Origin of the sequence: Bacillus sp. EB106-08-02-XG196, from assembly GCF_013396335.1 — a bacterium.
Classification (GTDB): domain Bacteria; phylum Bacillota; class Bacilli; order Bacillales; family Cytobacillaceae; genus Neobacillus.
Genome location: NZ_JABWSY010000001.1, coordinates 612,226 through 693,952 on the forward strand (window position 1 = coordinate 612,226; position 81,727 = coordinate 693,952).

Annotated in this window: 77 protein-coding genes, 1 pseudogene and 2 riboswitches (1 of these 80 cut by a window edge); of the genes and pseudogenes, 14 read left to right on the top strand and 64 right to left on the bottom strand. The window is 40.6% G+C overall.

What is annotated here, in order from left to right; genetic code table 11:
* From MLOOGBEN_RS02850 to MLOOGBEN_RS02875, 6 genes are all read right to left on the bottom strand, one after another.
* On the bottom strand, nt 1-1,153 hold the 5' portion of the coding sequence (locus MLOOGBEN_RS02850; protein WP_179156732.1) for a glycoside hydrolase family 125 protein. 179 nt of this gene lie to the left of the window's left edge; only the first 1,153 of its 1,332 coding nucleotides appear in the window; it begins with the start codon at nt 1,151-1,153; the stop codon falls past the left edge of the window.
* A gap of 11 nt (nt 1,154-1,164) precedes the next feature.
* On the bottom strand, nt 1,165-3,882 hold the full coding sequence (locus tag MLOOGBEN_RS02855) for an alpha-mannosidase (RefSeq protein WP_179156733.1): 2,718 nt from the start codon (nt 3,880-3,882) through the stop codon (nt 1,165-1,167).
* A 262-nt stretch (nt 3,883-4,144) separates the two neighbouring features.
* A complete protein-coding gene (locus MLOOGBEN_RS02860; RefSeq protein WP_179156734.1) occupies nt 4,145-6,088 on the bottom strand; it encodes a PTS fructose transporter subunit IIABC in 1,944 nt (647 codons plus the stop codon).
* Between the two features lie 175 nt (nt 6,089-6,263).
* Nucleotides 6,264-8,183: a BglG family transcription antiterminator gene (locus tag MLOOGBEN_RS02865; RefSeq protein WP_256988811.1), complete on the bottom strand. Its 1,920-nt coding sequence runs from the start codon at nt 8,181-8,183 to the stop codon at nt 6,264-6,266.
* A gap of 138 nt (nt 8,184-8,321) precedes the next feature.
* The gene (locus MLOOGBEN_RS02870) at nt 8,322-8,825 is read right to left on the bottom strand and encodes a DoxX family protein (protein ID WP_179156736.1); all 504 of its coding nucleotides are present in this window, start codon (nt 8,823-8,825) and stop codon (nt 8,322-8,324) included.
* Between the two features lie 304 nt (nt 8,826-9,129).
* Complete coding sequence (locus tag MLOOGBEN_RS02875; protein ID WP_179156737.1) at nt 9,130-10,524, bottom strand: amino acid permease; 1,395 nt, start codon at nt 10,522-10,524, stop codon at nt 9,130-9,132.
* Between the two features lie 295 nt (nt 10,525-10,819).
* Here MLOOGBEN_RS02875 and MLOOGBEN_RS02880 point away from each other — a divergent pair, with 295 nt between their 5' ends.
* The 3 genes from MLOOGBEN_RS02880 (at nt 10,820) to alr (ending at nt 14,698) form a co-directional block, all read left to right on the top strand.
* On the top strand, nt 10,820-12,043 hold the full coding sequence (locus MLOOGBEN_RS02880; protein ID WP_179156738.1) for a PucR family transcriptional regulator: 1,224 nt from the start codon (nt 10,820-10,822) through the stop codon (nt 12,041-12,043).
* 276 nt (nt 12,044-12,319) lie between these two features.
* The gene (ald, locus tag MLOOGBEN_RS02885; protein WP_179156739.1) at nt 12,320-13,453 is read left to right on the top strand and encodes an alanine dehydrogenase; all 1,134 of its coding nucleotides are present in this window, start codon (nt 12,320-12,322) and stop codon (nt 13,451-13,453) included.
* Between the two features lie 63 nt (nt 13,454-13,516).
* Nucleotides 13,517-14,698: an alanine racemase gene (alr, locus tag MLOOGBEN_RS02890; RefSeq protein WP_483296370.1), complete on the top strand. Its 1,182-nt coding sequence runs from the start codon at nt 13,517-13,519 to the stop codon at nt 14,696-14,698.
* A 46-nt stretch (nt 14,699-14,744) separates the two neighbouring features.
* On the opposite strand, the gene MLOOGBEN_RS02895 is transcribed toward alr, so the two are convergent.
* From MLOOGBEN_RS02895 to fliD, 30 genes and pseudogenes are all read right to left on the bottom strand, one after another.
* Nucleotides 14,745-15,371 (bottom strand): metal-dependent hydrolase, encoded by a 627-nt coding sequence (locus MLOOGBEN_RS02895; protein WP_179156741.1) that lies wholly within the window; start codon nt 15,369-15,371, stop codon nt 14,745-14,747.
* 112 nt (nt 15,372-15,483) lie between these two features.
* Nucleotides 15,484-17,328, bottom strand: coding sequence for a S9 family peptidase (locus tag MLOOGBEN_RS02900; protein ID WP_256988813.1), 1,845 nt, complete (start codon nt 17,326-17,328; stop codon nt 15,484-15,486).
* Between the two features lie 24 nt (nt 17,329-17,352).
* Entirely contained in the window at nt 17,353-18,246 is an 894-nt protein-coding gene (locus MLOOGBEN_RS02905; RefSeq protein ID WP_179156743.1) for an aminoglycoside phosphotransferase family protein, read from the bottom strand.
* 123 nt (nt 18,247-18,369) lie between these two features.
* A complete protein-coding gene (locus MLOOGBEN_RS02910; protein WP_179156744.1) occupies nt 18,370-19,077 on the bottom strand; it encodes a sigma-70 family RNA polymerase sigma factor in 708 nt (235 codons plus the stop codon).
* 52 nt (nt 19,078-19,129) lie between these two features.
* Nucleotides 19,130-19,999: a MinD/ParA family protein gene (locus tag MLOOGBEN_RS02915; protein WP_179156745.1), complete on the bottom strand. Its 870-nt coding sequence runs from the start codon at nt 19,997-19,999 to the stop codon at nt 19,130-19,132.
* Nucleotides 19,959-21,092 (bottom strand): flagellar biosynthesis GTPase FlhF, encoded by a 1,134-nt coding sequence (gene flhF / locus MLOOGBEN_RS02920; protein WP_179156746.1) that lies wholly within the window; start codon nt 21,090-21,092, stop codon nt 19,959-19,961. Before flhF ends, MLOOGBEN_RS02915 begins: the two co-directional genes overlap by 41 nt.
* The gene (gene flhA / locus MLOOGBEN_RS02925; protein ID WP_179156747.1) at nt 21,089-23,119 is read right to left on the bottom strand and encodes a flagellar biosynthesis protein FlhA; all 2,031 of its coding nucleotides are present in this window, start codon (nt 23,117-23,119) and stop codon (nt 21,089-21,091) included. The genes flhF and flhA overlap by 4 nt, the downstream gene beginning before the upstream one ends.
* A 13-nt stretch (nt 23,120-23,132) precedes the next feature.
* The gene (flhB, locus tag MLOOGBEN_RS02930) at nt 23,133-24,215 is read right to left on the bottom strand and encodes a flagellar biosynthesis protein FlhB (RefSeq protein WP_179156748.1); all 1,083 of its coding nucleotides are present in this window, start codon (nt 24,213-24,215) and stop codon (nt 23,133-23,135) included.
* Nucleotides 24,216-24,218: 3 nt separating this feature from the next.
* Nucleotides 24,219-24,992, bottom strand: coding sequence for a flagellar biosynthetic protein FliR (fliR, locus tag MLOOGBEN_RS02935; protein ID WP_179156749.1), 774 nt, complete (start codon nt 24,990-24,992; stop codon nt 24,219-24,221).
* A gap of 3 nt (nt 24,993-24,995) precedes the next feature.
* Nucleotides 24,996-25,265, bottom strand: coding sequence for a flagellar biosynthesis protein FliQ (gene fliQ / locus MLOOGBEN_RS02940; RefSeq protein ID WP_179156750.1), 270 nt, complete (start codon nt 25,263-25,265; stop codon nt 24,996-24,998).
* Nucleotides 25,266-25,276: 11 nt separating this feature from the next.
* Nucleotides 25,277-26,029: a flagellar type III secretion system pore protein FliP gene (gene fliP / locus MLOOGBEN_RS02945; RefSeq protein ID WP_179156751.1), complete on the bottom strand. Its 753-nt coding sequence runs from the start codon at nt 26,027-26,029 to the stop codon at nt 25,277-25,279.
* Nucleotides 26,026-26,610, bottom strand: a complete 585-nt coding sequence (locus MLOOGBEN_RS29670; RefSeq protein ID WP_179156752.1) for a flagellar biosynthetic protein FliO — start codon at nt 26,608-26,610, stop codon at nt 26,026-26,028. Before MLOOGBEN_RS29670 ends, fliP begins: the two co-directional genes overlap by 4 nt.
* Nucleotides 26,611-26,623: 13 nt before the next feature.
* Nucleotides 26,624-26,971 carry a flagellar motor switch protein FliN gene (fliN, locus tag MLOOGBEN_RS02955; protein WP_179156753.1) on the bottom strand — a complete coding sequence of 116 codons (348 nt, stop codon included), beginning with the start codon at nt 26,969-26,971 and terminating at the stop codon, nt 26,624-26,626.
* A 28-nt stretch (nt 26,972-26,999) separates the two neighbouring features.
* Nucleotides 27,000-27,446 (bottom strand): flagellar export protein FliJ, encoded by a 447-nt coding sequence (fliJ, locus tag MLOOGBEN_RS02960; protein WP_179156754.1) that lies wholly within the window; start codon nt 27,444-27,446, stop codon nt 27,000-27,002.
* Nucleotides 27,443-28,738: a flagellar protein export ATPase FliI gene (gene fliI, locus MLOOGBEN_RS02965; RefSeq protein ID WP_218781021.1), complete on the bottom strand. Its 1,296-nt coding sequence runs from the start codon at nt 28,736-28,738 to the stop codon at nt 27,443-27,445. Before fliI ends, fliJ begins: the two co-directional genes overlap by 4 nt.
* 25 nt (nt 28,739-28,763) lie before the next feature.
* Entirely contained in the window at nt 28,764-29,510 is a 747-nt protein-coding gene (locus MLOOGBEN_RS02970; protein WP_179156756.1) for a FliH/SctL family protein, read from the bottom strand.
* Entirely contained in the window at nt 29,500-30,501 is a 1,002-nt protein-coding gene (gene fliG / locus MLOOGBEN_RS02975; RefSeq protein WP_179156757.1) for a flagellar motor switch protein FliG, read from the bottom strand. Before fliG ends, MLOOGBEN_RS02970 begins: the two co-directional genes overlap by 11 nt.
* Before the next feature lie 18 nt (nt 30,502-30,519).
* Nucleotides 30,520-32,106: a flagellar basal-body MS-ring/collar protein FliF gene (fliF, locus tag MLOOGBEN_RS02980; RefSeq protein ID WP_179156758.1), complete on the bottom strand. Its 1,587-nt coding sequence runs from the start codon at nt 32,104-32,106 to the stop codon at nt 30,520-30,522.
* 31 nt (nt 32,107-32,137) lie between these two features.
* Nucleotides 32,138-32,428 carry a flagellar hook-basal body complex protein FliE gene (gene fliE, locus MLOOGBEN_RS02985; protein ID WP_179156759.1) on the bottom strand — a complete coding sequence of 97 codons (291 nt, stop codon included), beginning with the start codon at nt 32,426-32,428 and terminating at the stop codon, nt 32,138-32,140.
* Nucleotides 32,429-32,443: 15 nt separating this feature from the next.
* Nucleotides 32,444-32,878 (bottom strand): flagellar basal body rod protein FlgC, encoded by a 435-nt coding sequence (gene flgC / locus MLOOGBEN_RS02990; RefSeq protein ID WP_179156760.1) that lies wholly within the window; start codon nt 32,876-32,878, stop codon nt 32,444-32,446.
* An 8-nt stretch (nt 32,879-32,886) separates the two neighbouring features.
* Complete coding sequence (flgB, locus tag MLOOGBEN_RS02995) at nt 32,887-33,270, bottom strand: flagellar basal body rod protein FlgB (RefSeq protein WP_179156761.1); 384 nt, start codon at nt 33,268-33,270, stop codon at nt 32,887-32,889.
* 30 nt (nt 33,271-33,300) lie between these two features.
* Complete coding sequence (gene fliS / locus MLOOGBEN_RS03000) at nt 33,301-33,663, bottom strand: flagellar export chaperone FliS (protein WP_179156762.1); 363 nt, start codon at nt 33,661-33,663, stop codon at nt 33,301-33,303.
* Between the two features lie 15 nt (nt 33,664-33,678).
* Nucleotides 33,679-34,038 (bottom strand): hypothetical protein, encoded by a 360-nt coding sequence (locus MLOOGBEN_RS03005; protein WP_179156763.1) that lies wholly within the window; start codon nt 34,036-34,038, stop codon nt 33,679-33,681.
* Between the two features lie 21 nt (nt 34,039-34,059).
* A pseudogene (gene fliN / locus MLOOGBEN_RS03010) lies at nt 34,060-34,305 on the bottom strand (flagellar motor switch protein FliN); the annotation flags it as partial.
* Between the two features lie 121 nt (nt 34,306-34,426).
* The gene (gene fliM / locus MLOOGBEN_RS03015) at nt 34,427-35,362 is read right to left on the bottom strand and encodes a flagellar motor switch protein FliM (RefSeq protein ID WP_179156765.1); all 936 of its coding nucleotides are present in this window, start codon (nt 35,360-35,362) and stop codon (nt 34,427-34,429) included.
* Nucleotides 35,363-35,480: 118 nt separating this feature from the next.
* Nucleotides 35,481-35,567: riboswitch (cyclic di-GMP riboswitch) on the bottom strand.
* Nucleotides 35,568-35,753: 186 nt separating this feature from the next.
* Nucleotides 35,754-36,578, bottom strand: coding sequence for a flagellar hook-basal body complex protein (locus MLOOGBEN_RS03020; protein ID WP_179156766.1), 825 nt, complete (start codon nt 36,576-36,578; stop codon nt 35,754-35,756).
* Nucleotides 36,579-36,594: 16 nt separating this feature from the next.
* Nucleotides 36,595-37,008 carry a flagellar hook capping FlgD N-terminal domain-containing protein gene (locus MLOOGBEN_RS03025; protein WP_179156767.1) on the bottom strand — a complete coding sequence of 138 codons (414 nt, stop codon included), beginning with the start codon at nt 37,006-37,008 and terminating at the stop codon, nt 36,595-36,597.
* Nucleotides 37,009-37,021: 13 nt separating this feature from the next.
* Complete coding sequence (locus MLOOGBEN_RS29565; protein ID WP_179156768.1) at nt 37,022-38,041, bottom strand: flagellar hook-length control protein FliK; 1,020 nt, start codon at nt 38,039-38,041, stop codon at nt 37,022-37,024.
* Nucleotides 38,042-38,081: 40 nt separating this feature from the next.
* Complete coding sequence (locus tag MLOOGBEN_RS03035; RefSeq protein WP_179156769.1) at nt 38,082-38,762, bottom strand: glucosaminidase domain-containing protein; 681 nt, start codon at nt 38,760-38,762, stop codon at nt 38,082-38,084.
* A gap of 3 nt (nt 38,763-38,765) precedes the next feature.
* A complete protein-coding gene (gene fliD, locus MLOOGBEN_RS03040; protein ID WP_179156770.1) occupies nt 38,766-40,289 on the bottom strand; it encodes a flagellar filament capping protein FliD in 1,524 nt (507 codons plus the stop codon).
* 334 nt (nt 40,290-40,623) lie between these two features.
* Between fliD and MLOOGBEN_RS03045 the strand changes: the two genes are divergently transcribed.
* Nucleotides 40,624-41,505, top strand: a complete 882-nt coding sequence (locus tag MLOOGBEN_RS03045; protein ID WP_218780999.1) for a nuclease-related domain-containing protein — start codon at nt 40,624-40,626, stop codon at nt 41,503-41,505.
* Nucleotides 41,506-41,545: 40 nt separating this feature from the next.
* On the opposite strand, the gene MLOOGBEN_RS03050 is transcribed toward MLOOGBEN_RS03045, so the two are convergent.
* The 10 genes from MLOOGBEN_RS03050 to MLOOGBEN_RS03095 form a co-directional block, all read right to left on the bottom strand.
* Nucleotides 41,546-45,253, bottom strand: a complete 3,708-nt coding sequence (locus tag MLOOGBEN_RS03050; RefSeq protein ID WP_483296372.1) for an OmpL47-type beta-barrel domain-containing protein — start codon at nt 45,251-45,253, stop codon at nt 41,546-41,548.
* A 90-nt stretch (nt 45,254-45,343) separates the two neighbouring features.
* Nucleotides 45,344-46,612: a flagellin N-terminal helical domain-containing protein gene (locus tag MLOOGBEN_RS03055; protein WP_179156773.1), complete on the bottom strand. Its 1,269-nt coding sequence runs from the start codon at nt 46,610-46,612 to the stop codon at nt 45,344-45,346.
* A gap of 177 nt (nt 46,613-46,789) precedes the next feature.
* On the bottom strand, nt 46,790-47,287 hold the full coding sequence (locus MLOOGBEN_RS03060) for a PilZ domain-containing protein (RefSeq protein WP_179156774.1): 498 nt from the start codon (nt 47,285-47,287) through the stop codon (nt 46,790-46,792).
* A gap of 61 nt (nt 47,288-47,348) precedes the next feature.
* The gene (gene flgL, locus MLOOGBEN_RS03065; RefSeq protein ID WP_179156775.1) at nt 47,349-48,227 is read right to left on the bottom strand and encodes a flagellar hook-associated protein FlgL; all 879 of its coding nucleotides are present in this window, start codon (nt 48,225-48,227) and stop codon (nt 47,349-47,351) included.
* Nucleotides 48,228-48,248: 21 nt separating this feature from the next.
* Nucleotides 48,249-49,712, bottom strand: a complete 1,464-nt coding sequence (gene flgK, locus MLOOGBEN_RS03070) for a flagellar hook-associated protein FlgK (protein WP_179156776.1) — start codon at nt 49,710-49,712, stop codon at nt 48,249-48,251.
* Between the two features lie 12 nt (nt 49,713-49,724).
* Nucleotides 49,725-50,195, bottom strand: a complete 471-nt coding sequence (locus MLOOGBEN_RS03075; RefSeq protein ID WP_179156777.1) for a flagellar protein FlgN — start codon at nt 50,193-50,195, stop codon at nt 49,725-49,727.
* Entirely contained in the window at nt 50,188-50,457 is a 270-nt protein-coding gene (gene flgM, locus MLOOGBEN_RS03080) for a flagellar biosynthesis anti-sigma factor FlgM (RefSeq protein WP_179156778.1), read from the bottom strand. Before flgM ends, MLOOGBEN_RS03075 begins: the two co-directional genes overlap by 8 nt.
* 135 nt (nt 50,458-50,592) lie before the next feature.
* Entirely contained in the window at nt 50,593-51,363 is a 771-nt protein-coding gene (locus tag MLOOGBEN_RS03085; protein WP_179156779.1) for a flagellar hook-basal body protein, read from the bottom strand.
* 3 nt (nt 51,364-51,366) lie between these two features.
* Nucleotides 51,367-52,209, bottom strand: a complete 843-nt coding sequence (locus MLOOGBEN_RS03090) for a flagellar hook-basal body protein (RefSeq protein ID WP_179156780.1) — start codon at nt 52,207-52,209, stop codon at nt 51,367-51,369.
* Between the two features lie 14 nt (nt 52,210-52,223).
* Nucleotides 52,224-52,661, bottom strand: a complete 438-nt coding sequence (locus MLOOGBEN_RS03095; RefSeq protein ID WP_179156781.1) for a YaaR family protein — start codon at nt 52,659-52,661, stop codon at nt 52,224-52,226.
* A gap of 89 nt (nt 52,662-52,750) precedes the next feature.
* Between MLOOGBEN_RS03095 and motA the strand changes: the two genes are divergently transcribed.
* From motA to MLOOGBEN_RS03115, 4 genes are all read left to right on the top strand, one after another.
* Nucleotides 52,751-53,554, top strand: a complete 804-nt coding sequence (gene motA / locus MLOOGBEN_RS03100) for a flagellar motor stator protein MotA (RefSeq protein WP_179156782.1) — start codon at nt 52,751-52,753, stop codon at nt 53,552-53,554.
* Nucleotides 53,551-54,276 (top strand): flagellar motor protein MotB, encoded by a 726-nt coding sequence (locus MLOOGBEN_RS03105; RefSeq protein WP_179156783.1) that lies wholly within the window; start codon nt 53,551-53,553, stop codon nt 54,274-54,276. The genes motA and MLOOGBEN_RS03105 overlap by 4 nt, the downstream gene beginning before the upstream one ends.
* Before the next feature lie 106 nt (nt 54,277-54,382).
* Complete coding sequence (locus MLOOGBEN_RS03110) at nt 54,383-55,015, top strand: C39 family peptidase (protein ID WP_179156876.1); 633 nt, start codon at nt 54,383-54,385, stop codon at nt 55,013-55,015.
* Nucleotides 55,016-55,114: 99 nt separating this feature from the next.
* Nucleotides 55,115-55,198: riboswitch (cyclic di-GMP riboswitch) on the top strand.
* Between the two features lie 45 nt (nt 55,199-55,243).
* Nucleotides 55,244-55,375, top strand: coding sequence for a DUF3789 domain-containing protein (locus MLOOGBEN_RS03115; protein WP_179156784.1), 132 nt, complete (start codon nt 55,244-55,246; stop codon nt 55,373-55,375).
* Nucleotides 55,376-55,490: 115 nt separating this feature from the next.
* On the opposite strand, the gene MLOOGBEN_RS03120 is transcribed toward MLOOGBEN_RS03115, so the two are convergent.
* The 6 genes from MLOOGBEN_RS03120 to MLOOGBEN_RS03145 all read right to left on the bottom strand — a co-directional run bounded on the left by MLOOGBEN_RS03120 (nt 55,491) and on the right by MLOOGBEN_RS03145 (nt 62,182).
* Nucleotides 55,491-55,994: a DoxX family protein gene (locus tag MLOOGBEN_RS03120; protein WP_179156785.1), complete on the bottom strand. Its 504-nt coding sequence runs from the start codon at nt 55,992-55,994 to the stop codon at nt 55,491-55,493.
* Between the two features lie 141 nt (nt 55,995-56,135).
* Complete coding sequence (locus MLOOGBEN_RS03125) at nt 56,136-57,068, bottom strand: carbohydrate kinase family protein (RefSeq protein ID WP_483296373.1); 933 nt, start codon at nt 57,066-57,068, stop codon at nt 56,136-56,138.
* 88 nt (nt 57,069-57,156) lie between these two features.
* On the bottom strand, nt 57,157-58,626 hold the full coding sequence (locus MLOOGBEN_RS03130; RefSeq protein ID WP_179156786.1) for a glycoside hydrolase family 32 protein: 1,470 nt from the start codon (nt 58,624-58,626) through the stop codon (nt 57,157-57,159).
* A gap of 81 nt (nt 58,627-58,707) precedes the next feature.
* On the bottom strand, nt 58,708-60,321 hold the full coding sequence (locus tag MLOOGBEN_RS03135; protein WP_179156787.1) for an ABC transporter substrate-binding protein: 1,614 nt from the start codon (nt 60,319-60,321) through the stop codon (nt 58,708-58,710).
* A gap of 19 nt (nt 60,322-60,340) precedes the next feature.
* Nucleotides 60,341-61,228, bottom strand: coding sequence for a carbohydrate ABC transporter permease (locus tag MLOOGBEN_RS03140; RefSeq protein WP_179156788.1), 888 nt, complete (start codon nt 61,226-61,228; stop codon nt 60,341-60,343).
* Nucleotides 61,229-61,243: 15 nt separating this feature from the next.
* Complete coding sequence (locus MLOOGBEN_RS03145; RefSeq protein WP_368737753.1) at nt 61,244-62,182, bottom strand: ABC transporter permease; 939 nt, start codon at nt 62,180-62,182, stop codon at nt 61,244-61,246.
* Between the two features lie 210 nt (nt 62,183-62,392).
* Between MLOOGBEN_RS03145 and MLOOGBEN_RS03150 the strand changes: the two genes are divergently transcribed.
* A complete protein-coding gene (locus MLOOGBEN_RS03150; protein WP_179156790.1) occupies nt 62,393-63,298 on the top strand; it encodes a nuclease-related domain-containing protein in 906 nt (301 codons plus the stop codon).
* 499 nt (nt 63,299-63,797) lie between these two features.
* On the opposite strand, the gene MLOOGBEN_RS03155 is transcribed toward MLOOGBEN_RS03150, so the two are convergent.
* From MLOOGBEN_RS03155 to MLOOGBEN_RS03165, 3 genes are read right to left on the bottom strand one after another with little or no spacing between them, the layout of a single operon-like run.
* A complete protein-coding gene (locus tag MLOOGBEN_RS03155) occupies nt 63,798-65,099 on the bottom strand; it encodes an ABC transporter substrate-binding protein (RefSeq protein ID WP_368737750.1) in 1,302 nt (433 codons plus the stop codon).
* A gap of 28 nt (nt 65,100-65,127) precedes the next feature.
* Complete coding sequence (locus tag MLOOGBEN_RS03160; RefSeq protein ID WP_179156791.1) at nt 65,128-66,708, bottom strand: response regulator transcription factor; 1,581 nt, start codon at nt 66,706-66,708, stop codon at nt 65,128-65,130.
* Nucleotides 66,705-68,483, bottom strand: coding sequence for a cache domain-containing sensor histidine kinase (locus MLOOGBEN_RS03165; RefSeq protein WP_179156792.1), 1,779 nt, complete (start codon nt 68,481-68,483; stop codon nt 66,705-66,707). The genes MLOOGBEN_RS03160 and MLOOGBEN_RS03165 overlap by 4 nt, the downstream gene beginning before the upstream one ends.
* A gap of 203 nt (nt 68,484-68,686) precedes the next feature.
* Between MLOOGBEN_RS03165 and MLOOGBEN_RS03170 the strand changes: the two genes are divergently transcribed.
* Entirely contained in the window at nt 68,687-69,604 is a 918-nt protein-coding gene (locus MLOOGBEN_RS03170; RefSeq protein WP_179156793.1) for an aldo/keto reductase, read from the top strand.
* Nucleotides 69,605-69,674: 70 nt separating this feature from the next.
* Here the strand turns inward: MLOOGBEN_RS03170 and MLOOGBEN_RS03175 are convergent, their stop codons facing one another.
* From MLOOGBEN_RS03175 to MLOOGBEN_RS03210, 8 genes are all read right to left on the bottom strand, one after another.
* A complete protein-coding gene (locus MLOOGBEN_RS03175) occupies nt 69,675-69,830 on the bottom strand; it encodes a hypothetical protein (protein WP_179156794.1) in 156 nt (51 codons plus the stop codon).
* A 118-nt stretch (nt 69,831-69,948) separates the two neighbouring features.
* The gene (locus MLOOGBEN_RS03180) at nt 69,949-70,416 is read right to left on the bottom strand and encodes a hypothetical protein (protein ID WP_179156795.1); all 468 of its coding nucleotides are present in this window, start codon (nt 70,414-70,416) and stop codon (nt 69,949-69,951) included.
* A gap of 109 nt (nt 70,417-70,525) precedes the next feature.
* Nucleotides 70,526-70,666 (bottom strand): hypothetical protein, encoded by a 141-nt coding sequence (locus MLOOGBEN_RS03185; RefSeq protein WP_179156796.1) that lies wholly within the window; start codon nt 70,664-70,666, stop codon nt 70,526-70,528.
* 154 nt (nt 70,667-70,820) lie between these two features.
* Nucleotides 70,821-71,828 carry a MupG family TIM beta-alpha barrel fold protein gene (locus MLOOGBEN_RS03190; protein ID WP_179156797.1) on the bottom strand — a complete coding sequence of 336 codons (1,008 nt, stop codon included), beginning with the start codon at nt 71,826-71,828 and terminating at the stop codon, nt 70,821-70,823.
* On the bottom strand, nt 71,825-73,186 hold the full coding sequence (locus tag MLOOGBEN_RS03195; RefSeq protein WP_179156798.1) for a PTS transporter subunit EIIC: 1,362 nt from the start codon (nt 73,184-73,186) through the stop codon (nt 71,825-71,827). The genes MLOOGBEN_RS03190 and MLOOGBEN_RS03195 overlap by 4 nt, the downstream gene beginning before the upstream one ends.
* Nucleotides 73,187-73,287: 101 nt before the next feature.
* On the bottom strand, nt 73,288-74,142 hold the full coding sequence (locus tag MLOOGBEN_RS03200) for a MurR/RpiR family transcriptional regulator (protein WP_179156799.1): 855 nt from the start codon (nt 74,140-74,142) through the stop codon (nt 73,288-73,290).
* 25 nt (nt 74,143-74,167) lie between these two features.
* Nucleotides 74,168-75,070 carry an N-acetylmuramic acid 6-phosphate etherase gene (gene murQ, locus MLOOGBEN_RS03205; RefSeq protein ID WP_179156800.1) on the bottom strand — a complete coding sequence of 301 codons (903 nt, stop codon included), beginning with the start codon at nt 75,068-75,070 and terminating at the stop codon, nt 74,168-74,170.
* Between the two features lie 117 nt (nt 75,071-75,187).
* On the bottom strand, nt 75,188-76,051 hold the full coding sequence (locus tag MLOOGBEN_RS03210; protein ID WP_179156801.1) for an HAD family hydrolase: 864 nt from the start codon (nt 76,049-76,051) through the stop codon (nt 75,188-75,190).
* Between the two features lie 120 nt (nt 76,052-76,171).
* Here MLOOGBEN_RS03210 and MLOOGBEN_RS03215 point away from each other — a divergent pair, with 120 nt between their 5' ends.
* The 4 genes from MLOOGBEN_RS03215 (at nt 76,172) to MLOOGBEN_RS03230 (ending at nt 81,451) form a co-directional block, all read left to right on the top strand.
* Complete coding sequence (locus MLOOGBEN_RS03215; protein WP_179156802.1) at nt 76,172-77,266, top strand: CdaR family transcriptional regulator; 1,095 nt, start codon at nt 76,172-76,174, stop codon at nt 77,264-77,266.
* Between the two features lie 114 nt (nt 77,267-77,380).
* On the top strand, nt 77,381-78,793 hold the full coding sequence (gene glcD, locus MLOOGBEN_RS03220; RefSeq protein WP_179156803.1) for a glycolate oxidase subunit GlcD: 1,413 nt from the start codon (nt 77,381-77,383) through the stop codon (nt 78,791-78,793).
* Nucleotides 78,790-80,112, top strand: a complete 1,323-nt coding sequence (locus tag MLOOGBEN_RS03225) for a (Fe-S)-binding protein (protein ID WP_179156804.1) — start codon at nt 78,790-78,792, stop codon at nt 80,110-80,112. The genes glcD and MLOOGBEN_RS03225 overlap by 4 nt, the downstream gene beginning before the upstream one ends.
* A gap of 193 nt (nt 80,113-80,305) precedes the next feature.
* Entirely contained in the window at nt 80,306-81,451 is a 1,146-nt protein-coding gene (locus MLOOGBEN_RS03230; protein WP_179156879.1) for a CynX/NimT family MFS transporter, read from the top strand.
* Between the two features lie 56 nt (nt 81,452-81,507).
* Here MLOOGBEN_RS03230 and MLOOGBEN_RS03235 read toward each other — a convergent pair.
* A partial coding sequence (locus MLOOGBEN_RS03235) for a hypothetical protein (protein ID WP_179156805.1) occupies nt 81,508-81,727 on the bottom strand: 220 nt, incomplete at its 5' end.

Sequence of the window (81,727 nt, forward strand, 5' to 3'; positions counted from 1 at the left end):
CGTCTGTTTGATTAAAATAAGCTAAAATTTCTTGCTTTTCTGCTTCACTCGTTGTAGTCATTCCTTGGATGGCCAGCGCGATATGCCAAATATAATGATCCGGAGTGTGCGGACTTCCAATTCCATTTGCATATTTTCCTTCGTAATAATATGGATTATCCCTGCTCAGAAGGAAGGAACGTGTGTTTAAATAAGCGGAATCATCATATGGAAGATAGCCTAAGTACGGTGCAGCAAGCAAACTCGGAACATTGGCGTCATCCATTAAATTCACGCGCCCTTCTCCATCCGTTTCGTATACATACATATCTCCATGAATAGGGTGGTCCAGCTTAGCGTATTGTTCAATACCCTTTTGTATTTCTTCTTGAAGCTTCAAGCATTCTTCCTTTAATTCTGTATCGTGAAGGATTTCCTCACACATTTGTGCTGCATACCCTAAGACAACCACAGCAAACATATTAGCCGGGACCAGATAGCCATAGGTGCAAGCATCGTCACTTGGACGGAAGGCACTCCAGGTCATACCTGTCGGAACAACTCGTCCGCCCTTGCCCTCACGAGTTAACGTATCTGACTGGCGGCAATCCGTACGAAGAAACCGATAAGAAGATTGATTTTCATGATCCTGCTCCGTCCTCCATACATGAATAATCGTTTCCATCACCTGTTTGAACGTTTCCTTCAGATGGGAGGTACGTCCTGTCGATTTCCAAAACAGGTAGGCAAGCTGGATTGGATAGCACAAGGAATCAATTTCGTATTTCCGCTCCCAAATATGCGGAGTCATCTCAGTTAGATCATTCTGATGCCCTTTGCCATTAGCACTTTCGTTGAAGGCATTGGCATAAGGGTCGTGCAGGATGAAAGCAAAATGCTGACGGATTACCCCTTCGAGAAAATCAGCCATTTCTTCATCTTCCTCCGCTGCCATTAAGTAAGGTCTTACCTGTGCGGCTGAATCTCTTAACCACATTGCCGGAATATCCCCAGTAATGACAAATGTTTTTCCATCTTCTTGTTTCTTCATTGTCGTCGTATACGTATTGACAAAGCATTGCTCAAACATATGCTGTAACTTTTCATCTTCTGGGAAAAATTCTTTTACGTGCTGGATTAGCTTTTGCATGGATTCAGGAATTACTGTCGTCATTTTACCCACTCCTATCTCTCTTTGTGAAAACCCAATGTGATAATTTCATATTTTCTTACTTTATATGAATCTTGGGTATCGTCTGTATTTTCTTCAAGGATGTTACTTTTATAGGCTTTAAAGTCTTGTTGGATTGCAGCCTTAAGATTTACCTCTTCTTGCGCTGGATTAAACCAGCGAATCATCACATCATCGTGATCTTCCGCTACTCTCAAAGAAGTCCAAACAAGTCCATTTGATTCTGTTTTAACAAACTGATGTGTTTCCTGTAATTCACCTTCATGGACGCTTGTCTGAACAGCTAAAAGCGGCACTTTGTATTGATAGGCATCGACAAACGCCTGTGATTGGATGACATCCTTTTCATGCGGCAGCACTTGCCATTCCGCTGTTTGCAGTCCTAAGCATTGTGCTTCAGGTGTAGGGAAATAACCCCAGTCCCCGAGCTCTGCTGTCGAACGAAGCACGGTTACCGCAATGGTGCCATTCTCCGGGAGAATTTCATATTCTTGCAAACCATCCGTTGCTACGGTTAAGCCCCTCGCAGCATCCGCCAGGCTGGCAAACCGCTGCTGGTGATGACAAAAACTCGGATTTTCCCATTCCTTCTCCGGCGTATTCGGGCGGGTGACAATCTCGAAAATACTGTCAGCTTGATGTGTTTCCGTCTGTAACCCTGTTGGGAATAGAATCCGCAGCCGGTGATCGGTTGCTTGGTTGTTAATCGTCAGCTTAAATGCCGGACCCTTCATTCCCTTTTCAAGGGTAACAACTGTTTGCATCGTGATTGTTGTCATTTCGTCCGATCTTCCAGCTTCCCTTTCCTTATGCCAAATAAGTCGATTCCGTTCTATCGCTAAGCGATCGTCCGCAGAAACGGGAATGGATAACGTGTGAGTAAACTCTAGGACAGTTCTGAGTGAGTTTCTTTCTAGGAAGTTAAATTCCACGGGTACACCCTTTGTCGTAATAGCAGCATGTCCCTTTGCTTCCTTGTACATATATTCGTTGCCAATATCCCCAGTGTCTTCGTAAATTCCAAGACGACAGAATGACACACCGGTATCTTTATGCATTAAATCATAGCTGCCATCTTCATGAAACTGTAGATGAACAGAATCATTTTCCATTTCAATCCGTGTTTCTGAAGATTGCCCCTTCTTCTCTGCCACTTGTCCACCTGGTACAAGGTAGAATGTTCTATACCCAAACGAAGGGATTTCCTCTGCGAAAAATGAAAGCTTGGCACGTTTAGCAAAAAACGGCTGACGAAATTTATCATCTGGTAAGTCGTAACCAAATTCGACTGCTGGATCTTCAAGCTGATATTCTAGCTCTCTGCCCTTACCATCAACCAGTTTGTATCCTGCCAATGGTTTATCCTGCAAATAAACCGGAATTTCTTCAAAGTGCATTTGTGAAAAATACACTTTTTCTAAATCGACTATTTTGGAAACAACTTCATTTTTCTCCCATCCGGTCGTATTCAGGACAACGAGTGGAATACCTCCTTCAGGTGTCTGTGAAGTATCAACTTTTTGTGCAAGTGCTGCTGCGTTTTCCTCGACAAATACCTCTCCCATTTGCGCTACACTTTCAAAACGAGTAACCATTTCACGATGAACTTCATCGACACTACAGCCGCAAATACTGTCATGCGGATGGTTCTTCATCAGTGATTTCCACATAAAGCGGATGTATTCCCGCGGATAGGCGCCACCTGCTAGAGCCATCATGGCTGCTAATGGCTCAGCGTTCTTTTCCAAAAGAGTTTGACAATGATGATTCATTTGCTTCAAATAAATACGGCTTGATGCAGTATTTACAAGCGTGGACCATCCATCTGTCCGCTGATTGCGCAATTCCCCTTCAATTACCTGCAGCTGCTCAGGCAGTGCCTGCTTTAACGCTTCCGTATACTCATCAAAACTAGAATGCTTAAACTGGTAATCTGGATATAGGGCAGATGCCGTTTCAATCGCCTGTGGAATCGTCTTTTGCAGCGGCTGATGATCACAGCCATTCATAAACAACAACTGATTGGTTGAGGCATATTTCTCTGCATCTTGGAGCTTCTTATCCCAGAACGCTTTCGCTTCCGTTTCATCCACCGGGATCTCATTCCCATTGGAATACCAATTAGCAAAAAGAATACCTAAAACACTTGAACCATCAGGTGATTTCCAAATCATTTCAGAATAAGGTGATTCATAGTCAGGAACGTCTGATACCGTATTATTAAAGCCGGTTGGCTTCACTCCTCTGCCAAAGGCTGCCGTATCAATTCCCGCTTGCTTTAAAAGCTGAGGTGCCTGCCCGTAAATACCGAAAGTGTCCGGAAAATAACCTATTTTTGAAACATGTCCATAGGCTTTCGTATCATTCATACCCATCAGCAGGTTTCGAACATTTGCTTCGGAGCTTGTTAAAAACGCATCCTGCAGAACATACCAAGGACCGATATGAAGCTTTTTCTCGTCTATTAAATGCTTAACAATTTCCCGATTTTCCGGGTGAACGGCGAAATAATCCTCCAACAAAACCGTTTGGCCATCTAGATGAAAGGATTGAAAGCCGCTTCCTTCCCTTTTGAACTGTTCAATAAGATTATTCATAAGCTTTATGAAATAATAGCGGTGTTTCTCAAAAGGTAAGTACCATTCTCTGTCCCAATGAGAATGAGATATTATATGGGCCGTCTTGTTCACGAGACAACACTCCTTTAACATTTTATTAAACGCGAAAACGCTGTCATTATTGTAAAATAAAATACTTCTTGTACTTACAATAAGAAAACCAGACGCAAACAGCAATAGAATGACGGCAAGTCATAAAGTTATTACAGTCGATATAAAATTAATCCATAAAAATAAATGAACGATTAAAAAGGGCCCGTTTCCCACTGCATCGTTACAGTGAAAAACAGGGCCCTTTCGTGTCAGAAGTATGTGAGAATCAGTACTCTCGCTATAATTGCTCTCTTTTTTAATCTTATTGAATTTCCCCAAGTAGGGTGAGTGCCTCTTCTTTAGATGTAACCTTTAGCAATTGCTCCCTAAAGCTGTCATCCATTAACTTTCGTGAAAGCATTTGTAAAATCTTGAGATGAGCATCTCCTGCAGCTTTTTCAGGTACGGCAATCATGAAAATTAGTTTTGCATCGGTACCATCTAAGCTTTTCCAGTCTACACCTTCACGTTTTATTCCAAAGGCAACCGTTGGTGTTTTAACAGCACTTGATTTACCATGAGGAATCGCAATATTCATCCCAAGTCCTGTAGAACTCTCAGATTCACGTTTTAATATCGCTTGTTTATATGCTTCCTTAGAGCTTAAAGCACCGACGGAATCAAATTTTGCAATTAATTCATCGATAACCTCATCACGAGTAGCTCCTGTTAATTGTGTTTCAATTAATTCTAAATTTGTAATATCTGTCAACTTCGTTATTTCAGCAGCTTCTAACTTTTTAACATTCTCATCAAGAATTGGTACATTAGCTTCTAATTCTTTCCCCACACCTGCAGCAGCCACTTGGGCACCTTCCACATCTTTCTTCAATGCGATAACCATAATCGCCGTTACAACCACACCCACAATGACAGCGACAAAGAACATGACCACATTATCAACCGCACCTAGTATAGCAACAATCGGACCTCCATGTGCCACTCTGTCACCAACACTTGAAAGCATGGCGATAACAGAACCAGCCATCGAACCAACTACGATACTTGGAATCACACGCAGCGGGTCTTGTGCAGCGAATGGAATCGCACCTTCTGTAATACCGAATAATCCCATGGTGAAGGAAGCTTTTCCTGCTTCTCTCTCCGTTGGACGGAATTTACGTTTGTTAATGAATGTTGCAAGTCCAAGTCCAATAGGCGGAATACAGATCGCTACCGCAATCGGTCCCATAATTTCATAGTTACCTTCTGCAATCATCGCTGAGCCAAATAAGAATGCTACTTTGTTAAATGGACCACCCATATCAACGGCAATCATCGCACCAAGAATCATCGCTAATACGATCGAGCTGCCCCCCTGCATGCCAGCAAGCAAGCCAGTTAAGCTTTCAAAAACCTGTGCAACCGGAGCACCGATTACAAAAATAAATAATAAACCAACAATTACGGATGATAAAATTGGAATGAAGATTATTGGCATAACGGGTTGAACCGCTTTTGGTACTTTAATCTTCTTAATTGCTAAAGCTACATAACCTGCCAAGAAACCGGCAATAATCCCACCGATAAATCCGGCACCCGCTTCGCTTCCATAAAAACTGCCATTGGCTGCAATATAACCGCCGATCATACCTGGTACAAGTCCTGGACGGTCGGCAATACTAACTGCAATAAAACCTGCCAAGATTGGCACCATGAACATGAACGCTGTACCGCCAAGTTTTTCAATCTGTTTCCAAATAGAATCTTCTGGAATGACAATTCCACCCGGTGTCTGCTCGCCGCCAAGTGTTAACGCTAGGGCAATCAATAATCCACCTACGACAATGAACGGAACCATGTAAGAAACACCGCTCATTAAATGCTTATAAAAAGGATTTTCTTTTTGTTTACTTGTTTGCGCTCCGCCAGTTGCCGCTGCTTCTGGTTTATACACAGGTGCTGCACCGCTTTGAATCTGTTTAATCAATTCTTCTGGCTTGCGGATTCCGTCTTGAACACCAGTTATGATTACTCTTTTACCGGCAAAGCGCTCTTTCGGAACGTCCTTATCCGCCGCAATGATAATGCCATCTGCTTCAGCAATATCTTGATCGGTTAATGCATTTTCCACACCAATTGAACCTTGTGTTTCAACTTTTATCTCGACGCCCAACGCTTCGCCTGCTTTTTGTAAATTCTCAGCAGCCATATACGTATGAGCAATACCAACGGGACAAGCTGTTACAGCTAATATTTTACCCATGATGTTCCCTCCTGCTTTTCAAGTAATCGCTTACCTATATCGTACATCCACTTTTGCAGAGTTATATTTTTTCTTTTTACCGGAAGCTGCGGTAAAAACGGATTTTTGACCTGAAGGTTTAGGATTATCACTACATCTTGTCCCTAAAAAGAAAAAAGGACCACTTTAATGGTGGTCAGGTCTTTTCTAACACTTGTAAAAAATCCAAATAATCCTTTGAACCTGTTAACGCATGAACAACCAATGGTGACTCACTAAGTGCTGCAATTTTCCCAATCACTCCACGAATATCTCCTTGATTTTCCTTTGAAATCGCGAGCATGAAAACAAGGGAAACACGCTCGTTCCCCCACTCTATCGGCTTTTTCAAAACAGCCGTGGCAATGATAGTCCTTTGAAGCATGGAAGGATCTCCGTGTGGAATGGCAATTCCCCCGCCGATGGCTGTAGCAGATTTCCGCTCCCGATTAACAGCACTGTGTATAAATTCTTTACTTGCGTAACCTTGTTTAAAAAGCGCAGTTGCCAGCATTTCCACTACTTCATATCGGTGTTCTTTTTCCACATCAAAAAACATAAGATTTTCATTCAAAAATTGGGAAAACACATCTTTAATCTCCATATTCTTCTGTTTCAGCGTTTCCACAAACTGACTTAGTCTTTTCTTATCGTCCTGGCCAAAAAGAGGAGAAATCACAATCTGCTCCGCCTTTACTTTTTCAAGAGGAATGGTAGAAATAATGAAATCAACTGGATGATCTCGTACATATTCCCTCACCCCTGCTTTGCCAATACAGGCGACAATATCAATATCCTGATAGCTCTGTCCAATTTTCGCTTCTAATAAATGTGACATACCAATTCCCATATGACAAACAATTAGTGCTTTCTTCTTACTCTCCCTCTTCCCTTCCAACCGTTCCATGGAGGCTTGAAAGTGAAGAACAAGATAAGCTGCCTCGTCCTCAGGAATCTCTAAAAGATAGGTTTTCTTGATTTCATCGAGAGTTAGCATCACCATATTAAACATATAGGGATACATTTTCTTAATATTGGAGAGCAGTGGATTGGTAATCGGAAACCCAAATTTGATTCGATTGATGACAGAATGCATATGGACGGCTAGACCTTTCATTAATATGGAGTCAGCTTTAAAAGGGAATAATGTCAAAGTCTCCATTTTACTAATAAAAGTATGCAAAATACTTGCTAGCCCTTCATCATATTTCAAAACTTGCTCCGATCCCTCTTCCGTCCGTTTACCACTAATAATGTGCCAGGTAAAATAAACCCGCTCCACCTCTGGAAAGTGAATCCGAAATGATGACTCCAAGCTATCAAAAAGCCAGCTAGCATACTGGAATTCCTTTTGTATTAAAGTTGTTTTCTTATCTGACTCCTGTACAAATACAGGCGCCCTCTGCCGGGTCCGCTTCATCATGATCAATGCATGAACCATCAAACTCTCAAGCGCACCATCTGAAAAAGCAATACTAAATTTGTCCCGCATATCCTCAAGAGCTTTCCTCACGGTTGTTATCTCATAGGGTAAAAATAAATCCAGCACCACATTTTTTTCATTTGCACCCTTAGGGATAAGCTCGGATAAATGAGCCAATGCATTGCGCTTTTTCAACTCTTGTCCTTGAATCACATTTCCTAGCCGCTGCTTTGAAACGATTTCAAGTTCATAACGCTCAAGCCAATCCGAAATAATCTCTATATCTTTTTTAATAGCCGTTTTCGTAATATAGTAACAATCAGCCCAATGCTGTAAAGTAATCGCCTTATCACCAGTTAACAGTTGAAAGGCGATTTCAATCAGGCGCTCTTCATTTGTCTTCGGCTCGTCTGCAAAGAGACTTCGTAAAATTTCCGACCGTTCCTCTTCATCCATTTCAATCGATATTCCAAAACCAGGCTTGCGAGTGATCATGGCACTCGGGTAATCAACTAAAAAATCCTCCAGCACACCTAAATCATTACGTACGGTCTTCTCTGAACAATCCAACTGCTCCGCTAAACCCTTACTTTGCAATACCCCTTCATCATGAAGGAGCAATATTTTTAGTAATTCCTTTTGTCTATTATTCATCCTGCACCTGCTCATACTCACAATATAGTAAAGTGTATAGTTATTGCAGCTACTTTTCAAATCGGAAAGAAGCAGAAAGTTACCTCCAAAAGTAAAAAGACGATTCGAGGGGACAAATCGTCTTTTTGTTACCACTATTTACGCTGAAGCTTTTTCCTTACTTTTTCCAAATTTTCTGTTGATGAATGGTACTACCCAGTAGTCTAGACCGTATTTACCTGCGTTGAAGCCTGCTGTTAAGATGATGAAGCCTAGGAAAATGTCTGTTGGGTTATGAGATACGGTTCCTGCTAAGAAGAAAGAGAAGTTCATTACGAGACCAAAGAACATTGCTGCAGTTGTTAAACAACCTAACATAAGTCCTAAACCGATTAATGTTTCGCCCCAAGGAACGATGAAGTTGAAGATATCGATGTTCGGCAGTGCAAAGCTTTCTAAGAAGTTTACGTACCAGCCGTAAACCATATTGCCATCTGGACCTTTAACGGGATTTGCTACCGCATTTTTCAAGTATCCTGAAGCATCGAAGCCGCCTGTAATTTTATGAAAACCAGCTGTGAACCATGCATAGCCAAGGTATAAACGAATGATTGTTAGGATAGCTGCAGAAATCTTATTTTCTCTTAAAAACTTGTTAAACATAAGTCATTCCGCCTTTCAAAATTTATTTGTTCTTTATACTTACACTATATTGCTTTTGCGGTGTTAATAACATAGGCATAGTGACAAGTTCACAGTATGTTAAATATGTTATGACGGAAGTTTGAACAGTTCTAAATACAAGGAATCAATACAAATTTCTAATAAATTCCTCCTAAACATATGAAAAAAGGAAGGGAATCCCCCTTCCTTTTTCTTATGAAAATCCTGCGACTGTAAATAGGATTGCCAAGCCAACGATCGCATATTTTTGGAGATTTCTACATCCAAAAACATGGTTTTTTGTTTATCCGACCTGTTCTACTTGCTCCTGCTTTAGCTTTCCTCGTTTATGATACCCCTTACCATAATAAAAGGCAGTTAAGATTCCAAGCCAAAGCGGTCCAACGATTAAAGCAATTCTTGTATCTGGGAAGACTGCCATTAACCCAACTACTAGAAGTAAGAATGCTAATGAAAAATAAGATGTAAATGGGAATAACGGCATCTTATATTTTAAGCCTCCCAATTGATTTGGAGTTAATCCCTTCCGATACTTGATTTGAGATAATAAAATCATCGACCAAGTCCAAATTGCACCAAACGTTGAGATCGCTGTTACCCATGTAAATACTTTTGCCGGTACTAAATAGTTAAGAACAACACCCACTAACAGTGCACCCGCTGTTACTAACACGGCTTTACTAGGAACACCATTCTTGTTTAATTTACCTAATCCCTTAGGTGCCTCATCATTTTCAGCTAAGTTAAATAGCATCCGTGCTGTACTAAAGATTCCTCCGTTACACGATGAAAGTGCAGCGGTCAAGACAACAAAGTTAATAATTCCGGCTGCAGCAGGAATTCCAAGCTTATCAAAGGTCAAAACGAACGGACTGCCTTGCGCGCCGATTTCGGTCCAAGGATAAATCGACATAATCACAAACAAGGCACCTACATAGAAAATAAGAATTCGCCAGAAAACAGTATCAATCGCTCTAGATAATGTTTTTTCCGGATTCTTTACTTCCCCAGCCGTAATCCCAATCATCTCAATTCCTAAGAAAGCAAACATAACCATTTGTAAGGACATTAATACCCCAGTGATCCCATTTGGAAGGATTCCACCGTTCTCCCAAAGATTACTGATACCAGTAGCGATACCGCCATTACCAATTCCTAAAGCAATCATTCCAAGACCACTCACAATCATGAAGATGATTGTAATAATCTTAATTAACGCAAACCAAAATTCAAGTTCTCCATAGGCTTTTACATTCAGGAAATTGACAGAAGCCATGATCACTAATGCTGCCAGTGCCCAAATCCAGCGAGGTACTTCTGGGAACCAATACTCCATGTAGATTCCTGCTGCGGTAATCTCAGCCATACACGTTACAACCCATAAGAACCAATAATTCCATCCTGTTAGGAAACCAGGCAAGGCGCCTAAATAATCGCGGGCATATTGACTAAAGGATCCTGCAACTGGCTTCTGAATCGCCATCTCACCAAGTGCCCTCATAATAAAGAACATAATCATACCGGCAAATGCATAACCAAGAATAATACCAGGTCCCGCTAGCTTAATAGCAGTTGCTGACCCTAGAAACAGACCTACCCCAATGGCGGCTCCTAAGGACATTAGCGTAATATGTCTTTCTTCTAAACCTCTTTGTAATTGATTTGGATTTTTTTGCATCGTCTACCCCCTATTTTAGTTTAAATCTCCTATTTCCCTTTTTCAGTAAAAAAGATACAATATTATTCGAATAAAACCTACTGTTTATATTTAAATAATATCCTCCTATTCTTTTTTAAAATGATAGCGTTTCCAATGACTTACAGAATAAAAAAAGCGAAAACTTCGTGAAATTAATATAACATATCTGTGAACATTTTATATTGTGGAATAAAGACAAAATTATTAAAAGAATATTGTTTTAAATGACAAATACGTTACAAAGTGCACAATCTCATTGATAGAGGTGTAATAGATGACAAATGATCCGTTTCGAGCAAGCTTTGATAGTTTAGAAGAATTTGCTGATATGGTAAGTGATGTTTTACATTGTCCGATAACGATAGAAGATGCAAACCATCGTCTCCTTGCCTACAGTACCCATGATGATCGAACCGACCCGGCACGGATTGCCACGATTATCGGCCGCCGTGTCCCGGAAAGAGTGATTAATTCCTTATGGAAGGAAGGGGTCATTCCTTCCTTGTTAAACAGCCGTGAGCCTGTAAGGGTTAAGACTGTGGATGAAATTGGACTAGGAAATAGAGTTGCAGTATCCATTTGGAAGAACGATGAAGTCCTCGGCTTCATTTGGGCATTAGAGATTGAAAAAACTTTAGGCGAAGAAGAAATGGTCTGTTTAAAGCGAGCGGCGGACGCAACTAAGAATAAACTGATTCAACTGCAGAACCGAAAAAATAAAAAAGAAGAGCAATTTCAAGAATTTTTTTGGCAGCTGTTAACGAGTCATCTTTCTACCAATGAAGAAATTACTAATAAGTTTCATGCGTTGCAAATTTCACCTCCCTCATTATTTTCGGTTGCCGTCTTTCAATTTTCTAAGGAATTAGAAAGAGAAGATGAAAAGCATATAGCCTACTTATTAAAAACCATTCAACTGCCAAAAATTTTATTGCACACGATTGACCATCAACAATTAATCTTGTTTATTTCTCTAGCTGAAATTGATCAGCCAGTGAATAAACTAAATGCATTTTGTGAGCTGTTTGTTGCCAAAATGAAGGAACGATTTGGAATTGAGTCAATCGTCCAGGGCTATAGCAGTGTCTATCGCGATTTAGGAAAAGTGGAAAAAGCGCACAAAGAAGCTCGAACTGTACTATCAGTAAAGAGAAAATTTCCTAGTGAAGCAACAAATATCCATGGCTACCAAAGCTTAGGAATCTATAAGTATATTGATGTATTGATTGAAAAGGCCGGTACAGACCAGAACGAAAACTATTCTCTGAGAAGGCTTCAAGAATATGATAAAAAAAACAACACCGACCTCGTTGAAACATTGGAAGTCTTCTTAAACAAAGACAGCAATGTCCATGAAGCCTCAAATCAATTAAATGTACACACAAACACACTAAACTATCGGCTCAAACGTATATCAGAAATTGGTGAAATTAACTTAAAAGATCCAAACCAAAAAATAACCCTCTACTTAGACCTAAAAATCGAAAAGTTCAAATAGGAAAAGCAGGTGCCTGTCACCAAGGTGACACCAAAAGGTGTTCACCATAGGTGACAGGCACCTGCTTTTTGAAAATTTCAACAAAACTAAATTTTATTCTATGCTATGTAAGAATTATCATCTTTTGCTTTTATATCAAGGAATTTGTGAACGCTTTGTGTAAATCCACAAATAGAATCTTATTATTTCTGCTTTCTAAACAAAGAAAAAATGTTTTGAAAGGATTATTCTAAAGTCAGAAAAAATCACTAAAGACTTCTAAGGGGGATAACGATAATGATTATTGGCGTAGTGAAAGAAATTAAAAACAATGAAAACCGTGTGGCACTTACTCCAGCAGGGGTGGTTTCATTTGTACAAGCTGGACATAAAGTATTAGTTGAAAAAGGGGCTGGAATTGGAAGCGGTTTCGTGGATGCAGATTACGCTCAAGCTGGTGCTGAATTGATTGAATTAGCAGCTGATGTTTGGAATCAGTCAGAAATGATTATGAAAGTGAAAGAACCACTTGAAAGTGAATACAAATATTTCCGCCCAGGTTTAGTATTATTTACGTACCTCCATTTAGCAGCAGAACCTGCATTAGCACAAGCATTAAAAGATAGCGGTGTGATTGCGATTGCTTACGAAACTGTATCTGTTAACCGTACGCTTCCGCTTCTTACACCAATGAGTGAAGTAGCTGGCCGTATGTCTGCACAAATTGGAGCACAATTTTTACAGAAATTCAATGGCGGTAAAGGGATCCTGCTAGCAGGTGTTCCAGGGGTAAGCCGTGGTAAGGTTACCATTATTGGCGGCGGTATTGTCGGAACAAATGCTGCAAAAATGGCAATTGGTTTAGGAGCAGATGTAACCATTATTGACTTAAGCGCAGATCGTCTTCGTTACTTAGATGACGTTTTCGGAAACCAAATTAAAACATTAATTTCAAATCCATTCAACATTGCTGAAGCAGTGAAAGAAGCTGACTTAGTCATCGGTGCAGTATTAATCCCAGGGGCAAAAGCTCCTAAGCTAGTAACAGAAGAAATGGTTAAAACGATGAAGCCTGGTTCTGTTATCGTTGACGTTGCAATTGACCAAGGCGGAAGCGTTGAAACCATTGACCACGTAACCACTCACGACAACCCAACATTTGAAAAACATGGTGTGGTTCACTATTCCGTTGCCAACATGCCTGGAGCGGTTCCAAGAACATCTACTATGGCTCTTACAAATGCGACTGTTCCATATGCATTACAAATCGCGAACAAGGGTGTTGTGAAGGCGATCTCTGAAAATCCAGCATTAAAGCTTGGAGTGAACGTAGCAAACGGCGACATTACCTACGAAGCGGTAGCAAAAGACCTTAACTATGAATATGTACCAGTGGAAAAAGCATTGGAAAAAGAAATCGTATTGAACTAACCATCTTGGTACCCTCAAGTTTATCTTGAGGGTTTTTTCATAGGAATTCAGGGAGGGAGAATGGTGAATCTACAGAGTTATCGAGATACATGGGCTGAAGTATCCTTAGGCGCCATCAAGCATAATATCAATCAATTTAAAAAATATATTGGAGAGTCCGTGAACTTGATGGCGGTGGTAAAAGCAGATGGTTACGGTCATGGAGCAGTTCCGGCTGCAAGAACAGCAGTAGAAGCTGGTGCAGATTATCTAGCAGTGGCCATCTTGGATGAAGCAATTGAACTACGCGAGGCTGGAATAACCGAGCCCATTCTTGTTCTAGGATATACTCCCATCCGCTCCATTCGGCAGGCGATAATTGCCGGGGTTGATTTAACCGTTTTTAGTGAGGACGTACTAGACGAAATTATTTTTCAGTCTGAGGTTTTTCAAAAAACGGTATCCATCCATTTAAAAATCGATACGGGAATGACAAGAATAGGTGTACAGACCCGGGAAGAATCACTGGATTTAGCAATAAAAGCGTTAATGTCACCATTTGTGACGCTAAAAGGCATTTTCACTCACTTCGCTAACGCTGATAGTGAGGATCCATCCTATACATTACAGCAATTCGAACGATTTCGTTCCTTTATTTCTTTTATAAATGACAACGGAATTTCTATCCCGTTAAAGCATTGTTGTAATACCGCTGGGACAATGAATTTTCCTGAAATGCACCTGGATATGGTCCGTGTCGGAATTGGATTATACGGTCTGTATCCGGACATATCTTTAAAGAAACATCCCATCTCACTTCTACAAGCCATGACGCTTAAAACGAAAATTGCTGGACTTAAAAAAGCAGCCAAGTCGCAGCCCGTTAGCTATGGATGCACCTTTATTCCTTCAAGTGAAAGGGTCATTGCCACCCTTCCAATCGGATATGCAGATGGACTCTCAAGACACCTTTCCAACTGCGGGCAATTTCTCTTACAGGGACAAAAGGTTTCAGTGGCGGGACGTGTATGTATGGACCAAACGATGATCGATGTTACCAACGTACCCTCCTGTCAGCAAGGAGATGAAGTGATTATTTTTGGAGGAAATGACAACGCGTTTCAATCGATTGATGAAATCGCACTTCTCATGGGGACGATTAACTATGAGGTTGTCTGTTTGATTGGGAAGCGGGTTCCGCGCATTTATACTGTCTTAGGTAATGAAATTCACGATCAATTCCTGCAATCCATAGGCTACAGATAATTCATAAAAAACAGGTCAAATCCACTTCGATGTGACCTGTTTTAAACTATAATTCTATCTTTGAAACAGGTAAGAACAGCTTAATTCCACGCTTATTAAACGGTAATATTTTTAGATCGGCCAGTAAATGACTGATGTATCCCCCAAGACAGGCATAGAAAACACCATTGATTCCAAGTGATACCTCTAGTTTTGAAGCGATGATTCCAAAGAAAATAACACCTAAGATGGAATGTGTATAGCTGCGATGCGAGGAAATAGAAGCAATGATGACATACACCCCTAGCAGAATTAACCATACTTCAGACAACGATATTCCCCCGAATAGGACACCTATTCCTGTAATGGTTAACATATGCTTTTGTTTGATGAGTGACGAGACAATCATAATCACCAATCCGCTCCCGATACCAAACCATTTATCAACTGCTTTTCCCTCATAAAAACTATAAAAAACCATCAAGACTCCAATTAATAATGCCGTCAACCGAATCACCTTATGGGATAAGGTAATTTTGCCGCGTAGCTTTCCATCAATATCTAAATCAGGCATTAAACCCGATACTGCTCCTAGTCCAACGAGAATCATTGTCTCAGTGGGAGAGGAATGAAAGGTGTTGGCAGCGATAAATCCTGTTGCAGCTCCGATTGCTGTATGCGCGGTACCATTCAATGTTAATTCCACCTCTATTATGTTGTTATCCCTATCCTACACCAAAACATTTGTTCTGTTTAGTAATTTCATCAAAAACCCTACTATTATCCTATGAAAAAATAGCCAGGCATCACCCTGGCTGCTTTCCTAAATACTTTTCTAGAAACTCCGCCATCTCCGTATACGAAGTTATTTTATTCTTCAGCTTCATCATCGTATGTCCCTCCTCTTCGATCCTGCTATACTGGACAGGATGATTTCGCTCCTTTAGTTTCTTCACAATCTGATCTGACTCTTGGATGGGGACTCGCGGGTCATTCACGCCATGAATGACCATTAGCGGTGCTTTAATATTATCCGCATGATTCAACGGGTCGATTTGGTCAAAAAAATCGCCATCACTTTCAATGGTCCCATATTCTTTCTCTCTTAGCTTTTTCCGCCAAGGACTTGTTGTTTTTAAAAACGTTCGGATACTAGACATTCCGACGATATCAATGGCGGCTGCCCAAAGGTTCGGAAAGTGACTGATGGCAGCCAGTACGACAAATCCACCATAGCTTCCACCCACAATAGCGGCCTTATCTGCATCAATATCCCCTGCTTTTCTGAGCCAATCCATTAAAAAAATAACATCCTTCACCGCGTCCATACGCTTTCGCCTATCATCTAGATGAGTGTAGGTTTTTCCATAACCTGTACTGCCACGGATATTAGGGGCAACTACCGCATATCCCTGGTTTAAAAAATATTGCAAAAAGGGGCTGTATACGGCGCGGCTTTGACTTTCCGGACCTCCATGAATATAGACAACCACAGGGGCCTTCCTCTCTTTGTTAGCAGGCTTATAGTAAAAAGCAGGTATTTGCAGCTGATCAAAGGATGGAAATGTTATCGGCTCAGGTTCTATTAATTTTTCCTCAAGAACTGGTGAACGCGAGATGTAGGTAAGCCGCTTCGCTTGGATGGTCTTTAGGTCAACCTCCCATATATCAGGGGGATGTGCAGGTCCATTTAACACGAATCCGAGCTTTTGATTATCTGGTGAAAATCTAAGATTGTACATCACGCCCATAGGAGTTTCCCAGTTATACAAATTTGTTCTCTCCAGGTCTACTAGAAAGCCCCTGGATATTCCCCCTTCATTCATCGAAAATGCTAATTTGTTCTTATCCTTGTTCATGACTAAGTCTTCAATGTCCCACTCGCCCCGCTCGAGCCAAGTAAATTGTTTATTGGCTATCTGAATCATTGCCAGCCCGAAGAACTCTCTGTTTTGATTGGTTAATAGATAGAGATGATCTGCATCTTTATTAAAATGGAAATCTTTATAGCCTGCTTCACCCTTATGCTCGGTGATCCAGTCCATTTTTCCCGTTAAAAGTGAAAATACCCCTAAATCATGATCAAGGGGCGTGTTTGTTTTTTTTACTAATAAAGACTTTCCATCAGGAAACCATTTTTCCACCGAATACGTTCCATCTCCGGCAAAGACACGGCGAATTTCTAATGTCTCCAAGTTTTGTATATAAATATCTAAAAAAGCTTGATTCCGGCGGTTGCTCGACCAGGCAATCCATTTTCCGTCAGGAGAGCTGTCACCGAACAAATGAAGATGTTCCGGGGAGTTTGTCAGTGCGACTTTTTCGTCATCCTCCTTTAATAAGTACAATTGCTCCTTTTCATCGCCATCTGCATCCATCCCATAAACTAAATTCGAGGTTCCGGCAATATATTTAATAAAGGTGATTCCTTTCATAGAAAAAGAGGTTTGCGCGGGCCACCTGTCCTCTCGGTCAAGCTCCCATACCTGGGGGACCCCTGTTAAATCAGAAATAAAACTGATTTTTTTACCATTGGGATCGTATTCAAAATTTTTCACCATACGCACGTGTATATAAGGGTCAATGGTTATTTCCTTCATTCCATTCCCACCAATCACGATATCTTTTTTAAAAAGTCTACCTCCTTTCATTCTATTTAAATAGGTTTGGGTTCATTACTCTAGAAAATCGATAAACCATTTTACGCATTGGTATGTTTTCGTCCAGTCCGGATCTTGATCTTCTATCCCCCAGCATGCATAAAGTGTCCCTAAGGCAATCGAAGCTTTAAGCAGTCGCGGAAGGTCCAGTCCCATTTGTTCACTGATGGTATCCACTCGGAGCTTCAGGATGTTTTTTGGCTGAGCCTTTGAATCTAGTTGATTGATTAAAAAGGAAACAACATCAAAATAAGTGTCCCCTGCAACGCCTTTTGGGTCAATCGCCATCCAGCCCTTCTGCTCGGAATACAGAATATTCTCGTGGTGCAAGTCACCATGAAGGAGTTCGGGTCCCTCCGATGATTCCATCACCTGTTGAAAAAACTCTTCTGCTAACTGAACATGTTCCATTGAGATCTGCACATCCCCTGTTTCCCGATACCGTTTAAGTCCCTCAAACCAGTGTGTTAGGGATGGCGTCAAGGTTCCATCAGGAATAGGTCTGCGAATAGCCTTCCAAACCTTTATGTAATTTTCCAAAACAATCATTTCATCGGTTTCTTCTGAAAGCATGGTTCCTGGCACAAGCCGCTCCAGCAGCATGACGCCATTTTTCGGGTCAGACTTCATAAGTTTGGCACAGCCCTCCCCATTGTAGGCTTGAAGCGTCACCATTTCATTATGAGTATCAAAGTTCGGTACACCCAGCTTCAAGATATAAGGTGTTCCCTTTGAATCTCTTACCTTTATTACATAATTATAAGAAAGGTTCGTAACTGGACCCTCACTCGTAAGATCCCACTGTTCTAAATAGGTTTGGACGGTGGACTCTAACGTCTGTACCCAAGCCTTTCCATCCGAGCCAAAGGCATTGATAATTTTATTCTGGAATTCAATTGGAATTTTCATAAAATGGTATTCTCCTAACCTGTAGAATTTTCAATGATATATAATTTCAACAGTTCCATTCATAATCCCTTTTTATAAAAAAGAGACGAACCGAGGGGAACGATTCGTCTTGAACATAGGAATTTACCATTCTACACCCTGGATCTCGAGTGCTTTACGTAATCGTTTGATGGCCTGATTATGAAGCTGGGAGATACGGGATTTATGCAACCCAAACACTTTACTTACGTCTGTAAAGGTTAAATTTTCGAAGTACACCATGGCCAAAATGAGCTTTTCTCTTTCAGGCAGGGTATCAATCAGCTCAGCTAGGATTCTTTTTCGTTCTTTTGCCTCCAGCCATTCCTCCTGCTTAATCGATTTGTTGTCTTCAATTTGTTGAACCGCAGCATTTTCTTCTAGGTTTTTCGGTTCATCTAATGAGTCTTGATGAATAAAGGAAAGCTGCAACTGTGCTTGTTCATACTCTTTCATGCTTATCCCCATATGTTCACTTACTTCTTCCGGAGTAGGTCGACGCATATAGGACTGCTCTAATGTCTCCAAAGCATATCGATATGTTTTCTCTTTTTTTCGTAATGTTCGAGATACATGGTCATTTTGTCGTATTCCATCGAGAATTTCGCCACGGATCCGCTGAGCAGCATAGGTTTCAAATTTGATTCCTTGAGAAGGGTCAAACTTTTTTCCGGCATCCCACAATCCTGTCATTCCAAAAGATATTAGATCATTTTCATCCGCCGCATCAGATAGGCTCCTTTTCATATGTCTAACAACCTTATGAACCAATGGAATATATTGATCCATTGCCTCTTCCGCATTCCAATTCACTATATATTCCCCTTCCCATGGCCTCTACTTTTTTAAGTACATTGAATAAACATTATGACCTTAGCAATCTTGAAAAATTCCGAATGAACCCTTTAATCCCTTTGTTTTCTTGTAACACTACCGTGCCCGCCACAAATCTTTCAGCTAAATTTCTTAGGGTTGATGACGCCGTTGATCGTGGAAACGCGAGATAAAAAGGGACTTGCTTCAAAACCGCTTGCATAACGGCAGCATCGTCTGGAATCGCTCCAAAGATTTTTATTTCTTTGTTTAAAAAGGATTGAACAGCTAACTTAAATTTACTCGCAACTTCTATTCCTTCTTTTTGGCGTGATACCCGGTTTACGACCAATTGGAACGATAGTCCAGGATTTTGACTATGCAATATTTTCACAACAGAATACGCATCTGCTATCGAGGTCGGTTCAGGTGTGGTAAGAAGGATAATTTCATCAGCCGAAAGATGACATTGTTGGGATTCATCGGTCAGACCTGCACCCGTATCAATCAGGATAATATCAGCATAGCCATGAAGCTTTTCTAATTCCTGAAAAAAATACTGCCTATCCTCATCCTGTAATTGAAGGAGCTGCTTAAATCCAGAGCCGCCCGCAAGATATTCCAACCCGCTCGGTCCTTTTTCGAGTACACTCCAAATGGTCTTCCGCTCACGAATCATATCCCACAGATGATGCTTTGGGGTCATCCCCATAAGAATGTCTAAGTTTGCCATGCCAATATCGAGATCGATTACGACTACCTTCTTTCCTAACTCCATTAAACTAAGTGCAAAGCTTAAGGTGAAGTTTGATTTCCCAACCCCGCCCTTGCCCGAGGCAATCGTGACAACACGGGAGGTCCGATCATGACTAACTAGTGAGTTAGATAATTGTCTTAATTGGTGTGCTTGATCCTGCTTCATTCTCATCTACTCCTAGAATCTTTTTTGCCATAAAATGAGGGTCTGCCTTCATAATATCCTGAGGAACACCCTGTCCTAAGCTCACATAGGATAAAGGATACGGATAGTGATAGACCATATTAAGAGCTACCCCGTAGCAGCTCGTTTCATCCCACTTTGTTAAAATAAGCTTGTCGATCGGGACTGATTTCATTTGATCGACAATTTTCCGCATATCCCTCCAACGGGTAGTCATACTGAGAACTAAATAATTTTCCTGTGGGGCATCAAAACGTAAATATTGATTGATTTCTTCAATATATTCATCCTCTAAATAATTTCGGCCGGCACTGTCCATGAAAACCATCTGGCAGCCCTTCAATGCCTCCATAGACTTTCGCAGCTCATCTGGATTGGAAACCACTTCCACCGGGATATTCAAAATCCCCGCGTACGTTTTTAATTGCTCCACAGCCGCAATCCGGTACGTATCCGTCGTCAGTAATCCCACCTTCTGCCTTTGCTGAAAAACGCGGGCTGCTGCTAACTTGGCAATGGTAGTTGTTTTCCCCACACCAGTTGGGCCAACTAGGGTAATGAGAAACGGGGTAGAATCAGTATCTTTTGCTTTTCCTTCTTCAAATAGCTGCACGATAATGGTCAAGAAGAGTTGCTCTATTTCATGAGTTGAAAGGTTTTGAATGATCTCATGTCTCATTTTCATTTTTTTAATGATATACTCGATAACCTCTTTGTCCACTTCTTGCTCCCGAAGGCGCTGTACCCACTTTTCCACAGCTGTTGGTATCGTTTTCTTCTCATCCATTACGATTGCACTAATTAATCCTTTTACCTCGGACAGTTCCTTCAGTAATTTGTTCTGGGTATCATTCTCTGGTTTTTCGACTTTTACAGCCAATTCCATGTGAGTAGGATTTTCTGTATAATGATCGGCAGCAGCCACTACCTCTACCAGCCTTTTCCGAAATAGCCCGAAAAATCCCCCTGTTTTAATCGGCTTTGTGTTTAGGATGAACGCTTCTGTCCCTAAATCCTGAACAATCAGCGGGTATGCTTCTGTTACCTTGTTGACGACGTAAGTTTTGATGATCATAGATTTACCACTCCAACACTCTGCACTTCGACGTTCGGTTCCAGCTCATTATAGGAAAGGATTGGAATATCAGCTAATGTACGTTCCATTATTTGTCGGACATACATCCGAATCCCTGCGGATGTTAAGATAATCGGCCTGATTCCTAGTTGTGACATTTGCTCAATTTTTTGCGAAAAGGAATGAATCATCTGATTGCTCGATTCTGGGTCAATCGTCAGGATATCACCCTGCTCTGTCCTAGAAATCGACTCTGCTAGTTTCTTTTCGATTCCTGCTCCGACCTGAATCGCGTGAACCACACCGTTCCGTACATATTGAGATGTTAATTGACGGGCCAAGGCCTGCCTCACATATTCCGTTAGGATATCGGGATTTTTCGTATAGACCGAATAATCGGCAAGTGCTTCAAATATCGAGGTAAGACTTCTGATCGAAACATTCTCCTTCAACAGCTTTTGCAGCACCTTCTGAACATCACCCACAGTAAGAATACTCGGAATTAGCTCCTCTACTAATGATGGCTGGCTTTCCTTCACATGATTAATTAATTGCGTTGTTTCTTCTCTTCCTAAAATCTCATGTGAAAATTTGCGAATCGTTTCTGAAAGATGAGTGCTGACAATCGAAGAAGGATCGATGACGGTATAGCCAAATAGCTCTGCCTCATCTTTCTTGTCTTCCGTTATCCATAAAGCAGGAAGACCAAATGTTGGCTCCACCGTTTCAATGCCATCAATCCCATGTTCCTCATCATTTGGATTGAGCATCAAGAAATGATCCAATAAAATCTCACCCTTGGCTACTTCATTTCCTTTTATTTTTATCACGTATTCATTATGATGGAGCTGGATATTATCACGAATGCGAATGACTGGAACGACTAATCCCAAATCCAACGCAATTTGCCGGCGAATCGCAACAACCCGGTCCAATAAATCGCCGCCTTGGTTGACGTCAGCGAGCATAATCAAACCAATACCAAATTCAAATTCAATCGGATCCTCTCTCAGTAAGGAAAATACATTTTCCGGCTTGCGTACTTCGTCTAACTCTTGTTCCGATTGTGTACTCTCTATCGCCTCCTCTTGTTTCGTGCGTTTATTTTGAATGTTATAAGCAGCAAATGCGAGCAAACCGGCAATCCCCCATGTAAGGAATATCCCAATCGGTGTTACGATTCCAAGCAAGGCAATACATCCGGCTACAATATACAACAGGCTCGGGTAAGAAGACATTTGCTTCGTTAAATCATCACCAAGATTCCCTTCAGAAGCTGCTCTCGTTACCATAATCCCTGTTGCCGTAGAAATTAATAGAGCGGGGATCTGACTCACAAGACCATCCCCAACCGATAATAGTGTAAATGTATTGATAGCTTGGGAAAAATCCATCCCATGCATGGTCATTCCAATGATAAATCCACCTATGATATTAATAATCAGAATAATAATACCTGCGATTGCATCGCCTTTTACAAATTTACTTGCACCATCCATCGAACCGTAAAAATCCGCTTCTCGTTCGACCTTGCTTCTTCTTAGACGTGCTTCCTGATCATTGATCATCCCCGTATTTAAATCAGCATCAATACTCATTTGTTTTCCGGGCATTGCATCTAACGTAAAGCGGGCTGCAACCTCCGCTACCCGTTCCGATCCTTTTGTAATTACGATGAACTGAATAATGACCAATATTAAAAAAACAATAAAGCCAACCACCATATTTCCGCCAATGACAAAGTCGCCAAAGGTTTCAATAACAGCTCCCGCTTTAGCTGTTGAAAGAATCGTCCTGGTGCTTGATACATTCAAAGCAAGACGAAAGAGAGTTGTCAGCAAAAGAAGGGCTGGAAAGATGGAGAATTCTAGCGGTTCTTTTGTGTTCATGGTAATTAATAGAATCATAATCGAGATGGATAGATTAATGATTAGTAAGATATCTAACATGAATGTCGGTAAAGGGATGACCATCATCGCAACGATCATGATGACCGCGAGTAATACTCCAAGATTTTTTATACTCACAACACCATCTCCTCTACTTGTTTAAAGTCCCTTTTACTTTATAAACGAACGCCAGCACTTCCGCTACTGCTTTAAATAGCTCTTCTGGAATTTCTTCGCCAATTTCAACACTCGCATATAATGTTCTGGCTAATGGTTTGTTCTCCATAATGACCACCCGATGCTCCTTCGCCACTTCTCTCATTTTAAGAGCTAAATAATCCGCACCTTTTGCCACCACAATTGGCACCTTAGTTTTCCCCGCCTCATAAGCAATCGCAACAGCAAAATGCGTTGGATTGGTGACCACTACCTGTGCTTTTGGAATTTCCTGCATCATCCGTGCACTTGAGATTTGACGTTGTTTTTCCTTGATTTTATGTTTAATTAACGGGTCACCCTCGGACTTTTTATGTTCATCTTTAATATCTTGTTTGGACATACGCAAATTCTTGGCATGATCAAATCGTTGATAAAAGAGATCTGCTATCGCAACGACAAGGTATACAGCAGAAATAACCATACCCAGCTTTACCGTAAGGGAGCCGAGAAATGAGACCATCCTCAGCGGTTCCATTTGCGGCATTTTCAGCAGCACCGTTTTTTGCTGCCAAAGAAAAATCCCTGTTACCGTTACAATGATCACAAGTTTTAAAATCGACTTTATAAACTCTACGATGGTTCGTGCTGAAAAGAGACGTTTTGCCCCTTCAACCGGATTGATTTTTTTAAGGTCCATTTTGATGGCTTCAGTGGAAAAAATAAATCCAACCTGCGCTAACGTAGAAACAAAGCTGCCAAACCAGGCGGCTAAGATAATGGGACCAGCAATGATCACACTTTCCTTTAATAATGTAAGGAATAGTAAGGCAATCGATTGCTGTGTTACATCCAGCACTAACCAATCCGAGAATCCCAGCCGATACATTTGTATGAAACGTTCAGCCATCTGCTCTCCATAAAATGACAAGAAAGAAAAAGAACATAACAAGACAATAGAATTCGATAAATCAGCACTTTTGGCTACCTGTCCTTTTTTCCTTGCCTCTTTCTTTTTTTGTGGAGTGGCCTTTTCAGTTTTTTCAGCAAATAGCTGTAAATCTAATGTTACGTACATCGTTTAAGCCCCTAGTATCTTCAGCATTTGTTCAAAGGAGTGAATCATAATCTGAACCAGCTTTTCCATAACGATAAAAAAGACCGGAATGAATACAAATAATACGATAAAATGAACAGCCATTTTAATCGGAATTCCGACAACAAATAGATTCATTTGTGGTACTGTTTTTGCTAATATCCCTAACGCAATATCCACTAAGAAGATCGTTGCAACAATGGGTGAAGCAATTAATATTGCGATCCAAAACATATCCTTCACAATCAGCAGCGATAAGTGAACGAGATTTTCCGAAACACTTGAAGGCAGCCAGGAATCGATTGGAATCCAATCGTAACTGGCCAATACTCCTTTTATTAAGACATGATGACCGTCTATGGACAAAAAAAATAGCATGGCTACGATGTAGAAGAATCTCCCAGTAAGATTTTCCTGGATACCGGTTTGCGGATTAAACATCGTTGCCATTGCAAAACCACTTTGCAAGTCAATAAAGCTTCCAGCCAGTTGAACAGCATACAACAAAATGTTTACAAAAAATCCCAAACACAGCCCAACTAGAACTTCTTTTAACACAAGGAAAAGATAGGATGTATCCATTTGGACTACTTGTTCTGGCTCCACCAAACCCACCACGAGCAGGCTGATAAAAAAAGCTGTTCCCCATTTAAATGGCGCGGGAATCTGCCGCTCCATCCATAACGGTGCCGTTACAAAAAAACACGTTAACCGAACAAACACTAACAAGAAAATTGGCAATTGGTATAGGATACTCATTGATTACCCTACGAAACGCGTTAGATTTGATAGGATATTCCTTGTGTAATCAACGAGATGAGTGAGCATCCAGGGACCAAAAAACAACAGGCTGACAAAAACAGCAATGATTTTTGGGGCAAAAGCCAGTGTCTGTTCCTGGATTTGGGTAATCGCTTGGAAAATACTAATTATTAATCCAACCGCCAAGGCAACGCCTAAAACAGGGGCCAAAACGAGTATAGTTAAATAGATTGAGCTTTGCGCAAGCCCCATTATGCTGTCTGGTGTCATAAAGTTACTCCTTATTTAAAGCTTACGAACAAAGATTGCACGACCAAGTTCCATCCATCCACTAAAATAAATAAGAGAATTTTAAAGGGCAGTGAAATAAGCGAAGGCGGCACCATCATCATTCCCATTGCCATTAGAACACTTGCGATAATCATGTCGATAATAATAAACGGGATAAAGATTAAAAAGCCCATTTGGAAAGCTGTTTTAAGTTCACTAATCGCAAAGGCAGGAACCAATGCTGTTAGGGGAATATCTTCAACCGATTGAATGTTCTTCGTGTTTCTGTATTCTAAAAAAAGCTGTAAATCACTTTCACGTGTTTGTTTTGCCATAAACTCCTTCATAGGAGAAACTGCTTTATCCAGGGCATCTTCTTGACTTAACCTTCCTTCTAAAAAGGGCTGAAGAGCCTGATTATTTACCTCTTGAAAAGTAGGCCCCATGACAAAGAAGGTTAAAATGATACTAAGTCCCATGATGACTTGAGTCGGCGGCATTTGCTGCGTGCCGAGTGCGGTTCGGACAAACGATAGAACAATCGCAATCCTCGTAAACGAAGTCATTAATAATAGAATACTAGGTGCAACCGATAGAATCGTTAGAAGGAGGATTAACTTTATCGATAATGCTGTACCTTCTAAATCTTCCGAGCCTCCCAGATCAAATGGAATACCTGGAATGGAAGTTGTATCGATTTCAGCAAAGACAGGATCCTGTCCTAAAAATAAGAGCAAAGGTGTAAGAAGGAGTAGTTTTTTCATCCATTCTCCCCCTTTTTTTGTTGGTCAGTGCCGGATTTCACTTCCTTTAATTGCTTTAAGAGAAGTTCATCCCACTTTTCCTGTGATGTCTTTTTAAGGTGAGCTCCCCATTTTGTTACCGTATCAATTGGTTTTTCCGCAACTGATTCGAGCAGCCTTCTTTGTTCATCACCCGGAGGGATGGTTCGAATCAGATTCACATCTTCTCCCACACCTAATAGGTATAAGGTATCTCCTATCATCACGATTTGTAAGGATCGATTGTTACCGAGTGAATGCCCCCCCAGTGCATGGAAAGGACCCCCTCCAGCGTACATCCTCGTTTTCTTAGATAGGTATTTTAGTACAATAAATAGAAGTAATAAGATTAATAGGAAGGAGCCAATAAATTTTAACGCATAAGGGACTACTGAAGCCTTAGCGGGTCCGGGATTTACTTTTGTTTCCGATTGATCTGCCGGTGAATCTTTTTCGAATTGTTCATACACGGTTCCCTCTTTTGCTTTAGCAACCGATAGTGGTAAAAGGGAAACCAGCAGACTAATCGTTAGTATTCTAATCCATTTTTTCCACGTATTCACAAGACTATCCCTCTCACTTGATTTTTCTCTCTTTTTCCTGTTCGGAGATCACGTCTGTAATCCGGATAGCAAATTTGTCATCCATGACCACTACCTCGCCAACAGCAATTGAATGTTTATTTACCAGCACATCCACGTATTCTCCGGCTAGTTTATTTAAGCCAATCACCGATCCCTTTTGCAGCTGAAGTATTTCGCGAACCGATTTTTTGGTTCTGCCTAATTCAAAAGAGACTTGAAGGGACACATCCGTTAATAGCTGTATTTGTTTTTTTCCAGCAGCTGCCGGTGCCTGTTCTGGTAACGGTGAAAATTGTACCGACTGTACCGCTCCATACGCTCCGCTCTTCTGTTCCTTCACGTTTGTCCGCTCCTTTCAAAAGAGGGTTCTACATGGATAGACGTTGATGAAAATGACGAATCGCTGCCATTTCATCCATCAGATCCTGCTCGATTTTTTTCTGTTTCTGAATATATTTCTCAAACGCTTTGTCACGCAAATGATTCCAGGTTTTTTCATCTTTTTGCTTGTCCAATAAATCTAGTTTCTTAGCTGCAATCTCTTTATCAATCAAGTTGATTTGCATTTCTAACTGAGACATTTGTTGGTTTAAGTACGTATGATACTCATTACGTTGTTGGATATCAGCAATGGAAGCAGTCACTTTTCCAGTGCCTTCCTGTTGTAAAAATAGATTTTTTTTCTGTTCCAAGGCCAGGTGTTCATTCATGATATCTTCCTTTTTTCTTCCAATCCGTCCTAACTCTATTAAAGCTTGCTCTTTTTCCTTTTCTTTAAGGTTTAAAATATGAATATATGGAAATTGAAAGGTCACAGTCGTACATCCTCCCCAAATTTAGTTAGCAGCTGTTCAATGGTAGAATCTATCGATGGGGATTCATTTGTCCTTTGCTTCACAAATTGATCAATCCATTCCTTCACATCTACAGCCCGGTCGATATCCCGGTCCGTCCCTCTCTTGTATGCCCCAATTTGAATTAAATCCTCGGCATTTTGATACACACTTTTATGCTGCTTTAGCATCTCCGCTGCTTGTAAATGTTCACGAGTCACAATTTCACTCATCACTCGGCTTACACTCGATAAAACATCAATCGCCGGATATACTCCATTACGAGCAAGTTTCCGGTCTAAGACGATATGGCCGTCCAAAATCCCGCGAACACTATCGGCAATCGGTTCATTCATATCGTCCCCATCTACCAATACCGTATAAAAAGCAGTAATACTGCCATTTGCATTTGTTCCTGCCCTCTCCAGCAAACGTGGCAGCAAAGCAAACACAGAGGGAGTGTATCCTTTCGTTGCTGGAGGTTCACCAATCGCTAAACCAATTTCCCTTTGCGCCATCGCATATCGCGTGACAGAGTCCAGCATTAAATTGACATTCATCCCTTGGTCACGAAAAAACTCGGCAATCGCAGTAGCAATCATCGCTCCCTTGATTCGAATCAGTGCTGGCTGATCCGAAGTGGCTGCGACAACAACTGACTTTTTCAACCCTTCCTCACCTAAATCCCGTTCAATGAAGTCCAATACTTCCCGGCCGCGTTCGCCAATTAATCCGATGACATTGACATCTGCTTCTGTGTTCCTGGCAATCATGCCTAGAAGGGTACTTTTTCCAACACCGCTGCCCGCAAATACCCCTACCCTTTGTCCTTTTCCAACGGTTAACAGCCCATCAATCGTTCGAACACCTACACTCAATGGTTCTGTGATTCTCGGTCTGGTTAAGGGGTTCGGAGGGAGATTATCCGTTCCAGCCTCCAGGAGTCCCGCTGGAAGTGAGCTTCCATCCATCGGGTTGCCAAGCCCATCCAACACTTTACCTAAAAGATCCATTCCTACCTTAACGGTTAACGGTTTTCCTGTTGATACTACATCACAGCCAGGTGCAATCGATTGAAGCTCCCCTAGCGGCATCAATAAAACTTTATGATTACGAAATCCTACAACTTCTGCTTTGATTGGTTTCTGTTGCTGCGGGGAAAAGATATGACAGATATCTCCCAGCTTCACATCAGGACCTTGGGACTCAATGGTTAATCCAATCACCTGTGTTACTTTTCCGTTCATTTTAATTGGATTAATGGTTTCTAGCATGTCGAGGTAGGATTTAATCTTCCATTTACTCACGGGAATCCTCCTGTTGATAAGCAAGCAGAACTTGTTTGATTTCACTTAGCTGTACATCAATTCTCGCATCCACACTGCCAGATGAGGTTCGAATAATACATCCCCCCTGCTGGATTGAATAATCAGGGAAAACCTTGATCTCTACCTGTCCGTTGTCCATGGCGAGTAATTGCTCTCTTTGCTTCTGAACAAATGAGAAATCTTCAGGTGCCACACCAATTGAAATAGAGTCGGTCTCGTAAACAGACGACAGCGTTTGTTTAATAATATGGAGTAAAGCATCTGGATTAGTTTTCAATTCCTGTTGAATCACCTTTTTGGCAATTTCCATCGTCAATTCAATCACAAACGGGTCAGCTTCTTGAATAATGGCAGCTTTTTCGTGATAGGCTTTCTCTAATATATCTGCTGCTTTTTGCAAATGAAATTGATACTGTTCCTTTGCATGCAGATTGCCATCCTCAATCCCAAGCTGATAGCCATCTTCATACCCCCGCCGTTTTTCTTCCTCCAATTGTGAACGAAAGCTTTCCTCTTCCCTCGTTCGCCACTCGTTTAATTCTTGTTCTGCACGTTGCTTTTGATGCTCTATCTCCAACAGTAGTTGTTCTTTCTGAAGATGAACGAATGGCTGCGGCTGAATAACCTCCACCAACATATGCTCACGTATTGGAACACCGACAACCTTTTGGCCATTTTTTGCTACGACATTAAATGATTTTACGAGTCTAGATGACACGATTCTCTTCCCCATTTCGAGAAATGATGATAACACCGTCTTCTTCTAATTTACGAATGACCGTTACAATTCTGCCCTGCGCATCTTCCACATCTTTCACTCGAACTTGCTCATTTGAGTTCAACAGTTCCTCAAGCCCCTCTTCACGTCGTTTTGAAATATTTCGGAAAATGGCATCTTTCACTCCTTGGGTTGTCATTCTTAGCGCCAGATATAGGTCCTGATTTTGAACATCCATTAAAACTCGCTGAATCGATCGATTATCAAGATAAGCAATATCATCGAACACAAACATTCTCTGTTTAATTTCATTGGCTAATTCAGGGTCCTCGTTTTCCAATGTTTCAAGAATATTTTTTTCTGTACCACGATCTACACTGCTTAATATGCTGACAATAGAGTCAATTCCTTTTTGTGATTCATGTTTTTGTGAACTTGTCATCGTAAGCCTTTCCTGTAAAACCTGTTCTACTTGATGGATTATTTCTGGGGACGCCGTATCCATCATCGCAATTCGCTTGGCAATATCAATTTGTCTTTCCGGTGGAAAAACGGAAAGCGTCGCTGCTGCCTTTTCTGCATCTAAGTAGGATAAAACCAAGGCAACGGTTTGGGCATTTTCATATTGAAGTAAATGAAAAATTTGTGATTGCTCGACCTGCTGGATAAACTGAAATGGCCTGTTGTTGGTCCGATTGCCCATCCGTTTTAGAAAACCAGCGGCTTTATCCGGACCAAAGGTGCGTTTTAATAATTCTGTTGCCGTATCAATTCCTCCATAGGAAACGATATTTGAGTCGACGGCCAGTTGATGAAATTCCCTTACAATCTTCTCCTTTACATCGGAGGTAACCCTGCGCAATTCAGTAATTTCCTTTGTGATACTTTCTATTTCTTTTTCTTCTAAATGTTTCATGATCCCCGCTGAAACATCCGGCCCGACGGAAAGCAATAATATTGCTGCCTTTTGTGTGTTTGTATACTGTTCCATCTAATCGCTCCCTTACCACTAATCCCTTGAAAGCCAATTTCGCAGCAGTCCTACAAATTCCTCCGGCTGTTGCATGGCCATTTGTTCTACTTGCTTTTTAATGGCCACTTTTTCATCTTCCTTCAACTCAACAGGCTTAACCGGAACTTCTTGATAAATTGGAAATGGATCGTCCTCTTCTTCTTTTGATTTTCTCCGGCGTACTAAAGCGAATAGAACCATTAATATAACCAATCCGCCAGTACCGATAAGGGCATACTTCCACCAAGCCCATGCTGGGATGATGCTGGATTTCTCTTCTATTATCGGCAATTCTGCTTTCCCGTTAAATTCCTGTGAGAACACAGTAATTCGTGATTGTATATCTTGATTGGTTAATGCAGGATTTGAACTTAATGCCGTTCGAACCACATTGGATAGAATTTGTTGTATATTTTCCTTTGTTGCATTCGTTAAGGAGGCAGGTTTGTCTGGATCTGGCGGTTCCACCCCAACATTGATGGTCAAATCCTCAATTTTATAGGGACTTTGTACAATCTCATTTGTAATTCGATTCACTTCATAGTTCACACGTTTTTCTAATTCTTCAGAAGTATTTTCCTGTGATGGGTTGGTACCTGCATAACCAGCAATATCCGTTTCACCTGTTCCATCCACACCGGCAGCCGTATCCTTCCCACTGTATTTTTTCGAAACCTCTTCGACGCTGACAGCAATGCCTTCATTTTCAGCTGAAGGTTCTACCAAATCCTCACGTGTTTTCACTTGATCAAAATTTAGACGTACAAATGCTTGAACGAGAACTTTGTTATGCCCCATAATCGTTCCGAGCATCTGCTGCAGGTCTTTTTGAATATCCGCTTCAATATCTTTCTGAATCTTCCGCTGCTGATCAAAATTATCCAATGCACCTGTTGAGTGTTCCGGCAGGTCCAATCCTTGCCCGCCCTGGTCTGTCATAACAATATTTTCCTTCGGCAGGTTTGGCACACTTTTTGAAACCAAATGATATAAAACCTGAATTTCCTTTGGTTCTAATTCATAACCTGGTTCCAATTCAATGACCGCGGAGGCTGAGGCTTGTTCCTTCTCATCCGCTTGGACAAACAAGCTTTCCTGAGGCGTAGTTAGTACAACAGCCGCATTTTTCACCCCTTCGACATGCCGCAGCAGATCAGCGACTTCTCCTTGAAGCGCCTCTTTTTCCATGGCATCCAACTGACGATCTGTTGCCCCAAACTGCAAATCCTTTGTCATATCAAAAAAACTAATGGTACCCGTTTTCGGGAGCCCCTTTGAAGCCAATGAGACTAATAACTGATCAACATCTTCCTGTGGCACTAGAATAGTTGTCCCGTTACGATCTAGTTTATAATCGGTATATCCCTCTTGATCCAATTCTGCTTTGATATCACCAATTTCCTTTTGACTCATCTCATTTGTAAATAATGGGACATAAGTGGATTTTGATAGAAAAAAGATAGAGAGAGACAAAGCCACTATGATGGCGATAAAAATGCCAATGTATAGAAACCTTCTTTTTTTACTGACCGAATTCCAAAAATATATGTTTTTTTCTTTAAAGTCACGTATTTGTTGATTCATGCTCACTCCACTATTTCATCTGTAGATTTTACTAGATTTGCATTCTCATCATTTCTTGATAGGCTTCAACCGCTTTATCTCGTACTTGTGTTGTTAGGGAAACGGCAATACTTGCTTTTTGGGCTGCGATGGTTACATCGTGTAAATTTATGGCTTCCCCTTTTGCCAGCGATAGAGACTTCGATTCAAAGTCTTTTACCGCACCATTTGCATCCTGGATATACTGATTCAGCAGGGATCCAAAAGAGGAATCCGCTGTACTTTGCTGCTTGTTGACTATTGGTAAACTATTCGTAAACGCTTGAATATTCGATATGTTCATCAGCTATTTCCCACCTTATCTTCCAATCTCAAGAGCTTTTACCAGCATCGATTTACCTGCATTAAACGCTGTTATATTGGCTTCATAGGCTCTTGTTGCAGCCATTAAATCAACCATTTCCTTTGTCACATCTACATTCGGCATCATGACATAGCCTTGCTCATTGCTGTCAGGGTTCGATGGATCATAGACTGCCTGAAATGGGCTTGTATCTTCGACGATTTTATTTACTTTGACTCCAGAGAGTTCTCTCTGTAAATAATTAGCAAACGATGAAGTCTGGTTTGCGGTCACTTCTACCATTTTTCGGCGATATGGGACCCATTCTCCGTTAACAAATTGTCCTCTTGTTGTGTTCGCATTGGCAATATTAGAGGAAACAACATCTAACTTTAATCGATTCGCTGTTAAGGCTGATCCGCTAATCGAAAGAGATTGAAATATCGACATTATTCTCGTCACCTCGCCCTAATCGCTGTTTTTAATAAATTAAACTCTTCATTCAATCCATATGTTAACGATTGATACCAAATGGTATTTTCACTTAGCTTCGACATTTCATAATCTAAATCCACACCATTACCGCTGTTTTGGAAAACAATATTTTCCTGTTCAAGCTTTGGAGAAGGAAGACGAGATGTTTCTCCAATTTGGACATGCTTTGAGTGGGTGCGGTTCCCAATAAACTGGCCCTTTACTTCTTGCTGCAGCAATTCTTCGAAGGATACCTTGGAAGGTTTAAAATAAGGGGTATTTACATTGGCGATATTATTTGAAATGGACTTTTGACGTAAAGAGGAGGCATCTAAGGCTCTCGACATTATCCCAATCATTTGATTCATTTTTTCACCCACTTTTAAAAATCTTCTAACCTATAATGATTTCATCGCTTGTACCCAAGTTGTTTTTAACTCCTGAAACATTCCCTCTATTTCCTTAAGAATCTCGATGTCTTTCGTCATATTCGCTTCAATCAATCTTTGTTTCATATAATCATAGAGAGAAAAAAGAGAATTTGACGCTTCAATTCCCATATTTAATGTCACCATGAGTTCCGTAATAATTTCTTGTGTTTTCATAATCAAAGAATGTGCCTTTGCCGGATCCTTTTTCTCAATCGCCAGCTTTGCCTGATTCAGGAACTTTACGCCGCCATTATAGAGCATGAGTGTCAGCTCTTCTGGTTTTGCCATCATGATTTGATTTCTTTGGTAGATTTCATTTGGATTTATCATTCTTCAGATCCCCCTTTACCTCTTACTATCATAAAAAACTCCCTTTGAAACCGATATCCGATCTTCATATTGACTTCTAAGATTTTGTTCATTTTGCATGTACCGAACACGATTTGATAGCTTTTTCATTGTTTGTTTCAGCTGGTTTTGAATTTCCTTTTCATAGACTGAAAGTTCGGTGAGCTGTACCTGAATAATCTCGTTCAGGAGGACCATACCGGCTTTTGCATCCAACCTATCAATCGTAGAAATACAAACTTCTCTCTGTTCGATCAGTACAGGGACCTTTTCCACTTCCCCTTGATGCAAAGCATTCAATATCGACTTCGATAACTCAAAGTATTGCTTCAATAGTGTTTCTTTTTCTTCTATCATTTTTCATCACCCTTATGATTGTCATAAAGGAGATTGACAAATTTCCTTTATTCTTACCCCGAAGTGTTCTTCAATCACAACAACTTCACCTTTTGCAATCAGCTTGCTGTTCACATAAACATCAACGGGTTCACCAGCCATCTTGTCTAATTCGACAATCGACCCACTGGTTAATTCAAGAACTTCGCTAATTTTCTTTTTAGTTCTCCCTAACTCCACAACAATCTCTAAGGGAATATCTAATAGCAGGTCCAAATTCATTTTTTCATTCAGGGATTGGCCAAAATCATCCTGCTCCAGCTCAGTAAACTGAAACGGTTCATTGATTATACTCTGTTGGCTGTTTCCAAGGAGTGCATCCATTTCATCTTGTGTGAGTTTCCCCTTTTCAATCATTTTTGCCTTCTCCTTCTATTAAATGCTCAATCTTAACGGCAACTCTGGACTTCTTCGTTCCTGGGTGGGCTAAGAACTTTATTTCCTCATTCACCCTTACTTGCAGAGGCTCATCCACCAATTGGTTTAATTGAATAACATCATTTACGTTTAAGCCAAGTATTTCTTCCATCGTAATCGCCGCCCGCCCTAACTCCGTAATAACAGGAACAATTAAATGCTCAATCCGTCCTTGTAAAAATTCACTCTCTTCCTTGTTTTTCACCCATTTTCCATGTCCGTACCAATTATGGGAGGATAACTTCGGAATAAATGGTTCTAACAATATGTATGGAATACATAGATGCATGGATTCTTCCACTTTTCCAACTGTTAGTTGGAAAGTGATGACAATGACCGTCTCCGTCGGGATTCCCAATTGCAAAAACTGGGGATTTGTTTCCATGTTCAAAAACTTGAGCGGGAGCACCATAATATCACTCCAGGCTTTCTGCAGGATTTGAACGACTCCCTCCAGTAAACGCTTTAATACGTTAGCTTCAATGGGAGTTAAGGAAGACCGCCCCCAATCCTCTGCCATACCTTTGCCTCCTAAAAGCCGATCAATCATCACAAAAGCCATTTCAGGCTTTATATCCATCGCCATTCGAAAACCTTGTTCACCTGATTCAAACACACTTAAAATCGTAGTGTCCGGCAGCTGGTTAATAAATTCCTCGTACAGCATTTGTTCAACCGCATTGACCTCTACTTGGACAAATGAACGTAACTCAGATGAAATAAAGGATGCAAGCTGATAAGCAAAATTCTCATGTATTCTGGTCAACACCCGCACCTGCTCCATCGATAACCGCAATGCTTTTTTAAAATCATATACTTTTAAATTAGCAGGGGTGCCACCATGGGAATCTAAAACACGAAAGTCCATTTAATCACCCTCCTTCCTTTCGAATTGACTAAAAAAAGGCAACAAAAAAAGACGAGACTACTCCGAAGAATAGTCTCGTCCATAGCTAAATAAACTACTAGATTAGGACAATCTATGTTTCGGTAACTGGCTGGCATACTGCTTCCACAATTTAGCCCCTATAGCTTTGCGTCTCTGAGTTTCCTCAGATTTGCCTTTTTCGATTTTTGAAATATTGTACAAAAAAAGCATAACATTACAATTATTAATTTTCAAATATATTTTGTAGAATACCCCCATAAAATGACGAATAACATCGAATGTTTACGAAAAATTAACATAATATATATAATTCTTGAAAAATATGTAAAAAAAGAGAGAATATCGTCGATTGATATCCTCTCTTTATCTATTATCTTTTTAAATTCACCAATTCTTCCAATATTTGATCTGATACTGTGATGATTTTGGAATTCGCTTGGAATCCACGCTGAGCGGTAATCATTTCCGTTAATTCTTCGGATAAATCAACGTTGGACATTTCCAGTGCCCCTGAGATCATTTGTGCATTGCTTCCCTCTGTAAGTAGTGTGGCAATGGAGGCAGCATCTGCATTAGGTGTTAAAGAATACAACGACCCACCGGCTTTCAATAATCCCTTTGGATTGTCAACCGCTATGGTTCCAATTTTCAATCCGGAATCTTCACTTGTTCCATCCGGGTTGACTCCAATAATGCTGCCATTTGCATCAATGGAAAAAGTAATATATTGATCCGGGATGTTAATAGAATTGCCATCTTGACCAACCACAAACATACCATTCTGATTGACCAAATTATTACTGCTGTCTAATGTAAAATTCCCAGCTCTTGTTAAAAATTGCTTCTGAGCAGCATTTTCAACCACAAAAAATGCGTCTCCATCAAGATAGAGGTCGGTGCCGATATTTGTTGTTGTCGGGCTTCCCGGTGTGTGAAGGGTATCAATGCTTCCAACTCTTGTACCTAAACCCACCTGAATCGGATTTGTCCCACCTGATAGTGGAATGGGATTGGGACCTGGTGTTTGTGTTGGACCTGTTGCCCCTTTAATCGTCTGACTGAAAATATCTTCAAATATGACACGGCCTTTTTTAAATCCCACTGTATTAACGTTCGCGATATTGTTACCAATCACATCCAATTTCGTTTGAAACCCTTTTAATCCGGATACCCCTGAATTTAATGAACGAAGCATGTATTTGTTCCTCCTCTTATTGATTCATTTCCATTGATTGAATGGAACTTGATAGAATTTCATGGTCACCTATTTTAAAATACACTTGATTATTCTTGTAATTAATCCCTGTAACCGTTCCGCTCTCTTGTACATTGGTTTCTGGGTTTGTCCAGGAGACGTTATTCCCAAGAACATAAGAATATTGACTTAAATTATTACTTGAATCCAAGTAGGCTGTCAGCGAGCTATTCAGGTTGGAAAGCTGTTCTAATACGCTTAACTGTGCCATTTGTGCCACGAATTCACCGTCTTTTTGCGGTTGTGTGGGATCTTGGTTTTGAAGCTGAGTAACCAGTATTTTCAAAAATGCTTCTTTTCCCAGTTCTTGCTTTGGCTGGGTGCTAGTTGCTTGCGCTGTGTAGGAATTAATCGTATTGATGGATGTCATGTTTTTTCCTCCCTTACACGGTTGTATTGATTTGCGAAACCCATCCGGGGTCTGTTATGTAATCGCGGTAATCTTCCTGTGCTGGCAGCTGAACGGGTTCACTTCGCTTTCGCGAATCCTGCTGCCCCGGTCTTCCATTCGAATCTCCCTTTTGAGAGAAAGCTCCCATAAAACTTAACTGGGTGGAGGTTTGCTGCGTAATATCAATTTTCCCTACCTGCAAACCCTGTGTTTCTAGTGCTGAGCGTAACGCTTGGATATGAGTTTCAAGCAATTCTTTTCCTAACGGAGTACTGGTAAGAAATTCTGCTGTCAGCTTCCCATCCTGAATCGTTACTTTTACATCTACCTTCCCCAAATGCCCAGGAGTAAGAGTGAATGCAGCCTCAATCCCATCTCCCATTCCAGTTACATTTATCGATGATTGTAAAAACTTTGTTATTTCTTGATCAAATTGATCAGCATGTACCGTCTGAGTAGTGGGTATTACGTTCTCACTTGAGATATTCGGCTGATTCATCGGTGTTGAATGTGTCAGGGGAATAAACTCTGTCGGAGAGTTTTTGTTGTGTTGCGCGGCATGCTGCGATTCACTTTGCCCAGAATCCTCACTAATTTGAATTAACCCAGCTAATCCTTTAACACTTTCATCTGTTGCTATATCCATTTCTTCTGTTACCTTGAAAAATGTTACTGCATCGGTCCGTAGTTCGCTCATGTTTTCAGCTGATGGCGGAGGTTCATTTTTGAACGATTGGAGCACGGAATGATCTACTACCTGTTTCGCAATTATTGGTTCCCCTTGTGAAGGAAAGCTTTCTACTACCATGGGTTTAGAAAAAGGGTCCATTAATGGATGCAGTTGTGGAAGAAACAACTGGTTCACCAGCTCCATTGACTCCGCATCTTTTTCTTCCATTTGCCCAATTAGCTGCAACACTGCGTCAAAACCAGCGTCCTGTTCTTCCTCTTTCCCTGCCAATTTGCCTGGTTGATTCATACTGATAATTTGTATTCCTGAAAGCTGGATCACGTCCTGCCACCTACTCTTTCCTTTATATAAAAGGTACCAATTAAGCGAATTTATTCCCTGTTGTTAAGGTATCAAAGTAGCGCTGAACACCTGTTAGCCAGTGATGATTAAGTTGAGTTGGATCATTGGCTGCGCCAATTGGTGCATACTTGGCCCCAATTTGTGCGATCGTTAATTTCCCTTTATCTAAATAGTTTTGACGGAGATTACGGGCCATATCAAAAATGCTTTCTTCAATGGAAGAATAAGATTTTAAACCGTTTTTCCCCATCATCCCTGCCACATTAAATTTAAAGCGAGCAGCGTTAGACGTTCCGTTACCCGTTTCATGGATGGAGATAGCCGCCAGAAGAGCAGGATCGATATTATACTTTTTCCCTGCTTCCGCAAAAAGGTGGCCTGTATTCTGCAAAACTCCCTTTAGATGTGGATTAAGATCGTTCCCACCCGTTTTTGTAGAAGTAAGAGAGGCAATTGGTAATGTTCCCGCTATTGGCCGAGAAACAAACGAATTCAAACTAGTCAATAGCAGAGATGAAATATCTAGATTACTAGTAGATTTCTGATTCTTTTCGGCTTGCAGCAAAACTTGTTCAAGCAATTGCTCGAAGGAACTGCTGGATAGACCTGATAGATTCGAAAGATTACTTTGCCCGAGGCGCGAAGTATCCAGAATCGTTTTTTGTAGGAGCCAATTACTAGACAATGAACCAATATTCATAGACTACATACCTCCGCCCATTTGCTGAGATAGCCAAGAGCTTTGTGAATTTAGACGAGACATCGCTTGCTCCATTGCCGCAAATTGGCGATAATATTGTGCCTCTTTTCGATACAACTTCTCGGTTTGGCGAGTAATATCTGTTTGGGTGTTTGATAATAACCTTCCAATAACACTTTGATCATACTGGTTATTTCCTGTATAACCCGCTTTATTGGTCAACTCTTTAATCCCGTCCTGTAAAACATCGGAAATTTGATTGATGACTCCACTTGTCCCTTTACTAGGATCTCCCAGTTGTGAGAATAGCTTTTCGACTGCATCAGGATCTGCTTGAATCGCCGCTCTTAATTTTGTTTCATCCACATAAAGTTTTCCTTTGTCCTGATAGCTTCTAGATGAAATCCCAATTGACGAAAGTGAATTGTAGGAACTGCCATTATCGACAATAGAAGTCATCATACTCCGCATTTTCGTAACCAGCCCAGATAGAATACTATCACTGCGAAGAAGACCGCTTTTAGCTTTTTCCTCCCACATTTCAATCTGTTTCTCAGACATCTCACTTTTCTGTTCTTCCAAAAGGGGCAGGTAATCCCGATAAACTGGATCACTTACCGCCTTGTTTATTTTTTCTAGCAGACCATTATATTGATCTACAAAATCTTTAATATTTTTAACGACTCCGTCCGTGTTTTGCGAAACAGTAACCGTGCTTGCCCCGATGGTTGGACTTTTAAAGGAAAAGTTGATTCCCATGATGGTCGCATGATTAGATGTTAAGGTCGTAATTTCATTCCCATTAAAAATGACATTGGCATTTTGACCTGTTGCAACTAGGTTTGTTGTGTTTAGACCCAGTGTGTTTTTTAAGAACGCCTGACTCTCAGCACTTGTATTCATACTTAGGTCAATTTTGGTGGCTGCTCCGGTTTCCTTAGTTTTTAAGGTGAATTGCTGTAAGGTTGGGTCATAAAAAGCTTGCAGGCCTAAGCTTTTCCCCGTGCTGTCCTTGGCACCATTTATTTTTGCGACGACATCGTTTATCGTATCTGTTGTTTTAATATCAAGCGTTACTGTTTTACTGTTTACATTCATTACAATCGAAGTATCTGCTGTTAATTGACTTGTACCTTGAACTGTATTTCCAAGCGACTTCGTTGGATCTAGAATTACTTTATCACCAGTAAAAGTGGCTGCACCTGCCAATTGTTTTACTTCCACAGAATACGAACCTGCTAAGGAAGTGCCTGAAGCTGTGGCTGAAATGGAATTCTCCTGGCTGGAAGTAACATCAAAGGTATTATACGTTTTTGATAGACTCATATTTAAAATCGTATTCGACCGAAACGCTAACAAATCCGTATTCCATTGCCGATATGTATCACTTAACCATGTTTGCTTTTGCTGGTTTTGTTTCAGTTTATTAAGCGAGATACTCTCCGCATTCATCAGCTTTTTAACAATAGAGTCTGTATCCATTCCAGAAGCAAACCCTGTTAACCTAGTGATAGAGGAATAATTCACAGCTAATCACCCCATATAAATATACTCTCTATCATAGTATCGGCAGGTTTGTGAGGAAAATAGAGGGGGATTTTAATAAAAAATAAGGTTTTCCCGATATAGTGGGTTTTTTCCTGATAAAATGGTGTTTTTCCTGATATATATTAATTTTTCCTGATATATATTAATTTTTCCTGATATCTTCAAAATAGAGGACTTTTCTACTCAACAGCGAATTATTATGGAGAAATAATAAAAGGAGTGGATAAAACTGATTCTAAAAAAGCGGCCTAAACCAATAGAAATCATTAAAAATGAGGCAGCAAAGCGCAGATTACCTAAAAATCATCCAAAAATGGCAGCAATAGAGACCGATTTGTCTATAAGATGGGCTGGTTATCGGGGAGAACTACAATCAGATTACTATTTACAAGAACTGCCTGAAAAAGATTACTATATTTTTCACGACCTACGTTATCCTTCTGGACAATCTCATTTTCAAATTGATTCCCTTATCCTGACCCGCTATTTTGCCCTTCATCTTGAAGTTAAAAACATCTCCGGCAGCATATCCTTTAATGAAGATTTCAGCCAAATCATTCAAAGAAAAAACGATGTTGAGAAAGGCTATCAAGATCCCATCTCACAAGCAGCAATCCACCAAAGAAAATTACAAAAGTTAATGGCAAGCTGGGGGATATCCAAACTTCCACTTGTGAATCTTGTCGTTTTCGGCAAACCATCAACTATTTTACAGGCCGGAACCAAACGAGCTCAAATTAGTCGAAAGGTTTGTTTTGCTTTTGAACTATTAGAAAGGATTGAGTCATTAAGAAAGGTTTATCTTGATGAAAAAATAGGACTAAAGGAAATTGAAAAATTGTGTAACAATCTAATAAAATATCACACCCCAAAATCCTTTGACCCGCTGCAGTTTTACACGATCTCGCCAGCAGATGTGATAACCGGTGTCCAGTGCCCAGCCTGTTCCTCATTCGGAATGCTAAGAAAACATGGTTCCTGGATTTGCCCAAAATGCAATTGTAAATCCAAAGACGCCCATGTCCAAGCGATCCTTGATTACTTACTTCTAGTAGATTCCACCATTTCCAACCGAAAATGCTGTGAGTTTCTTCACCTTTCTTCCCCCTTTATCGCCAACTACTTACTTTCTACAATGAATCTTTCCCATTCTGGTTCCAATAAAGGCAGGTTATATTTCCTAACAGAATCCTAGCCATGCAAAAATGGCCCTAGGAATCCTAGGGCCATCAAGCTTATTTTACTTCCACGGTTTTCTTGGCAATAACTAAATACCCATTATCTAAATAACCACGTAATTCTAGGGTAACTTCGCCTTTTTTCCAATCAAAATCCTCGCGTTCGAATTTGAAATGGCCTTTTTCAGCTTGCTTTTGCAATCCATTATTCTTTGGATCAGCTGCTACACCATTTAACGTGAAGCTTGAAACATCAAAGGAGTATTTTTGTAGGTCTGTTGGCAATATTGCCTTTACCGTAAAGATTCCTTTGTTTCCTTTAATCACTTTCGGTAATACCTCAAGAGTAGCTGGAATGTACACAACAAATTCCTTCTCCACTTGAGTTGTCCATCCGGCTGCATCTGTTACGGTAACAAGAAGCTTGCTCGCACCTGGTTCATCAAGGGTGATTTGATCACCTTTTTGATAGGCTTTTCCGTTAAGCGTAACCTCTTCAACAGCTATTCCAGACAGGTTATCTGCTGCAAGGTAATCCAATGTGAACGTTGAGCCAAGCTCCTGCTCACTTTGGACATCAATAGAAACCGTTGGAGCAGTTTTATCAATCTTCACTTCTACTATTTTGGATTCTTCTATGTTGCCTGCGTTGTCTACGCTGTAGAACTTGACATCATTTACGCCTTCTTCGCTAACAGTAAACGCTTTTCCTTCTGCGAATTCTGATCCGTTAATAGAATAAAAGGTTTTTGCTATTCCGCTAAGGTCGTCTGTTGCGGTTAGTTCTACCGCTACTTCTCCTTTATTCCACTGATCGATTACATTCGACACAGTCTCTGGAGCTTCAGTATCAATCTTCACTTCAGCCGCTTTCACTTCTTCTGCATTACCTGCGTGATCCACGCTGTAGAACTTCACTTCATTTACGCCTACTTCAGTAACCGTAAACGTTGTTCCTTCTACGAACTCTGATCCGTTGATAGAATAGAAGGTTTGGGCCACACCGCTTAACGCGTCAGTTGCTGTTAATTCAACTGCAACTTCTCTTTGATTCCACTGGTCAGAAACATTCGATACCGTCTCTGGAACAGTTTTATCAATCTTTACTTCGACTGTTTTCACTTCTTCTACATTTCCTGCGTTGTCCACACTGTAAAATGATACTTCATTTATGCCTTCTTCAGTAACTGCAAACGCTGTTCCTTCTACGAATTCTACACCGTTGATAGAATAGAAGGTTTGCGCTACACCACTCAGGTCATCAGTTGCGGTTAATTCAACCGCTACTTCTCCTTGATTCCACTGGTCAGTAACATTTGATACCGTCTCTGGAGCAACTGTATCAATCTTCACTTCTTCTGTTTTCACTTCTTCTACATTCCCTGCATTATCCACGCTTAAGAAGGAAACAGTATTCACACCTGGATTACTTACAAAGACTGTCGCACCTTTAACATATTCAGCACCATTTAAGGAGTAATATGTTTCTTTAACCCCGCTAAGATCATCGGTTGCCGTTAGTTTTAATAGGTATGACTCGTTTAACCACGCATCCGTTACATTCGAAGTAGTTACCGGAGGAGCTTCATCAATTTTCACATCCACCGTTTTCACTGCTTCTTCATTGCCTGCTTTATCTACACTGTAGAATGAAACGGTAGTAACTCCCGCTTCACTAACTACTAAGCTAGTACCTTCAATAAAATCAGTACCATTTAATGAATAATACGTATTTGCTACTCCACTTAAATCATCTGTTGCCGTTAATTCTACTGACAAAGCCTCACGTTTCCACGTATCAACTACATTTGATTCCGTTACTGGGGCAGTCGTATCATTTTCTCCAACTTCGACAATAACAGTGCTGGATGAGCTTGATTCTGTACCTGCTGGTGAAACCGGAACGATAACATACGTATGTTCACCTGATTCTAAGCCTTTAAGTGTTAACGACTCATCACTCGTATTTCCAACAAGTACCCGTTCTCCATTTACTTCTTCATACACATTATATGAATCCGCATCCTTAACAGGATCCCAGCTAAGAACAACATCGTTGCCATTTGCTGTTGCTTTTGGAGCCTCTGGTGCCTCTAACACCGGTTCAACATTGCCAGTAACCTGGTTTGAAAAAGGTGAATCTCCATACTTACTATGCGCAATTACCTCATAGGTATAGGAACCATAAGGCATATTGTTAAATACGATACGGGTATTCGGTGTAGGCTGTATCAACGTACGTACACCATCCACTACCTGATAGATATCGTACGAAGTTGCAAAATCCACTACATCCCACCAGAGAGCAATCGACTTAGCTTCCTGATTCACGTAAACTTGCACATAAGGTGCTGCTATTTCAGGATGAATAATCGTCGCTTCCACTAGAGAAGCCTGTGCTGATTCACCAAAACGATCACTGTAAGAGGTGATTTCATAAACATAATCGCCTTCTGGTAAATTATTAATCGCTGTATACGTATTGTTAATATCAGAAACGAATTTTCGCTCACCATTTATTATCTGATATAACTTATAGCTTGTTGCATATTCTACTTTGTTCCATTTTAAATAGAGAGTATCTACATTTAAGACCGAGCCTGAAAATCCTTCTGGTTTTTGCATATCTGGATGAATCACTTGCTGCTCCAAACGCGCAGATGCTGATTCACCAAAACGATCACTATAACCAGTTACTTCATAAATATAGTTTCCTTCTTCCATATTAGGTAAACTCAGCTGCGGATAAGGTGTCTGTGTAAGTAAGACCCTTGATCCGTCAATGATTTGGTAAACCTTGTAGTTCGTTGCATAATTTACTTTATTCCACGTTAAGGTTCCATCATTTCCATTTGTTATCGATAAATTTAAATTCCCTGGGACCAGTACATCTGGGTGGATAAGAGGAACCTCGATACCCGCAGCATTTTCTGATTCCTTAAAGGTATAGCTGTAGGAAGTCACTTCGTAAAAATGGATTCCTTCTGGTACATTTGTAAGTGTCACATTTAAATTAGTCGTTGATGTAACCAACGTTCTCTTGTTATCTTCAACTTTATAAATATTATACTTATTCGCGTGGTTAGAACGATCCCAACTTAAGGTCACGTCATTGCCGTTCGCTACAGTATATTTCAGATTAGCAGGTGCCTCCATATCTGGATACACAATATCTGCTTCAACACGGGCTGCCTGTTCGGATTCTCCAAAAATACTATTATAGGATGTTATTTCATAGATGTAATGCCCTTCTGGCATGGTAGTAAACGCATGGGTTGTCTTCTCTGTAGTCGTGACTAAAGTTCTTACCCCATTCACAACCTTATAGATTTTATAATAATGGACATAACTTGCACTATCCCAAGTTAATGTTAAATCATAGAATCTTTCAACCTTTGATTGGATATTGCCAGGTGCTTGCATTTCTGGATAAATAATTTCGATTGAAACAGGCGCAGAAAGTGGTGACTCTTGACCACTGACAATGGCTGATACTGCGAACGTGTATGTACCCTCTTTTAAGGATATAAACGCCTTATTCGTTGTAGGTTGTGCAGCCAGCGTTTTCGTTTCACCACTCAATCGGTACACTTTATATCCTGAGCTGTAAGGGACCGCATCCCATTCGACCACAGCGCTGCCAGGATAACGTTCATATACTTTTATATTCGTTGGTGCCTGCAAACCTGCAGCATAAACTCCCATTACAGGCAGTAACAGTTGAATGAATAGCAATAGACTAATAATGGCTGGAAGCTTTCTCATTTTTTTCACTATAAACCCTCCTTTAAAAAAAGTAATAATTTTTATCAAAAAAAAGAGATTTAAGACGCCTTAAATCTCCTTTTTTATTTGTTAACGAAGTAATTGAAGAACTGCCTGTGGCTGTTGGTTAGCTTGAGAGAGCATTGCTTGAGCTGCTTGAGAAAGAATATTATTCTTTGTGAATGTCATCATCTCTTTTGCCATATCAACATCACGAATACGTGACTCAGCAGATGTTAAGTTTTCAGCCGTTGTGCTTAAGCTGTTATTGGTGAATTCAAGTCGGTTTTGAACCGCACCCATTTTAGAACGCTCTGCTGCCACCGTTTCAATCGCTGTGTTAATCGCTGTGATTGAAGTGTTAGCTGCAGCCTGGGTTGAAATGTCTGCACCGCCAACTTTAAGGTCATCTCCATCTGTTAATGCTACGGTAGCTGTGAATACTGTCGTACCCTCGTCACCTTTAAATGCAATTCCGTCTGTAGAACGTGCTACGACTTCTCCGTGTGTATCTAATAGGACGTTATCAGTCGCATTGTAAGTATAAGAACCTGCTTCAAGTCCAGTATTATCGAATGAAGCGGTAGCTTTCACATTTGTTCCATCATAGCTTAACGTACCAGATTTAACCGCTTGGCTAAATGTAAAGGTATCATCACCAGCTGTTCCATCAAATGCCTTAGTAGTAAAGGTCAATCCATCCGTACTAGCTGCGACAACTTTACCGTTTTCATCCTTCACTTCATAATTTCCAGCACTTCCTGAAACACTGTAAGTTCCAGCCTTTAATGTATCACCTGTTGTTGTACCGCCAACAGTAACAGTGCTAGATTGTTCAATTCCAACTTTACCTGCAACACCCAAGCTAAATGACTGAGCATCACCAATCTGAATGCTCATGTTTTGATCTTGGTTCGCACCAATTTGGAATGTACCGTCAAATGAACCATTTAAAAGTTTCTTACCATTAAACTCTGCAGAAGAACCGATACGTCCTACTTCTTCAGCTAATGTATCGATCTCAGCTTGAAGTTTTACACGGTCAGATGATGTGTTTGTATCGTTGGCAGATTGAACGGCTAGTTCACGCATACGCTGTAAAATAGAATGTGTTTCGTTCAGTGCACCTTCAGCTGTTTGAAGTAAAGAAACACCGTTTTGTGCGTTCTTTTGAGCTACTTCTAATCCGCGGATTTGTCCACGCATTTTTTCAGAGATAGCTAGACCAGCTGCGTCATCACTTGCACGGTTAATACGAAGGCCTGATGATAATCTTTCCATGTTTTTCGCTGCTGCATTGGACCCAGCGGTTAATTGACGATGTGTGTTAAGTGCTGCTACGTTCGTGTTAATTCTCATTTTATGTACCCTCCTATTGTTGAGGAATATTTTCCCTCTGTACTTTATATATCGACAGGATTTTGGAGGCTGTAGAGGGGGAACGGAAAAACTTTTTAAAGAAATCTATTTTTATCGAGACGGTCATTTTAAAAAAGTAAAATAGCCAGGCATATACCTGGCTATTTCTCTCAAAATCTATTTAATAGCAATTTTCCTTCGTTCGTTTTCCATTGCGACGATTGTTTTCAGCAAGCGTTCTTCATCACTCGCTGAAAGATCGACAAATTGGATACCGTACAAAACTGCACGTTTTTTGATATTTTCGATTTTGCGGACGATTCTTCCGTTTAACATGAATTCTTCATGACCCAAGTTAAAATGAACCTTGATGTAGACTTTTTCCCTTAATGGAAAGTCGTAGTCACTCAGAATCCCCGCTCCACCTGCACTAACATCAACAATTTCACAATAGAAATACTCATTAACATCTAAACTTCCAATCTTTAAAACTTCCATGAGCGTATTTTTGATGTTAATTCGAAATCGAAAGTTATCTCTTCTGTTCGGCGGCTTCACCACTTTTTGTGCATTTCTTTGTCTCTTTTTCCTATTAGTTTGTGTTAAATATATAATAGAAGAAACTAGGATAATTAACACCACTGCTGCTATTTTAATAACCTGTATTTCCTCCATTTGATCCCCTCATTCAAAACATCCCCACCTTAATTCTAAGATGGGGAAAATGATGTAATTTTTATCTTAAAAAGTCAGCTAGGCTCTGCTGAAGGATTTTACCCCCTGCAGATAGGGATGCTTGCAGCAGTGTTTCTTGGCTGGACAGCTCCGTGAAAGCTTTTGAGATATCCGTATCTTCGACTGTTGATAGCATTTTCTTATTTAATAGCTGTGATTGCTCCAATTTATTCGACGCCAGCTCGAGCATATTTTGATTGATTCCAACTATAGTCCGCTGGGTAATCACATGATCCAATTGTTGATCAATTGAATTTAAGAGCGACCCTGGATTTTCACCGTTCTCCAATGTTTGCGCCACCACTTCAATGGTTTCAAACAAGTTTTTACCATCTGCTGAAAATCCAAAGACAGAGGATGCATGGACATTTCCTTTTACACTAAGTCCTTGACCAACATTCCACTCCTTCACGATCGTGTTGCTCGGCTGCAAAGCACCATTTTGATAGGGCTGCGTATTCAAGTCTGTCCCTGAAAAAAGATAGCCACTACCATATGCTGTATTTGCAATATTCCCCACTTGATCAATCAGAGAGCGTACTTCCACAGCGATATTTTTCCTATCGCTCGGATTATTCGTGTCATTGCTCGCTTGAAGCGTAAGCTCACGAACTCTATGCAGTACATTCGTGACATTCCCCAGCTCACCGTCCATCGCTGAACTCCAACTAATACCATCTTCAACATTTTTTTGATATTGCTCAATTTGCGATAATGAGGAACGATAAGATAATCCCTTCAAGACTTCACCAGGCTGATCTGAAATCCTTTCATACTTCTTACCTGATGAAATTTGCCCATGAAGTGTCTCCATTGACTTATTGCTATGATGAAGGTTTTGGATAAATTTCTGACTGATCATCTGTTGCGTAACGCGCATCCTTCTCCTCCTTTCAAGATTTTATTTCATTCCGTTAATCAATGTATTTAACAACTCATTCACTGCTGATACATAGCGGGCTGCGGCATTGTAAGCCTGCTGATAGCGAACCATGTTCGTCAATTCTTCATCAATTGATACTCCAGATACTGATTGTCGGCGATGGTCCACCTGCTGTACCATCTTGACAGCATTTTCAGCGGACTGCTGGGCAGTTTGAACGTCGGTTCCTACTTGACCGATGATTCCTTTGTAAAAGTCACCGATAGTTGCATTCGTTCCGCCAATATTAACTTTTTGAAAAAGAGCCTCACTCATCGCTTGCACATTCGATCCATCCCCAATCGTATCCGAAGAAGCTGCAGCTACCTTTGAAGGGAAATCTACCAGGATCGGGTTGATTATCAAACTTCCTGCATTTCTTGGAGGCTGGGTTGGATCATCTTTATCAACAAAAAACAGAAGTTTTTCTAAAGGTTCATTCGGATTGGAACTTCTCTTCTTGATATCATCTAAGTTCCTCGCCTCATCTCCAGCATGAATGGCATTCATACTTTCAGCAATGGTCACCGCTAATAGGTCGATTTTCGCTTGTAAATCAGGAACACTTCCAACAGTGGTCCCATTGACCATATATCCATGGGTTTCTAGCAAGCCCTTGATTTCCCCGCCTGCTAATTCGATATCCGTCCCTGCGATATTTGCCCTGCCGGTTTGGAGGTCCAGAGTAAATGCACTTTTCTCGTTCCCCTCTATCAGTTTTTCACCGCCGATAGAAACATCCACCCTGCCATTTTGTGCTGGCGTTACTTGGATATCAACTAGCTTTGAAAGTTGATCCAGCAGCACATCTCGTCGGTCCATCAAATCATTCGGTTGAGTGCCAGCGCCAATATTTTGGGCAATTTTCAAATTTAACCCAGCTACCTCGTTGGCAATGGTGTTGATCTCATTGGTTTTTCCTTGAATTTGATCGGCCAGGTTTGTTTTGTTTTGCTCAAGTCCGGTATAAATCTCATTGAATTGACCTGCCAGTTCTTTGCCGTTCGCGGCCACAACTACGCGGGCCGATAAATTTTCCGGCTGCTTAGAAAGCTCCTGCAAGCCCTGCCAAAAACGGTTAAGCGAACTAGTGAGACCTGAATCACCTAATTCGTTGAAGACATTTTCGATGTTGGAAAGGGCACTTGCCTTTGCTTCCCAATATCCAGCCTCTTTCTGCTCATTCTGAAATTGACGGTCTAAATATGATTCACGAATTCGCCGAAATTCGGATACTTCCACTCCAGTTCCCATCTGCATCGGAATGGTCCCGTTATTAGGATTGGGAGATGCTAATGGGTGTGTTGCCTGTAAAATGGCTTCCTGTCTCGTATAACCAATTGTATTTGCATTGGCAATGTTATGCCCCGTTGTGCTGAGTGCGGTTTGTTGGGATAAAATTGCTCTTTTTCCAATTTCTAACCCATGAAAGGTTGAGTACATCTTTTTTCTCCCCTATGCTTTTAAATCAAACAAACGAGCATATTCCCTTGAATCTTGGGCTGCTGCTTCTGAACTATAAAGACCCGAATCCTTTGATTGCGGAAGCATTTGCTCGATCATGAACTGTGTATAGGTTAAGGATTGCTGTATCAATTGCTGGTTAAGGTTGTTTACTTTATCAATTTCTTCAAATAAACGCTGAAGTAATTTCAGTTTCGATGACCACTCAGCCTTTGTCACTCCATCTGGCTGTTGTTCAATTAACTTCGAAAGTGGGAGATAGGATTTGTCGTGTTCTAATACTTCCATTCTCATCTCATCTGCTTCTTTGATTTTTTTGATAAGCTTAGATTCATCCGCCATGATAGCAAGCAGCGGATTAATTTCTGCAGAAATTAGGATGTCCTGCTTTTTCTTTGCGGTTTCTAATAATGTGATATGCAGGTCGGTTAACATCTGCAAAACTTCTGTGAGGCTATTCATCGATTTTCGCACCTGTCTTCCAAGCTGAAAGTAGTTTATCCGCTAACTTTTCACTGTCTACTTTGTAGGTGCCATTGGCAATTTGGTTTTTCAACTGCTCTATTTTTGCCTCTTTTTCTTTTTGTATCTGAAGCTTTGCTTCACTTGATAATTCTACTTTGTCAGCTTGTGGTTTGTTTATTACTTCTTCCCTTTTCGGCTGGTTATTCTTTTGGTATGCCTGATATGCCGCATCAATTCGATTAATTGGATTGATTTTCATAAAGTCCGCTCCTTTTAACTCTATCCATACTTTTTGTATCGGCAGTTTGTTGTTTAATGTTTAGAGTATTTCTTATTTTTTTCAAAAAAAGAAACGGCAGCACTGACTACCGTTGCTTGATTGGTATAAATTCCGTTAAGACCTCATGATCCCATTTGCAATTCCCATCATCTGATCGGCATAGCTAAGCGCGCGGGCATTGGCCTGATAGCCTCTTTGTGCCTTGATCATTTCGGTCATTTCCTGATTCAAATCCACATTGGACGATTCTAAAAACCCTTGTTTGATTTGTGAAGCTACAGTTGTAACGGCTCCGCCAGTTAACCAGTAAACCCCGCCATCATCCTTTAACAGCTGTGGATTGTTGAAGTCGACCAAACCGATTTGCTGGTTTGTCCCCGTTATGGTTCCATCGCTGGCCACCACAAATTCATTGTCTGTGCTCCATTCAATTGGATTTCGATTTTGATCAAGCAGCACGTCTCCGTGGGCGTTTACCAGCTGAAATCGACCGCCGCCAACAGGAGATTGTTGAAAGGCTCCACCTCTCGTATACAAAATTTCCGTTGTTGTTCCTGTTGTTCGTTGTACTTGGAAATAGCCGTTCCCTTCAATCATGAAATCAAAGGGCTGATCTGTTTGCTTAGGAACACCTTGAGTGAAATCCAATGGCGTTGCCGCCAGACGCGATCCAAAGGTAGTTCGAATGCCTAGAGGAGACAAACGTCCCATCTCCTTTTGAGCCTCTGTTTGGTTTTGAATCGAAATGGTTAGATTGTCAGAAAAAGTGGCTTCTCTGCGCTTAAAGCCTGTTGATTCCACATTCGAAATATTATTAGCGATGGTATCTAACTTCCCTTGATAGGCGCGAACACCAGACGAAGCAATAAATAAAGATGTATTCATAGCTTATACCCTTCCAATCGTGTTTAATTGTTCTAGTGTTTTATCATAGGCTTGAAGTACCTTTTGATTTGCCTCATACAACCGAATATTAGTCATCATTTCGGTAATCGTTTGGGATGTATCAACATTCGATTGCTCAATCATTTTATGATGCAGCTGTAAACCGACTGGAAGAGTCTGGGCAAGCATACCTGAAGCTGCCCCCTCAAGCGCATAGAGACCATTATCTTTTTTAACTAATTGATTTGGGTTATTGACCACCATGATTCCTAGCGAGGCAATGATTCGTGCCCGTGCTGGGTCATTAGGGTTAGCGATAATATCCCCATTATTTTGGATGGATACATTTCCAGAGGTCAATTCTCGGTCCGAGATAGGTCGGCCATTTTTCCCTAATACCAAATCTCCGGATGAAGTGGTCAGCTGTCCATTTTCATTGACGGAAAACCTTCCGTTTCGCGTAAATTGAAAACTGCCATCAGCAGTTTGTACAGCAAAAAAGGCAGCTGGTTTGATGGATTCACCGTTTTCTAAAATAGGAGACAGGTTTTGGTCGTTAATCGCAACATCAAAAGGCATATTGCTGTTCACCAGACTTCCCTGTGAAAAAAGTGGTAAGGTTTCTTGATTATAGACCCCCATCGACAATGTACCGATTTTTGGTGTTTCTCCTGAAGTTTCTGTTTGTCGAATGCGTTCTAGTAACATTTCTGGGAAGGAACGCAGCGGACTTGAGTCCTGTTTAAACCCTGGGGTTTCGACATTAGTCAAATTATTCGTAAGTGCATTTTGTCTCCTCTGTAACGCAATCATCCCGGAGGCAGCGGTATCAATTCCTCGAAGCATAGTCGTACTCCTCTCTACATGTATAAGTTTACTAAAAGCCCTTTAATTTCTCCGATTGTCTTCAAAAGGTCGACAGAATTGGTTTGTTTTTCCATAACTTGCTCCGAAAGCTTAATCAGCTGTTGGTCAATTTGTTTAATTATTTTTAGTCTTTTATCTCTACCATTGGAGTGAAATGACCGATACTCTTCTATGGAGTAACCATTTTGAACGACTTCTTTTAAAAAGTCTTGAATGCTTTGTTTAAACGCCAGTAAATCCTTTACTGATTGAGAGCTACTTAAGCGAATACCGATTTGCTCCAAATCCTTGAGTAGCGTTTGTAAACGATCCTTTGTTAAATCAACTTGTGATTCCTGAAAAATTTGTTGAAAAGAAGGGGATTCTTTCCCTTTCTCCCGCACTGGAATAAATCGATCCTGATTGATAGCTTGACTTTGTTGGATCTTCAAGCGACTTCCCCTTTCATGGTTGAATTTTCCGTTTTACGAAGAATGTAATTTATTAAAACTAAATTAAAGATAAACTAAAGGAGAAATTTATGTCTAGTATTTTTGGAATTTTATTGGCACTCGCGGCAATTGGTATAGGGATGATTTTAAAAGGAGCACCACTTGCATCCCTGAACAATCCTGCGGCATATCTGATTATTTTTGGCGGGACAGCCGCTGCGATACTTATTGCATTTCCGTTCCGAGAAATTAAAAAATTTCCGATCCTGTTAAAAATTGCTCTGGTGGAACCGAAACTTCCTTCGAAGGCAGAACAGATTGCTAGATTAATAGAATGTGCGGAGATGGCCAAAAAAGAGGGGTTTTTAGCTTTAGAGGAAATCGCTGAATCAACAGACGATCCTTTTTTTAAAAAAGGTCTTGAAATGATCATCGATGGCTATGATGCGGATTTCATAGAGGAAGTTCTATTCGATGAAGTCGAGGCGATTGAACAGCGTCATAAAACAGGCGCCCTTATTTTTACCCAAGCGGGTACGTATGCTCCGACGCTTGGTGTTCTTGGGGCCGTAGTCGGTCTAATTGCTGCTCTTGGCTCATTATCCGAAATAGAAAAAATCGGTCATTCGATTTCAGCAGCTTTCATTGCTACCTTACTTGGGATTTTTTCCGGTTATGTCCTTTGGCATCCATTAGCGAACAAATTAAAGAGACTTTCCAAACAAGAGCAGGAATTAAAACTGATTATCATTGAAGGGCTGCTCTCTATCTATCAGGGAGTTTTGCCTAGTGCCTTGGAGAAAAAGCTGACGGTCCATATTCCACCGTCTGAACGGGTTAAAGCAGAAAGTCAACTTGAAGAAGATGATTATTTTGAGGAGAAATCGGCATGAGGAAACGGAAAAGGGCCTTTAACACTGACCATGATGAACATTTTGATGAATCCTGGCTGATTCCATATGCTGACCTATTAACACTGTTATTAGCATTGTTCATTGTCTTATATGCAGCCAGTACCGTTGACAAAGTAAAATATCAATCCATCATGGAATCCTTTCAATCTGAATTAACAGGGACAAAAATAGAAAGTGTACATGCTGGTCTTTCACCCACCCCTTCTTCTCCTCAACCGGAGGTCGGATTACCCGAGGAAGAAACGAATGATAAAGAACTAGATGTGTTGAAGCAGCAGCTTGAAAGCTACATCAATACCAACAATCTGCAGGATATGGTCTCTCTAGAGGATACGGAAAAAGGGATTGAAGTGTCATTAAAGGATGTAATTTTATTTGATTCTGGCAGAGCGGATTTGAAGGAACACTCATTTCAAACCTTAAACGGGCTTGTAGGCTTGATTAATACCGTTCCTAATCCAATTAGCATTGAGGGTCATACTGACAATGTCCCGGCACATAATACAATCTATACTTCCAATTGGGAATTGTCTGCCGCTCGAGCTGCCAGTGTTCTCCACTACTTTGATTCTCAAAAGGTTCAAGCAAGTCGCATGCAATTTTCAGGATTTGGAGAATATCAGCCGCTTTATCCAAATGATACGGATGAAAACCGCCAGTCAAATCGGCGGGTAACCGTTGTGATTTTACGAGGCAGTTAATTTTCTGCGACTGGAGGATGCAGCTGTGAAAAAGGTTGTTATATATGGTTTTAGTCTATTAGTTTTGTGTTTTTCAATATTGGCAGATGTAGGTACAAGAGGTAACATGGATGAAGTTGCTACTCCTTTCACAAAAGTGGTACTGTCCGAGGAAATCCAATTGGATGTTCCTTTACTCAATCAAATGGATGAACCACGGTTATTTAACGGCTGCGAAGTAACAAGTTTGGCCATGTTACTTCAATATTGGGGAATCGATGTGAGTAAAAATCAACTAGCGGCACAAGTCCCACGTGTCCCTCTCCAATATAGGGATGGGAAAAATGGAAACCCCAACATGGGATTTGTCGGAAATATGGAAGATGGTCCTGGGTTAGGTGTCTACCATGGACCTATTTTTTATTTGGCGAATACCAATGTTACGGACCAGTTTGTGGTTCAAAATCTATCAAACTATCCCTTTTCCACCATTCTGGAAAAAATAAATCAGGGTCTGCCTGTATGGGTGATTACCACCAGCAGCTTTTCACCAATAGTGGATTTCGAAACTTGGACTACTCCACAAGGAACTGTTGGGATTACGTTTAAAATGCACAGCGTCGTCATTACCGGCTACGATCAAGAATACATCTATCTTAACGATCCCTATGGAACAAAAAATAAAAAAGTAGATAGAGAAAATTTCATCGCCTCATGGGAGCAAATGGGCTCACAAGCAATCGTCATCGAACCCAAATAAAAGGGTGCTAAATGATAAATTTATTAAACTTTCAAAACAACGTTGCCGATACAATAGAATACTAAGGAATATTCACCAAAAATAAATAAATACATTAATCGTACGAAAAGGCAAAATGACCGAAAGGTGATGACGCAAAACTGCAGGGGCTAAAGTTAATAACCAGGCTAGCCAGTTACCGAATATGTAACCCGTCCTACGATTATGTGAAAAATGGAGGAGAAAATAATGTTAACTTTTATTGCAGGTGTAATCACAGGATCTTGTACAGCGATAATCATAATGAGTCTAATGTCAGTAGCAAAAAACGCCGACCAACAAATAGAAATGCCAATACCAAAAGAATACCGAATAGAATAGGGGACTGTCCGCCTCAGGTGGACAGTGTCCACGGGCGGTGCCTGTCACCCATATTGTCACCCATATGAAAAAGACGATTCGAGGGGGAAGAATCGTCTTTTCGAGTTACTACTTGTTATGCAGTTGCTTTTGCTTTATCCTTACCAATTTTTTTGTTGATGAATGGAACTACCCAGTAGTCTAGACCGTATTTACCTGCGTTGTAGCCTGCTGTTAGGATGATGAAGCCTAAGAAAATGTCTGTTGGGTTATGAGATACGGTTCCTGCTAAGAAAAAGCTGAAGTTCATCACTAGACCAAAGAACATGGCTGCAGTTGTTAAACATCCAAGCATAAGTCCTAAACCGATTAATGTTTCGCCCCAAGGAACGATGAAGTTGAAGACATCGATGTTCGGTAATGCAAAGCTTTCTAAAAAGTTCACGTACCAGCCGTAAACCATATTGCCGTCAGGACCTGTTACCGGTTTAGCAATCGCTCCTTTTAGAAATCCAGAAGCGTCGAAGCCGCCTGTAATTTTATGAAAACCAGCTGTGAACCAAGCGTATCCAAGGTATAAACGAATAATAGTTAAAATAGCTGCAGAGATTTTATTTTCTCTTAAAAAGTTGTTAAACATAAGTCATTCCGCCTTTTAAAATTTGTTTGTTCTTTATACTTACACTATATGGGATTGTGGTAATTATTAACATGGGTACAGTGTTAAGTTCACAGTTTGTTTGAAATGTTATGACGGAAGTTTGAACAACAAATATGGATATCAGGATCTTACAGATAGAATGTCTTCTAACGTAGGGATTGCAGCAATGGCACCTACCTTCGTACATACCAAAGCACCTACTTTATTACTAAAATAAATAATTTCTTTAAGTTTTTCAAAGTCTTCTATCTCAGGTTTACCTTTTGCGAATTGGTATAAGGTTGCCCCAACAAATGCGTCACCAGCACCAGTGGAGTCAATGGATTTTATTTTTACACTTGGAACGATTTCGCTATTTTTCCCATTGGAAAGGTAGGTTCCTTTACTCCCTAATGTCACAGCAACTATTTTTGCACCTAACTCATGAAGATTATTTGTTCCCTCAGCCAGGTTATGGATTCCTGAAATGAGGTTTAGCTCCTCATCACTTACTTTCACAAAATCAGCTAAGGCGATTCCCTCCTTTGCCAAGTTGATAAATTCAGGAATTCTGTTTTTCCAAAGATCTTTTCGATAATTTGGATCAAATGAAATAAATTTCCCTTGTTCCTTCGCATTACGCATGACATGAAAATAAGTGGATTGAAAGGGGTCGCTTAATAAAGCAGTGGCAGAGCCAAAATGATGAATAGCGGCCCCATTTAGCTTATCTCTATCAATTTCTTCCTCTACTAAAAAGGCATCAGCCCCGCGATTAAATACAAAATCTCTTTCGCCATTTGCCTGTAAGGAAACAAACGCCAATGTGGTTGGATGGAAATCATCGAACACGACCATTGATGTATCTACTTTGGCGTCATCAAGTGTCTTCTTTAGAAATTGCCCAAATGGATCGTTCCCAACCTTTCCGCTAAAAAGAGCCGTACCTCCTAATTTCGCAATCGTCGCACATACATTAGCCGGCGCTCCCCCAGCTTGTTTTTGGAAATTTTGCCCCTCTATTAAGTTAATGTCCACATCAGTACAGAAAAAATCGATTAATAATTCACCCATGCATATAATTGATGAACTCAAACCAAACACCATCCTTTTAAAAAATAAAGCTCTAACCATTTAAGCGATTAGAGCTTCCACACTTCACTTACTTGCTCCAAATAGAATCAAGTTCCGTTATTTTTAAATGCGAAACATTTGTAGTTCCTTCATTTGAAAATAAAATTAGCTCTTTGCTTGACTCACGCGGGAACAATAAGCTTGTAATAGCAGCCTCACCATTGTTTGCAAACACCTCAATAGAAGAAGCATCTAAAAACAATTGAAGTTTCAACCTTTGCTGATCCAACTTTAATAGGGCTTCCTGTACAGCTTGGAAAGATGTCGAAAAGCTATGTTCCCCAGAAAGTGTTCGGTCGACAAATAACTTCTCTTCTACTGCATTATAACCAATGACCGTTTTTTCTTGTTCAGAATGCTGTATGATTAATCCAAATTGGCTTGAACTTACTTTTTCAAATTCGATAGTTATTTCCATTAAAGACTGAGTTAAAGGGATTGAAACACGGTTCCCTGATTCAACTGACATTTTTGAATAAGATTCCGTTTCTTTTCTAATCTTACTCACCTCAGCAACGGGTTGCTGGAATAAACGGACGCCAGCCTCGGTTGTAGCCAAGGATAATTCTCGTGGTAACGTCATCGCACTTCTCCAAGACTCTGTTGGAACTTGATTGGCATAGCGCCAGTTACTCATCCAGCCAAGATAAATACGTCTTCCATCTTGGATATCAGACCAGCTTACACCCGCATAATTATCCCTGCCAAAATCTAACCAGAGAATCGTCGAATCGTCATGGTCATTCACAAAAGTGGTTCCATCAAACTGGCCGATGAAATATTGTGTTCGGGAACCTTCTGCTGTTTGACCGTTATCACCGATACTTACAATCATTACCCACTTTTCTTGTCCGCCATCTACTGGTAGTTTGAATAAGTCTGGGCATTCCCAAACGCCATCATGTGAACCAGCAGTATGTCCAAATTCACTGGCAAACTCCCATTCCTTTAAGTTAAGGGAAGTATAAATCGTAATGGTTTGACCCGTAGCCAGTACCATCACCCATTTATTGGTCTCTTCATGCCAAAAAACTTTAGGATCACGGTAATCGGTAAGGCTCACGTCTGAAAGGACAGGATTCCCTTCAAACTTCACCCACGTTCTTCCATTATCCTTACTGTATGCTAAGCTTTGCTGCTGAAGCGGTCTATCAGAATCAGGGTAAGTGCCGGCACTCGTATAAAGGGCAACCATTCCTGGGTTATCTTTTTCAAAAAAGCCTGTGGTATTTTTCCAATCTACGACCGCGCTTCCTGAAAAAATGGCACCTAGTTCATCCGGATATAAGGCAATCGGCAGGTTCTCCCAATGAATCAGGTCCTTGCTTACCGCATGTCCCCAGTGCATCGGTCCCCAGGTCGTACCAAATGGATGGTACTGATAGAACAAATGATATTCATCATTAAAATAGACCATTCCATTCGGGTCATTCATCCACTTTTCTTCTGGTGAAAAATGAAATTGTGGACGATACTGCTCATTATAGGTTTGTATCATTTTTTTATCGCTCCCTTTTAAAATAAGGCTGTACGTATGCTAAAGCACTGTACAGCCTCAGATTATTTACTTGAATTATTCCTAATTTCGATCGTAACCTTTTTGCTTAATCTCAAGCCATTCTTGTAATCCAAGTCGATCTAATTCTGCTAGATACTCATTCCATTCTTTTTCAACGCCGCCATTTGCAATCCATTCGGCACGTTTTCGCTTAATATAAGCAAACAAATCTGTTTCGATCACAGAAAGTCGATCTAGGTCTTCAATTGAGAAAAATACACGCGGGTAAATATTATCGGCTTCCATGTAAGGAACCATTACTTCTTTCATTAAGTTCAATCTCCAAGCAGCATCATCTGGTTTGGTAGTCACAGTACCGTAGTAGCTGTCTAAGATCGCTAATGGCCCGCCGACAGATGTTTTTTCTCTTAATTCAACTGGCGCAGTACCTTCTAGAGGAAGGTGTTTTAACATTTTTGTAGCCTCATCCATGCCAAAAATGTTTTGTTGCTTATCGTCACCATACGTACCCCAGTTATTCTGTACGGATTGAGACGGATCATAAAGCTGGTCAATCCACTTTGCTGTTAATTCAAGGTTTTTATTTGCTGATGTAACAACTAAACGTGAGCGGTCAAAGCCCATTCCATTTGTCCTTGCAACATTTTGATGACCTTCTGGACCTTTTAATGGAGCTAACAGGTCGTAATCATCGCCCATTCCAGTGATATTTCCTTTATCCCATGTAAAGTACAAACCATATTTTTTGTCTCGGCCTTTGGCAAGATACGTATTCCAATCATGTTCAAATGCCTCGATATCGATTAATCCTTCATTGTATAAATCATTAAACCAGCTAATGGCCTTTTTATAGCTTTCATCAGCCGCAGTAAGTTTTACTTCTCCATCGTTGGTTACAACCGTGAAATCCCAGTTATCGCCTAGACCAAATGCGCCGAATAATGAATGGGGATCCTGTCCGCCATCATTAATGATGAATGACATGGGGATCTCGTCCGCTTCACCATTACCATTTGGATCCTGGGTTTTAAAAGCGAGTAAGACTTGCTTTAACTCTTCTGTTGTTTTTGGAACTTCTAATCCTAATTTGTTTAACCATTCCATATTAATCCATGGGAATGCATCAAGAGAGTGAATACTTTCTTTTCCTTCACCTAACTCCTCAATCCATGGGAATGCATAGATATGGCCATCAGGTGCCGTCATCATTGCTTTGTATTGTGGTGCTTTTTCAAGGACAGCTTGTAAGTTCGGCATATACTGAATTAAATCCTCAACCGGAACAATAACTCCATCCTTCGCATGCTTTAATAGTTCATAGTCGCTGAAGGCCGAATTAAAGATTGCATCAGGAAGCTCTCCGCTGGCAATCGCTAAATTTCGCTTTTCAGCAAAAACATCACCTGTATAATTCCTCCAATCAATTTTTACACCTGTTTGTTCTTGTAAGCGTTGGAAAATCAACTTTTCGTTAGGATCCTCAGGAGCTAATGGTGAACTGGATGTCATAATCTTTAATGTTTTTTCCTCTTTCAAGGGGAACTGTACATCTGTAAGCTTATAATCCTTAGAAGAGAAACTTTCGCTTCCGCCGCTTTTACTGCTGCAGCCGGTAAGGATTAAAGCCCCTGAAAGTAGAAGAGTTGAAGCTGTTGTTAACATTCTTTTTTTCATCATAAACCCTCACTTTTTTTTATTTTAGTGAACCAACCATAACTCCCTTTTCAAAATACTTTTGGAAGAATGGGTACATAATCAATAACGGTAAACTTGCAATCACAATCGATGAATAGCGGATCATCTCGGAAATCCTCATTAACTCGTTTCTAGCCTCGACATCCGCAACCATTCCAGGCTGTACTTCGTTTTGAATCAGAATCGAACGCAATACTAATTGCAGTGGATGTAATTCTCGATCATCAAGGTAGATCATGGCGTCGAAGTAAGCATTCCATTGTCCAATGAAGGCATATAATGCTAGAACAAAGATAATCGGTTTGGATAAAGGTAAAATAATACGAAAGAAAATTTTTAAATCGGATGCGCCATCGATTCTCGCTGCTTCCTTCAGCTCATTTGGAACCGCTTTAAAGTAAGTTCTAGCGAGAATAATAAACCAGACATTAACAGCACCAGGCAGGATAATCGCCCAAATTGTATTCAGCATCCCTAAATCACGAATAACAAAATACGTTGGAATCAAGCCTCCGCCAAAAAACATGGTAAATAAGAAGAAAATCATAAATGCCTTTTTACCAACTAAACCTTCTACCGATAACGTGTAACCAGCAAAGAGACAAACGAGTACGGTCACAATCGTAAATCCAGTTGAATAAAGGAGTGAGTTAAAAAATCCTCTCACAATGGTGTCATCGGTAAAGAGCCGCTTATAACCTTCTAATGACCAATCAGAGGAATGTAACGATAGTCCTTTTCGGATGATTGCATTCGGTTCTAGGAAGGACGATAGAAAGACATATAATAGTGGTCCTACTATGGCAAGGACGATAATGGTTAGTAGAATATTATTGGTCAAAAGCAGCATTCGGTCGCCTTTTGCATGTTTGATTTGGTTGTTCATACTTTTCCTCCTTCCTTAAACGAGTCCTTCGCCTTCGTTTAGTTTCTTAACCACTTGGTTAACTACACCTAGTAAAATCACATTCACTACAGCATTAAATAATCCAACTGCGGTCGCAAACGAATAATCACCTGCCAGCAGCCCTCGTTTATATACATAAGTGGCGATAATTTCTGATGATGGTGAATTCATCGATGTTTGCAATAAATAGGCTTTTTCAAAACCAATTCCCATGATTCCTCCTGCCGCTAAGATAAACAAGACAGCCATCACTGGCTTAAGCGTCGGAAGATCGATATGCCAGATTCGTTGCAGGAGTGACGCCCCGTCAAGTGTTGCTGCTTCATGAAGCTGCGGGTCAACGTTCGCAAGTGCGGCAACATAAACAATCGAAGCCCAGCCTGCCCCTTGCCAAACTCCCGACCAAATGTAGATGGATCTAAAATAATCAGGGTCTGACATGAACGAAATCGGCTTATCTAAAAAGGTTGATAACAACGCATTAATAGGTCCAACCGGTGATAGAAAAAGAAAGACCATTCCTGAAACGACAACTACAGATATGAAATGCGGTGCATATAGGGCTAACTGAACATTCTTCTTCACACTCGATTTTCGGAGTTGGTTTAACATAAGAGCCAATATAATGGGAATAGGAAATCCTATCAAAAGTTCAAAGGAACTTAACTTAATCGTGTTCATTAATATTTCGATGAAATTAGGCGACGTTAGGAAACTTGTAAAATGTTTAAATCCTACCCATTCACTCCCCGTAATCCCTCTGATCGGACTAAAATCTTTAAAGGCAATCGTCGCCCCGTATATAGGGATGTACTTAAAGATAATTGTAAGAATAACGGCAGGAGCAATAAGCAAATAAAGAATGTAGTTCTTTTTAATGTAAGTAAGGTTCTTGCTTAGTTTTGTAGTTGCTGCTGGTTTACTAACCTGTATGGTTTGCTCTGCTTTTACTATTTCTTCCACTCTCTTACCCTCCTATCAACTTAGTTCCGTTGAAAGCACTTTCAACATGGGTTAAATATAACAAAATGGAGAGAATGAAGAGTTTAATATTTTTGGTTGAAGTATTTTAATATTTTTGGGAGTTGATATCGCTTTCACTCTATTTTTTCGATATGATGGGAAGGAGAAAGGTTGTGGGATATGCCATACAAGGTTCGGAGTGAATCATTAGTATTGAAGATTTTACGAATTTTGAACAAACGAATGAAATTTACGGGGGATGATCAAAGGTATTATCAAAACCAAGAAAAAGGGTTTCAAGGGGAAGTACAGTTTGATAAGTTGACAGAGAAACTTCAGCGTGAGTGTCATATTTTAAATGATTTGCAACTTGAAAATAATAAATCTAGTTTCCAACTTGATTCATCCCTCATTTTCCAAGGGACCTATTCCCTTTTTGAAGTAAAAAATTTCGAAGGCGAGTACGTATATGATGGGGAATATTTTAAAACCATCAGCGGACGAGACATCCAGAACCCGCTAGACCAGCTAAAACGAAGTAGGTTACTGCTGAGCAATGTTCTTCAATCGTTAGGAAGTAAACTAACTGTTGAAGCATATGTCATTTTCATTAATCCCCAGTTTACGCTTTATAAAACCCCACCTGACCTGCCATTTATACTCCCTACCCAGCTTAATCGCTTTATGAGCAAAATAGATCAGAAACCATCACGATTAAATAATTCTCATAAAGTTCTTGCAGATAAACTTATTTCAATGCACCAAACAGTACCTCCTATTATTCAGTTGCCTGCGTATGATTATGATCAGGTTAGAAAAGGGATGACATGCTGCAAATGTGACTCGTTTTCAGTGACGATAGTTGGGAAGAAATTGATCTGTGATAAATGTGGATGTGCAGAACTAGTAACAGTCGCTATAATGCGCAATGTAGAGGAATTCAAGCTTCTGTTTCCGGAGAAGAAAATCACGACAAACATTATTCATGAATGGTGTGAAGTAGTAGATTCTAGGAAAAGAATAAGCAGAGTTCTAGGAAAGAATCTTAAAATTACAGGTCTTGGCCAATGGGCGTTTTATCAATAAAATGTCATGCTTCTTATTATAAAAATTTTGTCCTTGAGAGGTAATCTTAAGGACATTTTTTTAATTTCTTGATGATTGGAGACATCTCTTTTCGATACCGCTGCAAGTTTTGATCTCAATCCCAATGATTGAGGTCAAATCCTTATTAGACTCTCACTAGTTTTGTCCCCAATACCCCTGCTTGAGGTCAAATCCTCTTTGGGCTCTCACTAGTTTTGTCTTCAATACCCTTGCTTGAGGACAAATCCTCTTTGGGCTCTCACTAGTTTTGTCCTCAATACCCCTGCTTGAGGACAAATCCTCTTTGGCTCTCACTAGTTTTGTCCTCAATACCCCTGCTTGAGGACAAATCTTCATTGAGCTCACCGAGTTTTGTCCTCAATACCCCTGCTTGAGGACGAATCGAGCAGATACAAGAAAAGTTTGTCCTCTAGCACGCATACACTAGGAATTCAAGTTCACATAAATTAAAAATCCTCTAGCTCACTAAACCTGAGGATTACTTTTTGATATCTTTTAAACCATTATTAATCTTCTCTACCGCTAGGTTTGCGGCTTCTTCGACATTTTTCCCTTGCAGCCCGACCTCTTCAAATAGATCCTTAACCGCTTCGCTGATGACTGGATAGGCTGGAGTTACTGGTCGATTTTTTGAGTAGTTTTGGTCTTGTTGGACAAAGATATTTTTGGGATATTCATTGAGTTCTGAGAATTCTTTTGCAACTGAATATCGTGCAGGTAAATCACCGGAGATTTCGACGAACAATTTCGAACCCTCATACCCTGTAGCGAATTTCACAAATTCCCAGGCCTCCTCTGGATGCTTGGTTTTCGATGAAATCCCCAGTGCCCAGCCACCATTCGGGACAACTTGATGTTTCCCCTTCGGCAGGGGGGCGACCCCATAATCTTCTCCAAGTACAAAACCAGGTGTTTGTTGTAATTCCGATATCGCCCAAGAACCCAATACCGTCATCCCAAGCTTATCTGTTTCAAAAGGAGTGGGAGGCATTTCAACCGACGCTACCCCGTGCTTACGATATAAATCTTGATAAAATTGTAAGGCTTCTAATGCTTCAGGTGAATTGAGATACCCCTGTGCAGTTGATCCATCTGGACTAATAACATCTGCTCCAAATTGCCAAAGGATCGGCATTTTAAAATAAGCAGGTCCTTCTCCTACATTAAAGCCTTGGGCCGGGTCTATCCCGGTCACACCTTTTGCAGGATTGTTGATTTTTTTAGCAATTTCCAGCACTTCCTCCCACGTCAAGGGATGGTCTGGATTTCCTGAAGGGAAGGGGATTCCGGCCTCCCTGAAAAGATTCATATTGTAAAATAAAGCAATGCTCGATTCCACAATGGGAGCAAGGTAAATTTCATCCTTATAGGTTAAACCCTTTAATACACCTTCGGGTATATCGTCAATATTGCCTTCCTTTTTCATAAAAGAATCCATCGATAAAAGCGATCCGGAGTTTGCATAAAGAGCAAGATTTGGACTATCAATCGCCATAATATCAGGATGGTTTCCGGCAGCCAGTTCAGTACGCAGCCTTAATTCATATTCATTTCCCCAGTGCATCGATTGCATATTAATCTTGATAGTGGGGTGCTTTGCTTCAAAGGCAGCAATCATCTCTTCATAGGCCTGATTAAACGCTGGATTCGCTAAATTCCGTAAAAAGGTCAGCTCCACTTGTTTTATCGGTTTCTCTTTATCCGGACTTTTACCTGATAAAGTAAAAAAGGCAAAACCCGCTATACTAAAAAGAATGATGAGTGTTAACCATTTCTTCACCTAATCTCCTCCTCCCTACCAAACCGGATTATTCCCCTATCGAGTTACGAAATTCTAAAGGTGTTTGTCCAACGTGTTTTTTAAATACCGTACTAAAATACCCTGAGTTTGAAAAACCAACTAAGTTACTGACATCAATGATTTTCAGCTGGTGATCTTTAAGTAATTGTTTTGCCTTATTCAACCTCAAATTTACCAGATAATCACTAAAGTTCTGGCCGACATGAAGTTTGAATGTTTCCGATAAATGGGCACTATTAATGTGAAATAATGTAGACAAGGTGGTAAGGGATATTTCACTTGCATAATGCTGGTCCAAATAATGACGGATGCTATCGATTAATTTTTTATTGGAAAAACGAGCGAGGCGAACTTTTTCAATGATTAATGAGGCCAATTGAATCAGGTCCTCTTTCACTTTATGTTGAGAATAGAGCTTCCATATATTTTGTTGGCAATTCCAAATCGTATTTTGAATATCTTTCGTCTCGACATCGTACTTTTTCGCTAATGATCCCAACATAAATAACACCTGGTTGGCAGCAAAAGAAAACGACATAACCGAACGACCTTCGGAACCATCAAGAACAATCTGTAGATTATCTTTAAATGCAGCAAAATCAACATTTTCAATGGAATTCGTTATCCGTCTCTCAAAATCCGGAGAAAAGTCAAACACCTCTTCGCTTGCAGCAGTTTGATCCATAATCTGTGACTTTGATCCAAGTTGACTTTGGCTCCACGCAAGTAAACTGGATATATATCCGCTCCTATATTCTGAAAGTCCATTCACAATCGTCCCTATACCAATGACCGTTTCTAATTTTAATAGCTTGTTAACGTTTTGTTGAATTTGCAAAACGAAAGGATTGGTCGTTGAAGAATGGGAATCAACTCGCTGTAAAAATTGAACCATATTGGGATAGCTAGGATCCGTAAACACATAGGTTGCATTCTGCTGTTGAGCGATTTCCTTACACAATAACTGAAATGGAATCCTTAGTTCCTCTAGACGAGCAGAATCGAGGCCATCTCTAATTTCCACCGTGAAAAACTGTACTTTTGCATTTTCATTTGCCAGTTCTTGGAGTTGGAGCTGATGAAGCCTTTCAGTCACAATCGGAAGCTGTAATCGTTCTTCTTTTGCTAAATGAAGGATAAATTGTTCCTGCAATTCTAGTAAATGAGAATGAACAAGCCGGCTCATTTGCGCAATTTCTACTTGTTTTCTTCTTTCTTCTTCTACTTCTTTCCGTATCTTCCTCAATGCTTCTACTAATTCATCGGGGGCAACAGGTTTCAGTAAATAGTCTTTAACGCCTTGTTGCAGTGAATTTCGCACATAATCAAAATCGGAATAACCTGATAATACGATGACTTTTACATGAGGAAACTCTTGATGACAACGTTTTGCCAATTCTACTCCATCCATAATAGGCATTCTCATATCGGTAATTACTATATCAATATCCTTGGTTTGGAGGATTTCAAGAGCTTCTTTTCCATTTGAAGCCTCTTCAACAAGTTGAAATCCCTCTTCCTCCCAGTCTACTTTTAAGCGTAATCCTTTACGAATTTGAATCTCATCATCCGTGATTAACACTTTCATCCTGTCTCCCCCCCCCTCTTCAAATCAATCAGTAAAGTAATCTTCGTACCTTCATTTTTTGTAGATTCAATTTGATAGGTAAAGTCATCTCCATAGGTAAGGTTTAATCGTCCAAGTACATTTCTTAGCCCAATGCTGTTTCCTTTGCTTTCCAATACGTGTATGGTTTCATCCGCTTGGGATTCTAAATCAGAAATGATTTCTTCAGACATCCCCATCCCTTTATCTGCCACTGACAGGGTAAGCTGACTCCCAATCACTTCAGTTTTTATAAAAATATTGGCAAACGTCTTTTCACTGAAACTATATTTCACAGCATTTTCTACAAGTGGTTGTAAAATGAATTTAATAATGGGGATCGTTACGGTGCCAGGGTCTACATCCATATGAATCGTAATCGTGTCCTCATATCTTAACTTTAATATGTTCGTGTAACTCTTGATATAATTTACTTCTTCACCTAACGGTACAATATTGCTTTTTGTATTTAAAGAATATCTCAGCATTTTCCCTAAATAAATGCTTACATTCATGACCTCTTTATTTTTCTCTTGAAGTGCTAAACTTCCAATAATTTCAAGCGTGTTATTTAGAAAGTGAGGGTTGATTTGTAATAATAAGGCTTTATATTCAGCATCTTTCCGGCGCAAATTGGCTTCATATTCTGTTTCAATTAAATTCTGCAATTGATCAATCGTATGTTCCGTAACATTAATAAGGTAATCAACTTCATTATTTTGAGATTTAATGTGAGGCATAAAGCGTTTTGCCCCTGTAAAATCTCCCCGTTCGATAAACACAAGCGCTTTTGCAAGTTTTCCTAAAGGACTTGTAATATTGTTAGACATAATCACCGAAGCCACAATCGTGATGAAAAAAAGGACTGCACTCGTTAAAAGAAGGTTTCGCTGTAAATGATTGGCCCTTGCGAATAAATCGGACTCTGTCACTTCACTGACTAGGATCCAATCCCCTACTGGCAGCTTTTGAAAGAAAACTAAGTATTTCTCCTTCTGATAAGCGGCCTCAATTAGCCCTTCTTGGTCTTTACTAGTGGTGATTTGTTTTAAACTTTGTTTCAGGATCGAATTCGGGGTCTTTATTTTCCCTGCCAAAATATTCTCACCCTGCTGATTTAGCAAATAGGTATGCCCATTTTGCCCAATTGTTATTTTATTTAGCGCCGTTTCCAGTAAAGCAGAAGGGAAATTCACTTTAATAACCCCCGCTGATATCATCGTATTGGTATCAATGAGGGGCAAAATATAGCTATTGATCTTCTTTTGTTGCATTTCATGACTTTGCTGAAATGGATCTAAATGTGACTTAACATAGTCCTGATTATGTTGGGTAAAGTCCTGATACCAATCTGTTTCATGAAGTGAGGAATGAACACCCCAAGTACCGGTCCCATCATCAAGCAGCACCGAAATCGACATCGCATTAGAATTGTTAATCATGATCGAGGATAGTCCCTGTTTAAGTTGATTCATCAATGCATCGATTTCTTCCTTGCCAGCACCTTGTCTATTTAATCTAATCCATTCCTGTGTGGTCTGATTAACAAGCACTTGCTTGCCCAAATCCTCTGCCTGTGTAGAGATGGAATCAACATAAAGCGAAAACTGATCCATCATTTCTATGGTCAACTCTTGAGTCTGTTCTCGAATAACAGATGTAAAAAAGCTAGGAATAATCAATGATAGTATAATAAAGGGAATGGTTAACAAACAGGTAAAAATAAGTAATAAGCGATTGCGTAATGAAAAAAGCATGTTACCCCCTTCAGGGAAAACCCTTACAATTTTTCGTATATTGGAATAATCTATTATAGCACTTTCCTATTACTCGACTCTACCACTTGGGAAAATGCAGCGATTCGTAAATTTTGATACTAACCTGCTAATGTGTCAAAATAAGGAATGAAATACATAGTGTTCATGAGAGTGGAAAATTCCCTAAAATGGAGGTCATGATGATGAGAATAATGAAACTAGGAAGCAGCACATTAGAAGTGCCGGTGGTTGCAGTCGGCTGCATGCGCATGAAGTCATTAGAAAAGAAGGAAGCGGAGATCTTTATCCAAAATGCTTTAGAGCAAGGAGCAAATTTTTTCGACCATGCAGATATTTACGGGGATGGAACATCAGAGGAAATTTTCGCCGATGCCATACATATGAATGCTGAAATCCGTGAAAAAATCATCCTCCAATCAAAATGCGGCATTCGCAAAGGGATGTTTGATTTTTCAAAGGAGCATATATTACATTCGGTGGATGGGATTTTGAAAAGGTTGAACACCGAATATCTGGATACGCTGCTCCTTCACCGTCCGGATGCTCTAATGGAGCCTGAGGAAGTAGCAGAGGCATTCGATATTCTAGAGAATACAGGAAAAGTACGCCATTTTGGTGTTTCCAACCAAAACCCGATGCAAATTCAATTGCTGCAGAAATATGTGAAGCAGCCAATTGTAGCCAACCAGCTTCAATTGAGTATCACAAACGCCAACATGATTTCCAATGGATTGAACGTGAACATGGAGAACGAATCTGCAATTAATCGCGATGGAAGTGTGCTTGATTTTTGCAGACTGAACGACATTACCATTCAGCCATGGTCTCCTTTCCAATATGGATTCTTTGAAGGTGTTTTTCTAGGAAACGACAAGTTTCCTGAATTAAATCAGAAGATCGATGAAATTGCTGCTAAATATGAAGTTAGTAATACCACCATCGCGATTGCGTGGCTCCTGCGTCACCCAGCCAAAATGCAGCCAGTGATCGGTACGATGACCGTGGACAGGTTAACGGAATGCTGTAAAGCAAGTGAAATCTATTTAACACGCGAAGAGTGGTACGAAATCTTTCGTGCTGCTGGAAACATCCTGCCATAATAAAATAGAAGGGAGTGCCGTTAAAGGCACTCCCTTCTATTTTGTGGTGATAGGACGACAGGGTTTAACCCTATTCATCATCAACCTCGCCGTCTCCAATTTCATCCTCTTCCTCTACATCTTCAATCTTTTCCCCTTCCTCAGGCTCCTCATCATTACCACAACCCGTTATGGAGAAAAGAGAACAACTTAAAAATAAAATCAATAATAACTTCTTCCACTTCATCTCAGTCAACCTCCTTTATCCTAGCATTTCCAGATAAAGCGGCAATATGATAAAAAGTTTGGTGCCTGTCACCGCCCGTGGACAGTGTCCACGGGCGGTGACAGGCACCATTTATACATCACTGTATATTCTCCTCTTCTTCATCTGTTTCTTCATCCACTATTGCTTCTCCTAGTTCTGGATCCTGTTCTTCCTGTTCTTTTTCTGCCTTGATTCTTGTGATTTCTTCGTTTAGTTGTTCAAATGCATTGAGTCTATGGTTGGCGCTGGCCAGTAAATCATCTATGATTACAATGAATTTTTCATAGGGGACTCCATTTTCGCTGCAGCCTGTAATCATTTTGAGTAGGTCTTTTTCATACAAATGATAACGTTCTTTGAAGGTTTTCGAATCCATGGTTAAAAAATACTCATCATCGACGACGAATTCGTTAAATACTTTTTTCGTTAAACGTTTTTTGGTCACTTCTATATCTTGTTTGTCCTTTTCATTGTCATAATGTGCTTCGTCTTCATACTCAGAGCAAAGCGTATCGTAGATTTTCTCTAGAAGTTCGGTCGGATTTAGATACTTCAGTTCCACCATGGAATCCCCCCTTTATTATTAGTAGTATAACTCCCATTTCTTTTCCCATTACAACCAATTATCACCCGAAAAAAAAGAATCCTAATCGGCTAATGGATTAGGATTCATATTATGAGAATTGATTTGCAAGGATTGTTACTAATGCACTTAGTATAATCGTGCCAATCATAATATTAATATAGAGTAGGTTTTTTTTCATTTTTTTCTTTGGCATTGATTCTTCAAGTGTCATCCACATACTTTTTGCCACAACCATTACCCCTTTTTACCTTCTAGCTAGTTATAAATGTATTAATAGTAAAAATCCATCAATTAATTATACAAAAATAATAGATTGCGTCAATGGTCATAAAAAGTCTTTATCATAAGAGGCAAAAAAGCTGCCCCAATGCTGAGGCAGTTCATTAAACATGTATGAATTTTACCTTTTGTCCAGGTTTGAGATAGGAGAGAAACACGATATCTTCCTCGATCACTTTTCCCACCACATTGACCCTTTCATCGGCAGGCAGATCACACAGGGTAATTTGGACCTCACCCCGATATCTTCCATAACGGTCATTGTCTCTCGTAATACTGCCAAGCCAACGTTCACTCGTATTCTCAGGAAGTATTGGCTCAACACTTCTAGTATCCATAAACCGTCGAACATCTCTGGACAGATCAGGGCGAAGCTTGAACTCTCCTTCTTGGAACCCTTGTATTCGAATCTCAATCCTATGATTTTGATCAAGATCGATTAATTTCTTAAGCAGATCCTCACTTACCGCTGGATCACCGATATAAACATCACTAACATCATAATGGAACAATTCCATTGTCGCCAAAAATGGGTCCATTTCACGGTGCTCTTCCAAGGTTGGCAGTCCTTCAAACAACGGACCGCGCTTTTCCCCATCACCAGGAATGTACGCACTCACCGGGATTCCATATTTCTTAAAAAGTTCATTTTGCTTCTGAAAAAACCAATCCGACAATCCAGTCTCAATCCTTGGATAGAAATTATGCCAAGCTAACAGCTGACTAGCCTTTAATCCGCCATCCAATAGGGCCCGAATATCATCCTCAAAGATAATACTGGCATTTAGCGCAAGCTTAAATTCACCCGCCAGCTTCAAAATCAATTCATTTTCAAAAAAGTCATCCAGTCTGAGGCCGCTGACTCCAAGTGATTTTAAATCAAATAAACTATCTAAACCCAAGTGACCAGGTGTCTTTAACGAAACATCCGCATAAACTTCTATTCCTGCTTCCTTCGCACACTGAAGCAGGTTCATCGCACGATTCACTAAATCACCGGATTCTTCTGGAATGTGAAGCGAGGTAAACGCTCGCTTCACACCCATTTTTCCAGCCAGTTTAATCCGTTCTTCTGCCAAAGAATCATTTAAATAGAAGGAAATACCAATCAATCAAATTCACCAGCCATGTCATCATTGAAACCGAATAAATACGTGAACAAGAATCCTGCTGCATAGGCAATTAATACCCCAACCAAATAAAGAACAACTTGACCTGCAACAACAAGGAAAGCAAGTGGCAGCCCTGATACCCCAATAGCGATTGTTGCAATTCCAAATGCTGCTTGGAATGCACCGCCGACACCGGCACCTAAACAGGCTGTTAGGAACGGACGGCCTAATGGAAGTGTAACACCGAAAATTAACGGCTCACCAATTCCAAGAATACCTGCTGGCAGACCACCGCCAATCGCTCTTTTTAAGCGAGTTTTCTTTGTTTTAAGATAGATGGCAAACGCTGCACCGACTTGACCTGCTCCACCCATTGCCAAGATTGGAAGAAGTGGGTCGTCACCGATTGTATTAATTAACTCTAAGTGAATCGGTGTTAAACCTTGGTGTAAACCCGTTACAACCAATGGCAGGAAGGTTGCACCAAGAACAAATCCTGCTACTACACCACCCATATCAAGTAAAGAAGTTAAACCTTTTGTGATAACATCTGAAACAAATCCACCAATCGGCATAAAGACAAGATAAGTAACAATACCAGTAACCAATAAAGCAACCGTTGGTGTGATGAAAAGATCAAGAGACGTTGGAACAAACTTACGTACACGTTTTTCAACTAAAGCGATAAAGATAGCAGCAAATAGAACCCCTATTAAACCACCGCGACCAGGAAGTAAATCTGTGCCAAACAAATGAATTCCTGCAACCGCCGGGTTAATAATCAAGATACCCGCAATCGCACCAAGCGCTGGCGAACCGCCAAATTCCTTCGCTGCATTCGTACCCACTAAAATACCAAGGTAACCAAATAATCCACTGCCGATAACAGATAGAATCGTTGCAAGCTGAGAATCACCTGCTAACCATCCTGCTTGAATTACCGCTTTTGTAATCCCTGTAATTAAACCTGACGCAACAAGTGCAGGGATTAATGGAATGAAAATTCCAGCGATTTTACGTAAAAACATTTTAAATGGTGTTGCATTCTTTTTGTTGATTTCTGCTTTTGTGCTCGCTGCTTTTTCTTTTAAATTGATTCCACCTTCAGCGTCAATCAACTTACCAAACTCTTCTGTTACCTTATTTACTTTTCCAGGTCCGAGAATGATTTGAAGGGTTTCTTCCTCAACCACTCCAAGGACTCCTTCGATTTTCTTAAGGGCAGCCTTATTAATCACAGACTCATCCTTCGGTGTAACGCGAAGCCTTGTCATACAATGTGTGTAATTGCCAATGTTACTAGCGCCGCCTAGTTGTTCGAGAATTTTTTCAGCTAATATTTTATTTTCTCCAGCCATTTCGTTTCCCCTACTCTCTGTTGTATTTTACTGTTTGAATCATGTGATCTATTTCCCCAATGAACATGGTGTAATAGTGAACACACTCACCCCCTGAAAGGTTAATTTCCTTCTTTAATAAACCGAATGGCATCTCTTGTTTGATCAATTGCCTGAATCGTTTGCTCGTATTGGACCGTCGCCATCGACAAAAACAAAATATCCATCATATATAACTGAGCAAGACGTGATGATGTTGCGGCACTCCGGAAAGCCGGTTCCCCAGAATACGAGGTAAACAGTTTAATATCGGCCAGCGAAGCGACAGCGGATTGTCCGTATTTCGTCAAACTAATCGTCTTCACGCCGCGCTCTTTTGCAAGTGATGTTACTTTGATTACTTCTGCGGTTTCCCCCGAGTGAGAGATGGCAAACACCACATCATCCTTTTTCGCATTCGCAATCAATGTTGCTACAAGATGTGTATCAGTAAAAGCGGTTGCATTTTTTTGAATCCTTAGGAACTTCTGCTGTGCGTCCTTTGCAATAATATTAGAGGCGCCAATTCCGAAGAAATGGACATTCTGAGCAGACAGTAATGTCTGAACGGCCCGTTCCAATTCCTCGTAATTGATCATCTCTGCAGAATCGCGGATGCTCTGAATACTATTGCTGGTGGTCTTCTGGACAATCGAAAAATAAGATTCCCCAGGCTCGATGTCACGATATCCTTGTTCTGCGGGCTTCACTAAATCGCCCGCAATTCTTACCTTTAAATCCTGAAATCCATTCAAACCGAGTGACTTACACAAGCGAATAACCGCTGCTCCACTCGTTTTGGCTTGAGCTCCGATATCATTGACCGTACTGTTTAAAATACTTTGTGGATTCTCAAGAATGAAATGAGCAATCTTCCGCTCAGAAGCCGGAAGCTGTTCAAGCATATTCTGGAGCATTTTTAACCCGCCTGCGGCCACACCTATTACCACCTTTTCACAAAATCTATTGTTGAATGGCGATTTTCACATAGCCATTCGCTACTGTTAATAGCTTTTCTGCTTCCTCTTTCGTAGTCTCACGTTTGATCATCACAATGGCTGTTTTCACCTGCAGCCCTGATTTTTCTAATGTCTCCAAAGCCACTTCATACGAAACGCCAGTAATTTTGCGGATAATCCCAATCGCGCGTTCCTTTAATTTCAGGTTACTCACCTTTACATCGACCATTAAATTCTCATAGGCCTTACCCAAAAGAATCATCGATGAAGTCGAAATCATATTCAAAATCATTTTATGAGCTGTACCTGATTTCAAACGGGTTGAACCCGTTAGAACCTCTGGACCGACAATGACTTCGATTGCTTGGTGTGCTTCTTTACTAATCGCCGCATTTTTATTACACGATAACGCAACGGTTTTCGCTCCGATGCTTCTAGCATAGCGAAGCGCTCCAATCACATAAGGTGTCCGGCCGCTGGCTGCAATCCCAATAACCGTGTCGTTCTCTGTCAAATCCAAATCCTTCAGGTCACTTACGCCAAGTTCCATATCATCCTCAGCACCTTCAACGGCTTTCAGAAAGGCACCCTCTCCTCCTGCCATTAATCCTACAACCATTTCTGGCTCTGTGCTAAAGGTAGGCGGGCATTCAACAGCGTCCAAAACACCTAATCTGCCACTCGTTCCTGCTCCTAAATAAATCAGGCGTCCGCCTTTTTTAAAGGATTCAAACACAAACTGAACGGCTTCCTCAATATCTGGTAAAACTTCTTTGACAGCCAGGGCTACCATTTTGTCTTGTTCGTTCATGATTCGTAATATATCAATTGGACTAGCTGTATCAATCTGCATCGTCTCATCATTTCGGGACTCGGTCGTTAATAATTCGAGATTTTCTTCGATCATTTCCTAATCCTCCTCGTTAGCTTTTTCTAGTTGTAAGCGATTTCCATGCACTCATTATATCGCTTGTGAAATAATAATTCAACATTTTTATTAAAATAGTAAAATACCATTTCAAAATTATTCTAGTAGAAACCGACGAATCGCCTGTGCCACGCCCTTTTCATGATTACTTCCCGTCACCTGATCAGCCAGATTTTTCACATCGTCCGGTGCATTTCCCATTGCAATCCCTAGTCCTGCAGCACTTAGCATCAGGGAATCATTGTAATTATCCCCAATCGCCGCAATTTGCGAAATGTGAATATCATGCTTCTCACCGAGTTTTAATAAGGATGAAGCCTTACTCACACCAGCAGGTGAAATTTCCAAATTGAGAAAGTTGAAACTGCTGCTGATTTCCATTCCACCTACTTGTTTATCAATCGCTTTTGTAAAATCAGCGAGTTTACCCTCATCGTTAAAAACAGCAATTTTTGTGATCACGGGTTGATTAGTCTTAACATAGCGATAAAAATCAGCGACCATTTTCACCTGGCATTGCCCGCGAAAACTCTCACGTTCTTCCAAGTTTGCCCCTGTTTTTTCAAGAGCGAGGATATTATTCTCAATCCAATTCTTATTCCATTTCGTTTCTGATGGAACGAGTAAGGTATCTCCCTCGTAAAAATGTGCATAAATGCCTTCTCCTTCACATAACTCCCAGAAGCTCATGAGATGGTCATGCTCGAAAACAGATTGCTCACTAATTTCTCCATTTTCATCAAGGATCACAGCGCCATTATAGGCAATAATCGGCTCACCTTTTAGTCCGATTGTATTGGCAATCCATCTGGTAGAAAGCGGGGAACGGCCGCTGCAAATCACGACCCTTCCGCCTCTTTCGCGGTACTCATGAATCGCCTCGATATTTTCCTTATCAATCTCTCTTTGCTCATTTAATAGTGTTCCGTCCAAATCTGTCGCTAACATTTTATATTTCAAGATATTCTCCCCTTTGCACTTTTATTTCATTATAATTATAGTACTAATTAAAATATTACTTCAAAAATAACTTCTACCATATTTATGGAAATACCAATATACAAGGGATGGTGATGCCAAATGCTTCAACCAGAACTCGCTGAAAAAATAGTGAGGGAAGTTCAGAAATTAATGGCAGAAGAAATTATCGTAGTGAACACAGATGGCATCATCATGGCAAGCACTAACCGGGAACGACTCGGTACCTTCCATGAAGGAGCCTTCATCACATCACAGCAGAAGAAAAAGCTGATTATTACAGAGAATGAAGCCTTACAGCTAAAAGGGGTAAAGTCTGGGATTAATCTACCTATTTTCTTTCAACATGAGGTCATTGGTGTTATTGGGATTACAGGTGACCCTGAAAGTGTTACCCCGTTTGGGGAAATCATTCGTAAAATGACCGAGCTGTTAATCAGTGAAAACTACTTTGGTGAACAGTTTGAATATCACTCCCGAGCGATGGAAACCTTTGTCCTCGAATGGCTTCAGGCAAAAGAACCAAGTCCGAGTTTGCTTGAACGTGCCCGTGCTCTGACCATTAATCTTGATGTCAACCGTACAGCTGTTATCATCGAGTTTGGAGAAAGAAGGTTTCCTTTATCAAGAGATGTATGGTCCTCTATCTTGAGTGCTTTTTCCCATAATAAAAATGACGTCCTAACAAGGTCAGGTAATGAACGAATCATTGTATTAATCGATTGCCCTATTAACGTTCAAATCAAAAATCGTTTAGGGCACTTTCTGCAATTCATTAAAAATAGCTTCGGGATTACTGCTTATGCTGGAGTCGGCCAGTGTGCACCCGCTTCTAAGCTGCACCAATCCTATGTGCAGGCCGAACGAGCGTTGAAAATCGCTAGACGAAATAAAAGTATTATTTTTGATGAGGAATTAACCCTTGAAATGATTACCGGAGAACTTACATCAGAAGTAAAATCTGAATACATTCAGCGGACCATTGGACCCCTTTTAAAAGAAAAAGACCTGTTGGAAACCTTACGTGAATTATTTAATCAAAATCATTCGTTAAAAAATACAGCTCACTCCTTGCACATTCATATCAACACGCTTCATTATCGTTTGAAGAAAGTCGAGGAGCTGACCCAGTTAAACCCAAACACCATCCATGATTTGTTTTCTTTGTACCTTGCTGTCCATCTTTTGGATGAATAACCAAAAACAAATCTATTTTCGACTAATACTTTGTATGTTTATCTATAGCAGGCGTATGCCTGTTTTTTTATACTTTAAGTAGTATGAAAATAGTACGAAAATGGGGGAAATAGCATGCTCTCGAATGATGTAAAAGAAAAATTGATTTCAATTGTAACCAAAGAAAACTTCGATGATTCTAAAATAGAACGTTTAGTCTATTCCTATGATGCAACACCAAACTTCCAATCAATGCCGGATGCAATAGTCAGTCCGCGAAATACTGAGGAAGTCTCAGAGATATTGAAGATTTGTAATCAATACGGAGTTCCGATTGTTCCGCGCGGTTCAGGCACCAACCTTTGTGCAGGAACTTGCCCAACGGAGGGCGGAGTTGTCCTCCTTTTTAAACATATGAACAGAATCCTTGAAATTGATGAAGAAAACCTGACGATTACCGTTCAGCCAGGTGTGATTACCCTTGATTTGATTAATGCCATTGAAGAAAAGGGTCTTTTCTATCCGCCTGATCCAAGTTCGATGAAAATCTCAACGATTGGCGGTAATATTAACGAGAATTCAGGCGGCTTACGCGGACTCAAATACGGTGTTACGCGGGATTATGTGATTGGACTTGAAGCGGTATTACCGAATGGCGATATCCTTCGAACAGGCGGAAAGCTGGCAAAGGATGTTGCTGGGTATGACTTAACTCGACTTTTCGTTGGCTCTGAAGGAACACTTTGTGCGATTACCGAAGCCACCTTGAAGCTGATTCCAATGCCAGAAACACGGAAAACGATGCTGGCTCTTTACCAGGATCTTTCTGCAGCTGCAAGGTCTGTTTCGAAGATTATTGCCAATAAAATCATTCCAACTACTTTGGAGTTCCTCGATCAAGCAACATTAAAGGTCGTTGAAGACTATGCTCAAATTGGTCTGCCAACTGACGTTCAAGCGGTGCTATTAATTGAACAGGATGGTCCGCCCGAGGTTGTCGAACGCGATATAGCTAAAATCGCAGAGGTATGTAAGCAAGAAAATGCGGTATCGATTCAAATCGCTGCATCAGAAGAGGAAGCGATGGCGCTTAGAACGGCAAGACGCGCTGCACTTTCAGCAATTGCCCGTTTAGCACCAACGACCATTTTGGAGGATGCAACCGTCCCTCGTTCTGAAATTGCCAACATGGTAAAAGCAATTAATGAAATCACCGAAAAATATAATTTGACCATTTGCACCTTTGGCCATGCCGGTGACGGCAATCTCCATCCTACCTGCGCAACCGATGCGAGAAACCATGAAGAAATGGAACGCGTTGAAAAAGCGTTCGCTGAAATTTTTGAAAAAGCGATTGAACTCGGTGGAACAATTACCGGCGAGCACGGAGTCGGAGCGATGAAGGCACCGTACTTAGAGTGGAAGCTGAATAAGGAAGGAATCGCTGCGATGATGGGGATTAAGAAGGCATTTGATCCGAACAACATCATGAACCCCGGGAAAGTCTTTGCGAAGGACAGCAAGAAACGCGTGGTGATGACAAGATGACAACTTTACTCGAACAACAGAAAATTCAAGAGCAATTCAAAGAGCGGATGAACGAGGACGAGTTGTTAAATTGTATGCGCTGCGGCTTCTGTCTGCCAACCTGTCCAACGTATATTGAATCAGGTTACAAGGAGTCTCATTCTCCTCGCGGTCGGATTGCGATGATGAAAGCGGTCGTCGATGGAATAGTTGAACCTGATGAGGATTTCGAACGCTCCCTCGAGCTTTGTCTCGGATGCCGTGCCTGTGAACCAGTCTGCCCTTCCGGCGTTAATTACGGTCACTTACTAGAAGAAGCAAGGGATATTATTAATCAAAATAAAAAACACTCATTACCGGTTAGGGCTATTAGAAAAACAGTATTTGAAGGGCTTTTCCCTCACCAAAATCGGATGCGCACGATGGTTGGATTGCTTGGCTTCTATCAGCGCTCGGGGATTCAAACCCTTGCGCAGAAAACTGGCTATTTAGGTTTGTTACCTGACAATTTAGCCACGATGGAAAAAGTGCTTCCAAAAGTACCGACTATGAGAGAAATGAAGAACCGTCCAGAGCACCTGCCAGCATTGGCGGAGAAAGTACACAAGGTTGCTTTTTTCAGCGGCTGCCTGATGGATACGATGTTCATGAAGACAAACGATTCGACTATGAAATTGTTACAATTAGCTGGCTGTGAGATTGTGATTCCGAAGAAGCAAACCTGCTGTGGGGCTCTTCACGGACACAGCGGTGAAAAAGAGTCAGCAAAAGAGCTTGCCAAGAGAAATATTGCGGCATTTGAAGACTTAGATGCCGACTTTATTATTACCAATGCTGGCGGCTGCGGCGCCTTCCTTGTTGATTATGATCACCTGCTAAAGGATGACCCAGTTTGGAAGCAACGTGCAGTGGCGTTCAAAGAGAAGATAAAGGATATTTCTGAAATACTTGTAGCTGTTTCTTTTCATAAAAAAGTGAAATTAGAGCTCCCGCCTCAGGTGATTACCTATCAGGATTCCTGCCATTTGCGAAATGTGATGAAGACAGCCTCAGCGCCAAGGACACTGCTGGGGGCTATAAAAGGGGTACAGTACAAAGAAATGAAAGAAGCCGACCGCTGCTGTGGTTCTGCTGGTATTTATAATATCGTTGAGTCCGAAATGTCAATGGTCATGCTTGACTATAAAATGGTTCAGGCAAAAGCGACTCATGCAACCACCATCGTAACCGCAAACCCTGGATGCTTGCTGCAAATGCAGCTCGGAATCGAGCGTGAAGGCCTGTCCGGTAAAATGCGCGGTGTTCATATCGTCGATTTGTTAGCAGAAGCAGTGAAATAATATGTCTAAAATAGGACCGTGGGGACGGTTCTTGTGGTTTTAAAAACCATAAGAACCGTCCCCATGGTCCCCTCTTTCCCAATGAATATGCTATACTTTAGAAAGTTTGTTTTATGAGAGAGAGAGGTTGCTTTTCTTGGAATTATTAGAGTCAAAAGCGAATGCGAAATCAGCATATATATATTTTTTTATTATGGGGATTGTCCTTGTAGCCTTTAATTTGCGCCCAGCCATTACATCTCTGGGTCCATTAGTTGGGATGATTCAGGAGGATGTTGGACTTACGCATTGGAGTGCGGGTTTATTGATGAGTTTACCTTTAGTGGTTTTCGCCATCATGTCTCCCCTTGTTCCAAAAATAGCGAATCAGCTGACAAATGAAGTGACATTAATCATTGGTTTAACATCTCTTTTCATTGGTATTATAATCCGCTCGGTTCCGATGACTTTTTTCCTTTTCGCTGGAACTCTTTTGGCTGGATTGGGTATTGCGATTGGAAATGTTCTTTTACCAGCCGTTGTTAAGGATAAGTTCCCAGAGAAATTTGGGTTAATGACAAGTGTTTATTCCACATCAATGGGACTAATCGCATCCTTAGCTTCAGGAATCAGCGTTCCTTTAGCAATGGATTTAAACCTTGGGTGGCAGGGTGCTCAGATTGTATGGGCAATACCGGTAGTAGTTGCAATCGTAGTGTGGGTCTTTCTACGAAAAAGTAACGGAAAAGAATCCAGCGTCATTCAAAAGAAGGGGCGCGCTGACTCTGCTGCATTATGGCGTACTCCTCTTGCCTGGCAAATCGCCATTTTCATGGGATTCCAATCCTTTTTATTCTATGTAACGATTTCTTGGTTACCTGAAATCCTGCATAGTCATGGAATAAGTATGGGGACAGCAGGATGGATGCTTTCCTTTACTCAGCTAATGGGATTACCGGCAAGTTTCTTCATTCCTGTCCTTGCAGGTCGTGCGGGGTCTCAGGTATGGATTTCATTCATGTTAGGGATGTGCGCAGTTGTTGGGTATAGCGGGTTACTGTTAGGAGATTCCTATCCGATTTTAATCCTTAGTATTGTCTTGATTGGAATTGCATTGGGAGGAAGTTTTCCCTTAGCTCTAACCTATATCGGACTGCGTGCACGAAATGCAAATCAAGCGGCAGCTTTATCGGGAATGACACAATCAACAGGTTATCTCCTAGCAGCAGTAGGTCCGTTGTTTATTGGCTATTTATATGACTTGGCTCATACATGGACCATTCCCATTATTACCCTCATTTTAGTTTCAGTAGTCGTCATCATATTTGGAATGCTGTCCGGTCGGAATCGGTATGTATAAATCAATCACAAAGAAACCGAAGGAAAAATATCCTTCGGTTTCTTATTGAATACAGATTAATTTTTTAAGTCTATTACAGCAACAGCATCTTCATCAGGCACTACATCTTCTGTAACCTCTTCAGATTCAACTTCAGTTGCTACTTCAACAGCTTCTTCGGAAGTTTCAACTTCAACAGCTTCTTCGGAAGTTTCAACTTCAACAGCTTCTTCAACTGTTACGTCTTCAATAACTTCTTCTGCAACCGCACGGACAGCTGAATTAGCCGCTGCATGT

Excerpts from the sequence above, each read along its gene's own strand:
- MLOOGBEN_RS02855 (WP_179156733.1), bottom strand. The coding sequence starts at position 3,882 with ATGTTAAAGGAGTGTTGTCTCGTGAACAAGACGGCCCATATAATATCT.
- MLOOGBEN_RS02860 (WP_179156734.1), bottom strand. The coding sequence starts at position 6,088 with ATGGGTAAAATATTAGCTGTAACAGCTTGTCCCGTTGGTATTGCTCAT.
- MLOOGBEN_RS02865 (WP_256988811.1), bottom strand. The coding sequence starts at position 8,183 with ATGAATAATAGACAAAAGGAATTACTAAAAATATTGCTCCTTCATGAT.
- MLOOGBEN_RS02870 (WP_179156736.1), bottom strand. The coding sequence starts at position 8,825 with ATGTTTAACAAGTTTTTAAGAGAAAATAAGATTTCTGCAGCTATCCTA.
- MLOOGBEN_RS02875 (WP_179156737.1), bottom strand. The coding sequence starts at position 10,524 with ATGCAAAAAAATCCAAATCAATTACAAAGAGGTTTAGAAGAAAGACAT.
- MLOOGBEN_RS02880 (WP_179156738.1), top strand. The coding sequence starts at position 10,820 with ATGACAAATGATCCGTTTCGAGCAAGCTTTGATAGTTTAGAAGAATTT.
- ald (WP_179156739.1), top strand. The coding sequence starts at position 12,320 with ATGATTATTGGCGTAGTGAAAGAAATTAAAAACAATGAAAACCGTGTG.
- MLOOGBEN_RS02900 (WP_256988813.1), bottom strand. The coding sequence starts at position 17,328 with ATGAAAGGAGGTAGACTTTTTAAAAAAGATATCGTGATTGGTGGGAAT.
- MLOOGBEN_RS02905 (WP_179156743.1), bottom strand. The coding sequence starts at position 18,246 with ATGAAAATTCCAATTGAATTCCAGAATAAAATTATCAATGCCTTTGGC.
- MLOOGBEN_RS02915 (WP_179156745.1), bottom strand. The coding sequence starts at position 19,999 with ATGAAGCAGGATCAAGCACACCAATTAAGACAATTATCTAACTCACTA.
- flhF (WP_179156746.1), bottom strand. The coding sequence starts at position 21,092 with ATGATCATCAAAACTTACGTCGTCAACAAGGTAACAGAAGCATACCCG.
- flhB (WP_179156748.1), bottom strand. The coding sequence starts at position 24,215 with ATGTACGTAACATTAGATTTACAGCTATTTGCTGAAAAAACTGAAAAG.
- fliR (WP_179156749.1), bottom strand. The coding sequence starts at position 24,992 with ATGAGTATCCTATACCAATTGCCAATTTTCTTGTTAGTGTTTGTTCGG.
- fliQ (WP_179156750.1), bottom strand. The coding sequence starts at position 25,265 with ATGACACCAGACAGCATAATGGGGCTTGCGCAAAGCTCAATCTATTTA.
- fliP (WP_179156751.1), bottom strand. The coding sequence starts at position 26,029 with ATGAAAAAACTACTCCTTCTTACACCTTTGCTCTTATTTTTAGGACAG.
- fliI (WP_218781021.1), bottom strand. The coding sequence starts at position 28,738 with ATGCTAGAAACCATTAATCCAATTAAAATGAACGGAAAAGTAACACAG.
- fliG (WP_179156757.1), bottom strand. The coding sequence starts at position 30,501 with ATGGAACAGTATACAAACACACAAAAGGCAGCAATATTATTGCTTTCC.
- fliF (WP_179156758.1), bottom strand. The coding sequence starts at position 32,106 with ATGAATCAACAAATACGTGACTTTAAAGAAAAAAACATATATTTTTGG.
- fliE (WP_179156759.1), bottom strand. The coding sequence starts at position 32,428 with ATGAACATATCGAATATTCAAGCGTTTACGAATAGTTTACCAATAGTC.
- flgC (WP_179156760.1), bottom strand. The coding sequence starts at position 32,878 with ATGTCGATATTTCAATCTCTTTCGATTAGCGGATCAGCCTTAACAGCG.
- flgB (WP_179156761.1), bottom strand. The coding sequence starts at position 33,270 with ATGAATCAAATGATTGGGATAATGTCGAGAGCCTTAGATGCCTCCTCT.
- fliS (WP_179156762.1), bottom strand. The coding sequence starts at position 33,663 with ATGATAAATCCAAATGAAATCTACCAAAGAAATCAAATCATGATGGCA.
- MLOOGBEN_RS03005 (WP_179156763.1), bottom strand. The coding sequence starts at position 34,038 with ATGATAGAAGAAAAAGAAACACTATTGAAGCAATACTTTGAGTTATCG.
- fliM (WP_179156765.1), bottom strand. The coding sequence starts at position 35,362 with ATGGACTTTCGTGTTTTAGATTCCCATGGTGGCACCCCTGCTAATTTA.
- MLOOGBEN_RS03020 (WP_179156766.1), bottom strand. The coding sequence starts at position 36,578 with ATGCTTCGTTCATTAAATTCAGGGGTATCCGGATTAAAAGGGTTTCAA.
- MLOOGBEN_RS03025 (WP_179156767.1), bottom strand. The coding sequence starts at position 37,008 with ATGACATCCATCAATACGATTAATTCCTACACAGCGCAAGCAACTAGC.
- MLOOGBEN_RS03035 (WP_179156769.1), bottom strand. The coding sequence starts at position 38,762 with ATGAATATTGGTTCATTGTCTAGTAATTGGCTCCTACAAAAAACGATT.
- MLOOGBEN_RS03045 (WP_218780999.1), top strand. The coding sequence starts at position 40,624 with ATGGCAGCAATAGAGACCGATTTGTCTATAAGATGGGCTGGTTATCGG.
- MLOOGBEN_RS03050 (WP_483296372.1), bottom strand. The coding sequence starts at position 45,253 with ATGAGAAAGCTTCCAGCCATTATTAGTCTATTGCTATTCATTCAACTG.
- MLOOGBEN_RS03055 (WP_179156773.1), bottom strand. The coding sequence starts at position 46,612 with ATGAGAATTAACACGAACGTAGCAGCACTTAACACACATCGTCAATTA.
- MLOOGBEN_RS03060 (WP_179156774.1), bottom strand. The coding sequence starts at position 47,287 with ATGGAGGAAATACAGGTTATTAAAATAGCAGCAGTGGTGTTAATTATC.
- flgL (WP_179156775.1), bottom strand. The coding sequence starts at position 48,227 with ATGCGCGTTACGCAACAGATGATCAGTCAGAAATTTATCCAAAACCTT.
- flgK (WP_179156776.1), bottom strand. The coding sequence starts at position 49,712 with ATGTACTCAACCTTTCATGGGTTAGAAATTGGAAAAAGAGCAATTTTA.
- MLOOGBEN_RS03075 (WP_179156777.1), bottom strand. The coding sequence starts at position 50,195 with ATGAATAGCCTCACAGAAGTTTTGCAGATGTTAACCGACCTGCATATC.
- flgM (WP_179156778.1), bottom strand. The coding sequence starts at position 50,457 with ATGAAAATCAATCCAATTAATCGAATTGATGCGGCATATCAGGCATAC.
- MLOOGBEN_RS03085 (WP_179156779.1), bottom strand. The coding sequence starts at position 51,363 with ATGAATACATCTTTATTTATTGCTTCGTCTGGTGTTCGCGCCTATCAA.
- MLOOGBEN_RS03090 (WP_179156780.1), bottom strand. The coding sequence starts at position 52,209 with ATGCTTCGAGGAATTGATACCGCTGCCTCCGGGATGATTGCGTTACAG.
- motA (WP_179156782.1), top strand. The coding sequence starts at position 52,751 with ATGTCTAGTATTTTTGGAATTTTATTGGCACTCGCGGCAATTGGTATA.
- MLOOGBEN_RS03105 (WP_179156783.1), top strand. The coding sequence starts at position 53,551 with ATGAGGAAACGGAAAAGGGCCTTTAACACTGACCATGATGAACATTTT.
- MLOOGBEN_RS03110 (WP_179156876.1), top strand. The coding sequence starts at position 54,383 with ATGGATGAAGTTGCTACTCCTTTCACAAAAGTGGTACTGTCCGAGGAA.
- MLOOGBEN_RS03115 (WP_179156784.1), top strand. The coding sequence starts at position 55,244 with ATGTTAACTTTTATTGCAGGTGTAATCACAGGATCTTGTACAGCGATA.
- MLOOGBEN_RS03120 (WP_179156785.1), bottom strand. The coding sequence starts at position 55,994 with ATGTTTAACAACTTTTTAAGAGAAAATAAAATCTCTGCAGCTATTTTA.
- MLOOGBEN_RS03125 (WP_483296373.1), bottom strand. The coding sequence starts at position 57,068 with ATGGGTGAATTATTAATCGATTTTTTCTGTACTGATGTGGACATTAAC.
- MLOOGBEN_RS03130 (WP_179156786.1), bottom strand. The coding sequence starts at position 58,626 with ATGATACAAACCTATAATGAGCAGTATCGTCCACAATTTCATTTTTCA.
- MLOOGBEN_RS03135 (WP_179156787.1), bottom strand. The coding sequence starts at position 60,321 with ATGAAAAAAAGAATGTTAACAACAGCTTCAACTCTTCTACTTTCAGGG.
- MLOOGBEN_RS03140 (WP_179156788.1), bottom strand. The coding sequence starts at position 61,228 with ATGAACAACCAAATCAAACATGCAAAAGGCGACCGAATGCTGCTTTTG.
- MLOOGBEN_RS03150 (WP_179156790.1), top strand. The coding sequence starts at position 62,393 with ATGCCATACAAGGTTCGGAGTGAATCATTAGTATTGAAGATTTTACGA.
- MLOOGBEN_RS03160 (WP_179156791.1), bottom strand. The coding sequence starts at position 66,708 with ATGAAAGTGTTAATCACGGATGATGAGATTCAAATTCGTAAAGGATTA.
- MLOOGBEN_RS03165 (WP_179156792.1), bottom strand. The coding sequence starts at position 68,483 with ATGCTTTTTTCATTACGCAATCGCTTATTACTTATTTTTACCTGTTTG.
- MLOOGBEN_RS03170 (WP_179156793.1), top strand. The coding sequence starts at position 68,687 with ATGAGAATAATGAAACTAGGAAGCAGCACATTAGAAGTGCCGGTGGTT.
- MLOOGBEN_RS03175 (WP_179156794.1), bottom strand. The coding sequence starts at position 69,830 with ATGAAGTGGAAGAAGTTATTATTGATTTTATTTTTAAGTTGTTCTCTT.
- MLOOGBEN_RS03180 (WP_179156795.1), bottom strand. The coding sequence starts at position 70,416 with ATGGTGGAACTGAAGTATCTAAATCCGACCGAACTTCTAGAGAAAATC.
- MLOOGBEN_RS03195 (WP_179156798.1), bottom strand. The coding sequence starts at position 73,186 with ATGGCTGGAGAAAATAAAATATTAGCTGAAAAAATTCTCGAACAACTA.
- murQ (WP_179156800.1), bottom strand. The coding sequence starts at position 75,070 with ATGATCGAAGAAAATCTCGAATTATTAACGACCGAGTCCCGAAATGAT.
- MLOOGBEN_RS03215 (WP_179156802.1), top strand. The coding sequence starts at position 76,172 with ATGCTTCAACCAGAACTCGCTGAAAAAATAGTGAGGGAAGTTCAGAAA.
- glcD (WP_179156803.1), top strand. The coding sequence starts at position 77,381 with ATGCTCTCGAATGATGTAAAAGAAAAATTGATTTCAATTGTAACCAAA.
- MLOOGBEN_RS03225 (WP_179156804.1), top strand. The coding sequence starts at position 78,790 with ATGACAACTTTACTCGAACAACAGAAAATTCAAGAGCAATTCAAAGAG.
- MLOOGBEN_RS03230 (WP_179156879.1), top strand. The coding sequence starts at position 80,306 with ATGGGGATTGTCCTTGTAGCCTTTAATTTGCGCCCAGCCATTACATCT.